The following is a 113,100-nucleotide window of genomic DNA, read 5'->3' as shown; positions in this document are numbered from 1 at the left end:
AACCATTTGCAAGAAGGCGATTTGTTGTTCTTCAAGAAAGACGACACCGCGCTGATGAGCACCAATGGTGTTCCCGCATTCCACGTCAACGTGGGCACACGCGGCTCACAAGTGGCGGTGCAAATCGACCACGAACACGTTCACGGCAAAAACTGAGACAGGATCACATCATGACTGACGAAAAAGAAAACCCAACTCCAGAACACGACGAAGCCGAAATGGCTGCAGCAGAAGCAGCGCACGAGACTCCTGACGAAGTGGCTGTGCAAGCTGTGGCGCAAGAGGTTGAGCCAAGCTTAGAAGACTTCAAACCCACCATGCCCGGCAACATCAACCCCGAGGTGTTGCAAAACATCGTGGTAAATTTGTCCATCGAAGTGGGCCGTGCACAAATCAAAATCAAAGACTTGATGCGTCTCACGCAAGGCAGCGTGGTCGAGCTAGACCGCATTGCGGGCGAGCCCCTCGATTTGTTGGTCAACAACTCCGTAGTTGCCCAAGGTGAAATCGTGTTGGTGAACGACCGCTACGGTGTTCGCCTGACGCGTGTGGTGCCCTCTTCAGAGCGCCTCAAGCTGATCTAAGCACCCAAAAATCAGCGCCTCAGGCGCTGATTTAGCGCTGAATCATGTCGCCTTTGACCTGACCACCGCGCTCAATCTCAATCTCGCCATAAGTCACTGTGCCACGCACGCGGCCTGTATTACGAACGATGAGCAACTCGCGGCTGGTGACGTTTTCGTTCAGTTCGCCTTTGACGTCCACGTACTGAGCCGTCGTTTTACCGGTCACCACACCTGACGCGCCAATCAGCACATCACGTGCTTCGAGCTCGCCATCGAACTTGCCAGAGATCACCGCTTGATTCGGGGCTTTGATCGAGCCGCTGAACACCACACCTTCACCAATGAAGATGCTGTTTTCTTTGGACATGTCGTTTTTATCGTTCATTTTTTACTTTCTGTGATGAATTCAAGTGAAGGGGTAATGGCAGCTAAACAGTCGCTCGCACTGCCTTTGCTCAAAGCTGCAGCACGCAAGCCCCGGACGTAAAGTGCCCAAATGGCTTGGCAACGTGCATCCAGATGCGTGAAACCGTGTGCGTGCAAAGCCATGTAGATCGGGGTCATGAGCTTCATGGCTTGATTGGTCACTCGCTCTTCGTCAACCACAGACCATGTCCATGCATAGGCTTGAACAGCCGCGCGAAACGCCAGCTGTTTCAAATCGTGTTGGTACATCTGAAACAGATAGGCTTTGACTTGTTCCGTGAGTGATGCACCCATCGTGGCGAGGTCCAAGCCGATCAACTTTTGAATCAAGACCTCGTTCTCCACCACCACCGCATGGCAGACCAAATTGGCTTTGGTGAAACCAAATTCCATCAACTGAGGAATGGTCATGCGGTTGTCTTTGGCGATCTGCGCCAAACTGAGCGCATCGAACTGGCCTAACTCTATTTTTTCTTTGATGTAAAGCACCAGGGTCACGAGCCGATTCTTGAGTAACAAGGGCAACTCAACTTCGTCGCTTTCTTTGATCTTTTGGAAATTCATCGAAAATTAAAAAAGTGATTAAGTGGTGTTGCAATTGAGAAATCTGACAAGATTGTCATGAGAAACAACAGGTAGGTCCATACGCTTACTGGCGTATGTCATGCCCCTCAACGCGATAAATATCAACCTTTGCAAGGCCTATGAATGCCCATCTGATCGACCCCCAAGCCATGCTTCGCCTGCGTGCACTTTGCAAGCTGGATCACGCGCGCGTCGCGCGTTTGTGCGGCCTGACCGAAGCCCAAGTGCGTGAGCTTGAAGCAGCTGAGCACGGCCAATTTGAGACGCCAGAGTTGAAAGTGCAAGCCGCTTTGAAAATCGCCGTCACCCTGAGCGGTGCACAAGCCAACGGCATGCCGATCGTGAATGTGTTTCGCTCCCGTGCAGTGGGCGATCATGCGGGCATGCAACTGCCTGCCATCAAGGTTGAACAAGCGCCACCGCCCAAACCCAAATTCCCCGACTCGCCTGAATTCTTCAAGTTGCTCTTGATTTTTGTGGTGATGGTGTTCTTGTTAGTGGCGGTTGCCATGCCTTTGCTCTACACCCTGCCCTCGCCGCCACCTAAGCTGACGTGAGCCCGTAGTGCGGTCGAACGACACGCACAGCGGCATTCACCATAAAAAACGCCTGCTCTGACTAATCAGAGCAGGCGTTTTGGTTTGAACTCAACGCGCTAAAACTTCAGCGCATGAGAAGTGCGATCAGTTCGCGTTGATCTTGCGACCGTTCAAAGGCTGCACAGGACGTGCATTGCGCTTGAAGGGGAAGTCCACCACTTGCTTCTTGCCGATGTCCACAGGCGTCTTCAGGATGTAGAAGTTCACGCCTTCTGTACAAGGGGGCGTGGTCAATGAACCTTCGTAGCTGTAGTGCGTCAACGCAGCGGGCACCAAGCTGCTAGGGTCAAACTTGACCTTATCCACCACCACCTCTGGGCCTTCGGCCTTGGGTGCGTTGTTCCACAGCGTTTGGATGGCCGCGTTGTCTTTGCCGTCGTTGAGCAAGACGCCCAACACAGCCAACTTGCCTTCGGCGTTTTTGTGCACAAAGTGCGCCACCATGGCCATGGGTTTGCCGTCAATTTGTTCTTCGCTAGGACGGTGGAAGTGGAATTGCAACAGGTTGTACACATCCTTGTTGATCTTCAAAGTGCTGCCGGGCTCCACGTTCACTTGGATGGTGTGGCCGTTGTTCAAAATTTTCAGCGGGCCTTCTTTGTAGTTGACCACCAACACGTCTTTCGACTTCTCGAAAGGACCGGTGATGTTCAAAGGCGATTGCTTCATGCCTTTGCCGCAGGTGGGGAATTCATCGCCCCAGTTCTCTGGGCCCATCTCGCCAGCGTAGTCCCAATGAACGGCATGGCCTTTTTTGTGGGCCTTGGCTTCTGGCTTCTCAGCGGCGCAATCAGCCAAGACTTTCACTTTTTGACCAGCTGCGGCCAACGCGTTTTGCGCGGCACAGATGGATTTGACGCGCGATGACCACTCGGCCATCTCCAGCGCCTTTTGGAATGCGCTGATGGTGTCTGGGTCTTCAGCGCCTTTGGTCAACAATCGCAATGCGCCCAAGCCCAATTGGCGTTCGCTGGTCACGGGGCCTTTTTGGGCCTTGATGAAGGCTTCGTAGTCTTGCAACACGATGCCATTGGTGAACGATTCTTTGACAGCCATCATCTGCTGGGCTGCTGGCTCAAGCTCTTCGAGCTTCTCTTTGGCTTCTTCCAATTCCTTGGTCAGCTTTTCGAGTTCTTCTTGGGCCTCGGTCGCGCCTTCGCTGGCCTCGGTCAGCTCGCTCATGATGTGGTTCTTACCGGTGTAGCTCCAGTAGCCGAACGCCAAAGCGCCTGCGAGCAGCAGACCCATGACGATTTCAATGATCAGTCGTAAATATTTTTTCATGGCCATTCACTTGAGTGGGTGCATTTGATAAAGCCAAACAGCAACGCGCAGCGCACGCCCCTGTTTGGGCAGGTCAGTGGGTATCGGCTTGATGTGACACAAGCTTTAATTCCCACAACAGACGGCGAATTATTGCCGCAACTGATAAAAGCAATAAACGTGCGCAAAAGAAGCTGACACCTCGCCAACACTACAATTGCAAACTTCTTCCACAGCCTCTGGATCAACACCATGAACCGCTGCTTTTATCCCCACGGGGAGGCTCAGCCATGAGCCGCAAAGTCTTTATTAAAACCTTCGGTTGCCAAATGAACGAGTACGACTCGGACAAGATGGTCGACGTGCTCGGGCAGTCCGATGGTTACGAAAAAACCAACGATGTCGAAGAAGCCGATCTGATCGTCTTCAACACCTGCTCGGTGCGTGAGAAAGCCCAAGAAAAGGTGTTCTCAGACCTGGGTCGCATCCAGCATTTGAAAGCCAAGGGCGTCAAGATCGCCGTCGGCGGCTGCGTGGCCAGCCAAGAAGGCGACACCATCATTGCCCGCGCGCCCTATGTGGACGTGGTGTTTGGCCCGCAAACCCTGCACCGTTTGCCTGAGCTGCTGAACCAACGCGAAAGATTGTCCAAGCCACAAGTCGACATCAGCTTCCCCGAAATCGAAAAGTTCGACCACCTGCCTCCCGCCCGCGTCGAAGGCGGCAGCGCCTATGTGAGCATCATGGAAGGCTGCAGCAAATATTGCAGCTACTGCGTGGTGCCCTACACACGTGGCGAAGAGGTGAGCCGTCCGTTTGACGACGTGTTGGTCGAAGTCGCGGGCTTGGCTGCGCAAGGTGTGAAAGAAGTCACGCTCTTGGGCCAAAACGTCAACGCTTACCGTGGCGCCATGGGCGGCACGGCTGAGATTGCAGACTTTGCACTGCTCATCGAGTACGTGGCCGAGATTCCCGGCATCGAGCGCATCCGTTACACCACCAGCCACCCCAACGAATTCACGCAGCGTTTGATTGATGTGTACGCCAAGGTGCCGCAACTGGTGAGCCACCTGCACTTGCCCGTGCAGCACGGCAGCGACCGCATCTTGATGGCCATGAAGCGCGGCTACACCGCGATGGAATACAAGAGCACGGTGAAAAAGCTGCGCGCCATTCGACCTGACATGGCCATGAGCTCTGACTTCATCGTGGGCTTTCCGGGCGAGACCGAGGAAGACCACCAGAAGCTCATCAAGCTCATGCACGATGTGTACTTTGACAACTCGTTCAGTTTCATCTTCAGCCCACGCCCCGGCACGCCTGCGGCCAACCTGCAAGATGACACGCCGCACGAGGTGAAACTGCGCCGCTTGCAAGAGGTGCAAAAAATCATCGAAGACAACATGCGCGACATCAACGTGCAACGCGTAGGCACGGTGCAACGCGTGCTGGTCGATGGTTTTGCCAAGAAAGACGCCACCGAGCTGCGTGCACGCACCGAGTGCAACCGCATCGTTAACTTCAAAGGCGGCCCCAATCCTGAGCGCCTGATGAACCAACTGATTGACGTGAAGATCACGGAAGCCAACCCGCATTCATTGCGTGGCGAGGTGTTTGTTAAAGAGTCGGCTTAAAGTCCGCTGCCGTCAAACATTGAAAAAGCCCTGAGACCGCGAGGTTTCAGGGCTTTTTGTTTTAAGCGCGAGAGCTTCAACGCATGCCTGGAAAGCCGCCACCGCCGCCCATCATGCCTTTCATGCCACCGAGCTTTTTCATCATCTTCATCATGCCGCCGCCGCTCATCTTCTTCATCATGCTTTGCATTTGCTCAAACTCTTTGAGCAAGCGGTTCACGTCTTGCACTTGCACACCGGCACCCGCAGCAATGCGGCGCTTGCGCGTGGCTTTGATGAGGTCGGGCTTGCGGCGCTCCAGCGGCGTCATGCTGTGGATGATGCCTTGCTTGCGGCCAATGTCTTTCTCGGCCTTGTCCATGTCCACTTGGCCGGCTTTGGCCGCCATTTGCGTGGGCAATTTATCCATGATGTTGGACAAGCCGCCCATGGAACGCATTTGCTGAATTTGTGCGAGGAAGTCGTTCAAGTCAAACGCATCGCCGCGCTTGACCTTCTCGGCCAGCTTTTGCGCAGCCGCCATGTCAACACCGGCGGTGACTTGCTCGACCAAGGCCAAGATGTCGCCCATGCCCAACACGCGGCCTGCATGGCGGTTGGCATCGAACAGTTCCAAACCATCGAGTTTCTCGCTGGTACCCGCAAACTTGATGGGCGCACCCGTGATTTGACGCACCGACAAGGCAGCACCGCCACGTGAATCGCCATCAAGTTTGGTCAACACAATGCCGGTCAAGGGCAGCGCATCGCTGAAGGCCTTGGCCGTGTTGATGGCGTCTTGACCTTGCATGGCATCGACCACGAACAAGGTTTCAATCGGGTTCAACACGCTGTGCAAGTCTTTGATCTCAGCCATCAAGGCTTCGTCAATGGCCAAGCGACCAGCCGTATCAACAAGCAACACATCAAAGTAATGTTTACGTGCGTAGTCCAGCGCAGCGCGGGCAATGTCGGCTGGTTTTTGGTCGGGTGAACTTGGGAACCACTCAGCACCGGCTTGGGCGGTGACGGTCTTGAGCTGCTCAATCGCAGCTGGGCGGTACACGTCGCCTGAAACGGTGAGCACTTTTTTCTTGCGCTGGTTGATGAGCCAACGCGCCAGCTTAGCGGTGGTAGTGGTTTTACCCGCACCTTGCAAACCGGCCATCAAAATCACGGCGGGGGGCTGGGCGGCGAGGTTCAAGTCGCTCACACCTTCGCCCATGGTGGCGGCCAACTCTTGGTTGACGATGGCCACCAAAGCTTGTCCGGGCTGCAAGGAGCCAATCACCTCTTGGCCGAGGGCTTTTTCTTTGACGCGGGCGATGAAATCGCGCACTACAGGCAAGGCCACGTCGGCTTCGAGCAAGGCCATGCGCACCTCGCGCAACATGTCGGCCACGTTGCTTTCGGTGATGCGCGCCTGTCCGCTGATGTGCTTGACGAGGCGCGAGAGTTTGTCGGTAAGGGCTGAGGCCATAGGTACCCCTTGATAGGGCTTGGTTTTTCGTGTGTAGCGAAACGCTAAACTGTTGTCATGATTTTAGCCAGCGACATCCCGCTCAACCTTTGGCTCGCACTGCCCACGGCGGCGGCCTATGCGTTGACCGCCCTGATCGGCCCCCGCGTCGCGCCCGACATGGGGCACCGCCTGTTGAGCGTGCCATGGGCGCTGCACGGTTTGGGCTTGGTGTTCGCTTTGTTTGCACCTCAAGACGGTGGCTTGCGCTTTGGTTTTGCACCTGCGCTGTCCGTCACGGCTTGGCTGATGCTCACGTTTTATGTGCTGGAGCAACACTGGTTTCCGCAACTGCGCACACGCTGGACGCTGTCTATCGTGGGCGCGGCTGTGGTGGTGTTGGCGGCTGCGTTTCCTGGCACATCGCTGCACACCCAAACCTCGCCCTTGCTGCCTTTGCACTTGGCTTTAGGCGTCGCTTCTTACGGTTTGTTTGCCGCTGCCGTGGTGCATGCATGGCTGATGACCCGCGCTGAAAAGAACATGCGTATGGGTGCTGATACCCATGTGGGCTTGCCCTTGCTCACGCTAGAGCGCTTGACTTTTCGCTTTGTCACCGCTGGTTTTGTGCTACTCACGGCCACCTTGGCGGCAGGTTGGTTGTTTGGTGACGCCTTGTATGGCGACCAAGCCGCTTGGCGCTGGGACCACAAAACCGTCTTCTCGCTGCTGTCATGGGTTACTTTTGCCGTGTTGTTGGTAGGTCGTAGCCGCTTTGGCTGGCGTGGCCGCAAAGCAGTGCGCGTGCTCTACATCGGCACTGGCTTGCTGCTGCTGGGCTATGCGGGTTCACGCTTTGTACTGGAAGTGGTGTTGGGACGCGTGGCATGAAGTACCTCGTTCTGCTACTCGCCGTCTTAGCCGGTATTTGGTGGATTCGCCAACAGCGAAAACCTGACCAAGCCCCCCGCAAACCATCAGGCCCACAAACCATGGTGCCTTGTGCCCACTGCGGCACCCATGTGCCGGAGGACGATGCGGTCCATGGCGCACGTGGCCTGTATTGCAGCGCTGCGCACCGCGACAGCCATGAAGGCTGATGCCATGACCACTTTGTGGTGCGATGGCTGGTATCGCTTTGCCAAGCACACGCCCTCGCCTAACTTTGGACCGCGCCCCGCCAACATCTCGATTGATTTGGTGGTGCTGCACTCCATCAGCCTGCCACCAGGGCAATACGGCGGGCCTGAAATTGAAGCCTTGTTCACCAACACGCTCGATTGGGATGCACACCCCTACTTCCAGCAAATTCGCGGCGCTGAGGTGTCGGCCCATTTTGTGATTCGTCGCGATGGCGCACTGATTCAATTCGTCAGCTGCGATGACCGCGCATGGCACGCGGGGCGCTCTAGCTACCAAGGGCGCGACAACTGCAACGACTTTTCGATTGGCATCGAACTCGAAGGCTTAGAAGGCCACACCTTTGAAGCACCTCAGTACGAAACCCTCAGCAGTTTGTGCGCAGCCATCGCACAACACTACAAATTGCATCACATGGCAGGCCACGAACATGTGGCGCCCGATCGCAAACAAGACCCAGGCACCGGGTTTGATTGGATACTTTTGCAGCAGTCTTTGGGCTGGTCTGAAAAAAGCTTTCCGCAGAAAAATTAATTTTTCGTCATTTCATAAAAAAAGTTGTGTTGCACGGTTTTTGTGCGCTCTCATTTCTCTCTTAGACGCCATGCGCATCAGCGCAGCAAATCACTCTAAACACCACGTCCACGCTTGATTTTGCAATTCAATCGCCCGCCACGACTGAGCTCACGCCAGTGCAATAAAACACGTCTGCAACACAGGTGATTGGGCGACATTTAAAATGTAAGCATTTCCTACCAAAACACTACCGGTAGCGTATTGGCACACCATCCAACACCAGATATAGTGTCGACTTGATTTTTAAGAAGTGGTCAAGACACCACTTTTTCTACGCACGATTGACCTGCTCACAAGGAAGAAAAAAGACATGCAAACCGCTGAGAACGCTGTGCACACAACATCTATGGGCCACACATCCGTCGCGCACGACCGTGCTGCCACAGACGCCCCCACCATGTTGAGCCATTACCAAATCATTCGCCGCAACGGCGCCGTGGTTCCTTTCGAACCCGCCAAGATTGCCGTCGCCATGATGAAAGCCTTTTTGGCCGTGCACGGCACACAAGGCGCCGCATCTGCCAGCGTGCGCGAGATGGTCGAAGCCCTCACCCAAGCCGTGGTGCGCGCCTTGATGCGCTCACGTCCAGGCGGCGGTACTTTCCATATTGAAGACGTGCAAGACCAAGTGGAATTGGGTTTGATGCGCGGTGGTCACCACGAAATCGCCCGTGCTTACGTGCTGTACCGCGAGAGCCGCAACCAAGAACGTGCCCACATCAAAGAAGAACAAGCACCTGCGGCTCCCACGTTGCACGTGATCGACAACGGCCAACGCGTGGCGTTGGATCTGAACAACCTCAAGCGTTTGATCAACGACTCGTGCGCGGGCTTGGGTGCAGACGTCAAACCAGACCCGATCTTGGCTGAAACCATGCGCAACCTGTACGACGGCGTGCCCATGGACGAGGTGTACAAAGCCGCTATCTTGGCCACACGTACGCTGATCGAAAAAGACCCAGACTACACCTACGCCACCGCACGTTTGTTGATGCACACCATCGCCAAAGAAGTGCTGGGCAAAGAAGTGCTGCACGCCGACATGGGCCAGCACTACGCTGAGTACTTCCCTCAATTCATCCAAAAAGGCGTCGACAACGACTTGCTCGACCCAGCCATGTTGCAGTTCGACCTGCCACGTTTGGGTGCAGCCCTCAAAGCCAGCCGTGATTTGCAATTTGATTACCTCGGCCTGCAAACCCTATATGACCGCTATTTCTTGCACGTGCGCAAGAACCGCATCGAATTGCCACAAGCCTTCTTTATGCGCGTGGCCATGGGCCTGTCGCTCAACGAAGTGGATCGCGAGGCACGCGCCATTGAGTTCTACGAAGTTCTGTCGTCGTTCGACTTCATGTCCAGCACACCTACGCTGTTCAACAGCGGTACTTTGCGTTCACAGCTCTCGAGCTGCTACTTGTCGACCGTGCCTGACCACTTGGACGGCATCTATGAGTTGATCAAAGAAAACGCTTTGCTGTCTAAATTTGCCGGCGGCTTGGGCAACGACTGGACACGCGTGCGCGCTCTGGGCAGCCACATCAAGGGCACCAATGGCGAATCACAAGGCGTGGTGCCATTCCTGAAAGTGGTCAACGACACCGCCGTGGCGGTGAACCAAGGCGGCAAGCGCAAGGGCGCTGTGTGTACCTACCTCGAAACATGGCACTTGGACATCGAAGAATTCCTCGAGTTGCGCAAGAACACCGGTGACGACCGCCGTCGCACGCACGATATGAACACGGCCAACTGGATTCCAGACTTGTTCATGCGTCGCGTGATGGAAAAAGGCGAGTGGACTTTGTTCTCTCCGTCTGATGTGCCTGACTTGCACGATTTGTTCGGCGCCGAATTCGAAAAAGCCTACGTGGCCTACGAAGCCAAAGCCAAGCGCGGCGAAATCAAGCCAAGCAAAACCATGCAAGCCAGCGACATGTGGCGCAAGATGCTGACCATGTTGTTTGAAACAGGCCACCCATGGATCACGTTCAAAGACCCATGCAACGTGCGCTCACCCCAACAACACGTGGGCGTGGTGCACTCGTCCAACCTGTGTACAGAGATCACACTCAACACCAGCGACACCGAAACTGCGGTGTGTAACTTGGGCTCCGTCAACCTGTCTCAACACTTGAAAGACGGTCCTAACGGCAAAGAACTCGACCATGACAAGCTCAAGCGCACCATCAAAGTGGCCATGCGCATGCTCGACAACGTGATCGACATCAACTACTACGCTGTCAAAAAGGCGCGTGACTCCAACCTGCGCCACCGTCCTGTGGGCATGGGCATCATGGCCTTCCAAGACAGCTTGTACGAAATGCGCGTACCTTATGCGTCACAAGCCGCGGTTGAATTTGCTGACCGCTCGATGGAAGCCGTTTGCTACTACGCTTACTGGGCATCGTCTGAGTTGGCCAAAGAACGCGGCCAATACGCCAGCTACAAAGGTTCGTTGTGGGACAAAGGCATCTTGCCAATTGACTCACTCGACATGCTCGCCCAAGCACGCGGGGGCTACCTCGAAGTCGACCGCAGCAAGACCATGGACTGGGACGCCTTGCGCGCCAAGATCGCCAAAGACGGCATGCGCAACTCCAACTGCGTGGCCATCGCACCAACCGCGACCATCTCCAACATCATTGGTGTGGACGCCTCGATCGAACCTTGCTTTGGCAACTTGTCCGTCAAGTCCAACTTGTCGGGCGAGTTCACCATCATCAACCACTACTTGGTGCACGACTTGAAGCGCCTTGGTTTGTGGGACGACGTGATGGTCATGGACCTGAAACACTTCGACGGCTCTCTGCGCCCCATCGACCGCGTGCCACAGGAAGTCAAAGCCTTGTACGCCACGGCGTTTGAAGTCGAACCCACTTGGTTGGTGGAAGCCGCATCACGTCGTCAAAAGTGGATTGACCAAGCGCAGTCTCTCAACATCTACATGGCTGGCGCGTCAGGCAAAAAGCTCGACGAGACCTACAAGCTCGCTTGGTTGCGCGGCTTGAAGACCACGTACTACCTCCGCACCTCCAGCGCACAACAAGTTGAGAAATCAACTGTGCAAGCTGGCTCACACAATGCTGTGTCTTCGGGTCCAGCAGCAGGTGGTATGAACGCACTCGAAGCAGCAGCCGCTGCGGCGCAAGCACAGATGAATGCCATCCCCGCCACTGACATTAAATTCTGCGGTGTGGATGATCCCACCTGCGAATCGTGTCAGTGATACAACAAAAACTTGCAACGAAGTTCACGAATGCTTTGCGTTTGTCTTCGTTGCATTCATAATTCATGCATTGGATAAATACATATGTTGACCTGGGACGAAGAAGTCAAGCCCTCATCGCCATCACCTCTTGCAAGCGGATTACCTCACCGCTCGATGGAACTCCCACCTGTTTCTGCGACACCTGCCATGCAGCCTGTTGCGGCTACACGCACTTTGAATGACGGCGCAACAGTGCCGTTGTCTGCGGCAGCACCTACACCAGCAGCAACCCCAACGCCTACATCTTCTGCAGCCAGTGCGCGCCGTGTGACAGCCGCTGACAAGCGCATCATCAATGGCCAAACCGACGTCAACCAGTTGGTGCCGTTCAAATACAAATGGGCATGGGAAAAATACCTCGCCACTTGCGCCAACCACTGGATGCCGCAAGAAGTGAACATGACACGCGACATCGCGTTGTGGAAAGACCCCAACGGTCTGACCGACGACGAGCGTCGTTTGATCATGCGTAACCTAGGCTTCTTTGTGACAGCCGACTCGCTTGCTGCCAACAACATCGTGTTGGGCACTTACCGCCACATCACCGCACCTGAATGCCGCCAGTTCTTGTTGCGTCAAGCGTTTGAAGAAGCGATTCACACACACGCTTACCAATACATCGTCGAATCTTTGGGCTTGGATGAAGGTGAGATCTTCAACGCGTACCACGAAGTCAAATCCATTCGCGACAAAGACGAGTTCCTGATCCCGTTCATCGACGCGATCATGGACCCCAACTTCCACACCGGCACACTGCAGACCGACCAAACACTTTTGAAGTCGTTGATCGTGTTCGCTTGCTTGATGGAAGGCCTGTTCTTCTACGTAGGCTTCACACAAATCTTGGCCTTGGGCCGTCAAAACAAAATGACGGGTGCTGCCGAGCAGTACCAATACATCTTGCGTGACGAGTCCATGCACTGCAACTTTGGCATTGATTTGATCAACCAAATCAAACTTGAAAATCCACAACTGTGGACAGCAGAGTTCAAGGAAGAAATCAAAGCCTTGTTCATGAAGGCCGTCGAGCTCGAATACCGCTATGCCGAAGACACCATGCCACGTGGCGTGTTGGGCTTGAATGCCTCGATGTTCAAAGGCTACTTGCGCTACATCGCCAACCGCCGCGCCACGCAAATCGGTTTGGAAGCCTTGTTCCCCAACGAAGAAAACCCGTTCCCTTGGATGAGCGAGATGATCGACCTCAAGAAAGAACGCAACTTCTTTGAAACCCGTGTGATCGAGTACCAATCTGGTGGTGCTCTGTCTTGGGACTGATGGCTTAAACACACACATGTCACCGAACTTGTTCACCACACTGACAAACACCCGATCACGAGGTGTGGTGGTGAACTTACCCCGTTCATGGCGTTGGACCCGGGTCCAGCGCCATGAATCGTTTTGCACACAAAAATCCGTGCAAAGTGTTTTTTCACCCAATGATCTAAATTCGATCTAGGAGAACAAAAATGGCAACTGCAAAAAAACCGGCCGCTAAAAAGGCCCCTGCAAAGAAAGCTGTCGCGGCCAAAAAGCCAGCAGCTAAGAAAGTCGCGGCTAAGAAGCCAGCAGCTAAAAAAGTAGCGGCCAAGAAGCCAGCAGCTAAAAAAGTTGCAGCTAAAAAGCCAGCAGCTAAAAAAGTAGCGGCTAAGAAGCCAGCTGCAAAGAAAGTTGCGGCTAAAAAGCCAGCAGCTAAAAAAGTAGCAGCTAAGAAGCCAGCCGTTAAAAAAGCTGCTGCTAAAAAGCCTGCTGCTAAGAAAACAGCGGCTAAAAAAGTAGCTAAGAAAACAGCGGCTAAAAAGCCTGCTGCCAAAAAACCAGCTGCTAAAAAAGCCGCTAAAAAGCCTGCTGCAAAGAAAGCTGCGAAAGCACCCGCTGCCCGCGCACAGACCACGTTGAACCCGCAAGCTGCTTGGCCTTTCCCAACAGCTAGCAAGCCTTAATCTTCACTGATCAAGGCAACGGTTTACCGTCAGCTCAAGCCCGACGCCGCAAGGCCTCGGGCTTTTTCTTGCCCCCCACATCATGACGCTCCCTCCAACCACTTACCTTCGCCCAGAGAAAACAGGCGCAGTGATCGTGGATATCCATGTCATCCCCAACGCCTCACGCACCCAAGCCGATGGCGAGCACGATGGCGCGCTGCGTGTGCGCTTACACGCACCGCCCGTCGATGGCAAAGCCAACCTGGCCCTGACAGCATGGCTAGCAGATACCTTAGGCATTGCCAAACGAGAGGTGGAATTGATACGCGGACAGACGTCCAAACGAAAACAGCTGCGGGTCAGCGCAGCTGCTTGTACCAAAGCCCAATGGCTCGCCTTGGCAAATTAAAGCGCTAGCAGCGCCTGTATCACTTCAAGAGAAGCGGTTCACTTTCAGGCGATCGCCCAGCCGTCAACGTTGTAATTTTGCGGACCACGTTGGGCAATTTTGAGTGCGCCCACTTGGTTACCCAAAGCAGCACACTTGGCCAACGACCAACCTTGCTCCAAACCGAACAACAGCGCACCACGCCATGCATCGCCACAACCTGTGGGGTCAACCACTGCTGCTGCTTTGACAGGTGGCACAAGCGTTTTCTCGCCGTCAATCCACACTTCACAACCTTCAGCTCCCAAGGTCACGATCAAGCCTTTCACGCGACGTGAAATATCGGCATGGCTCAAGCCCGTGCGGTCACTCAGCATCTTGCCTTCGTAGTCGTTCACCGTGACCCACGTGGCCTGGTCGATGAAACGCATCAGGTCAGCGCCATCAAACATAGGCAGGCCTTGGCCTGGGTCGAACACAAAAGGAATGTCAGCCGCTTTGAGTTGCTCAGCATGCTGGATCATGGCATCACGACCATCGGGTGAAATGATGGCCAGCTTGATGTCAGCGCGTTTTTCAATTTTGGTGGTGTGTGCCTGCATCATGGCGCCGGGGTGGAAGGCCGTGATTTGGTTGTTGTCACGGTCCGTCATGATCATGGCTTGTGCGGTGTAGCTGCCTTCGACTTGACGCACGTACTCGGTCGAGATGCCCAAGGTTTTCAAGCGCTGCAAGTAGTCCGCCGCATCGGTGCCCAAGGTGGCCATGGGCAGCGGTGTGCCACCCAACACTTTCAAGCTGTAAGCAATGTTGCCTGCACAGCCACCAAAGTCGCGGCGTAAAGCCGGTACCAAGAACGACACGTTCAAGATGTGCAACTGGTCAGGCAAGATTTGTTCGGCAAATCGGCCTTCAAAATCCATGATGGTGTCAAACGCGAGTGAGCCGCAAATCAGCGATGCCATAAAGCTACTTTCGAAAAATAAGAGGGATCGTTAAGGATAAAAAACAATGGCGCGAAAACCCGTGATGCGTTTGCTCACCTTGTCGTCCAAGTCGAAGTTCAAGGTTGAACGCACATCGCGCAGGGCTTGCACGTGGTCTTTGCCTGACAGCTCTTTAGCGCTGAACACACGACGCACCAAAACTTGGTCTTGCAAGTCGGTCAGACTCAGCTCCAAGGCGGGCATGGCCACCGGATGGTGCTGCGAGTTTTTCAAACGCAGCTGCACGGTATAGCCACCCTGTGGGTTTTCGGTGAAGCTACTGCTTTCAATCAGCACAGCCTCAGGCTCGCGCGGCCACGTGACTTCGCAAGCACACAGGGCTGAAAGTACGGGGCGCAATGCGGGCTCTTCTGCTCCCAGCCAATTGCGCTGGGCCACCACGAGTTGCAACAGCAAAGCCAAAACCAAGACACCTGTGCCCACCACCCATTTGAGTGGTAAGGAAACGTTCACGTCATCTGCTGATTCCGTGTTTTTCAGTGAAGGGGTAGGCGTGACCTCATTCGCTGCAATAGCAGGCGCCATGGCTGCACGGAACAAGGCAGGTGCGTCTGCACTTGGCGCAGGGGGTTCAGGAATGTCAGGTGGCGTCTCAAAATGCAACGCCGCTTCAAACACGTGCGCACAACGGCCACACCGCACCCACCCTTTGGCCAGCTCTAGCTGTTGGGGCGACACCTTGAAGGCGGTCTCGCATTGGGGGCAGTGGGTAATGTGCATCAGCAGTGGGCGGTCATCAAAATCCAGCCATCTTCCACGTCACTCACTTCCAAAGTGCAATAAGGCGCGTAAGCGTCTTTGAGTTCTTGGGCTTGTCGCTCAAGGATACCCGCTAACACCAAGTTGCCACCCGCGGCGACATGGCTACGTAGCAACGGTGCCAGCACTTTGAGTGGTGTAGCCAAGATGTTGGCCAACACAATTTGATATTGACCTGTGGCCTTGTCGGGCAAGCCCGCATTCAAGCGCACGTTGTTGGCATCGGCATTGAGCACAGTAGCCGTGACAGCCGCATCGTCAATGTCAACCGCGTCAATGTTGTTAGCACCGTGCAAAGCAGCACCAATGGCCAAAATACCAGAGCCGCAACCGTAATCAAGCACGCGCTGGTTGGCCACATCGTGCGTGGCAATCCAACGCAAACACATGCGCGTGGTGGGATGTGTGCCTGTGCCAAACGCCAGACCAGGGTCTAGGCGAATGACTTGCTTGGCTTGTTCGGGTGGCTCATGCCATGTCGGAACAATCCAAAACTCGGGCGTGATCTCCACAGGCGCGAATTGCGACTGCGTCAAACGCACCCAATCTTGGTCAGCCACGGGTTGAATGCCCAGCACTTGGCTGTCAGCAAAAAAATCTTGCAAGGCCAACAAACGCGAGGCATCTTTGGCCGTTGCCTCTTCGGCAAACAAGGCCACGATGCGCGAACGCTTCCAGCCTTCTTTGGGAGGCGGCATGCCAGGCTCGCCAAACAAGGCTTGCTCGGCATCGGTTTGGGCATCCGCATCTTCGACGGACACACTCAAAGCATCGAGTGCATCCAGTGCCTCGCAAACAGCTTCCACGCTGTCTTCGGGGCACATCAGTCGCAACTCAAACATCAGCGCTTGTGAGCAGCGAGCCACTCTTCCAAGTAGTGAATGTTGGTGCCACCGGCCATGAACTTGGCGTCCACCATCAACTCGCGGTGCAGCGGGATGTTGGTGTTGATGCCTTCCACCAAAGTTTCGTTCAAAGCGGTACGCATGCGCGCCAAGGCTTCATCACGGGTGTCACCGTGCACGATGATCTTGCCGATCATCGAGTCGTAATTTGGCGGCACGTAGTAGTTGGTGTAGATGTGTGAATCCACACGCACGCCGGGGCCTCCGGGTGCGTGCCACATGGTGATACGACCAGGCGATGGGATGAACTTGAACGGGTCTTCCGCGTTGATGCGGCACTCGATCGAGTGGCCGCGCACTTCGATGTCGCGCTGCGCAAAAGGCAACTTCAAACCAGCAGCCACCATGATTTGTGTTTTCACGATGTCCACGCCGGTGATGTATTCGGTCACGGGGTGTTCCACCTGCACACGGGTGTTCATTTCAATGAAATAGAACTCGCCGTTTTCGTACAAAAACTCAAACGTGCCCGCGCCGCGGTAGTTGATCTTTTTACAAGCTGCGGCACAACGCTCACCGATCTTGTCGATCAACTTGCGTGGAATGCCAGGAGCCGGCGCTTCTTCGATCACTTTTTGGTGACGACGTTGCATCGAGCAATCACGCTCGCCCAAGTACACCGCGTTCTTGTGCTTATCAGCCAAGATTTGAATTTCAATGTGGCGTGGGTTTTGGAGGTATTTCTCCATGTACACCGCAGGGTTGCCAAAGGCAGTGCCCGCTTCGGCTTTGGTCATCGCGACTGCGTTGATCAAGGCAGCTTCGGTATGCACCACGCGCATGCCGCGCCCACCACCGCCGCCAGCGGCTTTGATGATGACGGGGTAGCCCACGCTCTTGGCAATGCGCTTGATGGCGGCAGGATCATCCGGCAACTCGCCTTCAGAGCCTGGCACGCAAGGCACGCCCGCTTTGATCATGGCTTGCTTGGCCGACACTTTGTCGCCCATGATGCGGATGGATTCAGCGGTCGGGCCAATGAACTGGAAACCGCTCTTTTCAACGCGTTCCGCGAAGTCGGCGTTTTCGCTCAAAAAGCCATAACCAGGGTGAATGGCTTCGGCGTCTGTGACTTCAGCAGCCGCAATGATGGCGGGCATGTTGAGGTAGCTCAGCGTAGAAGACGCTGGGCCAATACACACGGCTTCGTCAGCCAGTTTGACGTACTTGGCGTCACGGTCGGCTTCGGAATACACCATCACCGCTTTGACACCCAACTCGCGGCAAGCGCGTTGAATGCGCAGCGCGATTTCGCCACGGTTGGCGATCAGGATTTTTTTAAACATGACAGGCCAGCCCCTTATTCAATGATGAACAGGGGTGCGCCGTATTCCACAGCTTGGCCGTTCTCGGCCAAGATTTTGGTGATGGTGCCTGCCTTGTCAGCCTCGATCTCGTTCAAGATCTTCATAGCTTCAATGATGCAGATGGTGTCGCCTTCTTTGACTTGCTGGCCCACTTCGGCAAACGACTTGGCGCCAGGGCTAGAAGAGCGGTAGAACGTGCCCACCATGGGTGACTTGACGGTGTGACCTGCAGGTGCGGCTTCGACCACAGGTGCAGCAACAGGCGCTGGGGCAGCAGCCACGGGGGCAGCCATCGCAACAGGAGCAGCCATTTGCGTCACCATCGCCACAGGGGCGGGTGCACTCTTAACGATACGGACCGTGCCTTCTGCCTCGGTGATTTCGAGTTCAGACACATTGGAGTCGGAGACCAGGTCAATCAACGTCTTGAGTTTTCGCAAATCCATAACTACATCCTATTTGTTGTAAATAAGGTGCTAATTTACACCAATTTCAAAATCTTCGTCGGATAAAACTACTTACGCCACCCATTTTTTGATGTCATCCGGTGTCAACTTACCCAGTTTCCTTTGGATCAGCTGCCCATTTGCATCTAAAACCACCGTAAATGGGAGGCCTCCGACATCATTCCCAAGCATCTTGCCGAGTTCCGTCCCGTTTAATCCAGCCAAACCGATTCTGTAATTCACGGGAAATTGGCTCAAATATTGACGCACACGGCTCGGTTGATCGATGGCAAGACCAACAACTTGCCATCCTTTCGATTCATTTTCGCGAAAAAACGCATCAATTAAAGGCATTTCTTCAATACAAGGGGTACACCAGGTGGCCCAGAAGTTGATCACCAAGGGGCGACCTTGCAAAGCCTTCATCGACAAAGTCTCACCAGCGGGTGTGTCGAACTCAGCGGCCCACAAAGCGGTCAAAGCTTCAGCGTCCATCGCGCCCACAGACTGGCGCTTCCATGCCACCCCTGCTCCGGCAATTGCAGCCAGCGCAGCCACGCCTGCATACATCGCCACTCGTCTATTTGCACTCAACGTCATTCAATTTCCTTCATCAGTCGCTGCAATGCAGCCAAGTCACCTCGGTAGGTTCGTCCTTGCCCGTCGGGTTTCAAGGCACCACGCAGGTCGTCTAAGTCGTAAATCATCAGATGTACCAACACTTTTTGCGACAGACCTGGGCAACTGCTCAAGATGCTCAACGCATCCACCGCCTCGCCTTGGAACCCCTGAACCGTGCTGACCTCGTAGCGCACATTGTGGTCAATGAGGCTAATTTCGGCTGATTTGGAGTCATCGCAAAACAACTGTAAATAAATGTCAGACAAACCGGTGGCAGTGCCGCGCCACACGGCCCCGCCCAAGTGAGGACGGAAAGCTACCATGCGCTCCATCCACACCGCCGCTAACGCTCGCAAGGCAGCTAGCTCGGCAGGCTGGGTGTCGGCGCAAAAGAGATCCAAGTATTCACGCACGGCGTCTTCCACTTGGTCGTTGTTGGGCAGCTGCGCGCGTGTATTCAAACCCAGCTGTTTGACTGCGCGACGTTTGGCGGGGCCGTACTCCAGCCCCTCTTCCACCACCATGCGAGCGGCTGTGGCTGCAATTTCGTCTTGAACCGTATTCATATAGGTGTGATTGTGGGGCCACCCAAGGCTGCTCGCCCAAAGCCCATGGATACACCCTCCTAAAATAAGTGGATGCATATACATATTTTGGGAATTTGCGGCACGTTCATGGGTGGACTGGCTGCGTTGGCGCGTGAAGCGGGCCACAAGGTGACGGGTTGCGATGCGGGGGTCTACCCGCCCATGAGCGACCAACTCCGGTCTTTGGGCATTGAATTGATTGAAGGCTTTGGTGCAGACCAAATGGCTTTGAAACCCGATGTCTACGTGATTGGCAACGTGGTCTCACGCGCACGCTTGGCCGACGGCAGTCCGAAGTTCCCGCTGATGGAAGCCATTTTGGAAAGCGGTGCCACCTACACCAGCGGCCCCCAATGGCTGGCTGAACACGTGCTGCACCACCCCAGCCAGCCTCGCCACGTTTTGGCAGTCGCAGGTACCCACGGTAAAACCACCACCACCTCGATGCTCGCTTGGATTCTTCAAGCGGCTGGATTGGAGCCTGGCTTCTTGGTCGGTGGCGTGCCCATGAACTTTGGCGTGTCGGCTCGCTTGGGCCGTTTGAGCTCAGAAGCCGATGTGGCCGCACACAAGCGCACGCCTTTCGTCATTGAAGCGGACGAATACGACACCGCCTTCTTCGACAAACGCAGCAAGTTTGTGCACTACCACCCGCGCACGGCGATTTTGAACAACCTCGAATTCGACCACGCCGACATCTTTGACAACCTCGCCGCCATCGAGCGCCAGTTCCACCACTTGGTGCGCACTGTTCCCGGCAGTGGCCGTGTGGTGGTCAATGCGGATGAAGATAGCTTGCAACGCGTGCTGGACCAAGGCTGCTGGAGCGGTGTGGCCAAGTTTGGCGTAAGCGCCAACGCAACCGGCCAAGATGGTTGGTCTGTCGAAGGTGAGCCCGACAACTTTGCGGTGCTGCACCACGGCCAAAAAGTGGGCCGCGTGCAATGGGACATCACGGGCGTGCACAACCAGCTCAACGCTTTGGCCGCGATTGCCGCTGCGGAGCACTTGGGCGTATCCCCCGCGCAAGCTGCCGCCTCTTTGACCGAGTTTCAAAACGTCCGCCGTCGCATGGAAGTGCGAGGCACAGTGTCACGCACAGGCGGCGACATCACGGTGTACGACGACTTTGCCCACCACCCCACCGCCATTCGCACCACCGTCGACGGCCTGCGCCGCAAAGTGGGTCCGAATGCCCGCATCTTGGCGGTGTTTGAGCCACGCAGCAACACGATGAAACTGGGCACGATGAAGTCGCAACTGCCTTGGAGTTTGGAAGACGCAGACCTCGCGTTTTGTCACTCAGGTGGTTTGGACTGGGATGCCGTCGACGCTTTGTCACCCATGGGGGCACGGGCTTCGGTGGCTGGCACTGTGGATGAGGTGATTGCACAAGTGGTGGCTGCTGCGCAAGCGGGGGACCATGTGCTTTGTATGAGCAATGGTGGATTTGGCGGGATTCACGCGAAGTTGCTGACTGCTTTGGGTTCGTAACTTCTCTTCTTTTATCGCTGCTTGTGTGCGTGTTGCTGCTTTTTCTCTCGCACGCACACAGAGCGGGCAGCACCTGACACGGCTTAACGTCCCTGCGGGCCGTGATGGCGCCGTATCAGGCACTGACCACTCTGCGTGCTGAGCGTGCGCAATCGAAACATTTTGGGGGCTTGCTCCTGCTTCGCAGTTCGACGTTGTAGACACTCAACTGCTCGCGCGAAATCTTCCGAACAACAAAAAATCACGAACGCTTGCGACGCGCCGCCACAGCCTCAGACAACACGTCCAACGAAGCGACGGAATCGTTCCAGTCCAAACACGCATCGGTGATGCTCTTACCGTATTCCAGCTTAGACACATCGTCTTTACCGGGCGTGAACTTTTGCGCACCACCGTGAATGTGACTCTCAATCATCACGCCAAACACTTGGTTTGAACCACCGCTGATTTGCTCGGCGATGTCTTTGGCCACCACCAGTTGACGCTCGTGCTGCTTACTGCTGTTGGCGTGGCTGCAATCCACCATCAAGGTCGCAGGCAACTTGGCTTTGGCCAACTCTTCACACGCAGCAGTCACGCTGACTGCGTCGTAGTTGGGCGTTTTGCCGCCGCGCAAGATGACGTGACAGTCTTTGTTGCCCTTAGTTTGCACAATCGCCACTTGACCGTTTTTGTGCACCGACAAAAAGTGATGTGCGCCAGCAGCGGCTTGAATCGCATCGGTGGCGATTTTGATGTTGCCATCGGTACCGTTCTTGAAGCCGATGGGCGCAGAAATACCGGAGGCCAATTCGCGATGCACTTGGCTCTCGGTCGTGCGCGCACCAATCGCGCCCCACGAAATCAAGTCGCCAATGTATTGCGGGCTGATGGCATCCAAGAACTCGCTGCCCGCAGGCAAATCCAGGCGGTTGATTTCAATCAGCAACTGGCGTGCAATGCGCAGGCCTTCGTCGATGCGGTAGCTCTCATCCAAGTACGGGTCATTGATCAAACCTTTCCAGCCCACGGTGGTGCGTGGTTTTTCGAAGTACACGCGCATCACAATTTCCAAAGTGTCGGCGTACTTTTCGCGCAACGGTTGCAAGCGGCGCGCGTAGTCAATTGCAGCAGCAGGATCGTGGATCGAGCATGGGCCAATCACCACCAGCAGGCGGTCATCTGTGCCGTGCATGATGTTGTGAATGGTCTTGCGGGTCTTCGTGATTAACTTCTCCACAGGCGTACCTTGAATGGGGAAGAAGCGAATCAAATGTTCGGGAGGAGGCAGCACGGTGATGTCCTTGATACGTTGATCGTCGGTTTGACTGGTGTGTTCAACGTGACTTGGATAAGGGGTGTTCGTTTTCATGGTCTCGTCCTGAAGTTTGAAAAAATGATTGAAGAATTTGGCAAAAAAAAACCGCCGGGGGTCCGGCGGTTGGTTTGGGAGTTCAGAGCGTTTGGGCTACGTTCAGATCTCTCGACCGCCGTGGGGGCGTGAGATAAAAAAAGTAAGCAAAGTAAAAACGGGCTGAACTCATGGATTGGAATGTAGCACAGGGATTCTGGCAGTTTGCTGACAAGTGGCTAGGGTTTACGCGGTTCCACCCACAGTCAAACCATCAATGCGCAAAGTAGGCTGCCCCACACCCACAGGCACGCTTTGGCCTTCTTTGCCGCAGGTGCCCACGCCCGGGTCAAGCTTCATGTCGTTGCCGATCAAGCTCACGCGCGTCAGTGCATCGGGGCCGTTGCCTACCAAGGTCGCACCTTTGACGGGGTATTGAATTTTGCCGTTCTCCACCCAAAACGCTTGAGAGGTCGAGAACACAAACTTGCCTGAGGTGATGTCCACTTGGCCGCCACCGAAGTTCACGGCGTACAAGCCCTTCTTCAAACTCGACACAATTTCTTCGGGCGACTTGTCACCGCCCAACATGTAGGTGTTAGTCATGCGCGGCATAGGCACATGGGCGTAGCTTTCGCGGCGGCCATTGCCCGTGGGTTTCACACCCATCAAGCGCGCATTCATGCTGTCTTGGATATAGCCCTTCAAAATGCCATCTTCGATGAGCACATTGCGTTGGCTAGGGTTGCCTTCGTCGTCCACATTGAGTGAACCACGACGGTCAGGAATCGTGCCGTCGTCCAACACGGTCACGCCTTTGGCAGCCACGCGTTGACCAATGCGGCCACTGAATGCGCTGGAGCCTTTGCGGTTGAAGTCGCCTTCCAAACCGTGGCCGATGGCTTCGTGCAACAAGATGCCGGGCCAACCTGGGCCCAACACCACACTCATCTCACCCGCGGGCGCTGGACGTGCATCGAGGTTGGTCAGTGCGAGTTGCACGGCTTCGTCTACATAGCTTTGCGCCAGCGCATCATCAAAATGGTCCAAGCCAAAGCGGCCACCGCCGCCAGCCGAGCCCACTTCGCGACGACCGTTTTGTTCGGCAATCACGGTCACGCTCAGGCGCACGAGGGGGCGCACATCGGCGGCCAAGGTGCCATCAGCGCGCACCACCATCACCACGTCATATTCACTGGCCAAACCGGCCATCACCTGAATCACACGTGGGTCTTTGGCGCGAGCCATTTGCTCCACACGACCCAACAGTTCAACTTTTTCGGTGCTGTTGAGTGAAGAAATCGGGTCCAAGCCACCGTACAAAGAACGGCTCGATGCTACCTTGCGCGTAGGCACTTTGACGCGACCACCTTTGGCGGCTGCGCCAATGGTACGCACGGTGCGTGCTGCATCCATCAAGGAGGCTTTGGAAATATCGTCGGAGTACGCGAAGGCGGTTTTCTCGCCGCTCACCGCGCGCACGCCAACGCCTTGGTCAATGCTGAAGGAACCGGTTTTGACAATGCCCTCTTCCAAACTCCAGCCTTCGGCACGGGTGTATTGAAAGTACAAATCGGCTTCGTCAACTTTGTGCGCTTTGATCTCGGCCAATGTTTTGGCCAAGTCGGTTTCGTCCAAACCGAAAGGCTCTAACAACAGTTGACGGGCAATGGCCAATCGCTCAAGGGTAGGTTCGCGTGAAATCATGCGCGAATTATGACTGCACCAACTGTTTGGCCTTGGCCACCGACATCAATATCCCTAAGCCCAACCCCAGCGTCACCATGGCCGTGCCGCCATAGCTGATGAAGGGCAATGGCACCCCAACCACAGGCAATATGCCGCTGACCATGCCCATGTTCACAAAGGCATAAATGAAGAAGCTCAAGGTCACGCTGCCAGCCAGCAATCGGGCAAACAACGTGGGGCCTTCCACTGCAATGGCCAAGCCACGCAGAATCAAAAAGATGAAGCCAGCAATCAAGAGCAAGTTGCCGACCAAGCCAAACTCTTCGCCAAAAGCGGCAAACACAAAGTCGGTGGTGCGCTCAGGGATGAAGTCCAAATGGGTTTGCGTGCCTTGCATGAACCCCTTGCCCCAAAAACCGCCCGAGCCAATGGCAATCATGCCTTGAATGATGTGAAAGCCTTTGCCTAACGGGTCTCTTGACGGGTCGAGCAAGGTGCAAATGCGCTGCTGCTGATAGTCGTGCAGGATGGGCCAACGGAAACCATCGGCACACAGCGTGGGCTCAAAGAGCACCACCAATCCCACACCAATCACACCCAAGATGATGGGCGGCACGATGAGCCACCAGCTCAAGCCGGCAAAGAAAATCACCGCCATGCCAGCCGACAACACCAAGATGGAAGTTCCCAAATCTGGCTGACGCATGATGAGTCCCACAGGCACCATCAACAACAAACCCGCCACCAAAAAGTCGAGTGGGCGCAACTGGCCTTCGCGCTTTTGGAACCACCACGCCAACATCAACGGCATGGCGATTTTCATGATTTCACTGGGCTGAATGACGATGCCGACATTGAGCCAGCGACGTGCGCCCTTTTTGGTCAAGCCAAACAAAGCCACGGCCACCAGCAAGGCCACACCCAAGGTGTAGAGCGGCACCGCAAATGCCATCAGACGCTGCGGCGGAATTTGTGCCACCACAAACATGATGAAGCCCGCAATCATCATGTTGCGGCCATGGTCAAAGAAGCGCGCACCGTTGGCAAAGCCCGACGAGTACATGGTCAACAAACCCGCACACGCCAACAAAAAAATACCAAACGCCAAGGGGCCATCAAAACCTTTGAGCAAAGGCATCAAACGCTGAAAGGGGCTGGGTTTGTGAATGACGGTGGGCATGGGTCAGATTATCTCCTGTCGCGTGACTGTCCTTGGGGCCACTGATAGCATTCGGCATGACTTCGCTCAAGACGCCATCCCCCCACACGTTGCCCACCACCCATGTGCTGTATTTGCATGGGTTTCGCTCGTCACCCCAATCCACCAAAGCGCGACAAGTCGCAGCCATCATGGCCGCACAGTTCCCACACATCACGTGGTGGTGCCCACAACTGCCACCCTCGCCCAAAGCTGCGGCGGCCTTGATTGCAGAGGGCACGGCACATTGGCCTGCGGACCGCATGGCGGTCATCGGCTCATCGCTAGGCGGTTTTTACGCCACTTGGCTGGCGACCCTTCGCGGGTGCAAGGCTGCGTTGCTCAACCCTGCCATCAACCCAGCGCGTGACTTGGCCAAATACATTGGCGAACAAAGCGCGTGGCACGACCCCGCCGAGCGCTTTTACTTTGCGCCCGAATTTGTGGATGAGCTGCGCGCCTTGCAAGCTGGCCCTTTGCCGCATCCCGAGCGCGTATGGGCACTCATCGCCAAAGGAGATGAAGTGCTGGACTGGCGCGAAATGACGGCGCGCTACCCGGTCTCGCAACAAGTGGTCCTAGAAGGCGGTGACCATGCCATCAGCGACTTCGGCCACTACCTGCCGCAGCTGTTGGAATTTCTAGATTTGCAGCCTGCGCCCTAGGTGGAGCGTGGGACAATGCTGCCCATGTACGCATTGTTTGAAGAAGCTGGAAAATTCCAGACGGGCCGCATCCTCTCCGAAGCTGAAAGCTCGGCCCAAATCGAGCTGGAATCCGGCAAACGGGTCAAGGTCAAGGCCGCGAATTTGCTGCTCAAGTTTGAGAAGCCCTCGCCCGCTGAACTGATGCGCGAGGCGCAGGCCTTGAGCACCACCATCGAGCTTGACCTCGCGTGGGAATTCGCGCCCGAAGACGAGTTTGGCTTTGCCGACCTCGCCCGCGAATACTTCAGCGCACAAGCCACCCTGACCGAACAAACCGCTGCCTTGCTGCGCGTATTCGAAGCACCCCACTACTTTCGCCGCGCTGGCAAAGGCCGCTTCAAGAAGGCCTCTGCCGAGGTGATTGCCCAAGCGCTCGCTGGCATCGAAAAGAAAAAACAAATCCAAGCGCAAATCGAAGGTTGGGTTGCCGAGTTGGGCCAAGGCACTTGTCCTGCGCCCATTCAAACGCAGCTCTACAAAATCTTGTTCAAGCCGGACAAGAACGCGCCTGAATACAAAGCCGTGGTCGAAGCGGCACGCGCTACACACACCGCGCCACTGGCATTGCTGCAAAAAGCAGGCGCTATCAACTCGGCCTACCAGTTCCACTGGCAACGCTTTTTGTTTGACAACTTCCCCAAGGGAACGGGTTTCCCCAACCTGCAAGCCCCCGCCATTGCGGACGAGTTGCCACTGGCCCAGGTGAAGGCCTATTCGATTGACGACTCGCACACCACAGAGATTGACGATGCCTTGTCGGTGCAAGGTTTGGGCACCGGCACGGTCACGCTAGGCATTCACATCGCTGCACCTGCGCTGGCCTTAAAGCCGGGCGATGCGATTGACCAGTTGGGCCGCCAACGTTTGTCCACCGTCTACATGCCGGGCTACAAAATCACCATGCTGCCCGACGACGTGGTGCAAACCTACACCTTGCAAGAAGGCCGCGACTGCCCCGCCGTGTCGCTGTACGCCACGTTTGATGAAGCCACGCTGGCTTTGCAAAACACCGAGACACGCGTGGAGCGTGTGCCCATTGCCGCCAACCTACGTCACGACCAACTCGACGCCATCGTCACCGAAGCTTGGTTGAACGACGCGAGCTTCACGCATGTTGCAGGCACCACCGAGCCCGCCATGCCACGCACGGAACTGGCTTTTCTGTTCCGCTTGGCCCAACACCTCAAAGCACAACGCGAAGTGGTACGCGGTAAGCCTGAAAACTTCAACCGCCCGGACTACACCTTCCGCCTCGTTGGCAACAACGGCGTAACACCGACAGGCGACGAGCAAGTACAAATCAGCATCCGCCAACGCGGTGCGCCACTGGACTTGATGGTGGCCGAGGCCATGATTCTGGCCAACAGTACCTGGGGCAATTGGATGGCTGAACTCGGCGTGCCCGGCATCTACCGCAGCCAAGCCAGCTTGCTGCCCGGCGTCAAAGTGCGCATGGGCACCAAGGCTTTGCCACACGCTGGCATTGGCGTGCCTAGCTACGCATGGAGCACCTCGCCGCTGCGTCGCTACACCGACTTGGTGAACCAATGGCAAATCATTGCGTGCGCCAAGCACGGCAGCACCGCCGCTCTGGCTGCGCCGTTCAAACCTAAAGATGCAGAACTGTTCTCCATCATCTCGGCGTTCGATGGTGCCTATGGTGCGTACAACGCCTATCAAAACGGCATGGAACGTTTCTGGACGCTGCAGTATTTGAAGCAACACAACATCACCGAACTCAGCGCCACCGTGTTCAAAGCCTTCCCAGGCCAGCCGCCCATGGCGCGCGCCGATGACTTGCCTTTGGTCTTACCCGTGTTCGGCGGTGGTGATTTGCCACGTGGCGCACACGTGCAGTTGCGTTTGAGTGAGATTGACGACATCAGCCTCGACATCAGCGGCCATCTGTTGCATGTGCTCGAAGTCGATGCCCCCTCCAGCGCTGAAGAAGTCGAGATGACAGACGACGAAGACGACAGCGCCGCAGGCCCCATTGCGTTGGCCATGGACGTGAACGAGGCACCCACGGCGGAAGGACCGACTGCGTGATGCTCTCGCGCTTGTCATGGAAGCATTGGTCAAGGCTGCAAAAAGCCTTGTTCGTGTCGTTCGCTATTCACGGCGCATTGCTGACTCTAAAAATCGCAGCTCCTGAGCGCTTCGACCGCTTGTTCAGCGACGCACCGCTGGATGTGATTTTGGTCAACACACGCGCCAAAGCCGATGCGCCTGATAAGGCACAAGCCTTGGCGCAAACGCAATTGGCTGGCGGCGGTGAACTCAAAAGCGGTCGTGCAGCATCGCCGCTCCCCACGGCGGCCACCACCTCGGTCGGTGACATGACCGAGTCCATGCAACGTCAAGTGGCACAGATGCGCAAAGAGCAATCGCTGCTGTTGGCGCAAGTGAAAAACCTGCTTGCGCAACTGCCACCGCCTCAACCGCAAAAATCAAAAGCTGAACAAGATGCGATTGAGCAAAAACGCCGACAGCTGCTCAAGCTCTTGGCCGAGATTGAACAACGCATCAACCAAGACAACGCGCGCCCTCGCAAACACTATGTGAGCCCCGCCACCAAACAAGTGGCCTATGCGCTGTATTACGACACCCTGCGCCGAAAAATTGAAGACCGTGGCACGCGCTACTTCCCCGCCACCAACAGCGGGCAAAAACTTTACGGTGAATTGACGATGATCATCACCGTCAATACCGATGGGCGCGTGTTGGCCACCGAAGTGGTTCAAAGCTCGGGTCTGGCAGACCTCGACCGTCGTGCACAAGCCATTGCCACAGCGGCAGGTCCGTTTGGTGAGTTCACGGAGGACATGCGCAAACAAGCTGATCAACTCGCCGTGGTTTCACGTTTCATTTTTAGCCGTGACAACACTTTGCAAACCAAAGGCGGCGAAGCCGCCAACTGAGTCGATGCGTCAACCATGAACACCTCACGCTTTCGTCCATGGCTGCGCTGGTTGTTGCTGGTCGGCGTGGCTTGGCTTGGTCTGCAATTTTTCTTTTTGGCGCGCATCGCCGTCATGGCGCGTGTGGCACCCGAATCCACCTCGTTTGAACGCTCAGAAGCTTGGCGCATCGTCAACACCAAAGACCGCTTGCGTTGGCGCCAAGACTGGGTGCCCTACGCGCAAATCTCCAACAACCTCAAACGTGCGGTGATTGCTTCAGAAGACGACATCTTTGCGCAACACGACGGTGTGCAATGGGATGCGATTGAAAAGGCTTGGGCCAAAAACGCCAAAGCAGAATTGCAAGCCAGCCGCAAAGCACAGGGCAAGGCAGCGCCCAAAGTGGTGGGGGGCTCCACCATCACGCAACAACTGGCCAAGAATTTATTTCTGTCTGGCGAGCGCACGTTCATCCGCAAGGGCCAAGAGTTTGTGCTGACCGTGATGCTCGAAGCGGTGCTGGGCAAGAAGCGCATTTTGGAGATTTACCTCAACCATGTGGAATGGGGTGAAGGCATTTTTGGTGCTGAGGCGGCAGCTCAACATTACTTCCAAAAACCTGCGTCGCAGCTATCGCCTTGGGAAGCAGGACGCTTGGCCGTGATGCTGCCGCGCCCCAAGCACTACCAAAAGTTCCCGCAGTCAGAGTACCTTGCGGGTCGTACCGAAATTATTTTGATGCGCATGGGCAGCGCACAGTTGCCGTAAATGCGCATTCTTGGCATTGACCCTGGGCTTCGCACCACCGGCTTTGGCGTGGTGGAAAAACACGGCAGCCAGTTGCTGTACGTGGCCAGCGGCACCATCAAAACCAACAAAGAAACACAAGGTAATTTGGCCGAGCGTTTGAAGGTCTTGTTTGACGGCATCCACGAAGTGGTGGCGCGTTACAAGCCAGACACCTCAGCGGTAGAAATTGTGTTTGTCAACGTCAACCCGCAAGCCACTCTGTTGCTGGGTCAAGCGCGTGGCGCCTGCATCACCGCCTTGGCCACTTGCAACTTATCGGTGGCTGAATACACCGCTTTACAAATGAAGCAAGCCGTGGCCGGTCATGGATTGGCTAAGAAAGAACAAGTGCAAGAGATGGTCAAGCGCTTGCTCAACCTACCGGGCTTGCCTGGGCCCGATGCAGCCGATGCCTTGGGCATTGCCATCACCCATGCCCATGCGGGGCACTCCATGGCCAAGTTGGCAGCGGCCACTGAACTGCAACGCAGCACCAGTGGCATGTACAAAGCGGGACGTAGCCGCTGATCGCTGGCTGTTCAAAGCTGAACGACGGGCAGGTTCAACTCGACGATGGCGCCGCCATCTACCGCATTCGAAATCGCCAAACTGCCGCTGTGCATTTCTGCAATTGTTTTAGAGATGGACAAGCCCACGCCCAAGCCTTCTTCTTTTGAGGTCATGAAGGGCTCACCAACCACCTGCTTCATCTCTGCTGAAACACCTGGTCCTGTATCGCGCACGCGTAAAACAACGCGTTCATCCGAATGCTCAAGAGAGACGAAAATTTTCTTGCTGGCGTTGGGCTCCATGGCTTGCATGGCATTGCGATACACATTCAACACAATTTGAGATAGCTGGACACGGTCACCATGTACCCAGCATGGGACGGCGTCCAGATCAAATTCGAACTTGATTTTTTGCTTGCGTATTTCATAGGCGAGCAGTTGCGCCACATCTTCCAACAGCGTCTTGAAGTCCACCACTTCGTAGTCGGTTTGCGCAGGTCGAATGAAATTGCGAATGCGCTCGACCAACTTCACGGTGCGTTGGGTACTGTTTTCGATTTCTTCAATCGATTCCAACACCTCTTTCGAATTGGATTCTCCAGAAGCCACGCTGATTCTGATGGCTTGCGCATCCATCAAAATCGCTGTCAACGGTTGGCTGAGCTCATGTGCAAATGATGCAGACATCGTCCCCAAGGTTCTTTGACGCTCCAGCTGGGCAATTTGATCTCCCAGACGCGCACTTTCTTCTTGTCGTGCACGCTCAGCAATCGCCTTCATCCGCCCTTGTGTGGATCGCTCCAAGAACATCCCAACAAAAGCAAAGTTACCCAAGATTGAAATCAACAAACCTGTGAACACAGTCAACACACTGTCCACACCGCTCGCCACCACATCGGGCTCTGTGAACCCTGACAGCACAATCGTCGTCCGAGCCAACATGATGATCGCAGTGATTGCGTACACCACAGACAACCATTTGCCACTCTTCAACTGATGGACAGCAGCAATGCGCCAAGACAGATAGGAGATGTATGAAAAGAGGCCGGTGAAAATCAATGTGGACCAAGAAAATCGCAAGACAGCATCTTGCAAAAACACGCGGAAGAATTCAAAACCGAGCACGCAAAGCATGATCAACACGACGGCTCTTTTCATCGCCAAATCTTGATCGAGTGCACGTCGCAAAGCCAAGGCCTGCATCAAGGCAGCACTCCACATCAAACCATTGGCGACGGTGTAACTCACCCACGCAGGAAGATGCGAACGCAAACCCACCAACGCCAAAGCGACGCCAAAGAGCAACCCCCCTGAGCACCAAAAGGTCAAAGTGCGTGACGGTTGATTGAGCAGCAAAGCCCAAACGGTCAAAGGCAAGATCAAATAGAGAATGCCAAGAATGAGATAGACCGTGGGGATGTGATACACCGTCATCTCAACCTCTCTCTCGCCGCGGAGGCGATGTATTCAAAGACTTACCAAGCCGGCGCCAGCTGCGCCAGACCCGGAGGTGCTTTGCGCGCATCGTCAAAGGTAACGACTTCATAGGCATCAGGCTGGCTGAGCAACTCACGCAACAATAAATTATTCATGGCGTGTCCCGAACGGAACGCCACATAAGAGGCTAGCAAAGGTTTACCAATCAAAAACAAGTCGCCCATAGCATCGAGAATTTTGTGTTTCACAAATTCGTCGTCATAGCGCAAGCCGTCGCTGTTCAAGACCTTGTAGTCGTCCATCACGATGGCGTTGTCCAAACCGCCACCTAAAGCGAGGCCGTTGGCACGCAGCATTTCTACATCACGCGTGAAACCAAAGGTGCGGGCGCGTGCAATGTCGCGGGTGTAATCGTTCACATCCATGTCAAACACCACGCTTTGACCGGTTGAATCCACAGCAGGATGACGGAAGTCAATTTCGAAGCTGAGCTTGTAGCCGTGATGAGGGTCGAGTCGCGCCCATTTCACGTTGGCGCCCTCGCCTTCACGCACTTCGACGGTCTTCAACACGCGGATGAAACGCTTGGGCACGTTTTGCTCCACGATGCCCGCGCTTTGCAGCAAGAACACAAACGACGAAGCCGAGCCATCAAGAATAGGCACTTCTTCTGCGGTGATGTCGATGTACAGGTTGTCGATACCTAGGCCTGCACAGGCCGACATCAAATGCTCCACCGTGAACACCTTCGCACCACCATTGGAAATGGTCGACGCCAAGCGCGTATCCGTCACCGCCGTGGCGGTGATCGGAATGTCGACTGGCTGCGGCAAATCCACCCGACGGAACACGATGCCCGTGTCGGGTTGCGCCGGGCGCAGTGTCAGTTCCACGCGTTGACCGCTGTGAAGACCGACACCCACCGCCTTGGTGAGGGATTGAAGGGTTCTTTGTTTAAGCACGGTGTGATTTTAATGAATCTCAGTCCGCTTGCTTGCGCAAGAAAGCTGGGATTTCATAGTCATCCATACCACCCGATGACAAGGCATCGACCTTGGCAGCGGCTGAGGTGCGGTTGCCACGCCACACGGCGGGAGAGTTCATGGAGTCGTAGTTGGGTTGTGCAGCGGCAGAACCAATTCCCAAACCGCTTGCCAAACCAGCTAAGCCGCCCGTTGCAGCAGCCAAGACACCGGCAGGCGATGCATTAGGCGCTTGTGTTGTGGGGAATCCCACACCATCTGTACCGGTGCGCAACACTTGCAACTGAGGTGCAGCGCGGCGGCTGCCGGCCAAACCTGTGGCCACCACGGTGACGCGAATTTGGTCGCCCAAGTTTTCGTCGTAAGCCGTACCGTAAATCACGTGCGCATCGGGTGAAGCGAACTTGCGGATGGTGTTCATGGCTTCGCGAGACTCAGACAACTTCAAGCCGCCCTTGGCTGCGGTGATCAACACCAACACGCCCTTGGCACCCGACATGTCCACGCCTTCGAGCAATGGGCAAGCCACCGCTTGTTCAGCGGCGATGCGCGCACGGTCTGGGCCGTTGGCCGCAGCGGTGCCCATCATGGCTTTGCCGGTTTCGCTCATCACGGTGCGCACGTCTTCAAAGTCGACGTTCACCAAAGCTTCAACGTTGATGATCTCGGCAATGCCGCCGACCGAGTTTTTCAACACGTCGTTGGCAAAGGCGAAAGCTTGATCTTGGCTGGCGTCTTCGCCCAACACGTCCATCAGCTTTTCGTTCAACACCACGATGAGTGAGTCGACGTTGGCTTCAAGTTCGGCCAAACCTGTCTCAGCGTTGTTCATGCGGCGGCTGCCTTCGAATTCGAAAGGCTTGGTCACCACGCCAACAGTCAAGATACCCATCTCGCGTGCCACACGCGCCACCACAGGTGCTGCGCCTGTGCCTGTGCCGCCGCCCATGCCGGCCGTGACGAACAACATGTTGGTGCCTTCCAGCGCCAAACGGATGTCGTCAATCGCAGCTTCAGCCGCTTCACGGCCGCGCTCTGGCTTGCTACCAGCGCCCAAACCTGTGGAACCCAACTGAATGACTTTGTGCGCATTGCTCACGCGCAGGGCTTGTGCGTCTGTGTTCGCCGTGACGAACTCCACGCCTTGAACGCCAGAGCTGATCATGTGCTCGACCGCGTTACCGCCGCCGCCGCCCACGCCAATGACTTTGATTTGTGTGCCTGAGTTGAATGCTTCAACTTCGATCATTTCGATGGTCATGATGTTTCTCCTAATCTAAAAATTTGCAGTTGCCTAAGTCGTTTGTTTTTTGCTTGTGGTTCATCGCGTTCCTTCTACGAGGGTGGCGCGTTGGGCGCACAGGATCGACATCGTCGATGCCTGTGCGGTCGCTGCGGCGGGCTGCCCCGCGCGAGATAAAGCAAGGTGTGAGGAATCATGTTTAGAAGTTCCCCACAAACCAGTTTTTGATACTGTCCATCAACGAATTGACAGAGCCGCTCTTTTGTGAAACTTTGAAGCCACGTTGACGGTCCACGCCGGCTTCAGCCAGCAAGCCCATCACCGTGGCAGCACGAGGCTGCGACACCATGTCGGCCAAGGCGCTGCTGTACTGCGGTACACCGCGGCGCACAGGCTTTAAGAAAATGTCTTCACCCAACTCGACCATGCCTGGCATCACCGCGCTGCCGCCCGTGAGCACAATGCCCGACGACAACACTTCTTCGTAGCCGGAATCACGAATCACTTGCTGCACCAGCGAGAAGATTTCTTCCACGCGTGGCTCAATGACACCCGCCAAAGCTTGGCGGCTCAACATGCGCGGCGTGCGGTCGCCGAGGCCGGGCACTTCCACTTGCACGTCTGGATCTGCCAAGAGTTGCTTGGCGTAACCTGATTCGATCTTGATTTCTTCAGCGTCTTTGGTGGGCGTGCGCAAAGCCATCGCAATGTCGCTGGTGATCAAATCTCCCGCGATTGGAATCACCGCTGTATGACGAATCGCACCATTGGTGAAAATGGCCACATCGGTCGTGCCTGCACCAATGTCCACCAAAGCCACGCCGAGTTCGCGCTCGTCGTCGGTCAACACCGACATGCTGGATGCCAAGGGGTTGAGCATCAAGCGGTCCACATCCAAGCCGCAACGACGCACGCACTTGATGATGTTTTCTGCTGCGCTTTGTGCGCCCGTGACGATGTGCACTTTGGCTTCCAAGCGGATGCCGCTCATGCCAATGGGTTCGCGCACGTCTTGGCCATCAATCACAAACTCTTGCGGCTGCACCAGCAGCAAACGTTGGTCGGTCGAGATGTTGATGGCTTTCGCGGTTTCCACCACACGCGCCACATCAGCTGCAGTGACTTCTTTGTCTTTCACCGCCACCATGCCCGTAGAGTTGATGCCGCGAATGTGGCTGCCGGTGATGCCGGTGTAGACATTGGTGATTTTGCAATCGGCCATGAACTCGGCTTCTTTCAAAGCCTGCTGAATGCTTTGCACCGTCGCGTCGATGTTGACCACCACGCCGCGCTTCAAACCATTGCTGGGAGCCACACCGAGGCCAGCAAGTTTGAGCTCACCATCGGGCAACACTTCGGCCACGACCACCATGACCTTGGCTGTGCCAATGTCTAAGCCGACCACCAGTTCTTTGTAATCTTTTGCCATAACAGCCTCGTTCTTTCTCTTCTTCTCTCTGTGCGCGTTAGCGTTTGGCGGGCACGTCTTGCGTGCTCACCCCGCGCAAACGAAGCGCATAACCGTTGTCGTGTCGCAAATCAGCAGACTCAATCGCCGTCACTTTGCGACCTAACTTATTCGTCACCTGTGCCAGCGTTTGTGACACGCGTTGCACACGGACCATCACCTCATCCACACCGCCACGTCCCAACTCAATCACCGCACCGTGTGCCAACTTGGCACGCCAGCTGCCGCGGTCGGTCAAGACCAAACTCTCGACACCTAAGTTGATGGTTTTGAATGCGGGCTCGAGGGCCAAATACATAGACAGCACTTGTTGCGATTGGCTGTCAGGCCCACTCAAGCGCGGCATCTTGTCGTCATCCAAATCACCCACATTGGCTTCAAACACTTCGCCAAAGCTGTTGACCATGCGTTGCTCGCCGTCATCGCCCCAATAAGCCACAGGCTTGTGCTCTTGCAAGGTCACGCGCAAACGGTTGGGAAACTCGCGTTGCACCGAGGCCAAACGCACCCAAGGCACGCTTTCAAACGCAGTGCGCACACGGGCCAAATCGGCCGTGAAAAAATTACCTGTGAACTTGGTCACCACATTGGCGCGCAAGGTCACGTCGTTGTTGTGCTCCACATCGCCTAAGACCGTGATGCCACGCAACGCAAACGCTGGCAACTGCACCAAAGTCCACACGCCGCCCAGCAACGCACCCACGACCAAACCCACAAACATGAGCGAAGCCGCCATGTGCATGAGTTTGACGTCGAGCGGCACCGGCACCGAGGCATTCACCTCAGGACGGGGGCGCATGTGGGTGTAGCGCGTGGTCATACGGCTTTTGGACCTCCGGGGTGATCAAGCGTGGCGCTCTCTAGCAGCATCAAGCACAGGTCTTCGTAGCTGATGCCTGCTGCACGTGCAGACATGGGCACCAAGGAATGGCTGGTCATACCGGGCGAGGTGTTCATCTCTAACAAAAACGGCTTGCGGTCAGACGCACGCAACATGATGTCGGCGCGACCCCAACCACGGCAGCCCAAGGCGCGGTAAGCAGCCACCACCAAACGTTGCACCTCTTGCTCTTCGGCTTCGGGTAAGCCACTTGGGCAGTGGTACTTCACATCGTCGGTGAAGTACTTGTTGTTGTAGTCGTATGCGCCGTCCGGTGCTGCAATGCGCACCACGGGCAAGGCACGTGCATTGGGTCCGTTACCCAAGATGGGGCAGGTCAGCTCTTCGCCGGTGATGAATTCTTCTGCCAACAAATCGGGGTCGTATTGGGTAGCCAACTCAGCGGCGGCTGTGATGTCGCCAGCTTGCGTGACTTTGCTCATGCCAATGGATGAGCCTTCGCGTGGTGGTTTGACGATCAAAGGCAAACCCAACTTGGTAGGAATCGCTTGGATGTTGTCTGCGGTTTGGTCTTCAGGTGACAACCACACATAGCCGGGTGTCGACAAGCCGACGGCGCTCCACACGCGCTTGGTCATCACTTTGTCCATGGCCATGGCAGAAGCCATCACACCTGACCCTGTGTAGGGAATGCCCAGCAACTCCAACGCACCTTGCACTGCGCCGTCTTCACCGTAGCGACCATGCAGCGCGATGAAGGCATGGGTGAAGCCTTCGCGTTTGAGTTCATCCAGGCTGCGCTCAGCGGGGTCAAACGCGGTGGCGTTGACACCTTTGCTTTGCAAAGCCTTGAGTACACCGCGGCCCGACATGAGGGACACATCACGCTCAGCAGACAGGCCACCCATGAGGACGGCGACTTTGGCAGTTTGAATATGGAAGGTCATGCTTTTAAATACTTCTCAGCTCTTACGTTGTTGCACCAACGCCAGCACCTTGGCTGGCACTTGGCCAATCGACCCTGCGCCCATGCACATCACCACATCGCCCGCTTGGGCGTTGTCGACAATAACTTGGGCCATTTTTTGAATGTCATCCACGAACACCAAGGCTTCGTGGCCAGCCACACGCATGGCACGCGACAGTGCACGGCCATCGGCCGCAACAATCGGTGTTTCGCCTGCGGCGTAAATTTCAGATAACCACAACACATCGGCGCGGCCCATGACTTCGACGAAGTCTTCAAAGCAATCACGCGTGCGGGTATAGCGGTGTGGCTGAAACGCCAACACCAAACGGCGACCAGGGAATGCGCCGCGCGCAGCCGCCAAAGTGGCAGCCACTTCCACGGGGTGGTGGCCATAGTCTTCGATGAGGGTGAACTCGCCACCCGTTTTCGCAGCCACTTCGCCGTGGCGTTGGAAGCGACGGCCCACCCCTTTGAATTCGGCCAAAGCTTTTTGCAAGGCCTCATCAGGCACGTTCAACTCCACCGCAATCGCAATCGCTGCCAAGGCATTGAGCACGTTGTGCTCGCCCGCTAAGTTGAGTGTGACGTCGAGGTCAGGCAAGGTCACACCGTTGCGGCGCTGCACCGTAAAGCACATGCGGCCGTTGTCAGCGTGCACATTCACCGCGCGCACTTGCGCTTCTTCGTTAAAACCGTAGCTGGTGATGGGGCGTGACACCTCGGGCAAGATGCTGCGCACAGCCGCATCATCGGTGCACAAAATCGCAGCGCCATAGAAAGGCATGCGGTGCAAGAACTCGATGAACGCAGCCTTCAACTTGTTGAAGTCATGGCCATAGGTGTCCATGTGGTCGGCGTCGATGTTGGTCACCACCGCCATCACAGGCAAGAGGTTCAAGAACGAGGCGTCTGACTCGTCGGCTTCCACCACGATGTAGTCGCCTGAGCCAAGCTTGGCATTTGCGCCAGCGCTGTTGAGCTTGCCGCCAATCACAAAGGTAGGGTCCATGCCAGCTTCGGCCAACACACTGGCCACCAAACTGGTGGTGGTAGTTTTACCGTGTGTACCTGCAATGGCCACGCCGGTTTTCAAACGCATCAACTCGGCCAACATCACGGCGCGTGGCACCACAGGAATCAGCTTGGCGTGAGCCGCCACCACTTCGGGGTTGTCGGCATGCACAGCCGTTGATGTGACCACCGCATCTGCACCCGCAATGTTTTTAGCATCGTGGCCCACATGGGTTTGAATGCCCAAGCTTTGCAAACGCTTCAAGGCCACGCTGTCTGACAAGTCGGAACCAGAAATGGCGTAGCCCAAGTTCAACAGCACTTCAGCAATACCGCTCATGCCAGCGCCGCCGATGCCGACGAAATGGATATGACGAATGGCGTGTTTCATTATTTTTTTCCTTTCGCTGCGAGCTGCTCGCAAGCGGCCACCACGCTTGTCACCGCTTCCACCTGACGCACGGCATAAGCTTTTTCGGCGCACGCCAACAAAGTGCGACGCGTCATAAATTGCAAACGGTCTGCCAAGTCTTGGGCTTTCAATTCGTTTTGTTGAACCAACCAGCCGCCGCCTGCGTCAACGACGAAGCGCGCGTTGGTGGTTTGGTGGTCGTCTACCGCATGAGGGAACGGCACGTAAATCGCAGCAGCACCCACGGCAGCCAGCTCGGTCACGGTGCTGGCACCCGCCCGGGCAATCACCACATCCGCATCGGCAAACGCTTGCGCGGTATCGTCGATGAAGGGGGTTAACTCAGCTTGCACGCCAACTTCTGCATAAGCCGTGCGCAGCGCGTCAATTTGTTTGGCGCCACTTTGGTGTGTCACCACAGGGCGTTGGTCGTGTGGAATCTTGGCTATGGCTTGCGGCACCACGGTATTCAAAGCTTGTGCACCTAGGCTGCCACCCACGACCAAGACGCGCAGCGGACCAGTGCGGTCAGCAAAGCGTTGTGCAGGTTCTGGCTGCTTCACAAAACCATCGCGCATGGGATTGCCCACCCACTCAGCTTTTGGCAACACGTTAGGGAAAGCGCTGAACACACGATCCGCCACGCCACTCAACACTTTGTTGGCCATGCCCGCCACAGAGTTTTGTTCGTGCAACACCAAGGGCTTGCCACACAGCACCGCCATCATCCCCGCGGGGAAGGTGATGTAGCCACCGAGGCCCACCACCACATCAGGCTTCACGCGACGCACCACACAGAAGCTTTGCCAGAAGGCGCGCAACAACTTGAAGGGCAACAGCGCCAATGTTTTGACACCTTTGCCACGCACGCCGCCAAAGGCCACAGTCTCATACGCAAAACCACGAGGCGGCACCAGTTGGCTTTCCATACTCGGCTCAGGCGCACCGAGCCAATGCACATTCCAACCGTGGATGCGCAATTGCTCAGCCACAGCCAAGCCTGGGAAGATGTGGCCGCCAGTACCACCAGCCATGATGAGTGCGGTGCGCTGGGTCGTACTCATAAGCGACCTCCATGCATCACAACGCGGTTTTCAAAATCCACGCGCAACACCACCGCAATGGCAATCAGGTTCAACAAAATGGCAGAGCCGCCGTAGCTCATGAGGGGCAAGGTCAAGCCCTTGGTAGGCAACGCACCCAAGTTCACACCCATGTTGATGAAAGACTGAAAGCCCATCCAAATCCCCACACCTTGCGCGACCAAGCCGGCAAACACACGATCCATCGCAATGGCTTGGCGGCCGATGTACATGATGCGACGCGTCAACCACATGAACAGGCCAATCACAGCCACCACGCCCACAAAACCAAACTCTTCGCCAATCACGGCCAGCAAAAAGTCGGTATGCGCTTCAGGCAACCAGTGCAGTTTTTCCACGCTGCCCCCCAAACCCACGCCAAAAATTTCGCCACGGCCAATCGCAATCAACGAGTGCGACAACTGGTAGCCCTTGCCCAAGGCATGCTCCATGCTCCATGGATCGAGGTAAGCAAAGATGCGCTCGCGTCGCCACTCAGACGTAGCGATGATGAGTGCGAACACGCCAATCAATGCGGCGGCGATCAAGAAGAACATGCGGGCGTTCACGCCGCCCAAAAACAAAATTCCCATGGCAATCACAGCAATCACCATGAACGCGCCCATGTCTGGCTCAGACAACAACAACAAACCCACCGCCGCCACCGCTGCACCCATGGGCAACACAGCGGCAAAGAAGTTTTCTTTCACATCCATCTTGCGCACCATGTAGTTGGCGGCATACAACAACACGCCCCACTTGGCCAACTCAGACGGCTGGAAGTTCATGAAGCCCAGACCAATCCAGCGGCGTGCACCGTTCACAGATTTACCAATGAACGGAATCAACACCGCAATCAACAACGCGATGGACGCAATGAACACCCAGGGTGCCACGCGCTCCCATGTGTTGAGCGGAATCTGAAATGCCAACAAGGCTGCGACAAATGCCACGAACAGCGACAGCGAATGGCGCAGCAAGAAATGCGTTTGCGTGTAGCCCGCGCCCATGCGTGGGTTGTCAGGAATGGCAATCGAGGCCGAATACACCATGACCAAACCAAACATCAGCAAGGCAAATGTGACCCACACCAAGGGCTGATCAAAGCCCTTCACGTGCACAGGCGAAGCTGCGGTGCGCGTGAACTCGGTACCGTGCACACGCACAGGCAAAGCATCCATACCCGTCTCGGGCTCGCCACCCATCAGACGTGCGAAGCTTTGTTTCATGCGCTGCAGGGCACTCATACCATGCCTCCTGCTTCTTTCACCAAATGGTTCACCGCATTCACAAACACTTCAGCACGATGCGCATAGTTGCGGAACATGTCCATGCTCGCGCAAGCGGGCGACAACAACACGGCGTCACCTGAATGGGCTTGTTCGCTACACAAATTAACAGCCTCTTCTAAGGTGGCGGCATCCAGTAGCTTGACGCCGCTGTGCTGCAACACCTCGCGCAATGTGGGGGCATCGCGGCCAATCAACACCACGGCACGTGCGTAGCGCGACACGGGCTCGCTCAAAGGCGCAAAGTCTTGTCCTTTGCCATCACCGCCCAAGATGACAACCAAGCGGCGGTCCACACCGAGGCCATGCAACGCGGCCACAGTGGCGCCCACGTTGGTGCCTTTGCTGTCGTCGAAATATTCCACGCCATTGAGCACACTCACAGGCTCCACACGGTGTGGCTCACCTTGGTACTCACGCAAGCCAAACAACATGGGCGCCAAATCACCACCCGCGCTACCGGCCAAAGCCAACGCCGCCAAGGCGTTGAGCGCGTTGTGGCGACCACGGATGCGCAGTGCATCAGCAGGCATGAGGCGTTGGAAGTGAATTTCTTCTTCGTCGTCTTTTTTGCGCTTACGTGTTTCGTCAGCTTCTAGCGCACGCACCAACCAGGTCATGCCATTGACAGTTTCAATGCCGTAGTCGCCAGGGCGTTGCGGCATGTCGCCACCAAACGTGAGGTGGGCGCGTTGCTGTGTTTTGGGCGTCTTGGCACGCGAGGGCTTGGCCACAACTTCTGCCACCTCAATGGGTGCACTGTCCAACATGACCATCACACCTGCATCTTCACGGTTGAGCACCAGCACGCCACGCTTGCCAAAGATGCGCGCTTTCGCTGCGCCATAGCCGTCCATGCTGCCGTGCCAGTCGAGGTGGTCTTGTGTGAGGTTGAGCACCGAGGCCGCAGTGGGTTCGAAATTGTCCACGCCATCCAACTGGAAGCTCGACAACTCCAACACCCACACTTGTGGCAGGAACGGATGGTCAGCAGGGGGCGGAGGTGGCGGCACCAAAGGTGGCAGGTCCACTTCGTAGGGCTCGTCATCGGCTGCCGTCACTTGCGCGGCTTCTTCGCTTTGTTCTGTTGCTTGGTCTTTTGCTTGGTCAGCCTCTGTGCCTGTCAGTGCCATTTGTGATGCTGCGTCTGTTTCAGCTGCCGCTTCTTGCGCCATGGCCTCTTCAGCATCCAAAGCCATTTGTGCAGCTTGTGCTGCCGCCGCTTTTTCTTTGGCCTCTGCAACTGCGCGTGCTTGTTCAGCCGCAGCTTCATCCGCAGCCAACTCGGCAGCTTCTTGCGCGGCAATCGCATCTGCAGCAGTTTGCTGTTCAGCGGCTTTGTCCAGCGCTTGCGACAAGGTGTCGAGCAAGGTAGGGCCAATATTGCCAGCCACTGCCACGCGCTTACCTGCACGTTCTAACAACTGACCGGTCAACGAGGTGACGGTGGTTTTGCCATTGGTACCGGTGATGGCCAACACCTTGGGGTGATAGGCCATGCTGGTTTGCAAATCAGTCAGGGCTTGGGCGAACAGGGTCAACTCTGTCCCTACCCATAAACCGGCAGCAACTGCGGCATTCCACACAGGGGCCACAGACTCAGGGCTCAGACCTGGGCTCTTGAACACGGCGCGCACGTCTTGGCCTTCGACCAAGTTAGCGTCAAATGCGCCATGCACAAATTTGACACTTGGCAACTCAGCACGCAACGCCGCCAAATGCGGCGGCTCGGCGCGTGTGTCCACGACTTGCACTTGCGCGCCAAAGCGCGAGCACCAACGCGCCATGGCCAGGCCGGAATCACCCAGACCCAGAATCAGCACTGATTGGTTGTGGAGTTGCTGCATCTTCTTATCTCAGCTTCAAAGTCGACAGACCCACCAAGCACAGCAGCATGGTGATGATCCAAAAACGCACGACGACTTGGGTTTCTTTCCAGCCGCTCTTCTCGAAGTGGTGATGCAAAGGCGCCATCTTCAAAATGCGGCGACCTTCGCCATATTTCTTTTTGGTGTACTTGAAGTACGTCACTTGCAACATGACCGACAAGGCTTCCACCACAAAGATGCCGCCCATGATGGCCAGCACAATTTCTTGACGCACGATCACCGCAATCGTGCCAAGCGCGCCGCCCAAAGCGAGCGCGCCCACATCACCCATGAACACTTGCGCGGGGTGGGTGTTGAACCACAAAAACGCCAAGCCTGCACCGGCCATGGCGGCACAGAAAATCATCAACTCGCCTGAGCCTGGGATGTAGGGGAACAACAGGTATTTGGAATACACCGAGCTGCCCGTCACATAGGCAAAAACGCCCAATGCCGAGCCCACCATGACCACCGGCATGATGGCCAAGCCATCCAAACCATCGGTCAAGTTCACCGCGTTGCTAGAGCCCACGATGACCAAGTAGGTCATGATGACGAAACCGAACACGCCCAGTGGGTAGCTCACTTCTTTGATGAAGGGCAACAGCAAACCTGCTTTGGGTGGCAAGTTCACATCAAAACCTGACTTCACCCACGAGTAAAACAACTCAACCACGCGCAGGTTGTTGCTCTCGGAAATGCTGAACACCAAATACAAAGCCGCCACCAAACCAATGATGGATTGCCACATGTATTTCTCGCGTGAACGCATGCCTTCTGGGTCTTTGTTCACCACCTTGCGCCAGTCATCCACCCAACCAATGGCACCAAAACCAAAGGTGACGATCATCACGATCCACACAAAGCGATTCGACAAATCAGCCCACAGCAAGGTTGACACGGCGATGCCAATCAAAATCAACACACCGCCCATGGTGGGCGTACCGCTCTTGGCCAAATGCGATTGCATGGCGTATTCGCGGATGGGTTGACCAATCTTCAAGGCAGCCAAGCGACGAATCACAAAAGGACCGGCAATCAAACCAATCAGCAATGCCGTCAACGCAGCCATCACCGCACGGAACGTGAGGTACTGAAACACGCGGAAGAAACCAAATTCTGGCGAGAGGGTTTGCAGCCATTGGGCTAAGGTCAGCAGCATGGCGTCGTTTCCTTTGTGTTGTGGTCGTGACAGGCGTTGATGGCCTCAATCACGCGCTCCATCTTCATGAAGCGTGAGCCTTTGACCAACACGCTGCCGAGTTGTGGCAACTGTTGAATCACGCGCTCATTCAATGCATCAATGTCTTTCATGTGCTGTGCATTCGCACCACATGCCGTGGCTGTGTGTACGGCCAAGTCACCCAAACACAGCACATGGTCAATGCCCATTTGTGCAGCGTGGATGCCCACCTCTTGGTGGAACTCAGGGCCTTGCGTGCCTACCTCGCCCATGTCGCCCAACACCAACAAACGTGGTGCAGGCAATTCGGCCAGCACATCGATGGCGGCACGCACAGAATCGGGATTGGCGTTGTAGGTGTCATCCACCACGGTGATGTCGCGGCCTTGGCACTGAATGCCAAATGCGCGTGAGCGGCCTTTGACGGGCTCAAAACTGTTCAGACCTTGTGCAATCACATCGAGTGACACGCCTGCCGCCAACGCACAGGCGGTGGCTGCCAGCGCATTGCCCACGTTGTGACGACCTGCAATGTGCAGCTGCGTGCGCAACACACCTGCGGGTGTTTGCGCTTCCACTGACCAGTGGTCGTTCAACCAATCGGCTTTGAGCAACTGCACTTCTGCCTTGTCAACGGTGTCGGCGCTCATGGAGAAACGCATGCAAGCACGCTTGCCTGCCAAGGCTTTCCAAAGTGGGCTGTATTCGTCGTGTGCTGGAAATACAGCCACGCCGTCAGCAGGCAAGGCCTTGATGGCTTCGCCGTTTTCTTGCGCCACCGCCTCGACGGTGGCCATGTACTCTTGGTGCTCGCGTTGGGCGTTGTTCACCAAGGCCACTGTGGCTTGTGTCATGTCGGCCAAGCCGGCAATCTCGCCAGGGTGATTCATACCCAACTCCACCACTGCACTGCGGTGATGTGCACGTAAGCGCAACAGGGTTTGCGGAACACCAATGTCGTTGTTCAAATTGCCTTGCGTGGCCAATGCGTCGTCGCCAAAGCCCGCACGCAAGATGCTGGCAATCATTTGTGTGACGGTGGTTTTGCCGTTGCTGCCCGTGACGGCAATCACGGGCAAGTTGAATTGACTGCGCCAGCCTTTGGCCAATTGACCCAAAGCCATGCGTGTGTCTGGCACTTGCACACCAGCTAACTTGGCTGCGTCTAAACCACGCTCAGCCAAAGCAGCCGTGGCGCCGCTGGCAGCGACTTGCGACAAGAAGTCATTAGCATCGAATCGCTCACCTTTCAAGGCGACAAACAAGTCGCCCACTTGGCAGGTACGGCTATCGGTGTTCACGCGTTGAATCGTCAAGCTGCCATCACCATGCAACTGCGCTGCACTGAGCCATTGGCTGATTTGCGTCAAACTGAGGTTCATGTCAGACATGCGCCCTCCTTTGTTGCAAAGCATCACGTGCATGCTGCACATCACTGAACGGATGTTTGACACCTGAAATTTCTTGGTAGTCCTCGTGACCTTTGCCAGCCACCAACACGACGTCTTGCGCGCGCGCGTGTTGGACGGTTTGTGCAATGGCTAGTGCACGGTCAGCAATCACTTTGGTATTGGCTGCGTTGTGCAAGCCAGTGAGCATGTGATTCAAAATGGTTTGCGGATTTTCGCTGCGCGGGTTGTCGCTGGTCAGCACCACATGCTGCGCGTATTGCTCGGCAGCTGCGGCCATCAAGGGACGCTTAGCGGCATCGCGGTCACCACCGCAGCCCAAGACACAGGTCAACTCACCCCCGCGCGACTGCGTCAGTGGCAACAAGGCTTGCACCGCTTGCGCGACGGCATCGGGCGTGTGCGCATAGTCAATCACCACCAAAGGCTCACCAACCGCACCCACGGTTTGCATGCGACCTGGCACAGCAGGTAACTCGCGACAGGCTTGCACGGCATCGGCCAAGCTGTCACCCAAAGCGCGCAAACAGGCGATGACGCCCAACACATTGCTCACGTTGTAATTGCCAACCAACTGCGTATCAAGCGCATGAACTTCATCACCCTCGACCACGTCAAAACACAAACCCATGGCACCGTGCTGGATGTTGCGCGCCATGATGTGTTGCGCGGATGCGCCTTTGCTTGCGACTTCATCACTGCCTGAATGAAGGTCACGCGAAATGGTCCACACGCGCAAGTCACCACGGGCTTTCAATTGCACAGCCAAAGCCGCACCTTGTGCATCGTCCACATTCACCACTGCAGCTTGCAAACCCGCCCAACTGAACAAGGCCAGCTTGGCCTGCCAGTAACTGGTCATATCGCCGTGGTAGTCCAAATGGTCTTGTGTGAAATTGGTGAACATAGCCACACGCACCTGTGTGCCGTCTAAGCGTTGTTCAGCCAAGCCAATCGACGAGGCTTCAATGGCGCAAGCCTTCACACCCGCATCTGCCATGTCGCGCAAACGCGCTTGCAGCAACACGGGGTCGGGTGTGGTCATGCCTGTCACTTCGAGCTGCCCTACTTCGCCCACACCCAAGGTGCCCACGATGGCGCAGCGCTTGCCTGCGTTTTGCAGCGCATGTGCCAACCACCAAGCGGTCGATGTTTTACCGTTGGTGCCAGTGACTGCCACCACGTCCAACGCAAGGCTTGGTTGTTCGTAATACGCTGCAGCGATGAGGCCGCTCGCAGCTTTGAGACCGTCGTAAGTGGCGATGGCGTCGCTCTCACCCCAAGCAAAGTTTTCAGCACCTGCATGCTCGACCACACAAGCGGTGGCACCTTGCTTCAAAGCAGCAGCTACAAACTGACGGCCATCCGTCACACCACCAGGCCATGCGATGAAGCCATCGCCAGCGCCCACGCGACGACTGTCGGTGTGCAACACACCGCGCACTTGGGTGCGCAGCCACTGTGCGGCGTCTTGGGGGTTATGCAGTCGTTTCATCAAAACGACTCCTTCTCAACCTTGGTCACCACTTGGGGCTTGACCGCCATGTCGGGCTGCACGCCCATCATGCGCAAAGTTTGTTGCACGGTTTGGCTGAACACAGGAGCAGCCACATCGCCACCAAAGTAAACGCCGCCGGTGGGTTCATCCACCATCACGGCCACCACGATGCGTGGGTTGTCAATGGGCGCGATGCCGACAAAGAAGCCGCGGTATTTTTTGCTGGCGTAGCCCTTGCCTTCAACCTTGTGGGCCGTACCGGTTTTTCCACCCACCGAGTAACCCATGGTTTGCGCCTTGGGTGCGGTGCCACCTTGGATGGTCACCAAGTGCAACATGTTGCGAATGGCAGCAGCGTTTTGCGATGAAAACACGCGCGCGCCATTGACTTGCGCTTGGTTGGTTTTCACCAAGCTCATGGGCACCATTTCGCCGTCATGCGCAAACACGGTGTAGGCCTGCGCCAGCTGAAACAAACTGGTGGACAAACCGTAGCCATAGCTCATGGTGGCCTGCTCAATCGGACGCCATGTTTTGTATGCGCGTACCTTGCCAGCCACTGCACCAGGAAACGGTACCTGAGGCTTTTGTCCCAAACCCATTTGTGTGAACACTTCCCACATGTCGTGGGGTTGCATTTGCATGGCAATCTTGACTGTGCCCACGTTGCTGGACTTTTGAATGATTTCATTCACGCTCAACACACCGTGCGGGTGCGCATCGGTGATGGTGGCGGTACCCATTTGCAGTTTGCCGGGCGCGGTTTGAATCAAGGTCTCAGGCTTGACAATGCCCTTCTCCAAAGCCAAACCCACCACGAGCGGTTTCATGGTGGATCCTGGTTCAAACGTATCGGTGAGGGCTCGGTTGCGTAGTTGTGCACCACTCAAGCTCCCTCGTTTCCCCGGTGAGTAGCTGGGGTAGTTGACCAAGGCCAACACCTCGCCCGTCTTGATGTCGAGCACCACCACACTACCTGCAACAGCTTTGTTGGTGACCACAGACTCTTTGATTTTTTCGTAAGCAAAGTACTGCACCTTGCTGTCGATGCTCAGTTGCAAATCGCGACCATCTACAGGGGGAACCATTTCGCCGATGTCTTCCACCACGCGGCCCAAACGGTCTTTGATGACACGGCGCGAACCGGCTTTGCCACCCAAATCTTTGTTGAAGGTCAGCTCCACACCCTCTTGACCTAAGTTCTCCACGTTGGTGAAGCCCACCACGTGCGCCACCGACTCACCCTCTGGGTAAATGCGCTTGTACTCTTTGCGGTCGTACACACCTTTGATCTTGAGCGCGGCAATGTCTTTGGCCACCGACTCGTCCACCTGACGCTTGAGCCACACAAAGGTTTTGTCTTCGTCTTGCAGCTTTTTGTCCAGGTCTACGGTGTTCATACCCAACAACTTCGCCAAGGCTTTGAGCTTGGCGGGATCGCGCTCGATGTCTTCTGGGTTGGCCCAAATGCTGGGCACAGGCACGCTAGACGCCAAGATGTTGCCGTGGCGGTCCAAGATGCGACCACGGTTGGCAGGCAAATCCAAGGTACGCACAAAACGCACCGTGCCTTGGCGTTTGAAGAACGCGTTGTCAATCACCTGGACGTACGCAGCGCGCGCCACCAAACCTAAGAAACCCGCCGCAATGACTGCCACGATGAACTGGCTGCGCCAGATGGGCGTCTTGCTAGCCAACAATGGGCTAGAGGTGTATTGCACGCTGCGGCTGCTCATGGGCGAACCTCCGCAGATGCAGCAGCGCCACCTGGCACGGTGGCGTATTGCGTGATGGCTGGCGTGATTGTGCGCATGTGCAGTTGCTCACGCGCGAGTTTTTCGACACGCAATGGCGTGGCTTGCGCACGGCGCTCCACATCCAAGCGGTCGTTTTCTGTTTCTAGGTTGCGCGCCAAACTGGTGGCACGGTCAATCTCGGTGGTGAGTGAACGTGACTCGTACTGCGTGCGCACCAAGTACAGCGCGCTCGCCATCACAGCGATCAGCAAAAGCAAGCTCACGCGACTCATTCGGTCGCTCCCAAGCGCTCAGCCACGCGCATGATGGCACTGCGTGAACGGGGGTTGCCCGCCACTTCCGCAGCGCTGGGCTTGATGCGATCAATCGCTTTGAAGTCCATCACCTTGGGAGCCGCAAACGGCGCACGGCGGTCATACACCTCACGTGAATGCTGCGTGATGAACTGTTTGACGATGCGGTCTTCCAAGGAATGGAAACTGATCACAGCCAATCGACCTCCGGGGCGCAGAACTTGCAACGACGCGCTTAACGCTTGTTGCAACTCCTCAAGCTCGGCATTGATGAAAATCCGAAAAGCCTGAAATGTGCGCGTTGCAGGGTCCTTGCCCGGCTCGCGGGTTTTGACCGTGTCAGCCACGAGCTGGGCCAGTTCAGAGGTGGATGTAGGCACGCCCCGTTCTTGTCGGCGAGCATCAATCGCCTTTGCAATCTGTAAAGCAAACCGTTCTTCGCCATATTCACGTATCACCTCCGCGATGTGTTGAATTTCCGCCTCGGCCAGCCACTCGGACACGCTTTGGCCACGGGTGGTGTCCATGCGCATGTCCAAAGGACCGTCGTTTCGAAAGGAGAAACCGCGTGCTGGGTTGTCGATCTGGGGTGAGCTCACCCCCAAATCCATCAGCACGCCGTCGATCGAGCCTGCGTCCAACTCGCCCAAGTGCGTGAAGCCTTGGTGACGAATCGAAAAACGCGGGTCTTGAATTTGTTCTGCCGCCGCTATCGCATCGAGGTCTTTGTCGAATGCAATCAAACGGCCTTGGGGCGAGAGCCTGGACAAGATGAGGCGGGAGTGCCCACCACGACCAAAGGTCGCGTCTACGTAGGTACCGTCCGGCTTGATGTCGAGAGCGTCGACAGCTTCGCTGAGTAGGACGGTGGTGTGCTGCCAGGGCGTGTCCACCGTCATCCTTTAAAAAGAAAATTCCTTGAACACATCGGGCATGTCGCCCTGCATGGCTTGGGCCTCTTGCGCCTCGTAAGTCGCCTTGTCCCAAAGTTCAAAGTGGTTACCCATACCGAGCAGCATGGTGTCTTTGCTGATGCCCGCTGCGGTGCGCAGTTCGGGGGAGATAAGGACACGACCTGTGCCGTCCATCTCTACATCCATCGCATTACCCAAGAAGATGCGTTTCCACCATTGCGCACTCATCGGCAAAGAGGCGATGCGTTCTCGGAACTTCTCCCACTCGGTGCGCGGAAAGACCATCAAACAGCCGTGGGGGTGACGTGTGATCGTGAGCTGCCCAGCCGCAGTCGCGCTCAAGACGTCGCGATGCCTGGTTGGCACCGACAGACGACCTTTGGCGTCGAGACTCAGCGATGAAGCGCCCTGAAACACGTTGGCGACCCTTTTTCCACGGACAAATAAACAAAACAACCAGCGGCAAAAGCACGAAAGGCACTTTTCACCACTTAATTGCACTTATTTGCACTGTAGCAGGAAAACCAGTTCAGAACACCCGAATTAGTAATTTTTTCAATGAAATCAACAACTTACAGCGATTTTAACATCCACATCCAGGACCAAAAATCGTTATAAATGAAGCACTTAGCAAGCGCACTAAAAGTGGCTTATGAAGAGAAAGGGGCGTAAAAAAAGCAGGCCCTGAGACCTGCTTTTTGATGATTTTTGGCGTTTTGGCCATCAATCTCCGAACATGCGCTGCTTAATTTCGCGACGTTCTTGCGCTTCAAGCGACAAACTGGCGGTTGGACGGGCCAACAAACGGCCTACACCGATGGCTTCACCGGTTTCGTCGCAGTAACCGTAGTCACCACTGTCGATGCGCTGGATGGACTGCTCAATCTTCTTGAGCAACTTGCGTTCACGGTCACGTGTGCGCAATTCGAGTGCGTGTTCTTCTTCAATGGTGGCGCGGTCGGCTGGATCGGGTACCACCACGGTGTCTTCACGCAGATGCTCAGTGGTTTCGCTGGCGTTGCTCAGAACTTCGTTTTTCAACTGCACGAGCTTGAGTCGGAAGAATGCCATTTGAATGTCATTCATGTACTCGCTGTCGGGCATGGCGATGATTTCTGCATCGGTCAGTTGGTCGGCCGTTTTGGTCTTCCAGTTATTAGCGAGCTTGGCGTCTTTTTTAGGTATCACGGGAACAATGGTTGGAGCGGAGGGTGCCGTCATCGGCATAAAGCTGTTCTTGGCTGCGTTGGACGCAACCACTTGAGCTGGCGGGGGTGGAACCAAAGCCGCCATCTTGGCAGCTCTGGAGTTTTTCTTGTGCACCACAGGGGTGTAGCCAGGAATGATGGGCGTCACGTGCACGATGGGTGCAGGTGCGGCCACCACTTTGACTTTAGTTTCCTTGGCAGGCTTTGCAGCCTTAGCCACAACAGGCTTGGCAGCTTTGGCCGGTGCTGGTTTTGCAGCAGGCGCTTTCTTGGCGGGTGCAGCTTTCACTGCCGGCTTCGCTGCTGCTTTTGGAGCTGTTTTAGGAGCAGCGTTGGATGCGGCTTTTGGGGCCACTTTCGCAACCGGCTTCGCCGCGGCTTTATTTGCTACAGGTTTAGCTGCTGCTTTGACAGGTGCTTTTGCCTTGACTGCTGCCTTGGCTGGGGCTTTGACTGCTTTTGCAGGAGCCTTAACCGCCTTGGCTGGTGCCTTCACGACTTTGACAGGCGCTTTCTTAGCCACTGCTTTTTTAGCAGGAGCCGCGGCCTTCTTAGCGACCACCTTTTTAGGTGCTGCTTTAGGGGCCACTGGCTTTTTAGCCGGAGCCTTTTTGGCAACGACCTTCTTGGCCGCTGCTTTCGCAGGTGCAGCTTTTTTCGCCACAGGCTTAGCGGCGGACTTCGCAGCAGTCTTGGCAGACTTTGCGGGGGTCTTCACCGCCACAGGTTTTTTCACAACTTTCTTCGCAACCGCTTTGGGCGTTGCCGCTGTTTTAGCCGCTTTTTTTGCGGGAACAGGCTTCTTAGAAGCGGTTTTCTTGGATTTAGCGTTCACTGTGGGTCTCCTGGCTGCCCCAGACAGCACGGGTGTGCTGGCAGGGTCTGGCGCGCGGGATTGTAGCCACAAACCCCAAGGCTTTATCAAATTAGCAAAAACTAACAAAATTCATCAAACCAAGGATTGGTCTAGGCCTTGAATCAAGATGTCTTTGGGCAAGTCAATGCCAATGAACACCATCTTGCTGATGCGCTCTTCGCCTTCGGCCCAATCAGGGCCCAAGTCGCTGCCCATCAACTGGTGCACGCCTTGGAAGATCACCTTCTTTTCGGTGCCCTTCATATTGAGCACGCCTTTGTAGCGCAGCATCTTGGGGCCGTAGATGTTGACGATGGCGCCCAAGAAATCTTCCAGCTTGGCAGGATCGAACTGGCGCTTGGATTTGTAGACAAAGCTCTTCACGTCGTCATCGTGGTGGTGATGGTGACCATGGTTGCAGTGCTCGTCATGCACGTGGTCATGGTCGCAATGCTCGCCGTGCGCATGATCGTGGCCGTGGTCATGTAAGTGGCCATGCTTGTGTGAAGGGTGGTCGCAATGCTCGCCATCGTGGTGATGGTGGTCGTCATCAGCCAAGAAGTCAGGGTCGATGTCGAGCTTGGCGTTCAGGTTGAAACCACGCAGGTCAAACACCTCGCTCAAGGACACGTCACCGAAATGCGCCACTTTTTGTGGGGCGCGTGGGTTCATGTGCTTCAAGCGGTGCTGCAAAGCATCCAACTCACCAGGCGTCACGAGGTCGGCCTTGCTGATGAAAATTTGGTCGGCAAAGCCCACTTGACGGCGTGCCTCTTGGCGGTCGTTCAGCTGCTGGGCGGCGTGTTTGGCATCCACCAGCGTCAAGATAGAGTCGAGCAAAAAGCTCTCGGCAATCTCGTCGTCCATGAAGAAGGTTTGCGCCACAGGACCTGGGTCAGCGAGGCCCGTGGTTTCAATCACCACGCGGTCAAAGTTCAACAGACCTTTGCGCTTTTTAGCAGCCAGCAGTTGCAGTGTGGTGCGCAGGTCTTCACGGATCGTGCAGCACACGCAGCCGTTGTTCATCTGAATGATTTGCTCGTTGGTGTCAGACACCAAGATCTCGTTGTCGATGTTTTCTTCGCCAAACTCGTTTTCGATGATGGCAATCTTTTGGCCGTGGGCCTCGGTCAGCACGCGCTTGAGCAAGGTGGTTTTGCCCGAGCCCAAAAAGCCGGTCAGGATGGTGGCGGGGATCAACATAAAAGAGAAGCCTTATTTCTGAACGTTTCAATCAACTGGCTATTGTCGCCGAGCCAGCCTTTTCAAGCAGATCAGCCGCTTTCACAACCACCAGCCCCTTGAGGTATTCGCCCTCGGGAAAGGTCAAGGTCATCGGGTGGTCGGGCGCGCCTTGCATGCGCTCGCTGATGTAGCCATCGCATGGCGCGTCAATGCCAGCCGAGGCGATGATTTTGTGGAACAAATCAGCACTGATACCGCCCGAGCAGCTGTAGGTAAACAGCACGCCACCCGGCTCTAGCAACTTGAACGCCAAACGGTTGATGTCTTTGTAAGCACGCGCCGCGCGGTCGGCATGCGCGGCAGACGGCGCAAACTTAGGCGGGTCGAGCACGATGGCGTCAAACGTGCGGCCTTCTTGAATGAACTGACGCAACGACGCGTTCACATCGGCATCCATCATGGTGGTGCGTGCGGCGTCAAAGCCGTTCAGCGCCACGTTGGCTTTGGCCAGCTCAATCGCGGGGCCGGATGAATCAATCGACGTCACATGCGCTGCACCGCCAGCCAAAGCGGCCACGGTGAAACCGCCTGTGTAGCAATAGCAATTGAGCACGCGCTGAAACTGCAAGCGCTTGGCATAGTCGGCAAACTTCTTGCGGCTGTCGCGTTGGTCTAAATAAAAGCCTGTTTTGTGGCCCTCGGCCACATCCAGAGACAGCTGCCAATCGTGCTCGCGCAGCACCACACCCGTAGCACCCTCACCACGCAGCCAGCCTGTGACTTCGGGCAAACCTTCAAGCTTGCGCACGTTGGAGTCCGAGCGTTCGTAGAGTTTGGTCAGGCCAGTTTGCGCCAGCAACTCGTCGGCAATCACGCTTTTCCAGCGCTCAGTGCCGCACGACAGAAACGACGCCACCAAGATGTCGTCATAGCGGTCCACGATGAGGCCTGGCAAACCATCGGACTCGCCGTGAATCAAACGCACGCCATTGCTTTGAATGTCAAAACGGCTACGCGCTGCAATGGCGCGAGCGATGGAGGCTTTGAAAAACGACGCATCAATGCGTTGACCTTCGTCAAAACTCCAAATGCGCGCGCGAATTTTTGATTCGGGGCTGCACGATGCCCAGCCCAAAAAATGGCCGTCGTTCGATTCCACGCGCACGGTCTCGCCTGCGTCGCCACTGCCTTTGGCAATGGCACCGTCAAAAATCCACGGGTGGCGGCGCAGCGCAGAACGCTCTTTACCTTCTCTTAGCTTGATTGTTTTCATTGACTCAATTGTCGTTTGAGTCGTTGGGGGTTTGCGCTTGGCGTAGAGGTTTATTTCACCTCCCGAGTGAAAGCTAACAAAAATTACACCCCATTAAAGATGCACCTGACACGAAAAAGACTTTCAATTTGCTCAATTAGTGAGCATGCTACTCGCAGCAGAACGACTCCGAAAAAACAGTTAATCTTTAGTCAAGTAGTTCGCATAACTAAGATCCACTCCGTCAGAACACGCGTCATCAGGCTCTTTGTCACGCTCCTTTTGTATTTGCGATTGAGCACGCCCCAATCTGATTGAAATATTATTCAAAATATTAATTAGATTTTCGCGCTCTTCTTTATTTTTATCGCTAAGCGCATGCACCACATCTAAAGCATCGTTCAAATATTTTTCAGCAATTTTCAAATGCGACTCAACTTCAGTAGGTTTGTAGTTTTTACTCTCTGAGTCCAATCCACTTAAGAGCTCATCTACAGAAATAAATTCATTGTCATTACTCATGCTTCGTTCCCTTGGCTTTTTAAAAGATCAATATTGACCCTGCATTATTCAGTTGATTTTTATCAGTTTCTATTGTGATGACTAAGCTACAAAAAATAGTTACTTCTTCCGAGCCCTAGGATGCGCAGAGTCATAAGCCTGCGCCAAATGCTGAAAATCCAACCGCGTATACACCTGCGTGGTGGTGATGTTGGCGTGACCCAGTAGCTCTTGCACCCCACGTAAATCTTGGCTCGACTGCAGCACATGGCTGGCAAATGAGTGGCGCAGCATGTGCGGGTGCACAGGCGTAGACAAGCCAGCTTTCAAGCTGCGCTGACGCAGCCGCTGCCACACAGCTTGCGCCGTTAAGCGCGTGCCATTGCGGCCAATGAACATGGCGGTTTGTTCGGCAGTGGCGGGAGTGAGGCCTTGGTCGCGCACTGCCACCCAGGCTTGCATGGCTTCTAGCGCTTTGCCGCCCACGGGCACGCTGCGGCGTTTGCTGCCTTTACCCAGCACATGGGCTTCGCCACCGTCAAAGTCAATCCAGCCTTTGGCTTGTGCGCCAGCTTGCACGTCTAGGCCCACTAGCTCGCCCACACGCAGGCCGCAGCCGTACAGCAACTCCACCAAGGCTGAGTCGCGGCACTCTAGCCACGGGTCTCCGGCATCAGGTGCGGCGTGGTATTCAGCCAGTTGCACGGCGTCATCCACGCTCAAGGCTTTGGGCAAGGGTTTGGGGGCTTTGGGGGCGCGCACGTCTTGCACGGGGTTGCTGGTGACCAAGCCTTGACGTCCCAGCCACACATAAAACCCGCGCCAGCCTGAGAGGATGAGCGCGATGCCGCGCCCGCTGCGGCCACCGCTGTGCATGTGCGAAACCCAACGGCGAATGTGTGTGCTTTGCACAGCCTCTAGTGCCACGTTGGCAAGGGCTGCGTAGTCGGTGAGTTTTTCTAGGTCGAGGCTGTAGAGCGTGACGGTGCGCTCAGCCAAACGCTTTTCAAAGCGAACGTGGTCGAGGTAGCGGGCGACCAAGTCCATGCGCTTTGAATGCGTGGTTATTTACGCAGGTGACTTCAACGAAGATGAGATAACGCCGCGCTGGCCAAGTCACCCATGCGTTCGATGATGGTGGTGCCCATGCCTTCGTAATAGCGCTGTGGGTCGGGCGAGGCCAAGACCAACAAGCCAATCACCGGCTGCTCAGCCGCAGTTTGCGGTGTGTCTTCGGGGCGCGTGGCACGCAAGGCGATGAAGGCCACCGACTGAGCGGCGGCGGGGTCTTCCAGCCACTGCACGGCGTCGAAGTTGTTGTTGATGCCCACATAGGGCGTGGTCAACGAAGCGGCGAAGTCTTTGATCGGGTCGATCACACTTTGCGCGAAGGGCTCAATTTTGAAATCCTCGCGCACGCCCCACACCTTGATGGCGACTTGCGGGACCATGAAGTCGTGTTGGATATGGTCGGCAATGGTGTGCGGCAAATCGCGTGCGTTGCTGGTCATCAACAGGGTTTTGACCCAGCGCTGCATGCGCTCAATCAGCACCTCGTTTTCTGTGCCGTGGCGCATCATGTCCATCATGCGCAACTCAAGGGCACGAATCTTCTCGCGCATCATTTCGGCTTGACGCTCTTGCAAGCTGATGGCTCGGTGGCTGTGCGGGCTGTTGAGTTTGACGGCTGACAACAACTCGGCGTGACGCTCAAAAAAATCAGGCGTGTTCACCAAGAAATTGGCAATGTCGTCTTCGGTGATGGGGTTCATGGCTGCGTTGTTCATAGTGTGTCTGGAATGGTGATGTCGCCTTGAAAGACGGTGGTGGCTGGGCCGGTCATGCGCACAGGGGTGTCGCCGCCATGCCATTCAATGGTGAGTGTGCCGCCGTGGGTTTGCACGGTCACGCGTGGGTCAAGCAAGCCCCAGCGAATGCCGGTGACAACAGCCGCACAAGCGCCTGTGCCGCAAGCCAATGTTTCGCCAGCGCCGCGTTCGAACACGCGCAAGCGCACCGCGTTGCGGCTGAGCACTTGCATGAAGCCTGCGTTCACACGCTTAGGAAAAGCCGCGTGGTTTTCAATGAGGGGGCCTTGCGCCAGCACAGGGGCGGTGTCGACATCGGCCACCACTTGCACTGCGTGCGGGTTGCCCATGGACACCACGCCCACCTTCACGGCGTCGCCATTGCTCAGGGCCAGTTGCCAAGTGTTGTCGTTCACAGCGGTGGCGTGCGCTGCGGCAAACGGCACTTGGGGCAGGTCAAACACTGGCGCGCCCATGTCCACCGTCACTTGGCCGTCTGGCATTTCTTGGAGGGTGATGACGCCGCCATGCACTTTGACGCGCACGGTGGTTTTATCGGTCAAGCCTTGCTCGCGCACAAAGCGCACAAAGCAGCGCGAGCCGTTGCCGCATTGCTCCACCTCGCCGCCATCGGCGTTGTGGATGACGTATTCAAAGTCCACGTCGGGCTGCGGCGCGGGGCGCACAGTCAAGATTTGGTCTGCGCCCACGCCAAAGTGGCGGTCGGCCAGAAAACGGTAGTGGGCGGGCGTGAGGTGCAAACGCTGGGTGGTCTCATCCAAGACCACGAAGTCGTTGCCCGCGCCCTGCATTTTGGTGAAGCGAATTCGCATGCGCTGATTATCGGGCACTGTGATGTCGCTGATTGGTCAGGGCTTTTGCATGCTTGCGCTTATGCTCACGGCCTACTTTCAACCAACTCAACAACACATGCGCATTCCAGCCTGGACCCCCGAACAAAAACACCAACCCCAAGACTTGGTCGACGCCATCCTCGCCCGTCGCGGCGGTGAACTGATGAACCTTGACCGCGCGCTGCTGTGGAGCGAGCCCGTGGCACGCGGCTGGAACGTACATCTGAAAAACGTGCGTACCGGCTTATCCACCAGCCGCAAGCTTTGTGAACTGGGCATTTGTACCGTGGCCTTGCTGACCGGCGCCAAGTACGAGTACCACCACCATGCGCCCGACTTCCTCACTGCTGGCGGCACACAAGACCAGCTAGATGCCTTGAACCGTGTGGTGCAAGGCGACGCCTGCCAAGCCATCACCGATGCGACGTTGAACGACATCGAGCGTTTGGTCGTGCAATACGCTGCACAAATGACGCGCAATGTGAAGGTGGACGATGCGCTGTTTGCAGCAATGCAAGCGCGCTTCACCACCACGGAACTGGTGGAACTGACCACCGCCATTGCCACTTACAACATGGTGGCGCGCTTTTTGGTGGCTTTGCAAATCACGCCCGACGGCGAAGCACCCCGTTGATTCATCAAACAAAAAAGGCCATCCGCAAGGATGGCCTTTTTTATTAGCAAGAGCTGCTCAGAGCAGCTGCCAGTGAATCATCAGTCAGCGCGAATGCCGTTGTCTTTCACAACCTTGCCCCAGACGTTGATCTGCTTGTCAATGAAAGCGCTGGCCACTGCGGGCGTGCCACCCATGATGTCAATGCCTTGCGCATCAAGCTTCTTAGCCACCTCGGGGTTCTTCAGAGCTTTGTTGAGCTCTTCGTTCATGCGCTTGACGATGTCAGCCGGTGTTTTGGCGGGCGCCAACACGGCCCACCAAGCGGGGGCTTCAAAGCCGGGGTAGCCGTTTTCAGCGATGGTGGGCACATTGGGCAAATCAGCTGCGCGCTTGCTTGATGTCACAGCCAAGGGACGCATGCGGCCGCTGTCGATGTGGGGCTTGGTCACAAACACTGAGGCAATCGACAAAGGGACGTGGCCAGAAATGGCATCGCTCATCAAAGGACCGCCGCCTTTATAGGGCACGTGGGTCCATTCCAGGTTGGCATCTTTGCCCAACAAGGCCATGGCCAAGTGGCCCAAGCTGCCATTGCCAATCGAGCCAAAGCTCACGTTCTTTTTGGCCTTGGCAGCATCCACCACATCTTTGAAGGTTTTGTACTCAGAGTTGACATGCGTCGCCAACACCATGGGCGATGTGCCCACCAACACCAAAGGAATCAGATCTTTTTTGGTGTCAAACGGCAGGTTCGGGTTGAGGCTGGGGTTCACGCCGTGGGTGTCAAACACCACACCGAAGGTGTAGCCATCAGCAGCGGCCTGTGCCACAGCCGCGGTACCAATAGCGCCCGATGCGCCACCGCGATTTTCCACAATCACGCTTTGGCCAATTTGCAGACTGAGTTGCTGCGCCAAAATGCGCGCCACTTGGTCCACAGAACCGCCTGGTGGGAACACCGCCACCATCTTGATGGGTTGCTTGGTCGGCCAAGCTTGGGCCGTTGCCAATTGCGGCACGCTGAGTGCGGCCAAAGTCAGGGCCAGACCGAGGGCGGTTTTGAATGTGCGTCGTTGCATGCTGTTCACTCCTAAATAAAAACTGTCTTAGGCAAATTGTTAGTCAAACGCAGGGGCAACATGATGCGGCAATTACGCAAGGGTAAACACTCAGAGGGCACGTGTTTGCAGGGCTTCTCCATAATATGCCGATGGCCCGCTCTACCCAACTCCCCCACCCCCACAAAGAACCCGCGCGCGTGTTGCCCGCCGCCACTGTGCTGTTGCTGCGCGATGGTCCGGAAGGTCTAGAAGTGCTGATGACGCGCCGCTCGATGACCGCCAGTTTTGCGCCAGGCGCGTATGTGTTCCCGGGTGGCGGCATTGACGTCGCTGATGCGCAGGCCCACGGCCACGCCAAGCGCCGCGCCACGCAAAGCGATTTGCACCTCACCCAAGCCATTGCGGCCATTCGCGAAAGCTTTGAAGAACTGGGCATCTTGTTAGCCCGTCATGCCAACGGACAAATGGCCAACACCTCTGACATTGCAGCCCTCGATCGCGATGCGGTCCAAGGCGACTTTGCGCAGCAATGCGCCGCACGCGGCCTGACGCTCGCAGCGGACGAGGTGTTTGTACTCGCCCACTGGATCACCGACCGCGACCTGCCCCGCCGCTTTGACGTGCCCTTCCTCGTGGCCCGCATGCCCGATGCACAAACGCCCGTGGCCGACGAAAAAGAGCAGTTCGAGCCAGTCTGGGTGCGCCCTGCCGACGCCTTGGCACGCCACGCTGAGGGCAACTTCTTCATCATCTACCCCACCATCAAAACGCTAGAGCGTTTACAAAGCTACACCACGGTAGACAGCGTGTTGGCCGACTGCGCCACCGAGCAACCCTGGTTCACCAGCTGCCCGCGTGCGGGTTGGTTGGGCGGCAAAGAAGCGCGCTACATGGAACACGAAGGCCCGTTTGGCGAACTGGCCCTCACCTGCCCCGATGGACAAATGCTGCACCACCTCGATTGGGTGACCGATCAACCCGTGTTGCTGTTGAAAAACGTGCAACGCCTCACCGCAGCCAACCCCGGCGTGATGACAGGCCCCGGCACCAACAGCTATTTGGTGGGCGACCCAGACACCGGCTACGCCGCCATCGACCCCGGCCCCGCCGACACTGAACACCTGGACCGTTTGTGGCGTGCCGCAGGCGGCAACATCCGCTACATCGTGTGCACCCATTCGCACCCCGACCACTCGCCGGGCGCGGCACCGTTGCAAGCGATGTGCACCCAGCATGGGCACACGCCGCCCGTTCTTGGCTTGGCGTCACACCCCAGCGCACGTGCAGCCAGCGCGTTCACACCAGACCGAGAAGTCGGTGATGGGGAATGTTTGGTGTTGCAAGGCAACGGTGTCGTGCACACCCTGCGCATCATCCACACCCCCGGCCATGCAGCCAACCACCTGTGCTTGGTGCTGGAAGAAGACGGCCTGCTGTTCAGCGGCGACCATGTGCTCAACGGCAGCACCACCGTGATCGACCCGCCCGATGGCAACATGAACGATTACCTCAACTCGCTAGACAAACTGTTGGCAGCTTGTGAGCAAGACCGCATTGATTTCATCCTGCCCGCACACGGCTATGTGTTGGGCAACTTGTGGGATGAACCGCACGATGCACGCGCCTGCATCAACCACCTCAAAGCACATCGCCTCAAACGCGAAGCCAAAATTTTGAAGGTCATGCAGCAGCACGCCGAAGGCAGCATGGATGATTGGGTCAAACAAGCCTATGACGATGTGCCACCACGTTTGTGGCCGGTGGCCATGCGCTCGTTACTGGCGCATGTGGAGCGCATTCGCAGCCTCGCGTAGAGTGGTGCTAAACAGTGGTTGTGTTCTGCGTGGCCAAAAACACCCGCGCCACACTGGGTGAAATTTGCTCCCATGCCTCTTTGCTCATATGTGAAGGCTTGTTTTTGCTGTAACTGAGCCTGGTGTCTTTAGAAAACCCATGCATCGCAAACACCACACAGTTGGTCGTACCCGGCGCATTGACGATCCACAACGCACCGTCAAACGCCGCTTCGATGCGGTCCACATACACATCGCGATAAGCGCTAAACCTGTGCAAGTTGGCTACCGCCACACCGCCTACATTCAACACACGGCGACAGTCTGAATAAAACTGTGGCGAGCACAACTGCTCGGGCATGCCGTGTTGGTCAAAGCCATCGACAAACACCACATCAAAAGTTTGCTCGGTCTGCGCCATGAAATGGGCCGCATCCATCTGCACGACTTGAAAACGCGCATCGTCATCGGGAATTAAGAAGCTTTGGCGCAGCGCGATGACGTGCGGGTTGATTTCCACCACGGTGATGTGTGCGTCAGGCAAATGCTTGTAACAAAACTTGGCTAACGAACCACCGCCCAAGCCCACCATCAACACGCGTTTGGGTTGCGGCTGAAACAACAACACCCCCATCATCAAACGCGTGTATTCGAACTGCAACTCGTCGGGTCGCGCCACGCTCATGCGGCTTTGAATGTCGATGTCTGAAAACACCATCGATTTGCTGAGTGCTGTTTCATGCACGATGGGTTGCTCAAAGCCGTCTGTGGGAATGGGGTCTGACATCTGCGGCCTTGGATAAATGAAAAGTGTGAAGCTCGCCGATACGCCGGATTCTGTGCACCGTGGTTGCCCACGGCGTGACCGTCATTAATCTGGGCCGAGGGTCACCCACTCGGCTCGGTGCTACCTACCCGCCAACTCAGCGGACCGCCTCAACGTTGGCCTACTTGGTATTGCTGCGCGTAGAGATTGCCCGTTTCACCCGAACTAAATCGGCTCGTCTCTGTTGCTCTAATCCTCACCTCACGGTGGAGAGGTGTTACCTCTTACGCTGTCCTACGCAGTCCGGACGTTCCTCCAGTGCCTGGTTTCCCAGATCGCACCAGCGACGGCCTAGCGAGCTTCACGGCTTGATTATCGACGGATAATCAAGGCCCTCGACATAACTTGCCCGATCACCACGGGCCACACGCTTGTGATTCGACTCTCAGAAATCAAACTTCCGCTGTCTGCCCTCCCCGTAGAAGAACGCCGCGCCGCCGATGCGCCAGCCGAAACCGAGGCAGACCGCCAGCTTCCGCCTCACCCGATTGATGCACTTCGCACGCTAGCTGCTGAAGCATTGGGGCTTTCACCTGACGCCATCGCCACGCTGAATGTGTTCAAGCGCAGCTTTGATGCGCGCAAGCAAAACTTGTTGGTGGTCTACATCGTCGACATCACCTTGGTCGATGTAAAGCAAGAAGCTGCGCTGCTGACCAAGTACGAAAAGAACTCACACATTCAACCCACACCCGACATGTCGTGGCTCGCGCCCGCTCATGCGCCGGGCGACTGGGGCAAACACACGGGTGAACGCCCCGTGGTGGTCGGCTTTGGGCCCTGTGGCATTTTTGCGGCGCTGGTGTTGGCGCAAATGGGCTTCAAGCCCATCGTGATTGAGCGCGGCACTAGCATGCGTCAGCGCACCAAAGACACATGGGGTCTGTGGCGCAAAAAGATTTTGAACGTCGAGAGCAATGTGCAGTTTGGCGAAGGTGGCGCAGGCACGTTTTCGGACGGCAAGCTGTACAGCCAAATCAAAGACCCACGCCATTTGGGCCGCAAGGTGATGAACGAGTTTGTGCGCTTTGGTGCGCCCGAAGAAATTTTGTTCACCGCGCACCCACACATCGGCACGTTCAAGCTCGTGAAAGTGGTGGAAGGCTTGCGCGAAGAAATCATCCGCTTAGGCGGTGAAGTGCGTTTCGAACAACGTGTGACCGATGTGGAATACGGCAACACCTCTGCAGACGCGTCATCGCCCAGAGCCATTCAAGCCCTGCGCATTCACAACCACGCCACCGACGAAACCTACACCCTGCCCGCCCGCCAAGTGGTGATGGCGCTGGGCCACAGCGCACGCGATACCTTCACCATGCTGCACCGTCATGCGGTGGCCATGGAAGCCAAACCGTTTTCAGTGGGTGTGCGCATAGAGCACCCGCAAGGCGTGATTGACCGCGCACGTTGGGGCCAACACGCAGGCCACCCTCTGCTGGGCGCTGCCGACTACAAGCTGGTGCACCACGCCGAAAACGGCCGCGCCGTTTACAGCTTTTGCATGTGCCCCGGCGGCACGGTGGTGGCTGCAACCAGCGAAGCAGGCCGCGTGGTGACGAACGGCATGAGCCAATACTCACGCGCTGAGCGCAACGCCAACGCAGGCATCGTGGTGGGCATTGACCCCAGCGACTACCCCACAGACCCCGCCGCCTTTGAAGCCGAATTGGGCCAAGAACTCGGCAACGCCGTGCGCCACACCACGCACGACGCACCCGGTGGCTATCACCCGCTCGCAGGCTTGGTGCTGCAACGCCAACTCGAAGCCCACGCCTACACCTTGGGCGGCAGCACTTACGAAGCGCCCGCACAACTGGTGGGCGACTTTGTGGCTGACCGTGCATCCACCGCCTTGGGCAGTGTGGAACCGTCCTACAAACCGGGTGTGAAGATGGTCAGCTTGAACAGCGCACTGCCTGATTACGCCATCACCGCCATGCGCGAAGCGCTGCCGGTATTCGGTAAAAAAATCAAAGGCTTTGACATGCACGACGCGGTGATGACGGGTGTGGAAACACGCACCTCATCGCCACTGCGCATCGCCCGCGAAGACGACAGCTTGCAAAGCCCCAACCTCGCAGGCCTGTACCCCGCAGGCGAAGGCGCGGGTTATGCAGGCGGCATTTTGTCGGCGGGCGTGGATGGCATTAAAGTCGGTGAAGCCGTCGCACGACAACTCATTTCTTCTAGGAGCCACTCATGAAAGCCAACAGCGTTTTAGACACCATCGGCCACACGCCACACATTCGTATCAACCGCTTGTTTGGCAACACACATCAGGTGTGGATCAAGTCCGAGCGCACCAACCCCGGTGGCTCCATCAAAGACCGCATCGCCTTGGCCATGGTGGAAGCGGCTGAAAAGTCGGGCGCGCTCAAAGCAGGCGGAACCATCATTGAACCGACATCAGGCAACACAGGCGTTGGCTTGGCGATGGTGGCTGCTGTCAAAGGCTACAAACTCATCTTGGTCATGCCCGACAGCATGAGCATTGAGCGTCGCCGCTTGATGCTGGCCTACGGCGCATCGTTTGATTTGACGCCACGCGAAAAAGGCATGAAGGGCGCGATTGCCCGCGCCGAAGAGCTGGCAGCACAAACACCGGGGGCGTGGATCCCACAACAGTTTGAAAACCCCGCCAACATCGAGGTGCACACACGCACCACCGCGCAAGAAATCATCGCGGACTTTCCCGAAGGCGTGGATGTACTCATCACCGGCGTGGGCACAGGCGGCCACTTAACAGGCACAGCCAAAGTGCTCAAAGCCAAGTGGCGCAAACTCAAGGTGTATGCGGTGGAGCCCACAGCCTCGCCCGTCATCTCCGGCGGCGCGCCTGCACCCCACCCCATCCAAGGCATTGGCGCTGGCTTCATTCCTAAGAACTTAGACACATCGTTGCTCGACGGTGTGATTCAAGTCGAAGCTGACGCTGCTCGCGAAATGGGCCGACGCAGCGCTGCTGAAGAAGGTTTGTTGGTGGGTATCTCTTCGGGTGCCACGCTGGCTGCGATTGCACAGAAGCTGCCTGAGATTCCAGCGGGTGCAACCGTGCTGGGCTTTAACTACGACACGGGTGAGCGTTATTTGTCGGTGGAAGGTTATTTGCCGGTTTAAGCGCTGCAGTTATTTGAAAACTCTATCAAGGAGACCGACATGTCCAGTCGAAGTATTCACCTTCACCGTGTTTTAAAAACGACACCCGAAAAGGTCTATTGCGCTTTTCTAGAAGTTGGTGCTTTGGCCAAGTGGCTGCCGCCCTATGGCTTTACTTGCACGGTGCATAACCTCGATGCAAAAGTAGGCGGCACATTCCGCATTTCGTTTCATAACTTCGGCAGTGGTAACAGCCACTCGTTTGGTGGCGAGTACCTGGAACTCGTGCCCAACGAACGCATTCGCTACAACGACAAGTTTGACGATGCCAACTTGCCAGGCGTGCTGGAGGTGACGGTGACGCTTAAGCCCGTGATCTGCGGCACTGAGTTGAACGTCACCCAAACAGGCATTCCAGAGATGATTCCCTTGGAGATGTGTTACCTCGGATGGCAAGAATCGTTGGAGCAATTGGCCAAACTGGTGGAGCCGGATATTCCGGGCTAACAACTCAGCGGTTAAAAAACTTAACAGCGCCTTCATGGGCGCTGTTTCTTTTTATCGGTACAGCAAGCGGTCCAAATCGGTCAGCTCTGCCCGCGCTTCTTTGGCCAGCTGCGCTTGCTCTTTGAGCCAACGTTTCAGCTCCGCCTCGTTTTGAATGCGACGCAAGTCGCGCTCTAGCGTGTCGACCTCATGCTCTTTGTCCCGCAGCTGAATGGCCAGTGCGCGCGCCAAGCTTTCGGCGCTGATGTGATCGAGCTCGTTCACGCCAAGGTAGTGACGAATTTCAAACTGGGCTTGTGCTTCGTCTTCTTCCAGCGCTTCCACTTGCTCTTTGAGCAGCAGGCACATGGCGTTGAGTTTGTCGTCGGCCATGCGGCTCAAAGCCGCACTGTCGATCTGTGCCAATTGCAATTGCAGCTTGAGCAACTCCGACAAGTTCTTGCGGTCATACGCGGCATTCACTTCGCTCATCAACGCGGTTTTGCGCAAGCGCTCGGCCTCATCGGGCTCGCGGTCGGGGTGCAAGGCGCTGGCGAGTTGACGGTACACCGTGCGCAGCGCGGTGTTGGCATCCATCTTTTGCTGCACATCTTTGAGCTGACGGGCCGCTGGTTTTTTCTTGGCCTTCTTGGCTTGGCGTTTGTCTTCGAGGCGCTGTTGCTGTTCGCGGTATTGACGCAGGCCTGCTTCAAACACCGCCTCTGCGGTGTGCAAGTCGTTTGCGCCATGCAAAGGCTTTCCGAATAAATCTTCAAACACGGCTTTGGCGTGCTCAGCACCTGCACGCGCCTCTTCAGCCAAAGCTTGCGCGTCTTCTTCGCTGTGGTGATGGTTGAACACGGCTTGCACTTGGCCGTCTTTCTTGTGCTCTAGTGCTTCACACAGCGCGAGGATGATTTGCGTGGCGCTGCGTCGGTGTGTGGCCGTGAGCTCTGCGCTATGCAAGCACCCATCCAAATACAGCAACAGGTTTTTACGTGCCGTGTCTTCTTGGCTCTTCAACGCGCTCATCGCCGTCAAGTGGCTGCTGCGGTGCTGCGTGGACAACGCCTCTAGCGTGGCAATGGAATCAGACAAGGCCGACACACGCGCCAGCAACGTGTTGAAACGTTTTTGCGCAGGCGTGAGTTCAGCAGCAGGCTGAATGGCAACAGTCGCCACTGCTTGCACAGAGGCGACCGTCCAGGGAGATTGAGGCGCGTTCAACAATCAGCGCGCCGCTTGCAATGCTGCAATGCGCTCTTCCAACGGTGGGTGCGAGGCAAACAACTTGCCCAAACCACCGGTGATGCCCATCGCAGCCACGCTGGTGGGCAGCTCGCCCGCTTGCATGCTGTTGAGGCGAGCCAAGGCGTTGATCATGGGTTGCTTGTTACCCAAGAGCTTGGCAGAACCTTCATCCGCAGCGAACTCGCGGTAGCGGCTGAACCAGGCCACGATCATGCTGGCCACGAAGCCAAGCAAGATGTCGAGCACAAAGCTGGTGATGTAGTAGCCCATGCCTGGGCCTGTGGACTCGTCATCCTTGCTGCGCAACATGCTGTCCACGAAGTAGCCGATGACGCGGCTCAAGAACACCACAAAGGTGTTGAGCACGCCTTGGATGAGCGTGAGCGTGACCATGTCGCCGTTGGCAACGTGGGCAATCTCATGACCCAACACAGCTTCAATTTCTTCTTTGGTCATGCCTTGCAGCAAGCCGGTAGACACGGCCACTAAGGCTGAATTTTTGAATGCACCCGTGGCAAACGCGTTGGGCTCGCCCTCATAAATGGCGACTTCAGGCATGGTGATGCCAGCGCGCTCAGACAAGCGTTGCACCACGCTCACCAACCACGCTTCGTCTTGGTTGGCGGGTTGGGTGATGACGTGTGCGCCCGTGCTCCACTTGGCCATGGGCTTGCTCATCAAGAGAGAAATAAATGCACCGCCAAAACCCATGATGAGCGAGAAGCCCAACAAGGCAGACAGGTTCAAACCGTTGGCGGTGAGAAAGCGGTTGACGCCCAGCAAACTGGCGACGACCCCCAGCACCACCATGACGGCGAGGTTGGTGAGGACGAACAGAAGAATGCGTTTCATGGTTTCCTTTTCAGCGGGTAGTACAAAGGTCCGCTGCTATGAATGGTAGGGGCGATTGCTAGCAATTCAACACGCAGCTTTTAAAAAACCACACAAAAGTTAGGCAAAGCTGTGAGCTATTTGGATGCCTTAATGGCTAATTCACGCTTAGGACGAAACACATTTGTGTCTTCGTAATAAGCACGCTCGGCATTGTCAGCACACCAGCCTGGAACGCCCAAAACGGGCAGTGGCTCGAAAGGTTTAGTAGCTAGTTTGGCAGCTTGCAGATCTTGCACCAGCCACGCATCTAGCGCGGCTTCGTCGTGTGGGTTGACCTCATTGGCCACGCGGTACACATGGCCGGTGATGGACTTGTAAGGCGTGACGAGTTTTTCGACCAAGGCATGGCCGAACAACACGAGGTGAACGTGCTGCCATTGGTCACGGAGGTACACAAAGAGCTTGAGCCAATCACGCGCTTGCAACGCAGCCCACACCTCGTCGGATGCGTGCATGAGCACGACGTTTTCGTCAAACAAGGTGAGTGCATCGCGCACGGGGCCGCGTGTAGCACTGATGCCTTGAGCTTCGATCTCAGCGGCTTGCAGTTGATTCAGGCGACGCTTGGCCAGTGGGAAGCGATGCCAGCACAAACCGTTGAAGAAGTCGTGCAGGCCGTCGCGGGTGGGTACTTGGCCAGTTTTGAAAATGAAGTCTTCGTAGGCTTGGCCTTCGGGGAGGGCTGACTGGGGGACGAACGTCACTTCTTTGGCATCGCCAAGCGCGAGGCCAGCACGGGTCGTGTTCACGCTCGCTGCGCTCGCAATATCACCCGAGCCCGCGCTGGCCTCGCACTTGTCTGCGGAGTGGTTCGCTGCGACTGAGCTTAGCTGCAGGTTTGTTTGAAGTGCATTTAGGGCTTCGGCAACGCTTTGCTGTTTCAGCGCTAGTTGCGCCGTGGACTCACCAAGTTCGCGCCAAGGCGAGAACCACGGCTGCGACCAATCAATCTCGGCTAAGACAGCGCCTGCAAAGCCTTCTGTTTTTGGATTTAAACCACGCGCCAAGGCAATGCCTCGCCAGAGCGCAGGGGCTTCAAGTCGGCTTCGCCAAACGCAAAGCTCTCGGGCGGTGTCCAGCTTTCTTTGCGCAGCGTGAGCGTGCCGGTGTTGCGTGGCAAGCCGTAGAAGTCTGCACCGTGGAAGCTGGCGAAGCCTTCGAGTTTGTCAAGTGCACCTGCGTTCTCAAACGCTTCGGCGTACATGGGCATGGCTGCGTGTGCGGTGTAGCAACCGGCGCAACCTGTGGCGTGTTCTTTGAGCTGTGCGGGATGTGGCGCGCTGTCGGTGCCCAAGAAGAACTTAGGTGAACCGCTGGTGGCGGCTTTCACCAAAGCTTGGCGATGTGTTTCGCGCTTCAACACAGGTAAGCAGTAGTAATGTGGGCGAATACCGCCGGTGAAGATGGCGTTGCGGTTGTACAGCAAGTGGTGCGCGGTTATGGTGGCGCCTGTGTACTGATCGCTCTCGGCCACGTATTGCGCAGCCTCGGCGGTGGTGATGTGCTCGAACACAATTTTGAGTTCGGGGAAATCTTTGCGCAGCGGAATGAGCTGCGTGTCGATGAAGACAGCTTCGCGGTCAAACAAGTCGATGTCGCTGCTGGTGACTTCACCGTGCACCAACAACAACATGCCTGCTTTTTGCATGGCTTCAAGTGTTTTGTAGGTCTTGCGCATGTCGGTCACACCCGCATCGCTGTTGGTGGTGGCGCCTGCTGGGTAGAGCTTGGCGGCGACCACGCCAGCGTCTTTGGCGCGGACGATTTCGTCGGCGGGCAAGTTGTCGGTGAGGTACAGCGTCATCAATGGCTCAAAGCTCATGCCCTGTGGTACGGCAGCCGAGATGCGCTCTTTGTAGGCCAAGGCTTGTGCCGCTGTGGTGACGGGGGGCCTGAGGTTAGGCATGATGACAGCGCGGCCAAATTCGGCGGCGGTGTGGGGCACCACGGTGTTGAGTGCAGCGCCATCGCGCACGTGCAGGTGCCAGTCGTCGGGTTTTGTGATGGTGATTTGTTGCGTCATGCTTTTATTGTCGCTTTTTGTTTCTGGTCTAACGACTGTTGCGCGGCTTGGGTGCGGCGGCTGACGATTTCTGGTACTCCAGCATGAGAAAGCCGCCGCACCCAAGCTGCGCAACCCTCCCCGGAGGAAAAACAGATATCAGTGCGCCAAGATCTTGTTCAAGAACTCTTTGGTTCGTGGCTGACGGTTTTCTGGGTGATTGAAGAACTCATCCTTCGAGCAGTCTTCCAAAATCTTGCCGCCCACATCCATGAAGATCACACGGCTGCCCACCTTGCGGGCGAAGCCCATTTCGTGGGTGACGCACATCATGGTCATGCCTTCGTTGGCCAAGTCCACCATCACGTCCAACACCTCGCCCACCATCTCGGGATCGAGTGCTGAGGTGGGTTCGTCAAACAACATCACGATGGGGTCCATGCTCAAAGCACGGGCAATGGCCACGCGTTGTTGTTGGCCGCCCGAGAGTTGGCCTGGAAACTTGTCTTTGTGCGCCATCAGGCCCACGCGCTCTAGGTATTTCAAACCATGTGCATGCGCTTCGTCTTCGCTGCGGCCCAAGACCTTTTGCTGAGCAATCGTGAGGTTCTCGGTCACCGACAAATGCGGGAACAACTCGAAGTGCTGAAACACCATGCCCACGCGGCTGCGAAGTTTGGGCAGGTTGGTGTCTTTGCCGTGCACCGCAATGCCGTCGACCATGATCTCGCCTTCTTGGAAAGGCTCCAAGGCGTTGATGGTTTTGATGAGGGTGGATTTGCCCGAGCCTGAAGGGCCACAGACCACGACCACTTCTCCCTTTTGGATGTTGGTGGAACAGTTGTTCAGCACCTGAACGGGGCCGTACCACTTGGAAACATTTTTTAATTCAATCACGATGAACTCCAGCGTAACTTAACGCTTAGCGAATGATGGCAATGCGCGCTTGCAAGCGACGCACGAGGGCCGAGAGGCCAAAACAAATCACGAAATACACCAAGGCGGCCAAGATGTACACCTCTTCCACGCGGCCATAAATCTTGCCTGCGGTAACGAAGCCCTTGAGCAAGTCATACGCGCCAATGGCATAGACCAACGAGGTGTCTTGGAACAAGATGATGGTTTGCGTGAGCAACACAGGAATCATGTTGCGAAAGGCTTGTGGCAACACAATGAGGCGCATGTTTTGGCTGTAGGTCATGCCCAAAGCCTGACCCGCCATCACCTGACCACGCGGAATGGACTGAATACCAGCCCGCATGATCTCGCTGAAGTACGCCGCTTCAAATGCCACAAAGGTAATGGTGGCCGACAGCTCAGCACCAATGGAGCGGCCAATCAAAAACGGTATCAGTAAGAAGAACCACAGAATCACCATCACCAAGGGGATGGAGCGCATGCCGTTCACATAAATGACGGCGGGCAGTTCTAAAAATTTGTTACCCGACAAGCGCATCAGCGCCAAGATCGTGCCAAACACAATGCCGCCGATGGTGGCGATGATGGTCAGCTCAACGCTGAACAACATACCCTTCAACACAAACTTGTTGAAGATGTCCCATTCGACAAAAGAAAAATCGAGTGCGCTCATGATCAGTGCCCCCCGCCGACATTCCCTGCGACCACGAGGCCAGGGATTTGCATGCGGCGCTCCACGAGAGCCATCACACGGTTCACAGCAAAGGCTGACACGGTGTACAGCGCCGTCACGGCCAAGTACACCTCAATGCCACGCGAAGTTTCTTCTTGCACTTGCATGGCGTACATGGTGAGTTCGGCAATCGACACCGCAAAAGCCACCGAAGAGTTTTTGAGCAAGTTCATCGACTCGCTGGTGAGCGGCGGCCAAATGGTGCGAAACGCAATGGGCAGCAGCACATAGCGATACGTTTGCCAAGTGGTAAAGCCCATGGCCATGGCCGCATAACGCTGGCCGCGTGGCATGGCTTGGATACCTGCGCGCAGCATCTCTGCGATACGTGAGGAGGTAAAGAAGCCTAAGCCCAACACCACCAACACAAACCCCGGCACTTGTTGCATGGCCGGAAAGACCTTGGGCAACACGAAGTACCAGAGAAAAATTTGGACCAACACGGGGATGTTGCGAAACAGCTCCACCCACGCGTTGGCGAATCTCGCTAACCAAACATTCAAACGCGTATCTTGAGGCAAGGTGCGCAGGATGCCCATGAGGCATCCTGACAACATCGCCACCACCCAGGCACTGCCCGCTACAGAAAGCGTCCAGCCCCAGGCTTCAAACATCCACTCGAGGTAGGTTCGTCCACCACCGTCGTCCTGAAGAAAAACCTGCCAATCGAGTGTCATGTCTTGCGTTTTCTAAATTACTTCTTGGCGTAGGCTTCAACAGGTTTGTCGTTCAAGTTTTTCCAAGCGTCCTTGTTGGCATCGCTGGCAGGCATGCCGAGCTTGATGTTCTTTGGAGGGATGGCTTGTGTGAACCACTTGTCGTACAGCTTGGCGAGTTCGCCAGACTTAGCCAAACCAGCGATGGTCTCGTCAGCCAACTTCTTGAAAGCTGGATCGTCCTTACGGAACATGATGGCGATCGGCTCAACGTTCAAAACTTCGCCCACGATTTTGAAATCAGCTGGTGCTTTGGAGTTGGCGATGTTGCCAGCCAAGATTTGGCCGTCCATCACGAACGCATCAGCGCGGCCAGACTCGAGCAGAAGGAAGCTGTCTGCGTGGTCTTTACCGAACACTTCTTTGAAGTCAACGCCAGTGGCACGCTCGTTCTTACGGAGCAATTGCACAGAAGTAGTGCCTGTGGTGGTCGCCACGTTCTTACCGTTCAACTGAGCGATAGACGTGATGCCAGAGTTAGCGCGCACAGCGATGCGCACTTCTTCCACGTAGGTGGTGAACGCGAAAGCCACTTGCTTTTGACGTGCTTCGTTGTTGGTGGTTGAGCCGCACTCGATGTCCACCGTGCCGTTCTCAGTCAAAGGAATACGGTTTTGTGAAGTCACAGGTGTGTATTTCACTTCCAGCTTTTTGCCCACTGCTTTTTCAACGTTGGCAATGATGCGCTGGCAAATCTCAACGTGGTAGCCCACATACTTGCCGTCACCCAAGGTGTAAGACAAAGCGCCAGAAGAGTCGCGCACGCCCATGGTGATGCTGCCTGCGGCTTTGACTTTGGCGAGGGTGTCATTGGCTTGCGCGAAGGCGGTGCCTGCCAAAAGTGTGGCCACGGCCAAGGTAACGAACTGCTTTTTCATGTGAAGCTCCAGTTGAGGTGAATGAATGCGTAAATCTACATTCTAGAGAGTGTCACCATGGGGAAATTACTTACCTCTTTTCCCGTGCAACAGGGCGATGTTCATCTCCGCCGACAGGGTGCTGGCGTAGAACTTTTCAATCATTTCCACCGAAGTTCTGGCATTTCTGGCCAAGGTCAATAAATCAATATTTCCACCAAAAATCAGTCTGAATGTGATGGCAGTATGACGCAAGCTGTACAGCGAACGCATGGCCCCATGCGGCCCTTGCTTGATACCAAGGTCTTTGAGAATCCAGTTAAAAAGCCAACCAATGATGTCCAGCATGCGGCGGCGATTGGGTTCTTGCGGGAAAAACACATAGTCGTCAGGGCGACCAAAACCCTGGGCCTTTTGACGTGCGAGCAGGCGTTCATAAATGCGCACAGCAGGTGGCAAACTGACAATTGGCGCCTTGTGACGCTTGACCTCGGGCAAAGTGAGTCGCAAGTAGTTGAACTGGCCTTTGATGATTTCGATGTGTTTGTGCTGCAGTTGTCGCACATCACCGGGGCGCACAAAGGTGTACACCATGAAACGAATCAGTCCATTCATTTCAATGGGCATGGTGTGGTACGAGGCATGAATCCAAATGCGCTTTCCAGACGGCCAGTCTGTGTAGGTGGTGCGTGTCAGCTCTTTGGATTTTTGAAGGATCAATTTGTATTCAGTCACGGTGAATGCACCCCGAGAGTTGAGCTGCAACTTCACCGGCGGAAAAAGCGGCATTTGCGAAATCACGCCACGCACAAACAGCAATTTCAACAACTTTCGAAAATGCGCCAAATAACCAAGGATGGTGGAACCAGCCAAGTTCTTTTCTGTCAAAAACTGCACAAAGTCTTGGACGGTTTTGGTGTTGATAGACCTCAACGGTTTAAGTCTCAAGAAATCAAAAACAAGTCCCTCTAGACGAATTTTGGTCATCAGCCATGATTCTTTTTTGATTTCATCTCTGGCCACACGCTCCAACTCTCTTTGCAAAATCTCCTCGATCAAATCATGCAAGAGGTATTGGTTTTTTCGCATGATCAGCAACGCATCGCCGTCAGGCACGGCTAAGACATCAACCTGCCCACGCATCACCAGTTCGTTATAAAAATTCTTGGCAAGCACATGCGCTTCATGCGCGTCCGTTGTTTTCAAGCTTTTGCCGATGTAGCGCCCATGGCTAAAAATGCGAACCTGCCAATACTTACTTCCTGCAATCCTGAAAATTTTGAGTTTTTCAGGCAAACCTTCCACCTGCATAAAGCTTGATTTGATCGGGGAATTTCGCGCCCGCGGAATAAAGAAAAAATCATCGTTTGCTGGAGCGTCTAAGTACATTTTTTCCGTTTCAATGCGTCAAATGGGAGTTCATCGTTCATAACTGGTCGAAGTTATGAACACATTGACGCTATTGAAGCAAATCAATCATTTGCAGAATTGGAAGGGAAATAACCCTCGTTGCTATCGCAGCACTCGCCGCTTTCGGCGCACAAGCTCAATCTTCTGTGACTATCACTGGTAACGTTGATGCCGGTTACCAATCTGTAAAGACCGATTACGGTAACGCAACAAGCGCTTCTGTTCGTTCCGTGTCTAACGGTACACAGAACACAAACAACGTTACTTTCCGTCTGACAGAAGACTTGGGTGGCGGCTTGAAGGCATCTGCTTTGTATGAGTTGGATTTCGATGCAACTGGTGGTTACAACTTCACATCACAAAACACTGGCACAACAAACACAGCATCTGCCCCAACTACAGCTGAAGTGTTTGTTGCCGTTGCTGGTGGTTTCGGTGAAATCAAAGCTGGTAACGCCAACTTGCCAACATTTGGTGCACAAGCCGCACGTTCAGCATTCGGCACCAAAATCGGTGGTGGCTATGGCGACAACGCACAATTGGGTACAAAAGTTTTGCGCGCACAAGGTGCTACACAGTACTTGACACCAGCAATTGCTGGTTTTCAAGGCGCCGTGGCGTATAAGCCTAAGACAGTTGCTGCCGCGCAATCTGCAACAGCAGCAGAAGTTGTTGCAGCTGGTGACATCACCGACTACAGCTTGACATATGTGAACGGCCCTCTGAAAGCTGTTGTGAGCAATTACAAGCAAACTAACACATTGAAACAAACACAGTTTGCTGTGAACTACGTGTTGGGTAAAGCCACTCTGATTGCTGGTATGCACAATGAGAAAAGCGACGGCACAGCAACTGCTGCCGACAAATCTGGTAACAACATTGGTTTGAAGTACGCTTTGACTGCAAATGTTACTTTGTTGGCTCAGCATACTACTCTTAACGACAAGTTGACTGCTAATAAAGACAAGAAGATTGATGGTATCGGTGCTCAATATGCTTTGAGCAAGCGTACTAATGCATACGTCCGTTATGTGACCGAAACCAACGATAACAACGGCACAGGTGCTACAGACAAATCTAAAGTCACTACGACTTTGGTTGGCTTGGCCCACGCTTTCTAATTCCCACACTGGCTTAGCCAGTTAAGAATTTAAAAGACCAAAAGCCCTACCCCTTGCAAAAGGAGTGGGGCTTTTTTGATTCAAGAAACATAATATTTGAGACAGAGATGACAAACTTTTCAAAAGTTGCATTGGCTTGCACAGCATTGTTTATGGCCTCAGGCGCATTTGCACAAAAAGCGGGTGACAACATCGTGAGCGCTGGTTTGGCTTCTATCAACCCAGACACTCAAGTGGGTCAGCTCACTAATAGTGGTGTAGCTCAAGCTGCTGTAAATGGCGCAACTGCAAAGGTTAGCAGCGAAACGACACTCTCATTGAGCTGGTTGCATATGTACACCGACAATGTGGGCGCCGAAGTCACTATTGGTATTCCGCCAACCATGACTCAAGATTTAACAACCCCTGCCACAGGCGCACATCCCGGGGCAGCAAAAATTCAACTCCGATCTCCTGCGGTTGTGGCTAAGTATTTCTTTGGCTCAACTCAAGATCAGTGGCGCCCATATTTGGGTCTAGGCGTTGCGCATGTTTCGTTTCATAAAATACAAACCAATGCTGGTGATGCGACTATTCAAAACTTAAGCGGCAACGGTGCATCGTTGAGTTCTTCTTGGACACCTGTTTACAACGTAGGCGTTATTTACAACATTGATGACAGGTGGAGTATTAGTGGATCTGTTGCATATTTGCCAGTTAAAACGACAGCCACTTTTGTAGGTAGAGCGCCATATGGATCTACTACCGGTGAGGTAAAACTTAATACAACCGATTACGTGGTTCGCGTTGGCTACCGCTTCTAATCCCCCCGCTGGCTTAGCCAGTTAAGGATTTAAAAGTCTAAAACCCCATCGTGGTAACACGGTGGGGTTTTTTATTGCGCGATGCAATTGCATCGATAATTTTCAGTGTGAACGCTTCTGACATTTTTTCTTCTTTGGTCCACGAGCGCCATTCGGTGCGGGGCTATCTATCCACCCCTGTGCCTGATGCATTGCTGCATGAGGTGTTGATGTTGGCGCGCATGGCGCCTAGTGGGGCCAATTTGCAGCCGGGCGCTTTCATCGCTGTGCAGGGCGATGTGAGGCGTGAACTGTCGAATGACTTGGTAACTTCTTGGCGCGCAGGTGCGCAAGAGAAAGAAGACTACGACTACTTTCCCAACCCCATGCCCATGATCTTGCGTCGTCGCCAAGTGGCTGCAGCACAAGCGCTCTATGGCGCATTAGGCGTTGCGCGTGATGACCGTGCTGGACGCGATGCGCAGTTTGAACGCAATTTTTGTTTTTTTGATGCCCCTGTCGCTTTGGTCGTCACCATGGCGCATGGCTTTGGCAGCGGTGGTTATATGGACTTGGGCATGAGCTTGTATGGCTTGATGTTGGCCGCTCAATCCAAAGGCTTGTCCACCTGCGCCATTGGTGCCCTGGCGTCTTACCCCAGTTTGATTCGCCAACATTTAGGGCTGGAAGCTTCGTCACACATTGTGTGTGGCATGGCCTTGGGCTATGCAGACCCTGCAGCACCCGTGAACACCACACGCACCACGCGTTGCGATTTAGACGACTATTTCAAGGTCATCGGCTAAGAGGCAACCGCCTCACAACCAGCAGACCACAGCCGCAGCACCTAGCCCGCCAGCGCCCGCAACAGCCGCTAAGCCGTGCGCACCTGATGTGTGGTGGTGCTCTAAATTGGCCAGCAAACGGACCAACGCGATGGCCGCCGAAGCGCCAATGGGGTGGCCTCGTGCAAGCCCACCACCCATGGAGTTGAGGCAAGTTGGGTCAAGGTGTAGGCGTTCAGAAAAACTCAAGCCTTGCGCAGCAAACGCATCGTGCAATTCGACAAAACGCATGGCTGCTGCATCAGCAAACTGTCCGCGTTCGAGTGCAGCACGCGCAGCCAACTCGGCTGCAAGCAAAGGCCATTCAGGCGCACTACCCACAGAGGCATTGGCTACCCAAGCAGCTTTGGGTGTGATGTGTAAACGTTTGGCCGCTTCTGGACTGACAAGCAACACAAACGCGGCGCCATCGGCTTGCGCTGAAATGGTGAGCGCGGTGAGTGAGTCAGCAACCGCAGGCATGCGCGCTGCACGGGCAGGGTCAATGCGTCTGGGGTAGAGGTCATGCGACACGCCCACAACAGGCACGATTTCATGTGCCATGTGAGCTTGGTGCATCAATGCACGTTGGTGGCTCTCAATGGCGTAACTCTCTTGCTGCGTACGGGTGTAACCATTTTGCGCAGCGTAGAGGGCCGCAGACAGCAGCATGTCTGGGTCTTTCTCTGGTGTCGGCGCAAAGGCTGGGCGTTCATAAGCCACCGCCACGTCATTAGCATGCAGCGGCCGATGCATGCGAATGGGCGAGCGGCTCCATGCTTCAACACCGCCGGCAATGACCACATCTGCTTGCCCCGATGCAATCAAGCCAACGCCCACGGCTACTGCATCTAAACCCGCGCAACATTGGGTGTCGACGGTGAGTGCGGCGCAGGCTTCTGGCAGGCCTGCGTGCAGCGCCAACATGCGTGCAGGGTTGCCTCCTGCTGCGAGTGCGTTGCCCACCACCACCGCATCCACATCGGAGGGCGTAACACCTGCGCGGGTCAACAAAGCTTGCAACACAGGTGCAGCGATGTCGTGCGCATGCAAAGTTTTGAACGCGCCATCGCGCGGCACCACGGCGCTGCGCGCCCATGCGGCAATCAAAGAAGTGGGGGTAGACATGCCAATACCTTTGCCACAGCGAGATGGTCTGTTTTGCCACTGGCTGTCAAAGGCCACTGGCTGCACATGAGAAATCGTTTGGGAACTTTGTAACTTTCCAGTTGTGCGCGACACGCTTCTGACAATTGCTGCGCAGTGGGCAATGGCTCAGTTAAGTCGAGCTGCACCACCGCCACCACTTGCTGTCCGCGAATCGGGTCGGGTATGCCGTGCACCGAAGCGTGTTGCACACCGAGCTGCGCCATGAGCACCGCTTCAAGTTCTTCAGGGAACAGGTTTTTACCTTGAGTCACCAACATGCGATTTTCACGGCCCACAAGACACAGAAAACCTTGCTCATCCAAATACCCCATGTCACGCACCGATAGCCAATCTCCGTCGCGCACCGCTGCTGTGTGGTCCGTAGGTGCGCCGACGTAATCCATGAACAGCATGGGGCTGCGCACATAAATTTGCCCGGTGCCTTCAGATGATTTTGGCGCTCGAATGTCGATGTCCACATTTGAAAAAGGTTTGCCCACGGCTTGTGGTGGTGCTGATGCATCGGCATCCATCCAAGCCATGAAGCTGGTTTCAGAGGCGCCATAAAACTCAACAATGCGCGCGTTGGGAAACAGGGCTTGAAGCGCAGTGGTGCGGTCACGCATCCAACGCGCACCGCTGATCAAAATCAATCGCAGGCCTTCGATGGGCGCCACTTTTCGGCGTGCCGCAATCTCTAGCATCAGCAGCAATTGACTGGGCACCGCCACCAAACACGGCGTGCGGCCAGAGCGCAAAGTGTCCATCATGCGAGGTGCTGAAAAGCGCTCTTGCACCACCACGCCTGCGCCACTCCAGAGGCCCAGCACCATGCCAAACAAAAACAAGGAATGCGAGAAGCGACCCGGCGCCAATACGCAACTGGCTGCATCAGGTCCAAAGGTGTCTAGACACACACGCAGGCTTTCTGTCCACGATTGGTGGTGACGTCGAAAGCCTTTTGGTGTGCCCGTGCTGCCAGATGTGAACCCAATGTAAAACGGCGATATCGGCGTAGGTGCAGATGGTGTGGCTGGGTCTTGTGAAAACGCATCTTGCACCGTTTGGCGCACGCTAGCGGGCCAGTCAGGGTCGCTCACGGCAGCGCATCGACCGCTGCTGATGATCGCCAGGAAGTGCACCATTTGCGCAAGGATGCTTTGTTGTGCATCGACAAAAACAGTGGCAGGTGCGTGCTGCTGTTGAAGTGCGGTGACTTCCTGCTGAACCTTTTCATACAGCTCTGAGAATGTGAGCTGCGTTTGCCCGTCATCCAAAGCTACCACTTGTGCACGGGACTGTGCCCAGTGCGCAAGTGGTGCATGAATCAGCGTGTCAGCCACCAAAGCGCCAATCAGGCAGGCCACGCGCCACGGTGTGAACCACGGTTGCGCATAGCACGCACTTGATCAAGTCGCCCGGCACAAACACCAAGGTGCCCATGATGGCTTGTTCCCAGGTCAGGTTGGCAATGTTGACCAAGCCAATCACACCAAACACATGCACCACCAACAAGCCACCAATGGCTGATGCCACAAATGCGCTGATAGCAGCACTGCGCGGTGTGGCACGCGGCAGCATGTGCATGACCCAGCCCGCGACAAATGCGCCGACTGGCCAGCCAATCAAATAGCCACTGGCAGGCGCGAAGAACACACCAATGCCACCGCGACCACCCGACAGCAAAGGCAAACCAATCGCTACTGCTGCAAGAAACAACAGCAAGGCTTGCAATGCGCGCTTTGGGCCGAGCATGCAGCCTGCCAACATCACGCCCAAAGTTTGCAGTGTGATGGGTACGCCCAATGGCAAATCAATTTTTGGAATCAACCCAAAAACAGCGATCAAGGCCGCGAAGAGTGAAACCAACGCGATGGACAAAGAAGAGGTGTTCATAAAAGATAAGTGGCAGTCATCGCGTTAACGGCGAAACCGCACGTGCAGTGTGTCAGCCACGCGTCTAGCGGCAACCAACATTTGAATGGTGAGTGGAGCAAGTATTTTAAAACCGCCCGCCTTGCCCGTGCGCAAGCGGTGTGCATCGTCCAAACGACGCCAGAGCACGAAGAAATGCTCAGTGAAGCGCAGCATCAATGCCACTTGTAACGATAAGCGTTCGGTCTCAACGCCCAAAAATCGCAAGGGGCTGAGCAGCCACGCAAAAACAGCTAACAAGTCCGTGTGGCGCGTGGTGAGTGTGAGCGCAATGCCCATCAAGGTGGTGCTGATCAAGCGCAGCACACTGATGGCCCCCACCATTGGCTGTTGCATGTAAACATGAAACAAACCGATCAACACACTGGCAAACGCCAAGCCCATCAGCAAAGGCTTAACGCGTGTCGCCGCTCTACCTAGTGAGACAAAAATGACCAAACAACAAGCCGCGCTGACTGACAAGACAACCAGCTCGTTCGTCAGAAAAACACCAGTCCCCAGCAACGCCAAAAAAGCCAGCTTGATGGCTGCAGGCAGACGATGCAGCCAAGTGGGGTCATCGCTGTAAAGGCTGCCCATTACTTAACCCATCCGCGCGGACACATCCGCTTCGTATTGCGCACACACGTCTGCGCCCAGCCCATCGGCACGAACACAGCCTTTGTCTAACCAAATGACCCGTTCAAAGTGGCGGACATGGTCCAACACATGGGTGGACACAATGACTTGTTGTGGCACGGTTGCAATCTCTTTGCGTAGCACAGCTTGTCCGGGCAGGTCGAGGCTGGAAAAGGGTTCGTCTAACAAGAGCGTTTGGTGCGCACCAATCAGTAGCGCCAACCAACACACGTGTTGGCGTTGGCCTTGGCTCAGGCTGCCAATGGCGCGTGGGGCCCAATCTGCCAAGCCTCGTGCTGCTAACCAAGTGCGTACATGGGTTTGCGTCTCGGTGCGAGACAAACGCAAATGACGCAGGCTCAAAGCCAGCTCTTCCTCCACGGTCGGAAAGATGATTTGTTCATCGGGGTTTTGAAACATCATGCCCACAGCCGGAGCAGCACGATCAGCCGCGACAGGCACGTGCACTTGCCCTGATTGCGCAAGATCAAGGCCGCAGATCAAACGAAATAAGCTGCTTTTACCGGCCCCGTTGTCACCAATGAGGCCAATGCGAGATTCATTCAGACCCAAGGTCAAAGACTGAAACACAGTGGTGTTGCCACGCAGCAATGTCACTCCATCAAGCGCAATAGGCATGCTGGCTAAAAGTTTCGCTGGTGTTTTGAAAGCTAAGGGCATGCGCACATGTTCTAAAAAACTAGATTATCGACGGAGCCAAACAGCATGAAAAAACCCCACCGTGTTGCCACGATGGGGTTTTAGACTTTTAAATCCTTAACTGACTAAGCCAGCGTGGGGATTAGAAGTTGTGTTGCAAACCAACAGCTGTGGTTTTTTGCTCTTTGGCCATCAAAGCATCAGTTGTCGTATCGATGGTCTGCTTGATGTAACGTGCGTAGACGCTGGTGCGCTTGCTCAGGTCGTACTTGGCGCCGACTGCAGAGATTTTGACATCGTAGTTATTAGTGGTCTTGTCATCCAAACGACCAACGTTAGCCATCAAAGTTGTAGCGCCCATTGCGTAAGCAACGTTCACGTTCTGGCCAGACAATTTACCTGCCACAACGCCGATCTTACCTGTGCCAGCAGCAGCGCCAGCAGCACCAGTCACCGCAGCCAAACGCTCGTCACGGTTGAAACCGTAAGTGGCGGTCAACTGGCCCAATGTGTAAGACACATAACCGTGAGTTTGCTTGTACACGTTCGCTTGGCGATAGTTCACCAAAACAGCTTTCAAGGGACCGTTGACGTATGTCACGCCAATGTCTTCTTTGCTGTTTGCAGCAGTCACTGCAGTTGTGTTTGTGTTTGTAGCATCGCTGGTAATAGCTTTACCTGCAACAGCGGCTTTGAATGTCAAACCGCTGAAAGCTGGTGATGTGTAAACAACTTGGTTGTTTTCACGCACGTGGCCCAAACCTTGAGCGCCAATGCCTTGGGTTGTGGAGAAGCCAGAACCGATTTTTGTACCGAACGATGTACGGCCAGAAACGTCCAATGATGGGCTGTTAGGTGCACCAACTTTGAAGTCACCGAAACCACCAGACAAGCCAACATAGGTCTCACCGCCGTTTGTGGCGTTACCCCAGTTGCTCTTCGCATCTGTAGTTGAGTTGAAGTCGTTTTCCAACAAGAAGTTGGCCTTCAAACCGCCACCGATGTCTTCAGTGCCGAAGAAAGTCACTTGAGAAGTGCCTTGGGTGTTGTTGCCCAATGCTGTAGTAGCGCGCACGTTGCCGCCGCCGTATGTGGTCACTTGATTGACCAAAGATGGGTCAAAGGTACCTTTGATGCCAACAGTAGATTGAGCTTGTGCGCCGAAAGCGGCGAGTGCTGCGATAGCAACGAGGGTTTTTTTCATTTCAAGGTTCTCCAAGGTTTGAACAGGGGCTCCAGACTTTCCAGAGCCAACCTCCGTTTTCGGGAAGTTGCACGTATTGAACCAGACTCCACTGCAGAAACCTATGACAGGTGTCAAAAACTCGTCTTTTACGTTGCGTCTGTGCAACACCTAACGCCAATACCACTCGCAAACCCGCATAAATAAACGATCTTCAAAATACCAAGGTTTTAAAACTGCACAGATCAAAGCACCTCACCACAACTTAAACTTCCTCCCTATGGATGCTCTACTTATCGCCGCCGACAGCGCCTTGCGCACCGTCTTTGCCCGCCACCACGCCAACCGCCCCGCCCCCATTTGGGCGGCCGAGGTACCCACGCCTACCCCGCTGACAGAAGCTGAGAAGTCTGATGCAGCAGCCTTAATGCGTGTAAACCACGTCGGCGAGGTCTGCGCGCAAGCGCTTTACACCGCCCAAGCCTTGGCCACCAAAGACCACGCCCTGCGCCAGCACCTCACCACGGCCTGCAACGAAGAAACCGATCACTTGGCTTGGTGTGAACAACGTTTAGAAGCGCTAGGCGGACGCCCCAGCCTACTCAACCCGCTTTGGTACGCCGGCGCGTTTGGCATTGGCTATGCAGCAGCCAAGCTAGGTGGCGACCGCATGAGCCTTGGGTTTGTGGTGGAAACTGAACGTCAAGTGGAAGCCCATTTAGAAAGCCACCTTGGGCTGTTGCCCGCTAACGACGAGCCCAGCCGCGCCATCGTGGCGCAAATGAAAACTGACGAGGCACAGCACGCCAAAGAGGCTTTGGCTGCAGGTGCGGCCGAGTTACCCGCACCGTTCAAAGCGTTGATGAAAGTAGCCTCTCAGGTGATGACGACCGTGGCACATCGCATCTAAGCCCAGCTTTAAGCCTCCACCACCTCAAAGCTGGTGGTGATTTCAGCGGTCTTGCCCAGCATGATGCTGGCAGAGCAGTACTTGTCGTGGCTCATGGCAATGGCACGTTCCACCGCACTAGCGGGCACACCCTTACCTGTGACGGTGAAGTGCATGTTGATGGTGGTAAACACCTTGGGGTCTTCGGCGGCGCGTTCGCTGCTGATCTTCACGCTGCAACCCTGCACGTGATGACGACCGCGCTTCAAGATGAGCACCACGTCATAGGCAGTGCAACCGCCTGTGCCCGCCAGCAACAGCTCCATCGGACGTGGCGCCAAGTTTTGGCCGCCGTTCTCGGGCTTGGCAACATCGGGTGCGCCATCCATGGCCACCACGTGGCCGCTGCCTGTTTCTGCAACAAAGCCCATGCCTGAACGAGTGCCTGAGTTACCGGTCCAACTGACGGTGCATTCCATGTGTTTCTCTCCAATAAATTTATGCAGCAATTGTCAGCGAATTGTTGCAGCGCAACAAAATCTGCATACAATTTGGGCTTGTCTCCTCCACCCTCAAAAGTGGATTCATGCCCCGAGTTGCAAAACTCGGGGTTTTTTTTCGTCTTTTTCCATAAGAGACAATCACCCCATGTCTACCCGCACCCCAAAAGCGCGCGCCCTGCAGCCCGCCGATTACCTGAAAAAAATATTGACTGCTCGTGTGTACGACGTGGCCATTGAATCTGCGTTGGAGGTGGCTAAGAACCTGAGCCGCCGCATTCACAACACTGTGCTGCTCAAGCGCGAAGACCAGCAGCCCGTGCACAGCTTCAAGCTGCGCGGCGCGTACAACAAGATGGCGCACCTCACGCCAACCCAGCTGAAAAAGGGCGTCATTTGCGCCTCTGCGGGCAACCACGCCCAAGGCGTGGCATTGGGTGCCAAACGCCTAGGCACCAAAGCCATCATCGTCATGCCCACCACCACGCCCAGCGTGAAGATTGAGGCGGTCAAAGCTTTGGGTGGTGAAGTGGTGCTAGCAGGCGATAGCTATTCAGACGCTTACACCCACGCCCTCACGCTCGAAAAGAAAAACGGCATGACGTTTGTCCACCCGTTTGACGACCCCGATGTGATCGCAGGCCAAGGCACGATTGCCATGGAAATGCTGCGCCAGTTGCAAGGCCTGAACATTCACAATTTGGATGCGGTGTTTGTAGCGATTGGCGGCGGTGGTTTGATCAGCGGCGTGGCCAACTACATCAAGGCGGTGCGCCCCGAGATCAAAGTGATTGGCGTGCAAATGGACGACTCGTCGGCCATGATGCAGTCAGTAGCCAAAGGCAAACGCGTCACGCTCAACGACGTGGGCTTGTTCTCTGACGGCACAGCGGTGAAGCTGGTGGGCGAAGAGACCTTCCGCGTGTCTAAAAACTTAGTCGACAGCTACATCACCGTGGATACAGATGCCGTGTGCGCCGCCATCAAAGACGTGTTTGTGGACACCCGCAGCATCGTCGAGCCCGCCGGTGCATTGGCTGTGGCTGCCATCAAGCAATACGTGGCCGAGCACAAAACCAAGGGCGAAACCTACGCCGCCATTTTGTGTGGCGCAAACATGAACTTCGACCGCTTGCGCTTTGTGGCCGAGCGCGCCGAAGTGGGCGAAGAACGCGAAGCTTTGTTTGCCGTGACCATCCCCGAGCAGCCTGGCAGCCTGCGCCGCTTTTGCGAGCTGATTGGCAAGCTGCCCAGCTTTGGCGGCAGCAAGTCGCCACGCAATGTGACCGAGTTCAATTACCGCATGAGCGACCAAGCCAAGGCCCACGTGTTTGTGGGTTTGACCACGGGCGTGAAAGGTGAAAGCAGCAAGATTGCCAGCCACTTCACCAAGAGCGGCTTTGATTCGATTGACCTCACCCACGACGAGCTGGCCAAAGAACACATCCGCCACATGGTGGGCGGGCATTCGTCTTTGGCGCACGAAGAACGCATCTTGCGTTTTGAATTTCCAGAGCGCCCAGGCGCGTTGATGAAGTTTTTGCTGGCCATGCGCCCAGGCTGGAACATCAGCCTGTTCCACTACCGCAACCAAGGCGCGGACTACGGCCGCATCTTGATGGGCTTGCAAGTGCCAAAGGCCGATAACAAAGCGTTTACTGCTTTCTTAGAAGGCTTGGGTTACCCGTTTGTGGAAGAAACGCTGAACCCTGCTTATCGTTTGTTCTTGCAGCGCTAATTACTTCTTAGCGGGCAGTTCCAGCAGCAAAGCTTGCGGACCGTCCATCGACGCGCCTAAGCTGATGCGTCGCCCTTCTGCTGACTGCAACACCAAACCATCAGCCACCACAGCGCCCACACGGAAGGGCTTGGCCGGTTTGCCATCCACCGCAATCAACGCAGCGCCAGCATCGGGCCCCCCCGCCATCACACCTTGCAGCTGAAAACGGCTGGCCAATGTTGGCGCAGCAGCGGCCTGCACGGGTGCAGCGCCTAGGCTGCGAGCTGCGGCAGACACATCTACTTCGGGCAACGCCTGCGCCGCAGCGGTGGTATTGCTCGGGTTCGTGCCCGTGGCCGACCAACGCAAGCCCCATGTGACCGCACTAAACGCCACAGCACCCCACACCAGCAACGAGGCAACGGGCAGCACCACGTGCGACGAGGCGCTAAAGACGGTGGCAAATGAAGGGGGGTAGCGAAGCATCAGCGGATTATGATTCATCCTTGAACTGAGAACCTTTGAAATGCCTCCTATGCAAGCCCAACAAACCACCCAAAAAACCAAACGCCAACGTGGCTTCACGTTGATTGAATTGATGGTGGTGCTCGCCATCATTGGCGTGCTCGCCGCACTCGTAGTGCCCAACGTGCTCAACCGTGCCGACGACGCACGCGTGACCGCCGCCAAAACCGATGTGGGCAACCTCATGCAAGCCCTCAAGCTCTACCGCTTGGACAACCAAAACTACCCCACCGCCGAGCAAGGCCTGAACGCTTTGGTGGTCAAGCCCACAGCTGGCCCCACGCCGCTGAACTGGAAACCCTACATCGACAAGCTGCCCAACGACCCATGGGGCCGCCCTTACCAATACATGAACCCTGGCGTAAAGGGTGAAGTGGATGTGCTGTCCCTCGGCGCTGACGGCCAACCCGGTGGCGAAGGCAAAAACGCCGACCTCGGCAGCTGGCAATAAAGCTGTTCGTTAAGTCCGCTATGCAGCGCCAGCAAGGCCTCACCCTGTTGGAGCTGTTGGTGGTGCTAGCCATCATCGGCTTCAGCGTGGCGGGTGTGAGCTTGTCGCTGCGCGACAGCAGTCAAACCCAACTTGAGCGTGAGGCCCAACGCTTGGTGGCCGTTTTAGAAGCAGCACGCGCACAGTCACGCACCAGTGGTGTGGCTTTGATTTGGCAGCCCACGGCAGAGGGCTTTGTCATTCGACCCGCAATTGCGCCAAACCAAGCACTGAGTAACTCCGCCAGCCCCATTGCGACACGGACAGAAACATGGCTGACCACTGGCACACAAGCGGCGATCAGTACAGCCACGAACAACACCACACCAACCAACTTGGTGCTGCTCGGCCCTGAGCCCATCCTCGCGCCTGCTCGCATCACGCTGAGCGTGGCAACCAGCAACAGCGCCAAGCCAGCCCCCACGCTGAGCATTGGTACAGACGGGTTGCGCCCCTTTCAGGTTGTGCCATGAGCTTGCAAGACACGCCACGCACACCCACTGTCACGCGCAGCCAAAGCTCACGCGGCTTCACCTTGATTGAGGTGTTGGTGGCACTCGCCATCGTGTCCATCGCGCTGATGAGTGGGCTCAAAGTCAGCGGCGCGCTCACGCGCAACGCACAGCGCCAAGCCGATGTGTTGCTGGCACAAATTTGCGCTGACAACGCACTCAACCAACTGCGCCTCTCGCAGCAACTGCCAGGCGTGGGTGACTCGCGTGTGCCCTGCCCGCAAGCCGAGCGCAACTTTGAAGTGGCGCTGACCGTGCGCACCACGCCCAACCCCGCGTTTCGCCGTGTCGATGCGCAAGTGTTTGACGCAGCCACGCCCGTGCTCAACATCACCACCGTGTTGGGGCGTTACTGATGACAAACGCCAAGGGCCAACGCGGCTTCACACTCATCGAGCTACTCATCGCCATCACCCTCATGGCGGTGCTGGCGGGCTTGAGCTGGCGTGGGTTGGACAGCCTCATGCGCAGCCGCGATATCACGCAAGCACAGGTAGATAAAACTGCCGTGCTGCAAACCGTGCTCGCCCAATGGCAAGCCGACCTCAATGCCGTGCAGCCCGTGCCCAGCATCGCCGACGCAGGCGTGTTGTGGGATGGCCGCACACTGCGCATCACGCGCCGCGCCACCGCTTGGCGCGCCGATGGCGCTGATGCAGGTCTGTGGGTGGTGGCATGGACGCTGCGCGGCAACCAATGGCTGCGTTGGCAATCAGCCCCCTTGCAAACGCGTGCGGCTTTGCAGCAAGCATGGGCCAACGCGGAGCGCTGGGGACAAAACCCAAGCGCCGATGACGCCGCGTTTGAAACTTCGCTGATCCCGCTGGACACTTGGCAGCTCACCTACTTCCGTGGCAATGCTTGGACCAACCCACTCTCCAGCGCAGGCAACAGCGATACAAACAACAACGCGGTGGGCGGCACGCCGCAAACCAACAGCACTGGCCAAGGCGCACTGCCCGACGCCATCCGCCTGCAAATCGATCTGCCCACCAGCACTGGCGTGCGTGGCCGCATCACCCTCGACTGGGTGCGCCCTAACTTCAGCAACACCAAAACATGAAGCAAGGCGCACACACCCCACAACGCGGTGCAGCCCTGCTGGCCGCCATGCTCACCGTGGCGTTGGTCGCCACGTTTGCCGCAGGCGCGTTGTGGCAGCAATGGAAATCCGTTGAGGTCGAAGGCGCAGAGCGTCAACGCACGCAAGCACGCTGGCTGCTCACAGGCGCGCTGGATTGGGCACGTGTCATCTTGCGCGAAGACGCGCGAGCGGGCGATGCCAGCGCACCCACCGACCACTTGGCCGAGCCTTGGGCCGTGCCACTGCAAGAAGCGCGTTTGTCTAGCTTCTTAGCGGCGTTACCCGATGGCACAGGCAACACCATCGACGATGAAAAATTTGCACGCCAAGTGCTTTTGTCGGGTGCTGTGAGCGATCTGCAAGGCCGCCTCAACGTGACCAATTTGCTGCAAGGCGAACAGCTCGATGGGAAAATCGTGCTCGCGTTTGAGCGCTTGTTTGACGCACTGGGCGTCCCACCCGCGCAGCTCAGCTTACTCACCCAAGGTCTGCTGGCGGCACAAAAGCAAAACAGCAATTCACCTTTGATGCCCCAACGCGTGGGCCAACTCAGCTGGTTCGGATTGACACCTCAAGCCTTGCAAACCCTGAGCCCCCACATCACCGTGCTGCCTAATCGCACGACCGTCAACGTCAACACCGCCAGTGTGCAGGTGCTGTACGCCAGCGTGCCAGGCCTGAGCCTGTCTGACGCACAACGCTTGGTACAACAGCGCGAACGGCAACACTGGGCCAGCATCGACGCGTTTCAAAAAGCGCTGGGCCGCACCGTCAGCTTGAGCGACACACACAGCGTCAACACCCGTTACTTTGAAGTGCTGGGCCGCCTTCGGATGCCGCAAACCACACTGCAAGAGCGCTCGTTGGTGCAGCGCGAAGGCCAAGATTTGAAGGTGCTTTGGCGCGAATCTGGCTCTCTACAATGACAAATCCATGCTGATCATCGCGCTCCCCCACTCTGCCAACGCCAACACTGGCTATGCCCACGTTCACTCAGACGGGCATGCGGTGTTGCGCAGCGCCACGGGGGCCGCGGCCACGCTGTCTGCGCACGCGGGCGAAGTGGTGGCCGTGGTGCCACACAGCCGCTTGGCCTGGCTGCGCCTGCAACTGCCTCCTGCCAGCCACGGCCCACGTTTGCAAAGCGTGTTGCATGGTTTGTTGGAAGACCGCTTGCTCGACGACCCGCAACAACTGCACCTTGTGCTTGCCCCAGACACTGAGCAGATCGCACGCAGCGGTGGTGAAACCTTGGTGGCCGTGTGCGACAAGCAATGGCTGCGTGACGCCCTCGCCCCTTTGCAAGCTGCGGGCCTGACCGTGCAACGCATCGTCTGTGAGTTGTCCCCCAGCGACACACCCGTGTTGCAGGTGATGGGCGAGCCTGATCAATCGCAAAGCGTGCTGTGTCACGCACACGGTGTGACGCTGCTGCCGCCCAACACCGCCCAGTGGCGCGCTTTTGCCGAGCTGAGCCAAGACGATTTACAAATTCAAGCCGAGCCCGCCATGGTGGCGCGTGTGCAAAGCACCTTGCAACGCCAACCCATGCTGCAAAGCGCGGCGCAGCGCTGGGTCAAGTCCAGCCAGTCGGATTGGGATTTGGCACAAGGTGAATGGGCACAAGGCCGCACACAACGCTTGCAGCGCCAAGCGCTGGCCGCATGGCAAACAGTGTTGCATGCCCCTGCATGGCAACTTGTGCGCTGGGGCCTGGTGGCGCTGGTCGCGTTGCAAGTGTTGGGGCTCAATGCACTGGCTTGGCGCGAACGCAGCGCTTTAAACGCGCAACAAGCCTCGCTGCAAAACATCTTGAAAACCACATTCCCATCTGTGACCTTGGTCATCGACGCGCCGCTGCAAATGCAACGCGAGGTGGATGTGTTGCAACAAAAATCAGGCGCGGCTTCTAGCACCGACTTTGAGCCCTTGCTCGCTGCTTTGGCAGGTGTGCTGCCCGCAGGACAAACACCACAGCAAATTCACTTTGCCAACCATGCGCTGCGCGTACAAGGCGTTGCGCTCGACAGCAACGCGGCGGGCATGGCGCGCCTCAAAGCTCAAGGCTTGAGCCTGCGCCAAGACGGCAACGACACATGGGTGTTGCAAGCGGAGGGCGTGAAATGAAAGAACTTCGCGCACAGGCACAAGCCCGCTGGCAAGCTTTGAGCCCGCGTGAACAACGTGGCGTCTCTGTGTTGGGTGCATTGCTTGGCGTGTTGTTGTTTTGGTCCATCGCCATTGCCCCTGCGCTCAACACCTTGCGCGACAGCGACAACCGACGCGCGCACATCGGCCAACAACAAGCCCACATGCTGGCTTTGCAAGCGCAGGAACAAGCGCTGAAAGCGCGCACACCCCTCTCTCGCGATGAAGCGCTGCGCAGTTTGCAAAGCCTCACCCCTGGCACGCAAATGCAACTCAACGTACAAGGCGACCGCGTGACCGTGCAACTCAAAGCAGTGCCGGCCCCCGCCTTGGCGAACTGGTTGACACAAGCACGCAGCCAAGCACAGGCTTTGCCTGTGGAAGCGCACTTGACGCGCAACACCACCGGCACAGCAAGCACAACGCCCCCTACAACGCCTGTTAGCAATGCGAATGTCGTGGTGTGGGACGGCAACCTCGTGTTGAGCCTACCCAACCGTGGCGCAACGGCCAACTAAAACGACACCATGCAACGCCATCCAGCCCTCGCCCCCAACACCAGCCGACGCTGGGCTTGGACAGGTGCGGGTTTGGGCTTAGCGCTGGCCTTCATCACCCAAGCCCCTGCGCATTGGCTGACGCACGCCATTGAGCAAGCCAGCGGTGAGCGCGTGTTGTTGCCCGACGCACAAGGCACCGTGTGGAATGGTTCGGCGCAATGGGTGCTCAACGAAGGCCCGCTCAACATCGGGACCACTGCCAACATGGCGCGCCCCGCCAACACCACATCCTTACCCACGCGCGTGACATGGCAACTTGGCCCTCGCCTCGACTGGGCCAACTGGCGCCCCACCCTCAGCGCCACCGTAGCCTCTGCGTGTTGCACACCACAACCCGTGCGTGTGGATGTCTCACCCATGTGGCGCGGCGTGCGCGTGCAGGTCAGCGACCACACGTCCAACTGGCCCGCCAGCTGGCTGGTGGGTTTGGGTGCGCCGTGGAACACCATTCAGCCCGAGGGCCAAATGCAACTGCACACCACGCAGCTGCAATGGTCCCAGCAAGCGGGCTCGGAACAATTACAAGGTCAAGCTGAGCTGCAACTGCAACAGCTGTCAACGCGCTTGTCTACGCTGCGCCCCTTGGGCACTTACCGTGTTCGCGTGCAAGGCGGTGAGGGCGTGGCACTGACGCTGGACACACTGGAAGGCAGCTTGCTCTTGCAGGGCACGGGCCAACTACACAATGGGCGCATGCGCTTCAATGGCGAGGCCAGAGCCGCGCCTGATGCAGAAGCAGCGCTCTCTAATTTATTGAACATCCTTGGCCAACGTCAAGGTGCCAAGTCGATTTTGAAAATGGGTTAACGCGTATGGCTAAGCAACACACTTATCTCCAACCCTCTGCTTTGGCACTTGCCATTCATCTGAGTCTAGGTTTGAGCCTCGCACCTGCGTTACTCGGCGTGTCACCCGCACACGCCGCGCCGCCTGCCAAAAAAGCCACCGCACAACAGCAGCCCATCACACTCAACTTTGTAAATGCTGAGATTGAGTCTGTGGCACGCACCTTGGCCACGCTCTCCAATCGCAACTTGGTGGTGGACCCACGCGTCAAAGGCACGATCAACCTCACCACCGAGTTGCCGGTCTCACCCAACGAAGCATGGAGCCAGTTTTTGTCAGCCTTGCGCTTGCAAGGCTTTGCCATGGTCGAGACCAAGGGCCTCTACAAAATCGTGCCCGAGGCCGATGCAAAGCTGCAAGGCGGCAATGTGCAAGAAATTCAAAATGGCATCGGCGGCTCAGGCAGCGGCCAAATCGTCACGCACATCTTCAAGCTCAACTTTGAGCAAGCCAATAACTTGGTGCCCGTGTTGCGCCCGCTCATCAGCCCCAACAACACCATCAACGTCAACCCCGGCAACAACTCCATCATCATCACTGACTACGCCGACAACCTGCAGCGCATGGCCCGCATCATCGCCACGCTGGATGTGTCCAACGCCAGTGATGTGGAAGTGATCCAACTCAAGCACGCCATCGCGGTGGACTTGGCACCCTTGGTGTTGCGTTTGGTGGAATCGGGCAGCAACACTGCGCAAGCGCCCGCCACCCCAGGTCAAACCGGTGCCGAATACAAAACCACGCTGCTGGCTGAGCCACGCAGCAACACCCTCATCTTGCGTGCAGCCAATCCTGCACGTGTGGCCTTGGTCAAATCTTTGGTCGCCAAGCTGGATCAACCCGGTGGCACCAACCCCAGCGGCAACATCCATGTGGTGTATTTGAAAAATGCGGACGCCACCAAACTGGCTACCACCTTGCGTGCAGCGGTCAGCGGCCAAGCCACAGGCGGCGCAGGTAGTTCATCACCGATGGGCACCGCTGCAGCCAACCCCACAGCAGCAACACCTGCATCTGCAACAGCCGGTAGCACCTTGGGCAGCACAGCCACTGTCAGTGGTTCTGCAACGGGCGGACAAATTCAAGCCGACACGGCCACCAACTCACTCATCATCACAGCCCCCGAACCACAGTACCGCCAACTGCGCGCCGTGATTGACATGCTCGACCAACGTCGCGCGCAAGTGATGGTGGAGAGTTTGATTGCCGAAGTGAATGCCGACAAAGCGGCGCAAATGGGCATTCAGTGGCAAACCGCCACAGGCCAATCGGGCGGCAACATTGGCATCATTGGCACCAATTTCAATAACCCAATCAGCACGACGATTGGACAAGGCAACATCATCGGTGCCTCAGGCGGTGCAGCGGCACTCAGCGCATTGGGTGGTGGACTGAACATTGGAAACGCGAGACAAATCAATGGCACTTATGTGCTGAGCAGCTTGGCCACGTTCTTGCAACAAAACGGTGATGGCAATGTGCTGTCCACACCAACCTTGCTCACCATCGACAACGAAGAAGCCAAGATCGTCGTGGGTCAAAACGTACCTTTCGTCACAGGCCAGTACACCAACAACAACACGACCAACGGCTCGGTCAATCCGTTCCAAACCGTGGAACGCAAAGACGTGGGCTTGACCCTCAAGGTCAAACCACAAATCAGCGAGACCGGTACCGTCAAGCTCACCATCTTCCAAGAAGTGTCTAGCGTCGTGCCCAACTCTGTGGGTTCATCTACTGGCCTGATCACCAACAAGCGCAGCATCGAATCGAATGTGCTGGTTGACGATGGCTCCATCATCGTGCTGGGTGGTTTGTTATCCGACGAGTACTCTGGCGGTGCGAGTCAAGTGCCGTTGTTTGGCGATATCCCTGTCATTGGCTGGCTGTTCAAGAGCGAAAGCCGTACGCGAACCAAAAAAAACTTGATGGTGTTCTTGCGTCCCGTCGTCATGCGTGATGCGGCGGCTTCGGATGCGCTCAGCAACAACCGCTACCAACAAATGATGGGCATGCAACAAAACGCGCAGCCTGGCTTCAACCCCATCCTGGGCTCTGGCAATGCGCCTGTCTTGCCCCCCGCGCCCGTGCCTAAGCCCAAAGAAGAACCCAAGGCTTCTGGCAGCAGCCAAGCAGACACGCCTCAGTCTGCCGTGCCAGCCGCCACACCCGCCCAATAAACATGCGCCGCCCGCTGCCCTACGCCTTTGCCCGCACCCACCAGCTCTTGCTGGAGGACGATGGCCACACGCTCACGCTGTGGCACAGCGACGCGCCCGACCTGAGCGCGTGGAGCGAAGTGACCCGTCGCCACGCGGTGCAGTCGTTTGAATACACCGACAAAGCCACGCTGGCCAAACGCATCAGCGAAGCCTATGCACAAGCCGACAGCAACGCCGCCGCCGTGGTGAGCGAAGTCGAAAGCGACGCCGACCTCACGCGCATGATGCAAGAGCTGCCCGCCGTGGAAGACTTGCTCGAAGCCGCAGACGACGCACCCATCATCCGCATGCTCAACGCGCTACTGACGCAAGCCGCGCGCGATGGCGCAAGCGACATTCACATCGAACCGTATGAGCGCCACAGCAGCGTGCGCTTCCGTGTGGACGGCACGCTGCGCGAAGTGGTGCAGCCCAACCGTGCGTTGCATGCTGCGCTGATTTCGCGCCTGAAGATCATGGCCGAGTTGGACATTGCTGAAAAGCGTTTGCCGCAAGACGGTCGCATTTCGCTGCGCCTTGGCCAACGCGCGATTGACGTTCGCGTGTCCACCCTGCCCAGTGCGCATGGTGAACGCGCCGTGCTGCGTTTGCTCGACAAAACAGAAAGCAAACTCACGCTGCAAGCCGTGGGCATGGAAGGCGAAACTCTGCGCCGCTTTGAAGCACTGGTGCATCAGCCCCACGGCATCATCTTGGTGACTGGCCCCACGGGCTCGGGCAAAACCACCACGCTATACGCCGCATTGCAAGGGCTAGACGCCACACGCAATAACATCATGACGGTGGAAGATCCGATTGAATACGAGCTGGCTGGCGTGGGCCAAACACAGGTCAACCCCAAGATTGATTTGGACTTTGCCAAAGCTCTGCGCGCCATCCTGCGCCAAGACCCAGACATCATCATGATTGGTGAAATTCGCGATTACGAAACCGCGCAAATCGCCATTCAAGCCTCGCTCACCGGCCACTTGGTGTTGGCCACGCTGCACACCAACGATGCGGCCAGCGCCATCACCCGATTGACCGACATGGGCGTAGAGCCCTTCTTGCTCAGCTCGTCGCTCTTGGGCGTTTTGGCCCAACGCTTGCTACGCAAGACGTGTACGCATTGCTCTGGCAAGGGGTGTGAGGTGTGCGGCCAAAGCGGCTACCAAGGCCGCACTGGCATTTTTGAATTGCTCACCACCAATGACGACATCCGCGCCCTCATCCATAACCAAGCCAGCGAAGCGCAACTGCGCGAGGCGGCTTTGCGTAACGGCATGACGCTGATGCGTGACGATGGCGAACGTTTGGTGCGCCAAGGCATTTCCACCCGCGAAGAACTGATTCGCGTCACCCGCGACTAAGTCCCTGCGACCAAGCCCGATCCACCATGCCCGCCTATTCGTTTGAAGCCCTAGACGCCCAAGGCCAAACGCACCGTGGCGTGCTCGAGGCCGATACCGCGCGCACCGCACGCAGCCAGTTGCGCGCGCAAGATTTGGTGCCCCTCAAAGTGAAACCTGTGCAGCGCACCAGCAGCGGCTTGAACACCGTCATTTGGGAAAGCAAAGTGTTTGGCAGCACGGCATTGGCTGTGTGGACGCGTCAACTCTCAGGCCTAGTCAACGCAGGCTTGCCACTCGAACGCGCATTGGCTGCGTTGAGCGACGAAGCAGAAACGCCCCGCCAACGCGACTTGGTGTCTGCCCTGCGCACCGAGGTGAATGCGGGCGCACCGTTTGCCAAAGCGCTGAGTCAGCACCCGCGTGAGTTCAGTGCCATCTTCACCGCGGTGATTGGCGCGGGAGAGCAAAGCGGCCACTTAGGCCTGGTACTCGAACGCTTGGCCGACGATTTGCAAGAGCAGCAAAACTTGCGCGGCAAGTTGTTGGCAGCAGGTCTGTACCCCGCCATCGTGTGTGTGGTGGCGTTGGTCATCGTGTTGTTTTTGCTGGCCTATGTCGTGCCGCAAGTGGCGCAGGTGTTTGGCAGCAACCAGCAGCAACTCCCCGCGCTCACGAGCTTCATGTTGGCCTTGAGTAGCTTTGTACAAAACTTTTGGTTGTGGGGCTTGGTGCTGGTTGCCTTGTTATCCGCTGGTGGCCATGTGGCGTTGAAACAAGCCGATGTGCGCTTGCGTTTTGATGCCATGTGGTTGCAGTTGCCGTTGATTGGCCGCTTGGCCCGTGGCTACAACGCTGCACGCTTTGCCAGCACCTTGGCCATGCTGGCCACCGCAGGTGTGCCGATTTTGAAAGCCTTGCAAGCAGCAGCCGACACACTCAGCAACACAGCGCTTAAGCGCGATGCGCAAGACGCATTGGTGCTGGTGCGTGAAGGCGCACCGCTGGCATCGGCCCTTGCGCAGCACAAACGCTTTCCACGTTTGTTGGTGATGTTCTCGCGCTTGGGCGAGCAGACCGGCACACTGCCCACCATGCTGCAACGCGCAGCTGCACAGCTGAGCGAAGAAGTGCAGCGCCGCGCTTTGCAACTGGCAACAATTCTGGAGCCCTTGCTCATCGTGGCAATGGGTGCGATGGTGATGCTGATTGTTTTAGCGGTCATGCTGCCCATCATTCAACTCAATCAGTGGGTGAGGTAATTCATGGGTGTTTCTCTCGACGGTAAATTGGTTGTAGCGATCTCCTCGCGAGCGCTGTTTGACTTCGAAGAAGAAAACCAAGTCTTCGAACAAGGCGATGACCGCGCCTACATGAACCTGCAGCTTGATCGCCTTGAAACACCGGCCAAGCCTGGCGTCGCTTTCTCGTTGGTGCAAAAGCTCTTGGCCTTCAACACCTCTGAGGCGCAACGCGTGGAAGTGGTCATCCTTTCGCGCAATGACCCCGTCAGCGGCATGCGCGTGTTCCGCTCAGCGCAGCACTACGGTCTGCCTATTCAGCGCGGCAGCTTCACACGCGGGCAATCGCCTTGGCGCTATTTGCGCCCGCTCAACGCCAACTTGTTTTTGTCTACGCATTTGTCAGATGTGCGCTCGGCCCTAGACGCGGGTGTGCCTGCCGCGCAGGTGTACCCGCACTCTGCCCACGCCTCAGAAGCCAACCCACACGAAGTGCGCATCGCCTTTGACGGTGATGCGGTGTTGTTCAGCGACGAAGCAGAACGTGTGTTTCAAACCCAAGGCTTGGACGCGTTTCAGCAGCACGAAAAAACCAATGCCGCACAGCCTTTGCCCGCTGGCCCATTCAAACCATTGCTGCTAGCCCTGCAAGGCCTGCAACAAGCAGGCACACCGCACATGCGCATTCGCACCGCACTGGTCACCGCGCGCAGTGCGCCCGCGCACGAACGTGCGATTCGCACGCTGATGAACTGGAACATTGAAGTGGATGAAGCCATGTTCTTGGGTGGCCTTGAAAAAGGCGAGTTCTTGCGCGAGTTTGAACCCGACTTTTTCTTTGACGACCAAACCGGCCACATCGAATCAGCCGCCCGTCACGTGCCCGCAGGCCATGTAGCCAGCGGCGTGCGCAACACCGAAGTCTAAAAAACATGAACGCATTCAGAAGCGTTGCCAACAACGTGGCAACGAATTGGCAAAAAAGCCGCTTGCAACTCAGCCGTGTCTGGGCTTTGTCACTGCCCTATTTCAAGTCGGAAGAAAAATGGCGAGCCCGCTTGTTGCTGGCCGCTTGCGTGGGCTTGAACCTCGGCATGGTTTACATGATGGTTCTGTTCAACGACTGGAACCGCGTGTTTTATGACGCACTGCAAAACCGTGACGCCGCTGTGTTTTGGCATCAGCTCGGTGTGTTCGCCATGCTGGCCACGTGTTTCATCATCGTGGCGGTGTATCGCTTCTACCTCACGCAACTACTGCAAGTGCGGTGGCGTGCGTGGATGACGCGCGACTACTTGCAACGCTGGCTCAAAGGCCATGTGTTTTATCAACTGGAATTACAAAGCAAGAACGGCACAGACAACCCCGACCAACGGATTCAAGAAGATGTGCAGCAGTTCACCGCTGACACGGTCAGCTTGTCACTCGGCTTGCTCGACGCATCGGTCACGCTGCTGAGCTTTGTGGGCATCTTGTGGGGCCTATCTGGCGGCTTTAGTTTTGATGTACTGGGCGAGACCTACAACCTCCCCGGCTTCATGGTTTGGATGGCGTTGGCCTACGCGTTAGCAGGCAGCTTGATCGGTCACTTCATTGGCCGCTCGATGGCGTCACTCAACTTCACGCAGCAGCGGCTTGAAGCCGATTTCCGTCACCACCTGATGCGCGTGCGCGAGTACAGCGAAGCCATTGCACTTGACCGTGGAGGCCGCGTGGAACGCTTGTCGCTGCAAGAGCGCTTTGCACTGGTGCTGGATAACTTCATGCGTTTGCTGCGCGTGCAAAAACGCTACACCTGGTTCAACTCGGGCTATGGCCAAGCGGCGGTGGTGTTCCCCATGTTGGTGGCCTCACCGCGCTATTTCAGCGGGTCGATTCAGTTGGGCGAGTTGATGCAAATCTCTTCGGCATTTGGTCAAGTGCAAGAGTCGCTCAGCTGGTTCATCAGCAACTACAGCCGCTTGGCATCGTGGCAAGCCACCACGCTGCGTTTGACGAGTTTTCAAGATCAGATGCTGGCAGTCAAAGTGGATGAGGCAGCCGAGCCAGACACTACGCCACTGTCTTTCACCGGCGCTGTCTCGGGCATCAACGCCCTGCACACCACACCCCTCACCATCTCGCTGCCCAATGGCGAGGTGTTGCTGGCCGACACATCGCTCAACGCCGCTGCTGGCGACACCGTGTTGATTCGCGGTCCATCGGGCTGCGGCAAATCCACCTTGCTGCGCGTGTTGGCAGGCATTTGGCCGCATGTGACATCGCCCACGCACGACCGCCGTGGCGAGCCCATCACCTACGGCCCCGTGGTGTTGCCCGAACGAAGCGTGTTCATGCCGCAGCGCCCTTACTTCCCCGAAGGCACCTTGCGTCAAGCGCTGGCTTATCCAGATAGCGCCGAGCACTACACCGATGAAGCCTTGAAGAACGCGCTGTACGACGCACTGCTGCCTCACCTGGTGAACGAGCTAGACGTAGCAGGCTATTGGACACAACAGCTCTCAGGCGGCGAGCAACAACGCTTGGCTTTGGCGCGTGTGTTACTGAAGCGCCCACGTTGGGTGTTTGCTGACGAAGCCACCAGCGCTCTCGACGAAGCCGCCGAGAAAACGCTGTACGAAAAGCTGTTGACCATGGTGCGCGAAGAAGGCGGTGGCTTGGTGTCTATCGCTCACCGTGCCAGCGTGGCCAGTTACCACGACACGGTGTGGCAGTTTGTGCCTGCGCCTGAAGGCAGCGCAGCCAAGTTCATTCTTGTTGCGGAATGAAAAAAGCGTGTGCCGCTGAGCACACGCTTTTTGTGAAGCGCCCTAAGCCATCTAAACGGTTAGAACTTCCAGCGCTCCCAGCCCTTAGCGCGCAAATCACATGCAGGGCAGGTGCCACAGCCGTAGCCCCAATCATGGCGATGCGTGCGGTCACCCATGTAGCAGGTGTGGGTGTGCTCCACGATGAGGTCCACTAACTGGTGGCCACCATCGGCATGGGCTTTTTGGCCAAGGTCGAAGGCCAGCTGCCAGGTCTGCGCTTTGTCGATCCACATCAAAGGTGTCTCAATCAACAAGCGGCGGTCCATGCCCAGCGACAAGGCAATTTGCATGGCCTTCATGGTGTCGTCGCGGCAATCGGGGTAGCCAGAGAAATCGGTTTCGCACACGCCGGTGACGATGACATCCAAATCACGGCGATAGGCCAATGCAGCGGCGAGTGTGAGGAACAACAGGTTGCGTCCCGGCACAAAGGTGTTGGGCAAACCTGAGGCTTCCATCTTGAAAGCCATGTCGCGTGTGAGCGATGTTTCGCTCACTTGGCCCAACACACCAAGGTCGAGCAAATGGTCTTCGCCCAACTTGTGTGCCCATTGTGGGAACTGCTCGCGCATTTGCGCCAGCACTTGAATGCGGGCTTCTAGCTCCACCAAGTGGCGCTGGCGGTAGTCAAACGCCAAGGTCTCCACGCGCTCGTATTGCGCAAGCGCATGCGCCAAACAGGTGGTGGAGTCTTGCCCGCCAGAGAACAAAACCAGAGCATTGCGGTGGATGGGGTGACGTGCTTGCATAAACAATGAATCGCAATCAATGCGCCGAAGAAGATGTAGATGGGGTTGCGTGCGACAGCTTATCGGTCAGCGCAATGGCCAAGGCGCTGAGCAAGAAGGTAATGTGGATGATGGTTTGCCACATCAACACCTTCTCGTCGTAGTTGGCCGCATTGATGAAGGTCTTGAGCAAATGGATGGATGAAATGCCAATGATGGCCATACCCAGCTTGACCTTCAACACCGAGGCGTTCACATGGCTCAACCATTCAGGCTGATCCGGATGGTTTTCGAGGTACATGCGCGAGACAAAGGTTTCATAGCCGCCCACGATGACCATGATGAGCAAGTTAGAAATCATCACCACGTCAATCAGACCCAGCACCACCAGCATGGTGATGGACTCGCTCAGATGCGTGACGGTCATGCCATTTTTGTAGCCGATGCTGGTGACCAAGGCATCCAGCGCAGCTTGGCTGCCAAACGCAGCCTCAATCAAATGCACCAACTCGACCCAAAAGTGAAACACATACACGCCTTGCGCAGCAATGAGGCCCAAATACAAAGGCAGCTGCAACCAGCGGCTGGCAAAAATAAAACGGGGCAGTGCAGGGGTTTGTTTCATACAGAACAATCTGGAGTGGAAGCCCAAATTTTGCCTGAGCCCGCCTAAACTCTGACCATGCTTATACAAATTTTCTCCTTAGTTCTGCACTTCGCCGTTGGCCTAGTGGCTGGCACCTGTTTGCTGCGCATGTACATGCACTTGATGGGCATCAGCTTGTCGCGCAGCGGCGGTAGCCCACTGGCACCCTTTGTGTTCGCCATATCCAATTGGATCGTGTTGCCTGTGCGCCGTTACGTGCCAGCACTGGGTCGCCTAGACACGGCGAGTCTGGTGGCTGCTTATGCGGTGCTGTTGGCCAAACACTCGCTGCTGTGGATCGTGGCGGGCGCCACGTCTGACTGGCTGGGTTTGTTTGTCAACGCGGGTTTTGAGTTGCTGAGCGTGATGTTGTCGAGCCTGATGTGGATGGTGATTGGCTACGCACTCATGTCATGGTTCAGCGCGGCCGCTGAAATTCGTTACCTGTTGGCGCAATTGATCGAGCCACTGCTCATCCCGATTCGCCGCGTGCTGCCACAGATGGGCGGGGTGGACTTGTCACCCATCGCGCTGTTGCTGTTGATTCAAATTGCTGAAATCGTGCTGCACGGCTTGCGTGCACAGGTGGCTTTTTAAACGCATCCGAAAGAGGCTTGCATGTTGCTCAAACGTCCATGGCTGGTGATTGGTTTAGCCGCCGCCACCTTGCAACTGGCCTCTTTCAAAGTGGCCGCACAAAGCGCCGCTACGCCAGCTGTATTGCCAGCGGTAACCACCATCGCCGCGCTGGACGTGCCGCGTTACATGGGCACTTGGTATGAGATTGCCAAATTCCCCAACCGCTTCCAAGCCAAGTGTGTGGCCAACACGCGCGCGCAGTACTTGGCGCAAACCGATGGCTCGCTGCAAGTGCTCAACAGCTGTGCCACGGCTGACGGCAGCACCATTGACGCTTTGGGCAAAGCCATTCAAGTGGGTGCGGCCTCATCGCCTCAATTGCAAGTGCGTTTTGCGCCCGCCTGGCTGAGTTGGCTGCCACAGGTGTGGGGCGACTATTGGGTGATTGACCTCGATGCCGACTACCAACTGGCCGCCGTGAGCGACAGCAAGCGCGAATACCTGTGGGTGTTGTCGCGCACACCGCAGGTCGATGCAAAAACTTATGCAGCGCTGATCAACCGCCTGAAGGCTCAATACTTTGAGGTGCACAAACTCGAACGCACACCTCAGTCGCCCGCCACACGCTAAAGAAACTGCGTGCGTTAGCCCTGGGTTTTTTGACGAATCTCGTACACGGTGAGCAGGCCTCCAGCGATACCACTCAAGGCGATCAAAGCAATCCCCAGCAGCGACCCATGGTCTGGTACGTGGCCAAAGACCAACCAATCGCCCAACATGGCAAACGCAATTTGCGCATACATATAGGGCATCAAGGTACCGGCGGGCGAACGCTCAAACGCCAAGATCAGCAAGAAATGGCCAATGCAGCCAGACACGCCCATGAACACCAATTCCAGCAACACCTGCGTGTCGGTCACAGGCACCCAGAACCAATAGAGCGGCACGGAGGCCATCGCAGTACCGACCCACGTGGTGTAAAACTGGGTGGTCATCGCGTCTTCGGTGCGCGCCATCTTGCTGGTCAGCAATTGAAATGCCGAGTTCACAATGACCAAGGCAAGCGGAATGAGCAACGGCCAACCAAACACCTGCGTGCCGGGCCGCACGATGATGAGCGTGCCAATGAAGCCCGCGCACACCAAGATCACGCGCTGCGTGGACACATGCTCGCCCAACATGCGCGTGGCCAGCAGAGTGACCAACAAAGGCACCGTCATCACAATGGCCGTGAATTCACCCACAGGCATGAACTGCAAGCTCGCAAAAGCCAAGCCCGTGACAGAGACCAGCAACACACCCCGCGTGATGTGTTGACGCGGATTTTTGGTTTTAAAGACGTCCAAGCCTTTGATCGGCAACACCACGCCTGTGGTGAGCAAAGCCTGAAAAAAATAACGCGCCCACACCGCCATGAGCAACGGCACTTCTGTGGTCACCCGCTTGCTGGTGGTGTCCAGCGCTGCAAAGCACAGAACGGCGACCAGCAACAAACAAATGCCCATCCACGCGGTGTGCTTTTTTTGATGTGGCATCAGTACTTGGTTTTCGCGTGCCGCAAGTTGTTGCAGCGGTCGTGGCTGATGGCCAAGTTTTCTTGATGGCTGTTGCCGCCTTCGCTCAGCGGCTGAATGTGCTCTAGCGTGGCGTCAACGTGCGCCACATGCTCCCCGCAGACCCAACACGGCACCACGCCATGCAACTGGCGCGATACCGTTTTATAAATCTTGTCGCGGGTGAGCTTGAGCCGACTCAAGGTGTTACTTGACCCAAGCGGTCAAGGTCTTGGCGTAAGCGTCAAAGTCTTTGATGGGACGCTTGGCCACACCCGAGGCTTCCGCCGCACGTGCCACCGCAGGCGCGATGCGCTGGATGAGGCGTGTGTCGAATGGCTTAGGAATGATGTTGTCCACACCAAACGTCAAATCCAAACCGGGGTAAGCGGCTTGCACTTCGGCGGTCACTTCCAACTTAGCCAAGTCAGCGATTTCGCGCACACAGGCAATCTTCATCTCTTCGGTGATCTTGGTTGCGCCGCAATCCAAAGCGCCACGGAAGATGTACGGGAAGCACAACACGTTGTTCACTTGGTTGGGATAGTCAGAACGACCCGTGGCGATGATGCAATCGGGACGCACGGCTTTGGCCAACTCGGGGCGAATTTCTGGCTCGGGGTTGGCCAAGGCCAAGATGAGTGGCTTGTCAGCCATAGTCTTGACCATGTCTTGTGTCAACACACCGGGCGCAGAGCAGCCCAAGAACACATCGGCACCATTGACCGCATCGGCCAAAGTACGCAATTCAGTCTTTTGTGCGAAGCGGGCTTTGGACTCGTCGTAGCCACCAGGGCGGCCTTCATAGATCACGCCTTTGGAGTCGCATACATAGATGTTGGATGTCTTGACACCCAAGCCCACAAACACATCCAAGCAAGCCAAGGCCGCAGCGCCTGCACCCGACACGGCCACTTTGATGTTGGCAATGTCTTTGCCCGCCAACTCTAGGCCGTTCAGCATGGCGGCTGCAGAGATGATGGCGGTGCCGTGTTGGTCGTCGTGGAACACGGGGATACTCATGCGCTCGCGGAGTTTTTTCTCGATGTAGAAGCACTCGGGGGCTTTGATGTCTTCGAGGTTGATGCCACCAAAGGTGGGCTCCATGGCGGCGATGATGTCGACCAATTTGTCGGCATCGTGTTCGTCGAGTTCGATGTCAAACACGTCAATGCCTGAGAACTTTTTGAACAAGCAACCCTTGCCTTCCATCACAGGCTTACCGGCCAATGCGCCGATATCACCCAAGCCCAACACCGCTGTGCCGTTGGTGATGACGCCGACCAAGTTGCCACGGCTGGTGTATTCGTAAGACATTTGCGGGTCTTTTTCGATCTCCAAGCAGGGATACGCCACGCCAGGTGAATAGGCCAAGCTCAAGTCGTGCTGGTTGTCCAGCGGATGAGTGGGCTCCACGCGAATCTTGCCCTTGGTGGGCGAGCGGTGATATTCAAGTGCGGCGGTGCGTAATTCTTGTTCTGCTGGGGTCATGAGATGTCCGAACTGTATTTTTCAAAAGGGGCTCATATCCTAACGCGCGCACCTTTCCTTAAAGCCTGAACGGGCAAATACATACACTTACCCCCTTCTGTTTACATCTGCTCCGCAAAGTTCCACATGCAAGCCCTGCTCAACGCCATTGCCAACATGGCCATGCCCAACGATGCACAACGCATCTTCCACGGCCGAGGTGGCTTGCATCCGGGCTGCGAGCAATGGGCGTTAGACGCTTTTCCCCCAGTGCTGGTGTTGACCAGTTTTCAAGCGGTGAGCGACGACGAACTCGCCACGATCGGTGTCGCGCTGTCGACACGCTGGGCGCAGATTGCGACCGATCAGCCACTCAACTGGGTGTTTCAATGCCGCGCTGAAGGTCACCTTGAAACCCGCTTGATGAGCGGCACGGTGCCTGACCCACATGTGGTGACAGAGAACGGTGCGAGCTTTCGCGTGCATGTGCTCAAGGGCCAAAACCATGGGTTGTTTCTCGACATGGCCCAAGGCCGCGAATGGGTGCGCACGTTGGTGCACAACTACGGCGCTGACCAGCCGCGCCTGAAAGTGCTCAACCTGTTTGCCTACACCTGCGCCTTCTCAGTGGTGGCCCTGCAAGCGGGAGCCAAGCAAGTGGTGAACGTGGACATGAGCCACGGCGCGATGGCGATTGGCCAACAAAACCATCCGCTGAACGGCATCAGCACAGGTGCCACTTTTTTGATGCACGACATCTTCAAAACGTGGGGCAAGATCACGCGCAGCGGTCCTTATGGACTTGTCATCGTCGACCCACCCAGCTACCAAAAAGGCAGCTTCATCGCAACCAAAGACTACGCCAAACTCATGCGCCGTTTGCCTGAACTGCTGGCCCCTGGCGGCTACGCGCTGTTGTGCTTGAACGCGCCAGAGCTGGGCCTGGACTTTTTGCAAGACCAGATGCAAGAGCTCGCGCCTGAGTTGAACTTTGTCGAACGTGTGGCCAACCCTGCGGCGTTTGCCGATGTATCACCTGAACGGTCGCTCAAAGTGTTGGCTTATCAAATGCCCGCTCTGCCTGCATCAGTGGAGAACGCTGCATGAGGTCTCACATCGCCATCGTCAACGTCGACAACTGCGACACCTGGACCCGCTATCGCAACGGCCTGTGCAGCACCTGTGCGGCCAACTGCTGCACCATGCCGGTGGAAGTGAAATTGCCAGACTTGGTTCGCTTAGAGCTGGTCGACCCGTTTGAAGCTGAACACGAAGAGCCCAAACAAATTGCCAAGCGCTTGCAAAAAATGGGCGTGATCGAGCACTTCAATTTCAAGAACAGCATCTTCACCCTGTCGCGTCGCGCCAATGGCGACTGCCAAAACTTGGATGCCAAAACACGCCGTTGCACCGTGTATGAAAAAAGGCCCAACACCTGCAGGCTACATCCGCAAGTGGGGCCTCGGCCTGGCTACTGCCCCTATGGCGCTGTGCGCGCTTAATTCAACGCATCCAACAAGTCTTGCGTGTCGCGGATGATGGGCTGCGCCAGCTGCAACAGCAAATGCCCGTCTACTGCCTGCTGCGCCCAACGGTTAGACGCCTCGAGCACAGGGTGGGTGTTCAGATAGTCGGGCACTTCAAAGTCTGGCGCCTGCTGCTTGAACGCCACCAACATGCTGAGGTAGCCCGAGAAATACAAACTGAACATCAACGCATTGGCTGCTTCTTGAGAAATTTCACGGCGCCCCACCAGTTGCAAAAACAAAGCCTTGGCGGTTTCAATCGTGGGCAATTCACTGGCGCTGAGTTGAAACTCTTCGTCCAAGGTTTTGCAAGCCTTGTCCCATTGCGCTTGCGCGTCTGTCATTTGGTTCATCATGTTGATTGTTTGCTTAGGCCAGCATTGTGCCTTTGCACTTCTTAGCCCCGCAGCGACAGGCGTATTTGGCTTTGAGTTCGTCAGTCATTGGCTCGTCACTTACCAGCCCATAGTTGAACGTCAACTCTTCACCGCGCCATATTTGGCGACGTGTTTTGATAAACACACGTCCCTTCAATTCAACTGGCTCGCAGTTGGGGCGGCATGAGTGGTTGATCCAGCGCGAAGCATTGCCGCCGTATAGGCCGTCAATCACGCGTGCATCGTCGATGTGAAAGTAAAACGTGTGCTCGGGGTTGCTCGGGTCATGCGGGTGGCGGCGCAAGGCCTCGGCCATGGAAATGATCTCGCCCACGTATTCGATGACGGTTTCGCCTGCGGCCATGGGGCTCAGGGCGAACACGCCTTTGCCGTGCACGCGCGACGTCAACACTTCGATCTTCAATGGATTCCCTTATCTGGTTATTACGAAGCGCCACAACGGTTTGCAGGTGCTCGCGCTATGCTCATGGTAGCCAATCCATTTTAGAAAACTGCCATGAACGTCAACGCCGATTTCACCCTCAAAGCCGTGATGGACACCTATGCGCTGGCTTGGGAACCGTCCCCCATGGCTGGCGTTGAACGACAACCGCTGGACCGAGTAGGCGATGAAGTGGCCAGAGCCAGCAGCATTGTTCGATATGCAGCAGGCTCAGGCTACAGCGCACACACCCATGGTGGCGGCGAAGAAATACTGGTGCTAGACGGCATCTTTTCTGACGAGCACGGCCACTACCCTGCTGGCACTTACCTGCGCAACCCACCAGGCAGCACGCACACACCATTCTCAACACAGGGCTGCACCTTGTTTGTCAAGCTGCGGCAGTTCCACCCCGCCGATGCAACACCCGTGCAAATCGACACCCGCACCGCGCCTTGGTACCCGGGGCTTGTGGCAGGCCTATCGGTGATGCCACTGCATGACTTTGACGGCGTTGGTACAGCGCTTGTACGCTGGGCGCCCAACACGCAATTCAACCCGCATGTGCATCCGGGCGGCGAAGAAATTTTGGTGCTCAAAGGCGTGTTTCATGACGAACACGGCACATACCCACAAGGCACATGGATTCGCAGCCCACGCTACAGCCGTCATGCACCGTTCACGCAGTCAGAGGGTGCGCTGATTTATGTGAAGACGGGGCATTTGGATGACCCACTGACCGCATAGGTTTCAAACCTGGTCATCTCGGGCAATCCTTGCCACGCTGAGCTTGAGGCCCAGCATGCCAAAAATGCGGTTCATGGTTTGCACACTGCCATCGCTGCGCTCTTGCTCAATGTCTTGCATGGTTCGGTATGCCACGCCAGACAATTTGGCCATCTCGGCGGTGGTGATACGCATGGTCTTTTTCAGATGGCGAACGGCCTGCGGTAGCGACCATTCGGGGTGAGCCAGTACATCGTCGATGGCTTGTTGGCGCAGATCAAGCTGCTGCGCCAAGGTGAGTGTGTTGAAACGTTTATCCATGCGCGTTCTTAAACCAATGCTGTCAGCTCTGTGGCACGCGCCGACACGTATGGGCGCAGATGCCTAAACACTTGCGGCTCTAGCCCCATGGCGTCGCCAACAGCCGCGATGTGCTCTAGCGCGGGCACCATGGCCTTGAGTCCTTCGACCAATGGCGCACGTTGTACCAACGGTGGGACTTTTTTTCGCTGCCCGCGCTGGACTTGCTCGCCCAACTCGCACACCCGGTCTAGCACACGCCCCCAATTGGGTTGTCCGCCATCGTTACCTTCCCAACGAATGCGCCGCGCAATGCCATCGGGGTGCAGATACATGGGCGCGAAATCGTACAAGGGCGTGAGGGCAATATGCCCATTGAAATTCCGTTGCACAGCGGTGTTGCGTGCGTGGTTGTCTTTGTTACCCAAAGCCAAATTCACCACATCACGCTTGATGTACTCCAGCACTTCCGCTTGTGGATCGGTGCAATGACGCAGCAGTGCCACACACACTTGGTCATGCGTGGGCACAGACTCGAAGCCGGGCATACCGGTCAGCGTGGCAATACTTTCTTGCGCCAAACGCTGCACTTGGTCACCTTGCATGACACGGTCAAAACGAGGGATGAACAATGCCCGCTCGCGCAACACCAACGGCGCATGCACACGCAAACCCAACTGCTGTGCCAGTGTCATGTAAGACGCCTCATGTCGCAGGATGCTGGCCAACTGCCTGTCTGTGCCGCGTCCAAACTTGACGATGTAGTGCTGCACGGCCTGCTCATCTGGCAGGGTGTGGTCGAGGTACAGCAAGCCATCTTTGGCTCGGGTCAGCAACACCTTGGGCCACTCGCCTTGCACACCCGAAGAACCCGCCACAAACAAACCATACGAGGCGAGGTATTCAGAAAACTCGTCGCCGCGCTGCGCCACCTCTTGGTCGGTAAAGCCGCGCGTGGCACCCGCATGCGCGTCAAGCCATTGGGCGGCCTCTTTGACCCGCAAATGACCAATCGGGTTACCAGCGCCAGCCATCAGCAACTGCCAATCGGCAGGCACACCAGCGGTAGGCGACAGCCCGATGCGTTGCAACAACTCTTGCCGGCCAAAGCCTTGCGGCAGCATGTCAATCAAGAACACGGGCCAATGGTTGAGCTGCAAAGGCTCAAGCCCGACAGACCAACCAGCGCAGAGTGCGTGTGCATCTGTGGCACCTGCGTGAGCAAACGCCCAGTCCATCGCATAACCAGAATAGGTTTTGGCCTTCCACCCATCCGCCACATCGCCACTCAGGCGGACAGTGGCAACGTCGTGCCATGTGCCTTGGGCGTGCAATTGGAGTGTGCATATGTCATTCATATGCACGAAATTTTACATATATTAACCAATAAATCAAGTATTGATCGTACAGTTTTCCGTGCTTTTATTCAACAGTGACGCTCTTTGCTAAATTACGCGGCTTGTCCACATCCGTCCCCCGCGCACACGCCGTGTGATAGCTCAGCAACTGCAACGGCACCACATGCAAGATGGGTGAAAGCACGCCATAGTGTTCGGGCATGCGAATGACGTTCACGCCTTCGCTGCTTTCAATCTTCGTGTCGCCATCGGCCAACACGTACAACACGCCGCCACGGGCGCGCACTTCTTGCATGTTGCTCTTGAGCTTTTCCAGCAAGGCGTCGTTAGGCGCCACCGTCACCACCGGCATGGCGCTGGTGACCAAGGCCAAGGGGCCGTGCTTTAGCTCGCCAGCGGCATAGGCCTCAGCGTGGATGTAGGTGATTTCTTTGAGCTTCAAAGCGCCTTCGAGCGCGATGGGGTAATGCGTGCCACGGCCCAAGAACAAAGCGTTTTCTTTGCTGGCAAATTCTTGCGACCAAGCGATGAGCTGCGGCTCCAGCGCCAGCACGGCTTGCAAAGCGGCGGGCAAGTGGCGCATGTCTTTGATGTGCGCGGCTTCTTGCTCGTCGCTCAAACGGCCTTTGGTTTGCGCCAAAGCTAAGGTGAGTAAGAACAAACCGGCCAACTGTGTGGTGAAGGCTTTGGTGGAAGCCACGCCAATCTCTGCACCCGCACGCGTGACATAGGCCAGCTTGCACTCGCGCACCATGGCGCTGGTAGACACGTTGCAAATGGTGAGCGTATTAATCATGCCCAAGCCTTGCGCGTGGCGCAGTGCGGCCAAGGTATCGGCCGTCTCGCCCGACTGGCTGATGGTGACCACCAAGCTGTTGGGGTTGGGCACCGATTCGCGGTAGCGGTACTCGCTGGCAATTTCCACTTGGCAAGGGATTTTGGCAATGGCTTCAATCCAATACTTGGCCACGCAGCCGCTGTAGTAGCTGGTGCCGCAGGCGAGGATGAGCACGTTGTCCACGGCTTGAAACACGCGATGAGCGCTTGCGATCGTTTCACCGTTATCGCCGACGCCATCGAACAATTCAGGCGTAATGCCCTCAATGCCTTCGAGCGTGTCGGCAATGGCGCGCGGCTGCTCGAAGATTTCTTTTTGCATGTAATGGCGATAAGGGCCCAACTCGGCTGCGCCGCTGTGCGCCTGCACGGTTTTGACTTCGCGTGTCACAGCTTTGTGGTTGCGGTCTTGCACCCAGTATTTGCCGATTTGAATGTCCACCACATCGCCCTCTTCGAGGTAGACGATTTGGTCGGTCACGCCAGCCAAGGCCATGGCATCGCTGGCCAAGAAAGTTTCGCTGTGCTCTTTGCCCACGCCCAAGATGAGCGGCGAGCCAGCGCGCGCGCCGATGACGCGGTGCGGTTCGTCTTTGTGGAACACCGCAATGGCGTATGCGCCGTGCAGCTGCACGATGGCGGCTTTGACCGCATCAAACAAATCGCCGTTGTAGAGGCTGTCCACCAAGTGGGCGATGACCTCGGTGTCGGTCTGGCTCAAGAACTCGTAGCCCTTGGCTTGCAATGCAGCGCGCAGCTCGTCGTGGTTTTCGATGATGCCGTTGTGCACCAGCGCCACGCGGCCCACCTTGTTAGGCACATCGCCTGTGTACACACCCGCGCCAGCACCTGTGCCGTGGCTGAAGTGGGGATGCGCGTTGTGTACCGCAGGCGCACCGTGCGTGGCCCAGCGTGTGTGCGCAATGCCAATGCCGCCTTCGATGTGATCAGCCTTGACTTGGTCCATCAGCTCGGACACGCGTGCCGTGCTGCGCGCACGCTGCAAGCCGCCCTGCTTGGCGCCCAAGCTGGCCGAATGCACCGCCACGCCGCAAGAGTCATAGCCACGGTATTCCAGCCGCTGCAAGCCTTGCACGAGGATGGGAACGATGTTGCGGGTAGAAACGGCGCCGACGATGCCACACATAAAGAGCACTCCTAAATTGGGTTGCCTAGATATTAAGCAGCCTTAAAAGAAATTTCTTGTTTATTTTTTCTAAAATTTGAACGAAAATTCCATCATTAACTTAATTTGAAATTTAATTTCAATTAAATGATATTTATGAAACAAGAATTTCTAAACGAGACCGATCTCAAGCTGCTCGACGCCCTGCAGCACGACGCCACACTCAGCAACGTGTCCTTGGCTGAGCGCTTCAAAATTTCGCCGCCCACCTGCCTGCGCCGCGTCAAGCGGCTGACAGATGAGGGCTGGATAGAGCGACAAATCGCGGTGCTGAGCTCCGACAAGTTGGGCGAAGCACTAGGGCACGGCCTGACCGCTTTGGTGGAGGTAACGCTAGACGCGCAAGGCGCAGAGCACCTAGACGCCTTCGAGCAACGCGCCGTGGCCGACGACGCCGTGCAGCAATGTTGGCGCGTGTCGCCCGGGCCTGACTTTGTGTTGGTGGTGCAAGCGGCAGACATGCCCGACTATCTGGCCATCACGCAACGACTGCTCACGCAAGATGCGAATGTGCGAAATGTGAAAGCGTTTTTTGCGACCAAGCGGGCGAAGTTCACCAGCACTTGGCCGGTGCTGCGCAACGAATAAAAAAGGCAGCCTAGGCTGCCTTTTTCGTTTTAAGCCTTCGGCTTTTTCTCAGGTCGCTTGTAGTTGGCAATGCTGATTTGCTTACCCCGCGCCACACTCAGCGCACCTGCTTCGGTACTCTTGGTAATCGTCGAGCCACCGCCCACTGTGCCGCCGGCGCCAATGGTGACGGGCGCCACCAACACGCAGTTACTGCCCACATGCACATCGGCTTCGATGACGGTGCGGTGCTTGTTAGCCCCGTCGTAGTTGGCGGTGATGCTGCCTGCGCCGTAGTTGACGCGCTCGCCCACCGTGGCGTCGCCCAAGTAGGCCAAGTGGTTGGCCTTTGATCCTTTGGCCATCGTTGAGTTTTTGACTTCCACAAAGTTGCCAATGTGCACCTCGGCTGCCAGTTGTGCGCCAGGGCGCAAGCGGGCGAATGGGCCAATCAATGCGCCCTCGCCCACCGTCACGCCCAGTTTTTCGCCGTCGATGTGGGTGAAGGGGTGAATCACTGCGCCCGCTTCGATGGTGCAGTTGGCAATGACGCAGTTCGCGCCAATCTTCACGCCTTGGCCTAACGACACGCAGCCTTGGAAGATGCAGTTCACATCAATCTCAACGTCTTGCGCGCAGCTCAAATGGCCGCGCACATCAAAGCGTGCGGGGTCGATGATGCGCACGCCGTCGGCCATGAAGGCATGGGCTTGACGCAGTTGAAACGCGCGCTCTAGCTCGGCCAGTTGTGTGGGGCTGTTGACGCCCGCCACTTGCGCGGCATCGCTAATTTTGTGAGCCACCACGGACACACCATCGGCCTCGGCGAACTTGACCACATCGGTCAGATAAAACTCTTGTTGCGCGTTGTTGTTGTCCAAGCGCGCCAGCCATGGCTTGAGCAACTTGGCGGGCACGGCCATGATGCCGCTGTACACCTCGTTGATCGCGCGTTGTTCGTCGTTGGCATCTTTGTGCTCCACGATGGCATGCACTTGGCCGCTGGGGCTGCGCACGATTCGGCCGTAGCCTGTGGGGTCTGCAAAGTCGATGGTGAGGAGTGCCAGTTGTTTGCCGTCGCACAAGTCGAGCAAGGCTTGCAGTGTGTCCGCTTGCGTCAAAGGCACATCGCCCGACAGCACCACCACCACGCCGTCATCGGCCAACAAAGGCACGGCTTGCTGCACAGCATGGCCAGTGCCGAGTTGTGGCATTTGGCGGGCGAATTGCAAGTTGTCTGCGGCGTTGGCGGCCAACAAAGCGGGTTCGACTTGCTCTGCGCCATGACCAGTGATGACGATGGTGTGGCGCGCCTTCAGCGTGCGTGCGGTGTCAATCACGTGCTGCACCAAAGCCTTGCCCGCCAAACGGTGCAAAACCTTAGGCATACTGCTCTTCATTCGGGTGCCTTTGCCGGCAGCCATGATCACCACATCCAAAGCCTTCATGTCATTCATCCTTATCTTGCAGAGAATTATCCGCCATGCCTCTTTTGGTTTTGCACTGGCGGCACTCGTGGGTTTGAACGGTTGCAGCACCATCAAGCTGGTCTATAACCAAAGCGACGATCTGATTTATTGGTGGTTAGACAGCTATGCCGATTTTCAAGGCGAGCAAA

114 protein-coding genes, 1 other RNA gene and 1 pseudogene (2 of these 116 running past the window's edge) are annotated in these 113,100 nt (G+C 56.3%); 47 read left to right on the top strand and 69 right to left on the bottom strand.

Features of this window, described 5'->3' with window-relative positions; all coding sequences use genetic code 11:
- Window positions 1-156, top strand: partial view of a flagellar motor switch protein FliM gene (gene fliM, locus LINBF2_RS02075; RefSeq protein ID WP_104796525.1) — the final stretch only. It extends 837 nt beyond the left edge of the window; 156 of the gene's 993 nt are visible here — the last part of the coding sequence; the start codon falls outside the window, past its left edge; it ends in the stop codon at window positions 154-156.
- Between the two features lie 14 nt (window positions 157-170).
- Window positions 171-584: a flagellar motor switch protein FliN gene (fliN, locus tag LINBF2_RS02070; RefSeq protein WP_281890026.1), complete on the top strand. Its 414-nt coding sequence runs from the start codon at window positions 171-173 to the stop codon at window positions 582-584.
- Window positions 585-615: 31 nt separating this feature from the next.
- Here fliN and LINBF2_RS02065 read toward each other — a convergent pair whose 3' ends face one another.
- Together LINBF2_RS02065 and LINBF2_RS02060 are read right to left on the bottom strand one after the other, a co-directional pair.
- Entirely contained in the window at window positions 616-951 is a 336-nt protein-coding gene (locus LINBF2_RS02065; protein WP_104796526.1) for a polymer-forming cytoskeletal protein, read from the bottom strand.
- A complete protein-coding gene (locus tag LINBF2_RS02060) occupies window positions 948-1,556 on the bottom strand; it encodes a hypothetical protein (RefSeq protein ID WP_281890024.1) in 609 nt (202 codons plus the stop codon). Before LINBF2_RS02060 ends, LINBF2_RS02065 begins: the two co-directional genes overlap by 4 nt.
- 140 nt (window positions 1,557-1,696) lie before the next feature.
- Here LINBF2_RS02060 and LINBF2_RS02055 point away from each other — a divergent pair, with 140 nt between their 5' ends.
- Window positions 1,697-2,134 (top strand): hypothetical protein, encoded by a 438-nt coding sequence (locus tag LINBF2_RS02055; protein ID WP_281890022.1) that lies wholly within the window; start codon window positions 1,697-1,699, stop codon window positions 2,132-2,134.
- A gap of 126 nt (window positions 2,135-2,260) precedes the next feature.
- Here the strand turns inward: LINBF2_RS02055 and LINBF2_RS02050 are convergent, their stop codons facing one another.
- The gene (locus LINBF2_RS02050) at window positions 2,261-3,460 is read right to left on the bottom strand and encodes a carbonic anhydrase family protein (protein ID WP_161499634.1); all 1,200 of its coding nucleotides are present in this window, start codon (window positions 3,458-3,460) and stop codon (window positions 2,261-2,263) included.
- A gap of 269 nt (window positions 3,461-3,729) precedes the next feature.
- On the opposite strand from LINBF2_RS02050, the gene miaB reads away from it, so the two are divergent.
- Window positions 3,730-5,073: a tRNA (N6-isopentenyl adenosine(37)-C2)-methylthiotransferase MiaB gene (gene miaB, locus LINBF2_RS02045; RefSeq protein WP_104796530.1), complete on the top strand. Its 1,344-nt coding sequence runs from the start codon at window positions 3,730-3,732 to the stop codon at window positions 5,071-5,073.
- Window positions 5,074-5,149: 76 nt separating this feature from the next.
- On the opposite strand, the gene ffh is transcribed toward miaB, so the two are convergent.
- Window positions 5,150-6,532, bottom strand: a complete 1,383-nt coding sequence (gene ffh, locus LINBF2_RS02040) for a signal recognition particle protein (protein WP_281890017.1) — start codon at window positions 6,530-6,532, stop codon at window positions 5,150-5,152.
- A gap of 57 nt (window positions 6,533-6,589) precedes the next feature.
- Between ffh and ccsA the strand changes: the two genes are divergently transcribed.
- From ccsA to LINBF2_RS02005, 7 genes are all read left to right on the top strand, one after another.
- On the top strand, window positions 6,590-7,402 hold the full coding sequence (ccsA, locus tag LINBF2_RS02035; protein ID WP_281890015.1) for a cytochrome c biogenesis protein CcsA: 813 nt from the start codon (window positions 6,590-6,592) through the stop codon (window positions 7,400-7,402).
- Window positions 7,399-7,611, top strand: coding sequence for a PP0621 family protein (locus LINBF2_RS02030; RefSeq protein ID WP_281890013.1), 213 nt, complete (start codon window positions 7,399-7,401; stop codon window positions 7,609-7,611). The genes ccsA and LINBF2_RS02030 overlap by 4 nt, the downstream gene beginning before the upstream one ends.
- The gene (gene ampD, locus LINBF2_RS02025; RefSeq protein WP_281891269.1) at window positions 7,601-8,185 is read left to right on the top strand and encodes a 1,6-anhydro-N-acetylmuramyl-L-alanine amidase AmpD; all 585 of its coding nucleotides are present in this window, start codon (window positions 7,601-7,603) and stop codon (window positions 8,183-8,185) included. The genes LINBF2_RS02030 and ampD overlap by 11 nt, the downstream gene beginning before the upstream one ends.
- 352 nt (window positions 8,186-8,537) lie before the next feature.
- Window positions 8,538-11,453: a ribonucleoside-diphosphate reductase subunit alpha gene (locus LINBF2_RS02020; RefSeq protein ID WP_104796534.1), complete on the top strand. Its 2,916-nt coding sequence runs from the start codon at window positions 8,538-8,540 to the stop codon at window positions 11,451-11,453.
- A gap of 84 nt (window positions 11,454-11,537) precedes the next feature.
- Window positions 11,538-12,773: a ribonucleotide-diphosphate reductase subunit beta gene (locus LINBF2_RS02015; protein WP_104796535.1), complete on the top strand. Its 1,236-nt coding sequence runs from the start codon at window positions 11,538-11,540 to the stop codon at window positions 12,771-12,773.
- A gap of 191 nt (window positions 12,774-12,964) precedes the next feature.
- Window positions 12,965-13,438: a histone H1-like DNA-binding protein gene (locus LINBF2_RS02010; RefSeq protein ID WP_104796536.1), complete on the top strand. Its 474-nt coding sequence runs from the start codon at window positions 12,965-12,967 to the stop codon at window positions 13,436-13,438.
- An 82-nt stretch (window positions 13,439-13,520) separates the two neighbouring features.
- Window positions 13,521-13,829: a DUF167 domain-containing protein gene (locus LINBF2_RS02005; protein WP_104796537.1), complete on the top strand. Its 309-nt coding sequence runs from the start codon at window positions 13,521-13,523 to the stop codon at window positions 13,827-13,829.
- Between the two features lie 44 nt (window positions 13,830-13,873).
- Here the strand turns inward: LINBF2_RS02005 and LINBF2_RS02000 are convergent, their stop codons facing one another.
- The 7 genes from LINBF2_RS02000 to LINBF2_RS01970 form a co-directional block, all read right to left on the bottom strand.
- Window positions 13,874-14,773 (bottom strand): carbohydrate kinase family protein, encoded by a 900-nt coding sequence (locus tag LINBF2_RS02000; protein WP_281890009.1) that lies wholly within the window; start codon window positions 14,771-14,773, stop codon window positions 13,874-13,876.
- A gap of 30 nt (window positions 14,774-14,803) precedes the next feature.
- Window positions 14,804-15,535: a zinc-ribbon and DUF3426 domain-containing protein gene (locus LINBF2_RS01995; protein ID WP_281890007.1), complete on the bottom strand. Its 732-nt coding sequence runs from the start codon at window positions 15,533-15,535 to the stop codon at window positions 14,804-14,806.
- Window positions 15,535-16,416 (bottom strand): 50S ribosomal protein L11 methyltransferase, encoded by an 882-nt coding sequence (gene prmA / locus LINBF2_RS01990; RefSeq protein ID WP_281890006.1) that lies wholly within the window; start codon window positions 16,414-16,416, stop codon window positions 15,535-15,537. Before prmA ends, LINBF2_RS01995 begins: the two co-directional genes overlap by 1 nt.
- Window positions 16,416-17,765 carry an acetyl-CoA carboxylase biotin carboxylase subunit gene (gene accC / locus LINBF2_RS01985; RefSeq protein WP_104796539.1) on the bottom strand — a complete coding sequence of 450 codons (1,350 nt, stop codon included), beginning with the start codon at window positions 17,763-17,765 and terminating at the stop codon, window positions 16,416-16,418. The genes prmA and accC overlap by 1 nt, the downstream gene beginning before the upstream one ends.
- Before the next feature lie 14 nt (window positions 17,766-17,779).
- Complete coding sequence (accB, locus tag LINBF2_RS01980) at window positions 17,780-18,232, bottom strand: acetyl-CoA carboxylase biotin carboxyl carrier protein (protein WP_104796540.1); 453 nt, start codon at window positions 18,230-18,232, stop codon at window positions 17,780-17,782.
- Window positions 18,233-18,304: 72 nt separating this feature from the next.
- The gene (locus LINBF2_RS01975) at window positions 18,305-18,832 is read right to left on the bottom strand and encodes a TlpA disulfide reductase family protein (protein ID WP_104796541.1); all 528 of its coding nucleotides are present in this window, start codon (window positions 18,830-18,832) and stop codon (window positions 18,305-18,307) included.
- A complete protein-coding gene (locus tag LINBF2_RS01970) occupies window positions 18,829-19,419 on the bottom strand; it encodes a hypothetical protein (protein WP_104796542.1) in 591 nt (196 codons plus the stop codon). Before LINBF2_RS01970 ends, LINBF2_RS01975 begins: the two co-directional genes overlap by 4 nt.
- Before the next feature lie 72 nt (window positions 19,420-19,491).
- On the opposite strand from LINBF2_RS01970, the gene mpl reads away from it, so the two are divergent.
- On the top strand, window positions 19,492-20,934 hold the full coding sequence (mpl, locus tag LINBF2_RS01965; protein WP_104796543.1) for a UDP-N-acetylmuramate:L-alanyl-gamma-D-glutamyl-meso-diaminopimelate ligase: 1,443 nt from the start codon (window positions 19,492-19,494) through the stop codon (window positions 20,932-20,934).
- Between the two features lie 241 nt (window positions 20,935-21,175).
- Here the strand turns inward: mpl and LINBF2_RS01960 are convergent, their stop codons facing one another.
- From LINBF2_RS01960 to rodA, 3 genes are all read right to left on the bottom strand, one after another.
- A complete protein-coding gene (locus LINBF2_RS01960) occupies window positions 21,176-22,285 on the bottom strand; it encodes a 3-deoxy-7-phosphoheptulonate synthase (RefSeq protein WP_104796544.1) in 1,110 nt (369 codons plus the stop codon).
- 225 nt (window positions 22,286-22,510) lie between these two features.
- Window positions 22,511-23,971, bottom strand: a complete 1,461-nt coding sequence (gene tldD / locus LINBF2_RS01955) for a metalloprotease TldD (RefSeq protein WP_104796545.1) — start codon at window positions 23,969-23,971, stop codon at window positions 22,511-22,513.
- A gap of 7 nt (window positions 23,972-23,978) precedes the next feature.
- The gene (gene rodA / locus LINBF2_RS01950) at window positions 23,979-25,133 is read right to left on the bottom strand and encodes a rod shape-determining protein RodA (protein WP_104796546.1); all 1,155 of its coding nucleotides are present in this window, start codon (window positions 25,131-25,133) and stop codon (window positions 23,979-23,981) included.
- Window positions 25,134-25,222: 89 nt separating this feature from the next.
- Between rodA and LINBF2_RS01945 the strand changes: the two genes are divergently transcribed.
- From LINBF2_RS01945 to ruvC, 5 genes are read left to right on the top strand one after another with little or no spacing between them, the layout of a single operon-like run.
- Window positions 25,223-25,816, top strand: a complete 594-nt coding sequence (locus LINBF2_RS01945; protein WP_281891268.1) for a YqiA/YcfP family alpha/beta fold hydrolase — start codon at window positions 25,223-25,225, stop codon at window positions 25,814-25,816.
- Window positions 25,817-25,840: 24 nt separating this feature from the next.
- A complete protein-coding gene (locus LINBF2_RS01940) occupies window positions 25,841-27,907 on the top strand; it encodes an RNB domain-containing ribonuclease (RefSeq protein ID WP_281890005.1) in 2,067 nt (688 codons plus the stop codon).
- A complete protein-coding gene (locus LINBF2_RS01935) occupies window positions 27,907-28,779 on the top strand; it encodes a TonB family protein (RefSeq protein ID WP_281891267.1) in 873 nt (290 codons plus the stop codon). Before LINBF2_RS01940 ends, LINBF2_RS01935 begins: the two co-directional genes overlap by 1 nt.
- 15 nt (window positions 28,780-28,794) lie before the next feature.
- A complete protein-coding gene (mtgA, locus tag LINBF2_RS01930; RefSeq protein ID WP_281890003.1) occupies window positions 28,795-29,529 on the top strand; it encodes a monofunctional biosynthetic peptidoglycan transglycosylase in 735 nt (244 codons plus the stop codon).
- Window positions 29,530-30,078, top strand: coding sequence for a crossover junction endodeoxyribonuclease RuvC (gene ruvC / locus LINBF2_RS01925; RefSeq protein ID WP_281890001.1), 549 nt, complete (start codon window positions 29,530-29,532; stop codon window positions 30,076-30,078). It abuts the gene before it with no gap.
- An 11-nt stretch (window positions 30,079-30,089) separates the two neighbouring features.
- Here the strand turns inward: ruvC and LINBF2_RS01920 are convergent, their stop codons facing one another.
- The 24 genes from LINBF2_RS01920 to dapF all read right to left on the bottom strand — a co-directional run bounded on the left by LINBF2_RS01920 (window position 30,090) and on the right by dapF (window position 57,360).
- Window positions 30,090-31,493 carry an ATP-binding protein gene (locus LINBF2_RS01920; protein ID WP_281889999.1) on the bottom strand — a complete coding sequence of 468 codons (1,404 nt, stop codon included), beginning with the start codon at window positions 31,491-31,493 and terminating at the stop codon, window positions 30,090-30,092.
- A gap of 41 nt (window positions 31,494-31,534) precedes the next feature.
- Window positions 31,535-32,458: a UDP-3-O-acyl-N-acetylglucosamine deacetylase gene (lpxC, locus tag LINBF2_RS01915; protein WP_281889997.1), complete on the bottom strand. Its 924-nt coding sequence runs from the start codon at window positions 32,456-32,458 to the stop codon at window positions 31,535-31,537.
- 19 nt (window positions 32,459-32,477) lie between these two features.
- Complete coding sequence (gene ftsZ / locus LINBF2_RS01910) at window positions 32,478-33,740, bottom strand: cell division protein FtsZ (RefSeq protein WP_104796552.1); 1,263 nt, start codon at window positions 33,738-33,740, stop codon at window positions 32,478-32,480.
- Window positions 33,741-33,921: 181 nt separating this feature from the next.
- Window positions 33,922-35,151 carry a cell division protein FtsA gene (ftsA, locus tag LINBF2_RS01905; RefSeq protein WP_104796553.1) on the bottom strand — a complete coding sequence of 410 codons (1,230 nt, stop codon included), beginning with the start codon at window positions 35,149-35,151 and terminating at the stop codon, window positions 33,922-33,924.
- 37 nt (window positions 35,152-35,188) lie between these two features.
- Window positions 35,189-36,010 carry a cell division protein FtsQ/DivIB gene (locus tag LINBF2_RS01900; RefSeq protein ID WP_315261078.1) on the bottom strand — a complete coding sequence of 274 codons (822 nt, stop codon included), beginning with the start codon at window positions 36,008-36,010 and terminating at the stop codon, window positions 35,189-35,191.
- Window positions 36,007-36,978, bottom strand: a complete 972-nt coding sequence (locus LINBF2_RS01895; protein ID WP_281889994.1) for a D-alanine--D-alanine ligase — start codon at window positions 36,976-36,978, stop codon at window positions 36,007-36,009. Before LINBF2_RS01895 ends, LINBF2_RS01900 begins: the two co-directional genes overlap by 4 nt.
- 15 nt (window positions 36,979-36,993) lie before the next feature.
- Window positions 36,994-38,403, bottom strand: a complete 1,410-nt coding sequence (gene murC / locus LINBF2_RS01890; protein ID WP_281889992.1) for a UDP-N-acetylmuramate--L-alanine ligase — start codon at window positions 38,401-38,403, stop codon at window positions 36,994-36,996.
- The gene (gene murG, locus LINBF2_RS01885; RefSeq protein WP_281889990.1) at window positions 38,403-39,488 is read right to left on the bottom strand and encodes an undecaprenyldiphospho-muramoylpentapeptide beta-N-acetylglucosaminyltransferase; all 1,086 of its coding nucleotides are present in this window, start codon (window positions 39,486-39,488) and stop codon (window positions 38,403-38,405) included. The genes murC and murG overlap by 1 nt, the downstream gene beginning before the upstream one ends.
- Window positions 39,485-40,735 carry a putative lipid II flippase FtsW gene (gene ftsW / locus LINBF2_RS01880; RefSeq protein WP_281891266.1) on the bottom strand — a complete coding sequence of 417 codons (1,251 nt, stop codon included), beginning with the start codon at window positions 40,733-40,735 and terminating at the stop codon, window positions 39,485-39,487. Before ftsW ends, murG begins: the two co-directional genes overlap by 4 nt.
- 14 nt (window positions 40,736-40,749) lie before the next feature.
- A complete protein-coding gene (murD, locus tag LINBF2_RS01875) occupies window positions 40,750-42,642 on the bottom strand; it encodes a UDP-N-acetylmuramoyl-L-alanine--D-glutamate ligase (protein WP_281889988.1) in 1,893 nt (630 codons plus the stop codon).
- A gap of 4 nt (window positions 42,643-42,646) precedes the next feature.
- Complete coding sequence (mraY, locus tag LINBF2_RS01870; RefSeq protein WP_104796559.1) at window positions 42,647-43,825, bottom strand: phospho-N-acetylmuramoyl-pentapeptide-transferase; 1,179 nt, start codon at window positions 43,823-43,825, stop codon at window positions 42,647-42,649.
- Window positions 43,816-45,237: a UDP-N-acetylmuramoyl-tripeptide--D-alanyl-D-alanine ligase gene (gene murF / locus LINBF2_RS01865; RefSeq protein WP_281889986.1), complete on the bottom strand. Its 1,422-nt coding sequence runs from the start codon at window positions 45,235-45,237 to the stop codon at window positions 43,816-43,818. Before murF ends, mraY begins: the two co-directional genes overlap by 10 nt.
- Window positions 45,230-46,750: a UDP-N-acetylmuramoyl-L-alanyl-D-glutamate--2,6-diaminopimelate ligase gene (locus LINBF2_RS01860; protein ID WP_281889984.1), complete on the bottom strand. Its 1,521-nt coding sequence runs from the start codon at window positions 46,748-46,750 to the stop codon at window positions 45,230-45,232. The genes murF and LINBF2_RS01860 overlap by 8 nt, the downstream gene beginning before the upstream one ends.
- Window positions 46,750-48,489 carry a penicillin-binding protein 2 gene (locus LINBF2_RS01855; protein WP_281889982.1) on the bottom strand — a complete coding sequence of 580 codons (1,740 nt, stop codon included), beginning with the start codon at window positions 48,487-48,489 and terminating at the stop codon, window positions 46,750-46,752. The genes LINBF2_RS01860 and LINBF2_RS01855 overlap by 1 nt, the downstream gene beginning before the upstream one ends.
- Window positions 48,486-48,782 carry a cell division protein FtsL gene (gene ftsL / locus LINBF2_RS01850; protein WP_281889980.1) on the bottom strand — a complete coding sequence of 99 codons (297 nt, stop codon included), beginning with the start codon at window positions 48,780-48,782 and terminating at the stop codon, window positions 48,486-48,488. Before ftsL ends, LINBF2_RS01855 begins: the two co-directional genes overlap by 4 nt.
- Entirely contained in the window at window positions 48,779-49,696 is a 918-nt protein-coding gene (gene rsmH / locus LINBF2_RS01845; RefSeq protein ID WP_281889978.1) for a 16S rRNA (cytosine(1402)-N(4))-methyltransferase RsmH, read from the bottom strand. The genes ftsL and rsmH overlap by 4 nt, the downstream gene beginning before the upstream one ends.
- A 9-nt stretch (window positions 49,697-49,705) precedes the next feature.
- The gene (gene mraZ / locus LINBF2_RS01840) at window positions 49,706-50,134 is read right to left on the bottom strand and encodes a division/cell wall cluster transcriptional repressor MraZ (RefSeq protein WP_281889975.1); all 429 of its coding nucleotides are present in this window, start codon (window positions 50,132-50,134) and stop codon (window positions 49,706-49,708) included.
- Window positions 50,135-50,440: 306 nt separating this feature from the next.
- The gene (dksA, locus tag LINBF2_RS01835) at window positions 50,441-51,760 is read right to left on the bottom strand and encodes an RNA polymerase-binding protein DksA (RefSeq protein WP_348773713.1); all 1,320 of its coding nucleotides are present in this window, start codon (window positions 51,758-51,760) and stop codon (window positions 50,441-50,443) included.
- A 114-nt stretch (window positions 51,761-51,874) separates the two neighbouring features.
- Complete coding sequence (locus tag LINBF2_RS01830; RefSeq protein ID WP_281889974.1) at window positions 51,875-52,984, bottom strand: GTP-binding protein; 1,110 nt, start codon at window positions 52,982-52,984, stop codon at window positions 51,875-51,877.
- Window positions 52,985-53,015: 31 nt separating this feature from the next.
- Window positions 53,016-54,239 carry a class I SAM-dependent methyltransferase gene (locus LINBF2_RS01825; protein WP_281889972.1) on the bottom strand — a complete coding sequence of 408 codons (1,224 nt, stop codon included), beginning with the start codon at window positions 54,237-54,239 and terminating at the stop codon, window positions 53,016-53,018.
- A 180-nt stretch (window positions 54,240-54,419) separates the two neighbouring features.
- Window positions 54,420-54,740, bottom strand: coding sequence for a hypothetical protein (locus LINBF2_RS01820; protein WP_281889970.1), 321 nt, complete (start codon window positions 54,738-54,740; stop codon window positions 54,420-54,422).
- 99 nt (window positions 54,741-54,839) lie between these two features.
- The gene (locus LINBF2_RS01815; RefSeq protein ID WP_281889968.1) at window positions 54,840-55,766 is read right to left on the bottom strand and encodes a tyrosine recombinase XerC; all 927 of its coding nucleotides are present in this window, start codon (window positions 55,764-55,766) and stop codon (window positions 54,840-54,842) included.
- A 35-nt stretch (window positions 55,767-55,801) separates the two neighbouring features.
- On the bottom strand, window positions 55,802-56,506 hold the full coding sequence (locus LINBF2_RS01810; RefSeq protein WP_281889966.1) for a DUF484 family protein: 705 nt from the start codon (window positions 56,504-56,506) through the stop codon (window positions 55,802-55,804).
- Window positions 56,503-57,360, bottom strand: coding sequence for a diaminopimelate epimerase (gene dapF / locus LINBF2_RS01805; protein WP_281889964.1), 858 nt, complete (start codon window positions 57,358-57,360; stop codon window positions 56,503-56,505). Before dapF ends, LINBF2_RS01810 begins: the two co-directional genes overlap by 4 nt.
- Before the next feature lie 97 nt (window positions 57,361-57,457).
- Here dapF and LINBF2_RS01800 point away from each other — a divergent pair, with 97 nt between their 5' ends.
- The gene (locus tag LINBF2_RS01800; RefSeq protein ID WP_104796570.1) at window positions 57,458-58,015 is read left to right on the top strand and encodes a carboxymuconolactone decarboxylase family protein; all 558 of its coding nucleotides are present in this window, start codon (window positions 57,458-57,460) and stop codon (window positions 58,013-58,015) included.
- An 80-nt stretch (window positions 58,016-58,095) separates the two neighbouring features.
- On the opposite strand, the gene LINBF2_RS01795 is transcribed toward LINBF2_RS01800, so the two are convergent.
- Window positions 58,096-59,076: a tripartite tricarboxylate transporter substrate binding protein gene (locus LINBF2_RS01795; RefSeq protein WP_104796571.1), complete on the bottom strand. Its 981-nt coding sequence runs from the start codon at window positions 59,074-59,076 to the stop codon at window positions 58,096-58,098.
- A 131-nt stretch (window positions 59,077-59,207) separates the two neighbouring features.
- On the opposite strand from LINBF2_RS01795, the gene LINBF2_RS01790 reads away from it, so the two are divergent.
- Window positions 59,208-60,872: an MBL fold metallo-hydrolase gene (locus LINBF2_RS01790; RefSeq protein ID WP_281889961.1), complete on the top strand. Its 1,665-nt coding sequence runs from the start codon at window positions 59,208-59,210 to the stop codon at window positions 60,870-60,872.
- 7 nt (window positions 60,873-60,879) lie between these two features.
- Here the strand turns inward: LINBF2_RS01790 and LINBF2_RS01785 are convergent, their stop codons facing one another.
- Together LINBF2_RS01785 and rnpB are read right to left on the bottom strand one after the other, a co-directional pair.
- Complete coding sequence (locus LINBF2_RS01785; protein WP_281889959.1) at window positions 60,880-61,638, bottom strand: fused MFS/spermidine synthase; 759 nt, start codon at window positions 61,636-61,638, stop codon at window positions 60,880-60,882.
- A gap of 23 nt (window positions 61,639-61,661) precedes the next feature.
- Window positions 61,662-61,980: RNase P RNA component class A (gene rnpB, locus LINBF2_RS01780), an RNA gene on the bottom strand.
- A 70-nt stretch (window positions 61,981-62,050) separates the two neighbouring features.
- Between rnpB and LINBF2_RS01775 the strand changes: the two genes are divergently transcribed.
- From LINBF2_RS01775 to LINBF2_RS01765, 3 genes are read left to right on the top strand one after another with little or no spacing between them, the layout of a single operon-like run.
- On the top strand, window positions 62,051-63,880 hold the full coding sequence (locus LINBF2_RS01775) for an FAD-dependent protein (RefSeq protein WP_281889957.1): 1,830 nt from the start codon (window positions 62,051-62,053) through the stop codon (window positions 63,878-63,880).
- A complete protein-coding gene (gene cysK, locus LINBF2_RS01770) occupies window positions 63,877-64,794 on the top strand; it encodes a cysteine synthase A (protein WP_281889956.1) in 918 nt (305 codons plus the stop codon). The genes LINBF2_RS01775 and cysK overlap by 4 nt, the downstream gene beginning before the upstream one ends.
- Before the next feature lie 39 nt (window positions 64,795-64,833).
- Window positions 64,834-65,280 (top strand): SRPBCC family protein, encoded by a 447-nt coding sequence (locus tag LINBF2_RS01765; protein ID WP_281889954.1) that lies wholly within the window; start codon window positions 64,834-64,836, stop codon window positions 65,278-65,280.
- Between the two features lie 51 nt (window positions 65,281-65,331).
- Here LINBF2_RS01765 and LINBF2_RS01760 read toward each other — a convergent pair whose 3' ends face one another.
- The 9 genes from LINBF2_RS01760 to LINBF2_RS01720 all read right to left on the bottom strand — a co-directional run bounded on the left by LINBF2_RS01760 (window position 65,332) and on the right by LINBF2_RS01720 (window position 73,941).
- A complete protein-coding gene (locus LINBF2_RS01760; RefSeq protein WP_281889952.1) occupies window positions 65,332-66,486 on the bottom strand; it encodes a hypothetical protein in 1,155 nt (384 codons plus the stop codon).
- A 3-nt stretch (window positions 66,487-66,489) separates the two neighbouring features.
- Window positions 66,490-67,362 carry a protease HtpX gene (gene htpX / locus LINBF2_RS01755; protein ID WP_281889950.1) on the bottom strand — a complete coding sequence of 291 codons (873 nt, stop codon included), beginning with the start codon at window positions 67,360-67,362 and terminating at the stop codon, window positions 66,490-66,492.
- A 116-nt stretch (window positions 67,363-67,478) separates the two neighbouring features.
- Window positions 67,479-68,153, bottom strand: coding sequence for a DUF3025 domain-containing protein (locus LINBF2_RS01750; RefSeq protein WP_281889948.1), 675 nt, complete (start codon window positions 68,151-68,153; stop codon window positions 67,479-67,481).
- Window positions 68,154-68,395: 242 nt separating this feature from the next.
- Window positions 68,396-69,427: a dihydroorotase gene (pyrC, locus tag LINBF2_RS01745; RefSeq protein ID WP_281889946.1), complete on the bottom strand. Its 1,032-nt coding sequence runs from the start codon at window positions 69,425-69,427 to the stop codon at window positions 68,396-68,398.
- Between the two features lie 138 nt (window positions 69,428-69,565).
- A complete protein-coding gene (locus LINBF2_RS01740) occupies window positions 69,566-70,303 on the bottom strand; it encodes an amino acid ABC transporter ATP-binding protein (RefSeq protein ID WP_104796580.1) in 738 nt (245 codons plus the stop codon).
- A 25-nt stretch (window positions 70,304-70,328) separates the two neighbouring features.
- Window positions 70,329-71,000, bottom strand: a complete 672-nt coding sequence (locus LINBF2_RS01735) for an amino acid ABC transporter permease (protein WP_281891264.1) — start codon at window positions 70,998-71,000, stop codon at window positions 70,329-70,331.
- Window positions 71,000-71,734, bottom strand: a complete 735-nt coding sequence (locus LINBF2_RS01730) for an amino acid ABC transporter permease (RefSeq protein WP_281889943.1) — start codon at window positions 71,732-71,734, stop codon at window positions 71,000-71,002. Before LINBF2_RS01730 ends, LINBF2_RS01735 begins: the two co-directional genes overlap by 1 nt.
- Window positions 71,735-71,751: 17 nt before the next feature.
- The gene (locus LINBF2_RS01725) at window positions 71,752-72,651 is read right to left on the bottom strand and encodes a transporter substrate-binding domain-containing protein (protein WP_104796583.1); all 900 of its coding nucleotides are present in this window, start codon (window positions 72,649-72,651) and stop codon (window positions 71,752-71,754) included.
- Window positions 72,652-72,717: 66 nt separating this feature from the next.
- Complete coding sequence (locus LINBF2_RS01720; RefSeq protein WP_281889941.1) at window positions 72,718-73,941, bottom strand: phage integrase SAM-like domain-containing protein; 1,224 nt, start codon at window positions 73,939-73,941, stop codon at window positions 72,718-72,720.
- A 164-nt stretch (window positions 73,942-74,105) separates the two neighbouring features.
- Here LINBF2_RS01720 and LINBF2_RS01715 point away from each other — a divergent pair, with 164 nt between their 5' ends.
- The 3 genes from LINBF2_RS01715 to LINBF2_RS01705 all read left to right on the top strand — a co-directional run bounded on the left by LINBF2_RS01715 (window position 74,106) and on the right by LINBF2_RS01705 (window position 76,749).
- Complete coding sequence (locus LINBF2_RS01715) at window positions 74,106-75,161, top strand: porin (RefSeq protein ID WP_348773715.1); 1,056 nt, start codon at window positions 74,106-74,108, stop codon at window positions 75,159-75,161.
- 53 nt (window positions 75,162-75,214) lie between these two features.
- Window positions 75,215-75,964, top strand: coding sequence for an OmpW family outer membrane protein (locus LINBF2_RS01710; protein ID WP_281889939.1), 750 nt, complete (start codon window positions 75,215-75,217; stop codon window positions 75,962-75,964).
- 107 nt (window positions 75,965-76,071) lie between these two features.
- Entirely contained in the window at window positions 76,072-76,749 is a 678-nt protein-coding gene (locus LINBF2_RS01705) for a nitroreductase (RefSeq protein WP_281889937.1), read from the top strand.
- 12 nt (window positions 76,750-76,761) lie between these two features.
- Here LINBF2_RS01705 and LINBF2_RS01700 read toward each other — a convergent pair whose 3' ends face one another.
- The 6 genes from LINBF2_RS01700 to LINBF2_RS01675 all read right to left on the bottom strand — a co-directional run bounded on the left by LINBF2_RS01700 (window position 76,762) and on the right by LINBF2_RS01675 (window position 82,333).
- Entirely contained in the window at window positions 76,762-77,895 is a 1,134-nt protein-coding gene (locus tag LINBF2_RS01700; protein ID WP_281889935.1) for a thiolase family protein, read from the bottom strand.
- Window positions 77,874-79,283, bottom strand: a complete 1,410-nt coding sequence (locus LINBF2_RS01695) for an AMP-binding protein (RefSeq protein ID WP_281889933.1) — start codon at window positions 79,281-79,283, stop codon at window positions 77,874-77,876. The genes LINBF2_RS01700 and LINBF2_RS01695 overlap by 22 nt, the downstream gene beginning before the upstream one ends.
- Entirely contained in the window at window positions 79,252-79,812 is a 561-nt protein-coding gene (locus tag LINBF2_RS01690; RefSeq protein ID WP_236657685.1) for a biotin transporter BioY, read from the bottom strand. The genes LINBF2_RS01695 and LINBF2_RS01690 overlap by 32 nt, the downstream gene beginning before the upstream one ends.
- Before the next feature lie 24 nt (window positions 79,813-79,836).
- Window positions 79,837-80,430: an energy-coupling factor transporter transmembrane component T gene (locus tag LINBF2_RS01685; RefSeq protein WP_281889929.1), complete on the bottom strand. Its 594-nt coding sequence runs from the start codon at window positions 80,428-80,430 to the stop codon at window positions 79,837-79,839.
- 3 nt (window positions 80,431-80,433) lie between these two features.
- Complete coding sequence (locus LINBF2_RS01680; protein ID WP_281891262.1) at window positions 80,434-81,108, bottom strand: ABC transporter ATP-binding protein; 675 nt, start codon at window positions 81,106-81,108, stop codon at window positions 80,434-80,436.
- A gap of 163 nt (window positions 81,109-81,271) precedes the next feature.
- On the bottom strand, window positions 81,272-82,333 hold the full coding sequence (locus tag LINBF2_RS01675; protein ID WP_281889927.1) for a porin: 1,062 nt from the start codon (window positions 82,331-82,333) through the stop codon (window positions 81,272-81,274).
- Window positions 82,334-82,592: 259 nt separating this feature from the next.
- On the opposite strand from LINBF2_RS01675, the gene coq7 reads away from it, so the two are divergent.
- On the top strand, window positions 82,593-83,222 hold the full coding sequence (gene coq7, locus LINBF2_RS01670) for a 2-polyprenyl-3-methyl-6-methoxy-1,4-benzoquinone monooxygenase (protein ID WP_281889925.1): 630 nt from the start codon (window positions 82,593-82,595) through the stop codon (window positions 83,220-83,222).
- An 8-nt stretch (window positions 83,223-83,230) separates the two neighbouring features.
- On the opposite strand, the gene LINBF2_RS01665 is transcribed toward coq7, so the two are convergent.
- Window positions 83,231-83,680 carry an OsmC family protein gene (locus LINBF2_RS01665; RefSeq protein WP_281889923.1) on the bottom strand — a complete coding sequence of 150 codons (450 nt, stop codon included), beginning with the start codon at window positions 83,678-83,680 and terminating at the stop codon, window positions 83,231-83,233.
- Between the two features lie 169 nt (window positions 83,681-83,849).
- On the opposite strand from LINBF2_RS01665, the gene ilvA reads away from it, so the two are divergent.
- A complete protein-coding gene (gene ilvA / locus LINBF2_RS01660; RefSeq protein WP_281889921.1) occupies window positions 83,850-85,439 on the top strand; it encodes a threonine ammonia-lyase, biosynthetic in 1,590 nt (529 codons plus the stop codon).
- Here the strand turns inward: ilvA and LINBF2_RS01655 are convergent, their stop codons facing one another.
- Window positions 85,440-85,907 carry a general secretion pathway protein C gene (locus tag LINBF2_RS01655; RefSeq protein WP_281889919.1) on the bottom strand — a complete coding sequence of 156 codons (468 nt, stop codon included), beginning with the start codon at window positions 85,905-85,907 and terminating at the stop codon, window positions 85,440-85,442. It lies immediately after the preceding gene.
- A 49-nt stretch (window positions 85,908-85,956) separates the two neighbouring features.
- Here LINBF2_RS01655 and gspG point away from each other — a divergent pair, with 49 nt between their 5' ends.
- The 13 genes from gspG to LINBF2_RS01590 are packed head-to-tail and all read left to right on the top strand — an operon-like array spanning window position 85,957 to window position 99,145.
- Window positions 85,957-86,397 (top strand): type II secretion system major pseudopilin GspG, encoded by a 441-nt coding sequence (gspG, locus tag LINBF2_RS01650; RefSeq protein ID WP_104796604.1) that lies wholly within the window; start codon window positions 85,957-85,959, stop codon window positions 86,395-86,397.
- Window positions 86,398-86,417: 20 nt separating this feature from the next.
- A complete protein-coding gene (locus LINBF2_RS01645) occupies window positions 86,418-86,909 on the top strand; it encodes a prepilin-type N-terminal cleavage/methylation domain-containing protein (protein ID WP_281889916.1) in 492 nt (163 codons plus the stop codon).
- Window positions 86,906-87,304: a type II secretion system minor pseudopilin GspI gene (gspI, locus tag LINBF2_RS01640; RefSeq protein ID WP_281889914.1), complete on the top strand. Its 399-nt coding sequence runs from the start codon at window positions 86,906-86,908 to the stop codon at window positions 87,302-87,304. The genes LINBF2_RS01645 and gspI overlap by 4 nt, the downstream gene beginning before the upstream one ends.
- Entirely contained in the window at window positions 87,304-88,011 is a 708-nt protein-coding gene (locus tag LINBF2_RS01635) for a prepilin-type N-terminal cleavage/methylation domain-containing protein (protein ID WP_281889912.1), read from the top strand. Before gspI ends, LINBF2_RS01635 begins: the two co-directional genes overlap by 1 nt.
- On the top strand, window positions 88,008-88,958 hold the full coding sequence (gene gspK, locus LINBF2_RS01630) for a type II secretion system minor pseudopilin GspK (protein WP_281889911.1): 951 nt from the start codon (window positions 88,008-88,010) through the stop codon (window positions 88,956-88,958). Before LINBF2_RS01635 ends, gspK begins: the two co-directional genes overlap by 4 nt.
- Before the next feature lie 7 nt (window positions 88,959-88,965).
- Window positions 88,966-90,159 (top strand): type II secretion system protein GspL, encoded by a 1,194-nt coding sequence (gene gspL, locus LINBF2_RS01625; RefSeq protein WP_281889909.1) that lies wholly within the window; start codon window positions 88,966-88,968, stop codon window positions 90,157-90,159.
- Complete coding sequence (gene gspM, locus LINBF2_RS01620) at window positions 90,156-90,698, top strand: type II secretion system protein GspM (protein ID WP_281889907.1); 543 nt, start codon at window positions 90,156-90,158, stop codon at window positions 90,696-90,698. The genes gspL and gspM overlap by 4 nt, the downstream gene beginning before the upstream one ends.
- 9 nt (window positions 90,699-90,707) lie before the next feature.
- Entirely contained in the window at window positions 90,708-91,547 is an 840-nt protein-coding gene (gspN, locus tag LINBF2_RS01615; RefSeq protein ID WP_281889905.1) for a type II secretion system protein N, read from the top strand.
- A 5-nt stretch (window positions 91,548-91,552) separates the two neighbouring features.
- Window positions 91,553-93,766: a type II secretion system secretin GspD gene (gene gspD, locus LINBF2_RS01610; protein ID WP_281889903.1), complete on the top strand. Its 2,214-nt coding sequence runs from the start codon at window positions 91,553-91,555 to the stop codon at window positions 93,764-93,766.
- A 2-nt stretch (window positions 93,767-93,768) separates the two neighbouring features.
- Window positions 93,769-95,157: an ATPase, T2SS/T4P/T4SS family gene (locus LINBF2_RS01605; RefSeq protein ID WP_281889901.1), complete on the top strand. Its 1,389-nt coding sequence runs from the start codon at window positions 93,769-93,771 to the stop codon at window positions 95,155-95,157.
- Between the two features lie 26 nt (window positions 95,158-95,183).
- Entirely contained in the window at window positions 95,184-96,398 is a 1,215-nt protein-coding gene (gene gspF, locus LINBF2_RS01600; RefSeq protein WP_281889899.1) for a type II secretion system inner membrane protein GspF, read from the top strand.
- 3 nt (window positions 96,399-96,401) lie between these two features.
- Window positions 96,402-97,304 (top strand): 5'-nucleotidase, encoded by a 903-nt coding sequence (locus LINBF2_RS01595; RefSeq protein WP_108283319.1) that lies wholly within the window; start codon window positions 96,402-96,404, stop codon window positions 97,302-97,304.
- 5 nt (window positions 97,305-97,309) lie between these two features.
- Complete coding sequence (locus LINBF2_RS01590; protein WP_281889896.1) at window positions 97,310-99,145, top strand: ABC transporter ATP-binding protein/permease; 1,836 nt, start codon at window positions 97,310-97,312, stop codon at window positions 99,143-99,145.
- Window positions 99,146-99,204: 59 nt separating this feature from the next.
- Here the strand turns inward: LINBF2_RS01590 and queC are convergent, their stop codons facing one another.
- Together queC and LINBF2_RS01580 are read right to left on the bottom strand one after the other, a co-directional pair.
- Complete coding sequence (gene queC / locus LINBF2_RS01585) at window positions 99,205-99,918, bottom strand: 7-cyano-7-deazaguanine synthase QueC (protein WP_281891261.1); 714 nt, start codon at window positions 99,916-99,918, stop codon at window positions 99,205-99,207.
- 34 nt (window positions 99,919-99,952) lie between these two features.
- On the bottom strand, window positions 99,953-100,540 hold the full coding sequence (locus LINBF2_RS01580) for a TIGR00645 family protein (protein WP_281889895.1): 588 nt from the start codon (window positions 100,538-100,540) through the stop codon (window positions 99,953-99,955).
- Between the two features lie 57 nt (window positions 100,541-100,597).
- Between LINBF2_RS01580 and LINBF2_RS01575 the strand changes: the two genes are divergently transcribed.
- Complete coding sequence (locus LINBF2_RS01575; RefSeq protein WP_104796618.1) at window positions 100,598-101,158, top strand: YggT family protein; 561 nt, start codon at window positions 100,598-100,600, stop codon at window positions 101,156-101,158.
- A gap of 21 nt (window positions 101,159-101,179) precedes the next feature.
- Complete coding sequence (locus LINBF2_RS01570; RefSeq protein WP_348773712.1) at window positions 101,180-101,770, top strand: lipocalin family protein; 591 nt, start codon at window positions 101,180-101,182, stop codon at window positions 101,768-101,770.
- Between the two features lie 14 nt (window positions 101,771-101,784).
- Here the strand turns inward: LINBF2_RS01570 and LINBF2_RS01565 are convergent, their stop codons facing one another.
- The 3 genes and pseudogenes from LINBF2_RS01565 to LINBF2_RS01555 all read right to left on the bottom strand — a co-directional run.
- A complete protein-coding gene (locus LINBF2_RS01565; RefSeq protein WP_281889892.1) occupies window positions 101,785-102,675 on the bottom strand; it encodes a DMT family transporter in 891 nt (296 codons plus the stop codon).
- Window positions 102,675-102,896, bottom strand: a complete 222-nt coding sequence (locus LINBF2_RS01560) for an HNH endonuclease signature motif containing protein (RefSeq protein ID WP_281889890.1) — start codon at window positions 102,894-102,896, stop codon at window positions 102,675-102,677. Before LINBF2_RS01560 ends, LINBF2_RS01565 begins: the two co-directional genes overlap by 1 nt.
- Window positions 102,897-102,906: 10 nt before the next feature.
- Window positions 102,907-104,184: pseudogene (locus tag LINBF2_RS01555) on the bottom strand (malic enzyme-like NAD(P)-binding protein); the annotation flags it as partial.
- Between the two features lie 126 nt (window positions 104,185-104,310).
- Between LINBF2_RS01555 and LINBF2_RS01550 the strand changes: the two are divergent.
- Together LINBF2_RS01550 and LINBF2_RS01545 are read left to right on the top strand one after the other, a co-directional pair.
- A complete protein-coding gene (locus tag LINBF2_RS01550) occupies window positions 104,311-105,270 on the top strand; it encodes a class I SAM-dependent methyltransferase (protein WP_281889889.1) in 960 nt (319 codons plus the stop codon).
- On the top strand, window positions 105,267-105,665 hold the full coding sequence (locus LINBF2_RS01545) for a YkgJ family cysteine cluster protein (RefSeq protein ID WP_281889887.1): 399 nt from the start codon (window positions 105,267-105,269) through the stop codon (window positions 105,663-105,665). The genes LINBF2_RS01550 and LINBF2_RS01545 overlap by 4 nt, the downstream gene beginning before the upstream one ends.
- On the opposite strand, the gene LINBF2_RS01540 is transcribed toward LINBF2_RS01545, so the two are convergent.
- Together LINBF2_RS01540 and LINBF2_RS01535 are read right to left on the bottom strand one after the other, a co-directional pair.
- Complete coding sequence (locus tag LINBF2_RS01540) at window positions 105,662-106,045, bottom strand: hypothetical protein (protein ID WP_281889885.1); 384 nt, start codon at window positions 106,043-106,045, stop codon at window positions 105,662-105,664. The genes LINBF2_RS01545 and LINBF2_RS01540 overlap by 4 nt on opposite strands.
- Before the next feature lie 13 nt (window positions 106,046-106,058).
- On the bottom strand, window positions 106,059-106,490 hold the full coding sequence (locus LINBF2_RS01535) for an SET domain-containing protein-lysine N-methyltransferase (RefSeq protein ID WP_255416342.1): 432 nt from the start codon (window positions 106,488-106,490) through the stop codon (window positions 106,059-106,061).
- Window positions 106,491-106,583: 93 nt separating this feature from the next.
- Here LINBF2_RS01535 and LINBF2_RS01530 point away from each other — a divergent pair, with 93 nt between their 5' ends.
- A complete protein-coding gene (locus LINBF2_RS01530; protein WP_281889881.1) occupies window positions 106,584-107,255 on the top strand; it encodes a cupin domain-containing protein in 672 nt (223 codons plus the stop codon).
- Between the two features lie 3 nt (window positions 107,256-107,258).
- Here LINBF2_RS01530 and LINBF2_RS01525 read toward each other — a convergent pair whose 3' ends face one another.
- From LINBF2_RS01525 to glmS, 3 genes are all read right to left on the bottom strand, one after another.
- The gene (locus tag LINBF2_RS01525) at window positions 107,259-107,555 is read right to left on the bottom strand and encodes a transcriptional regulator (protein WP_104796626.1); all 297 of its coding nucleotides are present in this window, start codon (window positions 107,553-107,555) and stop codon (window positions 107,259-107,261) included.
- Window positions 107,556-107,563: 8 nt separating this feature from the next.
- A complete protein-coding gene (locus tag LINBF2_RS01520; protein WP_104796627.1) occupies window positions 107,564-108,892 on the bottom strand; it encodes a HipA domain-containing protein in 1,329 nt (442 codons plus the stop codon).
- A 64-nt stretch (window positions 108,893-108,956) separates the two neighbouring features.
- The gene (gene glmS, locus LINBF2_RS01515; RefSeq protein ID WP_281889878.1) at window positions 108,957-110,876 is read right to left on the bottom strand and encodes a glutamine--fructose-6-phosphate transaminase (isomerizing); all 1,920 of its coding nucleotides are present in this window, start codon (window positions 110,874-110,876) and stop codon (window positions 108,957-108,959) included.
- A gap of 135 nt (window positions 110,877-111,011) precedes the next feature.
- Here glmS and LINBF2_RS01510 point away from each other — a divergent pair, with 135 nt between their 5' ends.
- Window positions 111,012-111,503, top strand: coding sequence for an Lrp/AsnC family transcriptional regulator (locus tag LINBF2_RS01510; RefSeq protein WP_281889876.1), 492 nt, complete (start codon window positions 111,012-111,014; stop codon window positions 111,501-111,503).
- A gap of 29 nt (window positions 111,504-111,532) precedes the next feature.
- On the opposite strand, the gene glmU is transcribed toward LINBF2_RS01510, so the two are convergent.
- Window positions 111,533-112,930: a bifunctional UDP-N-acetylglucosamine diphosphorylase/glucosamine-1-phosphate N-acetyltransferase GlmU gene (gene glmU / locus LINBF2_RS01505; protein WP_281891259.1), complete on the bottom strand. Its 1,398-nt coding sequence runs from the start codon at window positions 112,928-112,930 to the stop codon at window positions 111,533-111,535.
- On the opposite strand from glmU, the gene LINBF2_RS01500 reads away from it, so the two are divergent.
- Window positions 112,929-113,100: the 5' portion of a DUF6279 family lipoprotein gene (locus tag LINBF2_RS01500; RefSeq protein WP_281889874.1), read on the top strand. 719 nt of this gene lie beyond the right edge of the window; only the first 172 of its 891 coding nucleotides appear in the window; it begins with the start codon at window positions 112,929-112,931; the stop codon falls past the right edge of the window. The genes glmU and LINBF2_RS01500 overlap by 2 nt on opposite strands.

The organism is Limnohabitans sp. TEGF004, assembly GCF_027924965.1.
Taxonomy (GTDB): Bacteria; Pseudomonadota; Gammaproteobacteria; order Burkholderiales; family Burkholderiaceae_C; genus Limnohabitans.
This window is presented reverse-complemented; position numbering and strand designations above follow the sequence as displayed.

Excerpts from the sequence above, each read along its gene's own strand:
- LINBF2_RS01545 (WP_281889887.1), top strand. The coding sequence starts at position 105,267 with ATGAGGTCTCACATCGCCATCGTCAACGTCGACAACTGCGACACCTGG.
- ftsW (WP_281891266.1), bottom strand. The coding sequence starts at position 40,735 with ATGAAACAAAGCTTCGCACGTCTGATGGGTGGCGAGCCCGAGACGGGT.
- LINBF2_RS01675 (WP_281889927.1), bottom strand. The coding sequence starts at position 82,333 with ATGAAAAAAACCCTCGTTGCTATCGCAGCACTCGCCGCTTTCGGCGCA.
- LINBF2_RS01795 (WP_104796571.1), bottom strand. The coding sequence starts at position 59,076 with ATGCAACGACGCACATTCAAAACCGCCCTCGGTCTGGCCCTGACTTTG.
- LINBF2_RS01825 (WP_281889972.1), bottom strand. The coding sequence starts at position 54,239 with ATGAAAACAATCAAGCTAAGAGAAGGTAAAGAGCGTTCTGCGCTGCGC.
- LINBF2_RS01975 (WP_104796541.1), bottom strand. The coding sequence starts at position 18,832 with ATGACGTTGAGTGCAAATAGACGAGTGGCGATGTATGCAGGCGTGGCT.
- LINBF2_RS02065 (WP_104796526.1), bottom strand. The coding sequence starts at position 951 with ATGAACGATAAAAACGACATGTCCAAAGAAAACAGCATCTTCATTGGT.
- accC (WP_104796539.1), bottom strand. The coding sequence starts at position 17,765 with ATGTTTAAAAAAATCCTGATCGCCAACCGTGGCGAAATCGCGCTGCGC.
- cysK (WP_281889956.1), top strand. The coding sequence starts at position 63,877 with ATGAAAGCCAACAGCGTTTTAGACACCATCGGCCACACGCCACACATT.
- tldD (WP_104796545.1), bottom strand. The coding sequence starts at position 23,971 with ATGATTTCACGCGAACCTACCCTTGAGCGATTGGCCATTGCCCGTCAA.
- LINBF2_RS01935 (WP_281891267.1), top strand. The coding sequence starts at position 27,907 with ATGCTCTCGCGCTTGTCATGGAAGCATTGGTCAAGGCTGCAAAAAGCC.
- LINBF2_RS01970 (WP_104796542.1), bottom strand. The coding sequence starts at position 19,419 with ATGAATACGGTTCAAGACGAAATTGCAGCCACAGCCGCTCGCATGGTG.
- gspL (WP_281889909.1), top strand. The coding sequence starts at position 88,966 with ATGCTGATCATCGCGCTCCCCCACTCTGCCAACGCCAACACTGGCTAT.
- accB (WP_104796540.1), bottom strand. The coding sequence starts at position 18,232 with ATGGATTTGCGAAAACTCAAGACGTTGATTGACCTGGTCTCCGACTCC.
- LINBF2_RS01855 (WP_281889982.1), bottom strand. The coding sequence starts at position 48,489 with ATGAGCAGCCGCAGCGTGCAATACACCTCTAGCCCATTGTTGGCTAGC.
- LINBF2_RS01725 (WP_104796583.1), bottom strand. The coding sequence starts at position 72,651 with ATGAAAAAGCAGTTCGTTACCTTGGCCGTGGCCACACTTTTGGCAGGC.
- murC (WP_281889992.1), bottom strand. The coding sequence starts at position 38,403 with ATGAAACACGCCATTCGTCATATCCATTTCGTCGGCATCGGCGGCGCT.
- murD (WP_281889988.1), bottom strand. The coding sequence starts at position 42,642 with ATGCAGCAACTCCACAACCAATCAGTGCTGATTCTGGGTCTGGGTGAT.
- LINBF2_RS01665 (WP_281889923.1), bottom strand. The coding sequence starts at position 83,680 with ATGGAATGCACCGTCAGTTGGACCGGTAACTCAGGCACTCGTTCAGGC.
- LINBF2_RS01810 (WP_281889966.1), bottom strand. The coding sequence starts at position 56,506 with ATGAACAACGCAGCCATGAACCCCATCACCGAAGACGACATTGCCAAT.
- ruvC (WP_281890001.1), top strand. The coding sequence starts at position 29,530 with ATGCGCATTCTTGGCATTGACCCTGGGCTTCGCACCACCGGCTTTGGC.
- glmU (WP_281891259.1), bottom strand. The coding sequence starts at position 112,930 with ATGAAGGCTTTGGATGTGGTGATCATGGCTGCCGGCAAAGGCACCCGA.
- murF (WP_281889986.1), bottom strand. The coding sequence starts at position 45,237 with ATGTCTGACATGAACCTCAGTTTGACGCAAATCAGCCAATGGCTCAGT.
- LINBF2_RS02060 (WP_281890024.1), bottom strand. The coding sequence starts at position 1,556 with ATGAATTTCCAAAAGATCAAAGAAAGCGACGAAGTTGAGTTGCCCTTG.
- htpX (WP_281889950.1), bottom strand. The coding sequence starts at position 67,362 with ATGAAACGCATTCTTCTGTTCGTCCTCACCAACCTCGCCGTCATGGTG.
- LINBF2_RS01565 (WP_281889892.1), bottom strand. The coding sequence starts at position 102,675 with ATGCCACATCAAAAAAAGCACACCGCGTGGATGGGCATTTGTTTGTTG.
- LINBF2_RS01590 (WP_281889896.1), top strand. The coding sequence starts at position 97,310 with ATGAACGCATTCAGAAGCGTTGCCAACAACGTGGCAACGAATTGGCAA.
- mpl (WP_104796543.1), top strand. The coding sequence starts at position 19,492 with ATGCATATACATATTTTGGGAATTTGCGGCACGTTCATGGGTGGACTG.
- LINBF2_RS01690 (WP_236657685.1), bottom strand. The coding sequence starts at position 79,812 with ATGAACACCTCTTCTTTGTCCATCGCGTTGGTTTCACTCTTCGCGGCC.
- LINBF2_RS01570 (WP_348773712.1), top strand. The coding sequence starts at position 101,180 with ATGTTGCTCAAACGTCCATGGCTGGTGATTGGTTTAGCCGCCGCCACC.
- LINBF2_RS01540 (WP_281889885.1), bottom strand. The coding sequence starts at position 106,045 with ATGATGAACCAAATGACAGACGCGCAAGCGCAATGGGACAAGGCTTGC.
- LINBF2_RS01815 (WP_281889968.1), bottom strand. The coding sequence starts at position 55,766 with ATGGACTTGGTCGCCCGCTACCTCGACCACGTTCGCTTTGAAAAGCGT.
- glmS (WP_281889878.1), bottom strand. The coding sequence starts at position 110,876 with ATGTGTGGCATCGTCGGCGCCGTTTCTACCCGCAACATCGTTCCCATC.
- dapF (WP_281889964.1), bottom strand. The coding sequence starts at position 57,360 with ATGCGAATTCGCTTCACCAAAATGCAGGGCGCGGGCAACGACTTCGTG.
- LINBF2_RS01645 (WP_281889916.1), top strand. The coding sequence starts at position 86,418 with ATGCAGCGCCAGCAAGGCCTCACCCTGTTGGAGCTGTTGGTGGTGCTA.
- LINBF2_RS01765 (WP_281889954.1), top strand. The coding sequence starts at position 64,834 with ATGTCCAGTCGAAGTATTCACCTTCACCGTGTTTTAAAAACGACACCC.
- LINBF2_RS01785 (WP_281889959.1), bottom strand. The coding sequence starts at position 61,638 with ATGTCAGACCCCATTCCCACAGACGGCTTTGAGCAACCCATCGTGCAT.
- gspG (WP_104796604.1), top strand. The coding sequence starts at position 85,957 with ATGCAAGCCCAACAAACCACCCAAAAAACCAAACGCCAACGTGGCTTC.
- rodA (WP_104796546.1), bottom strand. The coding sequence starts at position 25,133 with ATGCCCACCGTCATTCACAAACCCAGCCCCTTTCAGCGTTTGATGCCT.
- gspM (WP_281889907.1), top strand. The coding sequence starts at position 90,156 with ATGAAAGAACTTCGCGCACAGGCACAAGCCCGCTGGCAAGCTTTGAGC.
- LINBF2_RS02030 (WP_281890013.1), top strand. The coding sequence starts at position 7,399 with ATGAAGTACCTCGTTCTGCTACTCGCCGTCTTAGCCGGTATTTGGTGG.
- murG (WP_281889990.1), bottom strand. The coding sequence starts at position 39,488 with ATGAGTACGACCCAGCGCACCGCACTCATCATGGCTGGTGGTACTGGC.
- ampD (WP_281891269.1), top strand. The coding sequence starts at position 7,601 with ATGAAGGCTGATGCCATGACCACTTTGTGGTGCGATGGCTGGTATCGC.
- LINBF2_RS01960 (WP_104796544.1), bottom strand. The coding sequence starts at position 22,285 with ATGAAAACGAACACCCCTTATCCAAGTCACGTTGAACACACCAGTCAA.
- LINBF2_RS01940 (WP_281890005.1), top strand. The coding sequence starts at position 25,841 with ATGTACGCATTGTTTGAAGAAGCTGGAAAATTCCAGACGGGCCGCATC.
- LINBF2_RS02010 (WP_104796536.1), top strand. The coding sequence starts at position 12,965 with ATGGCAACTGCAAAAAAACCGGCCGCTAAAAAGGCCCCTGCAAAGAAA.
- LINBF2_RS01530 (WP_281889881.1), top strand. The coding sequence starts at position 106,584 with ATGAACGTCAACGCCGATTTCACCCTCAAAGCCGTGATGGACACCTAT.
- gspD (WP_281889903.1), top strand. The coding sequence starts at position 91,553 with ATGGCTAAGCAACACACTTATCTCCAACCCTCTGCTTTGGCACTTGCC.
- coq7 (WP_281889925.1), top strand. The coding sequence starts at position 82,593 with ATGGATGCTCTACTTATCGCCGCCGACAGCGCCTTGCGCACCGTCTTT.
- ftsZ (WP_104796552.1), bottom strand. The coding sequence starts at position 33,740 with ATGACCATCGAAATGATCGAAGTTGAAGCATTCAACTCAGGCACACAA.
- LINBF2_RS02005 (WP_104796537.1), top strand. The coding sequence starts at position 13,521 with ATGACGCTCCCTCCAACCACTTACCTTCGCCCAGAGAAAACAGGCGCA.
- LINBF2_RS01800 (WP_104796570.1), top strand. The coding sequence starts at position 57,458 with ATGCGCATTCCAGCCTGGACCCCCGAACAAAAACACCAACCCCAAGAC.
- LINBF2_RS02015 (WP_104796535.1), top strand. The coding sequence starts at position 11,538 with ATGTTGACCTGGGACGAAGAAGTCAAGCCCTCATCGCCATCACCTCTT.
- LINBF2_RS02055 (WP_281890022.1), top strand. The coding sequence starts at position 1,697 with ATGAATGCCCATCTGATCGACCCCCAAGCCATGCTTCGCCTGCGTGCA.
- LINBF2_RS02000 (WP_281890009.1), bottom strand. The coding sequence starts at position 14,773 with ATGGCATCGCTGATTTGCGGCTCACTCGCGTTTGACACCATCATGGAT.
- LINBF2_RS01790 (WP_281889961.1), top strand. The coding sequence starts at position 59,208 with ATGGCCCGCTCTACCCAACTCCCCCACCCCCACAAAGAACCCGCGCGC.
- LINBF2_RS02050 (WP_161499634.1), bottom strand. The coding sequence starts at position 3,460 with ATGAAAAAATATTTACGACTGATCATTGAAATCGTCATGGGTCTGCTG.
- LINBF2_RS01635 (WP_281889912.1), top strand. The coding sequence starts at position 87,304 with ATGACAAACGCCAAGGGCCAACGCGGCTTCACACTCATCGAGCTACTC.
- LINBF2_RS01720 (WP_281889941.1), bottom strand. The coding sequence starts at position 73,941 with ATGCAGGTGGAAGGTTTGCCTGAAAAACTCAAAATTTTCAGGATTGCA.
- LINBF2_RS01730 (WP_281889943.1), bottom strand. The coding sequence starts at position 71,734 with ATGACACTCGATTGGCAGGTTTTTCTTCAGGACGACGGTGGTGGACGA.
- ftsA (WP_104796553.1), bottom strand. The coding sequence starts at position 35,151 with ATGGCAAAAGATTACAAAGAACTGGTGGTCGGCTTAGACATTGGCACA.
- miaB (WP_104796530.1), top strand. The coding sequence starts at position 3,730 with ATGAGCCGCAAAGTCTTTATTAAAACCTTCGGTTGCCAAATGAACGAG.
- LINBF2_RS01575 (WP_104796618.1), top strand. The coding sequence starts at position 100,598 with ATGCTTATACAAATTTTCTCCTTAGTTCTGCACTTCGCCGTTGGCCTA.
- LINBF2_RS01685 (WP_281889929.1), bottom strand. The coding sequence starts at position 80,430 with ATGGGCAGCCTTTACAGCGATGACCCCACTTGGCTGCATCGTCTGCCT.
- ccsA (WP_281890015.1), top strand. The coding sequence starts at position 6,590 with ATGATTTTAGCCAGCGACATCCCGCTCAACCTTTGGCTCGCACTGCCC.
- LINBF2_RS01655 (WP_281889919.1), bottom strand. The coding sequence starts at position 85,907 with ATGCTTCGCTACCCCCCTTCATTTGCCACCGTCTTTAGCGCCTCGTCG.
- LINBF2_RS01830 (WP_281889974.1), bottom strand. The coding sequence starts at position 52,984 with ATGTTGATCCCCGCCACCATCCTGACCGGCTTTTTGGGCTCGGGCAAA.
- fliN (WP_281890026.1), top strand. The coding sequence starts at position 171 with ATGACTGACGAAAAAGAAAACCCAACTCCAGAACACGACGAAGCCGAA.
- pyrC (WP_281889946.1), bottom strand. The coding sequence starts at position 69,427 with ATGACGCAACAAATCACCATCACAAAACCCGACGACTGGCACCTGCAC.
- LINBF2_RS01920 (WP_281889999.1), bottom strand. The coding sequence starts at position 31,493 with ATGACGGTGTATCACATCCCCACGGTCTATCTCATTCTTGGCATTCTC.
- ffh (WP_281890017.1), bottom strand. The coding sequence starts at position 6,532 with ATGGCCTCAGCCCTTACCGACAAACTCTCGCGCCTCGTCAAGCACATC.
- gspK (WP_281889911.1), top strand. The coding sequence starts at position 88,008 with ATGAAGCAAGGCGCACACACCCCACAACGCGGTGCAGCCCTGCTGGCC.
- LINBF2_RS01510 (WP_281889876.1), top strand. The coding sequence starts at position 111,012 with ATGAAACAAGAATTTCTAAACGAGACCGATCTCAAGCTGCTCGACGCC.
- LINBF2_RS01680 (WP_281891262.1), bottom strand. The coding sequence starts at position 81,108 with ATGCCTATTGCGCTTGATGGAGTGACATTGCTGCGTGGCAACACCACT.
- LINBF2_RS01520 (WP_104796627.1), bottom strand. The coding sequence starts at position 108,892 with ATGAATGACATATGCACACTCCAATTGCACGCCCAAGGCACATGGCAC.
- prmA (WP_281890006.1), bottom strand. The coding sequence starts at position 16,416 with ATGTTTGAGTTGCGACTGATGTGCCCCGAAGACAGCGTGGAAGCTGTT.
- gspF (WP_281889899.1), top strand. The coding sequence starts at position 95,184 with ATGCCCGCCTATTCGTTTGAAGCCCTAGACGCCCAAGGCCAAACGCAC.
- gspI (WP_281889914.1), top strand. The coding sequence starts at position 86,906 with ATGAGCTTGCAAGACACGCCACGCACACCCACTGTCACGCGCAGCCAA.
- gspN (WP_281889905.1), top strand. The coding sequence starts at position 90,708 with ATGCAACGCCATCCAGCCCTCGCCCCCAACACCAGCCGACGCTGGGCT.
- LINBF2_RS01580 (WP_281889895.1), bottom strand. The coding sequence starts at position 100,540 with ATGAAACAAACCCCTGCACTGCCCCGTTTTATTTTTGCCAGCCGCTGG.
- LINBF2_RS02020 (WP_104796534.1), top strand. The coding sequence starts at position 8,538 with ATGCAAACCGCTGAGAACGCTGTGCACACAACATCTATGGGCCACACA.
- LINBF2_RS01700 (WP_281889935.1), bottom strand. The coding sequence starts at position 77,895 with ATGTCTACCCCCACTTCTTTGATTGCCGCATGGGCGCGCAGCGCCGTG.
- mraY (WP_104796559.1), bottom strand. The coding sequence starts at position 43,825 with ATGCTGCTGACCTTAGCCCAATGGCTGCAAACCCTCTCGCCAGAATTT.
- ftsL (WP_281889980.1), bottom strand. The coding sequence starts at position 48,782 with ATGAGTCGCGTGAGCTTGCTTTTGCTGATCGCTGTGATGGCGAGCGCG.
- LINBF2_RS01860 (WP_281889984.1), bottom strand. The coding sequence starts at position 46,750 with ATGAAACGACTGCATAACCCCCAAGACGCCGCACAGTGGCTGCGCACC.
- LINBF2_RS01550 (WP_281889889.1), top strand. The coding sequence starts at position 104,311 with ATGCAAGCCCTGCTCAACGCCATTGCCAACATGGCCATGCCCAACGAT.
- LINBF2_RS01525 (WP_104796626.1), bottom strand. The coding sequence starts at position 107,555 with ATGGATAAACGTTTCAACACACTCACCTTGGCGCAGCAGCTTGATCTG.
- LINBF2_RS01895 (WP_281889994.1), bottom strand. The coding sequence starts at position 36,978 with ATGACCTTCCATATTCAAACTGCCAAAGTCGCCGTCCTCATGGGTGGC.
- LINBF2_RS01820 (WP_281889970.1), bottom strand. The coding sequence starts at position 54,740 with ATGAGTAATGACAATGAATTTATTTCTGTAGATGAGCTCTTAAGTGGA.
- LINBF2_RS01995 (WP_281890007.1), bottom strand. The coding sequence starts at position 15,535 with ATGCACATTACCCACTGCCCCCAATGCGAGACCGCCTTCAAGGTGTCG.
- mtgA (WP_281890003.1), top strand. The coding sequence starts at position 28,795 with ATGAACACCTCACGCTTTCGTCCATGGCTGCGCTGGTTGTTGCTGGTC.
- ilvA (WP_281889921.1), top strand. The coding sequence starts at position 83,850 with ATGTCTACCCGCACCCCAAAAGCGCGCGCCCTGCAGCCCGCCGATTAC.
- LINBF2_RS01605 (WP_281889901.1), top strand. The coding sequence starts at position 93,769 with ATGCGCCGCCCGCTGCCCTACGCCTTTGCCCGCACCCACCAGCTCTTG.
- LINBF2_RS01900 (WP_315261078.1), bottom strand. The coding sequence starts at position 36,010 with ATGACCACGCGCTACACCCACATGCGCCCCCGTCCTGAGGTGAATGCC.
- LINBF2_RS01595 (WP_108283319.1), top strand. The coding sequence starts at position 96,402 with ATGGGTGTTTCTCTCGACGGTAAATTGGTTGTAGCGATCTCCTCGCGA.